This window comes from Ignavibacteriota bacterium (assembly GCA_016713565.1).
Lineage (GTDB): Bacteria > Bacteroidota > Ignavibacteria > Ignavibacteriales > Melioribacteraceae.
Window position 1 is genome coordinate 288,358 of sequence record JADJOX010000001.1, and the last position, 115,343, is coordinate 403,700.

The window sequence follows — 115,343 nt, forward strand, 5'->3', positions numbered from 1 at the left end:
AAGAATTTTACCAAAGTGAGATCAACATTTGACCTTAAAATAAATTTATTGAATATTTTTGAAATTAATTTTGCTAACCAGAGTCCAATTACTAAAATTAAAATCGCGCTTAATACATTAAAACCATAATCAACAACATAGTTTTCGAGAATAGTTAAAATATGTTTCATAATTATTTAATTTGATTATTGAATAATTCAAAGATAGTAAACGATATTAATAATTGTAAGGTAAGAATTAAGAGAATATTCCGGAAATTTTTTCACCGCAATTCTTACATTTTCCATTTTGCATATTTATTCCCAAAACTTCGTGCCAATCGCGTTTAATAATAGGTTCTTTGCATTTTGGGCAGTATGTGGTTTGTCCTTCTGTATTATGTACGTTGCCAACGTAACAATAATTTATTCCTTCAGCGCTTGCAATTTTTCTTGCTTTATCCAAAGTTGAAAAAGGAGTTTTTGATTTATTCCTCATTTTAAAATCGGGATGAAATGCGGTAAAATGTAGAGGAACATCAACACCCAAATTTTTAACTATCCAACTGCATAAATTTTTAATTTCTTCATCGGAATCATTTTCATTTGGAATTAATAGAGTTGTAATTTCAAGCCAGATATTTGTGTCATGCTTTATCCAAAGAAGAGTTTCCAAAATATCATTTAAATGAGAAAAAGTTAATTTATGATAAAATGTTTCAGAAAATGACTTTAGATCGACGTTTGCCGCGTCAATAAATTGATATACTTCCTTTCTGGCTTCTTTATCTATGTAACCCGCTGTAACCATTACGGATTTTATATTTTCTTCGCGAGCAATTTTTGAAATATCGATAACGTATTCTCCGAAAATAGTCGGATCATTATATGTAAAAGCAATTGACGGAGTTTTATATTTTTTTGCAATCTCTATAATCTGTTCGGGTGTTGCAACAAGCGAATTTATATCATCTAATTTTGATTTGCTGATTGTCCAGTTTTGACAAAACTTGCAGCCCAAATTACATCCAGCGGTTCCAAAACTTAATATTTGTGTTCCCGGTAAAAAATGTGAAAGCGGTTTTTTCTCAATAGGATCAACGCCAAAACCTGAAGGTCTTCCATAACCAATAGAATAAAGCTTATTATCTATATTTTCCCTAATATAGCAAAATCCTTTTTGTCCATTAGCAATTGTACAATAGCGCGGACACAATGTACAAAGAATTTTCCCGTTTCTTTGAAGTTCCCACCATTTTGCTAATTTGTATTCCATTTTACTTTCTTAAAATTATGCATAAGAAATTTGTATCCAGTTTGTTCTAGTATTATCGGTAATTGGAGCACCGGCAGTAAAAAGAATCAAATCGCCTTCTTTGCAATAATTGTTTTTCTTTAAGTGATTTTTTGCCGCTTCTAAATATTTTTCCTTATCATAAAGATCTTCCAAGTAAAACGGTGTAATCCCTCTGTATAAGTTTAAAATATTTAAAGTTTCAAATGAATCGGAAAAAGCAAAAATTGGCGCCATTGGTCTGAACTTTGCCATTGTTCTTGCTTTTCTTCCAAAATGAGTAAAGACAACTATAGCCGCAACATTTACTTGATTCGCAATTTCGGCAAAACTTTTACCTGTTGCGTCAAAAATATTATCCACTTGATTTGAAGGAATTTCATATTTCACTTTTGTTTGAAATTGAATTTGAGGTTCTGTACAAGAAAGTATGCTTTTCATTGTTTTGATGGTGGTTAAAGGATATTTTCCCGCGGCAGTTTCACCGCTTAACATTACAACTTCGGTTCCGTCTAAAACAGCATTCGCAACGTCGGAAGCTTCCGCGCGCGTCGGAATTGGATTATTCATCATTGATTCCAACATTTGTGTAGCCGTTATTACAAGTTTGCCAACCGAGTTGCATCTTTGTATAATATTTTTTTGAATTATTGGAACTAATTGTGGAGCTAATTCAACACCAAGATCGCCGCGTGCAATCATTATTCCATCGGCGACTTTTAATATTTCTTCAAAATTATCAACTGCCTCCGGCTTTTCAATTTTTGCAATTATTGGTTTGTCATATCCTTTATCTTTCATCCATTTTTTTAATTCAATAATATCATTCTGGTGACGAACAAAAGATAAAGCCACATAATCTACTCTTTCTTTAAAAGCAAATTCCATATTTTCTTTATCACGTTCAGTTACAGAAGGTTCGCTAAGTGTCATTCCTGGAAAATTCATTCCCTTTTTTGGTTTTAAAATTCCGCCTACAATAATTTTGCAAATTAGAGATTTTTCTTTTAATTCAATTACTTCAAGCCGAATTAATCCGTCGTCAATTAAAATTGATTCTCCTATTTTTGCATCAATTACTAAAGACTTGTAAGATGTTGAAATTATTTTTTCGTTACCCATAATTTCTTCAGTAGTAATTTCAATTATTCCACCGCCGATTAAAGTAATAAAATCTTTTTCTAATTTTCCGACTCTAATTTTTGGACCTTGAAGATCTTGCACAATTGTGATTGGCAATTTTTTCTTCTCACAGACATTATAAATTCGTTTAAAAAGTTTGGTAAAATATTCTTTGTCGCCATGAGAAAAATTTAATCTAAAAGCGTTAACACCTTCATCAACTAGCGATAATAAATTTTCTTCGGAATCGGAAGAAGGTCCAATCGTTGCAAGTATTTTAGTTTTTACAATATTTTGATTCACTTGTTACCTTTAATTTTAGATGTCTTTTGATCATGCAATTGATTATTCTGCTTGTTATTATTTGTTTGCGGTTTTGCTCTGTGTTTCATTTCAATTAAACATTTTTCAACTTTTCCGTAAACTGTATTTGGCTGAAATTTACCATTCTTCAATTGCTTTCCGGCTTTTACTCCGGTAAGTAATTCTATTGCCTCTTCAACTGTTTGAATGGAATAAATCGAAAAATTTTTATTTTTAACTTCATCAATAATTTCATCCTTCAGCATTAGATCATTTACGTTTTGATGAGGAATAATTACTCCGTGAGATTTATCAAACCCTCGTGATTTGCATACGTCAAAAAATCCTTCAATTTTTTCATTAACTCCTCCAATAGGCTGGATATCTCCTTTTTGGTTAATTGAACCTGTTATTGCAAAATTTTGCTTAATGGGGATTTCCGCAATGCTGGAAAGAAGGGCGCAGACTTCTGTAACTGATGCACTATCTCCGTCAATCATTCCATAACCTTGTTCAAAAACTAAACTTGCCGTAAATGATAACGGAATTCTTTTACCGAATTTTTCCCTAAAATATCCCGTAATGATCAAAACGCCTTTGTTATGCGAACTTCCGCTTAATCCGGCTTCTCTTTCTACGTTAATTATATTTCCGTTTCCTAACCCTACCGAAGCGGTGATTCTGGTTGGTTTTCCAAATGAATAATAACTGCCGCCGTAAACGGCAAGTCCATTTATTTGTCCCACTCTCGCTCCTTCCGTATCAATTAACATTGTTTTTCTATCAATCATTTCTTTCATTTTGGAATCATACATTGCATGCCTTTCTATCGCCGAATCATACGCCTTTTGAACATGAATTGATGTAACGATTTTCTCGCCAACATCTTTAGCCCAAAAATTTGATTCTCTTGCCAAATCCGCAATGTAAGCAAATCTTGTAGTTAATTTTGTTTGATCTCCGGCATATCTGGCACCGTATTCAATAATTTTACCGATTGCTGATTTATCGAATTCTAATAATTTTTCTTGTGTGACAAGTTTTTTTATCACTTTTGCGTATTCAATCAGAGCGCTTTCGGTACGATTCATTTCATAATCGAATTCGGCTTTAATTTTAAATATCTTATTAAAGTCATCTTCATAATTTGAAAGCAGTGAGTAAGAATAATTATTCCCAATCATTATAACTTTGCAATTTATCTCAATAGGTTCTGGATTAAGAGTGCTTGATGTAATTTGATAAACATTAGACAAATCTTGAATTTCTAATTTACTGTAAAGTAAAACACGTTTTAACGATTTCCAGACTCCCGGTTCTTGAATTGCATCTATTGCATTTATAACCAGGTATCCGCCGTTTGCTTTTAATATTGAGCCTGCTTTAATATTTGTAAAATCAGACTGCCAAACGCCTGAACCGTCGTTTATTCTTTCAATTGCGCCAAATAAGTTGGCATAGGTTGGAGAAGTTTCAATAATTACAGGAACATCTTTCACATTGGAATTATCTAAAATTAAATTTACTTGATAAGCGAGAAGATCTTCCGCATTTACAGTATCATCTTTACTTTTTTGATTTGCCGGGATTTTAAAAAATTCCAAATTTTCCAAAACATTTTCAGTGACTTTTGCAAAATATTTTATTGCTTTTTTTGTTTTATATATTTCTCGTAATTCGTCGAAAGTTGCAGTTATTAAATTTTTAACGGCATTTGATTCCAATTCATTAAGCTGAAATTGAAAATTCTGGGTTAACTTTAAACTTTCCTTGAAAACAATATATAATTCATCTTGGTGTTCGGTATATTTTTTAACAATTTTTTCGGCGTCTTTCTCGGTTATTTTATTTGCTTGAACTAACTCGTGTAACTGTTGAACATAAACCGGCTGATTTTCAATAACCGCGAATATTTCAGGTCGAGTTACTTCTTCAACTTTAATTTGACCAAGTGTTAAATTGTCTTTTCTTAATTTTTTTTCGAATTCACTAACTAATGATTGTTGAGATTTACCATAATCGGTAGCTAATTTCTTACGTTCGGATAAAAAAGGTTCCCGTTCCAAAATTTGAGGTATATTATCATGAAGAAGTTTAATTGATTTTTTCATATCATTCTTAAAGCTTCTTCCTTGTCCGGCAGGAAAAATTAATAACGTCGGATGATCGGAATCTCTAAAGTTATTTACATAAACATAGTCATTTAGTTTAATATTATTTTTCGGCAGAAATCCTTTTAAGAGATTTTTAATTGTTGTCTGTTTACCCGTTCCTGAAAGTCCTGTAATAAAAATATTATAACCCGGTCCGACAATATCGATGCCGATTTTTATTGCTTTTATGGCTCTTGTTTGTCCAACAATTCCTTCAATTGGAGCAATGCTGTCGGTAGTATCAAATTTAAAGCAATTTGGGTCACAAGCTAATTTTAACTGTTCCGGTTTAAGCGGTTGATATTTTGGCGCTTTATGAAGTGTCATTTTATAACCATTAATATTTGAGGAATTTATTAATAAAATATAACCAAAAACTTTGTTTCAATTTATAGTAAATTTACTTAACTAATTTTTTTATAAATCAATTCCCGCGTTTCTTTGTGAGGAAGGGTAATTTCTATTTAAACAATATGAATGAAAATTTTTTGTCCGAAATATCCGAAATAAATTTTTTTAAGAATTTCAATTCTGAAATTAACAGGAAAAAAGAAAATCAAAATTTTATTTACACCACACAATTATCCGGTTCAGCAAAATCAATAGCGATTTCTTTGCTAAGCAAAAAGGAAAATCAAATTCTTGTCCTTTTGCCTTCAAGACAAATTGTAAACGAAGTAAATGTTGAGTTAACAATATTAGGTCTTTCTGAAAAAGTTATTTCAATAGATGAAATAGAAAAAGAAACAATTCAAGAAAAACTGACCGCGATAAAGAATAAAAACACTTTCATTATTATCTCCACTTACGATATTCTAAAAATTAAACTTCCGTCTAAAGAAACAATAGAAAAAAGTACGACAAAAATCGAAATAGGTTCTGATATTACTTATGAAGAATTGATCGAGTACTTGAATTCAATAAATTATAATAATGAAAAAGCGGTGGTTGATCCCGGAAGTTTTTCTGTGAGAGGTTCAATTATCGACTTTTGGTCATTCAGCGAAGAGCATCCATGCCGACTTGAATACGACGGAGATTTTTTAGAATCAATTAGATTATTTGATCCGGAAAGTCAGCGCTCCTCCAATAAAATTGATAGTATAACTTTAGCGTCCTTTTTGGATGAACACTTAACAAACTATACAGATAATATTTTCAATTACCTTAATTCTCCTATTGTGTTCGCAAATAATTACTATTTGGAAAACATTGATAATAAGAATAAGGAAAATAAACTTAATAATAATTTGTACGAAGAAGAACTTGATGATGAGTTAAAATCCGAGCTTCTGGAAAATAATACAACTCAAATTGTAAAAAATGAAATTATTTATAATGAGCAAACGTCATTAGAAAAATTATTAAACGAAAATGCTTTTTGGATAATTGAAGATATTTTTGGCAAACGTGATGGAAATTTTTCACTAAATATAAAGTCCGCACCGGTCATTAATTCCAATTTTACATTATTATTTAAAACTCTGCAAGATTTTGCCGATCAGAATTTTAAAATATTTATAACGGCGGAAAATGAAATTCAAGGCAGAAGATTATTTGAGCTTTTATCAAGTTTTAATGAAGAGCTGAAACATTTGCTGGAATTAGGAACCGTAAAAATAAAAGTCCTTGCAATTAAAGAAGGATTTTTAATTTCAGATGAAAAAATATTAATTCTTACGGATTATGAAACTTTCAATAAGCCTTACCGAACAAAGATATCAAAGAAACAAATAATTAAACGATCTCGCGTTAAAGAATTTGCTTCATTAAAAATAGGTGATTTTATTGTTCACGAAAATTTTGGCATTGGAAAATACGTAGGATTAGAAACCATAAAAATAGGAATGGTTGAACAGGAAACGATAAAAATTTTATATGCCGAAGGTGGTGTAGTTTATTTAAATATGAATTATTTGTCACTCATAAAAAAATATTCTTCCGGTGATAAAATTCCACCCAAACTTACAACGCTTGGAAGCGGCGAATGGCGCACAACAAAAAAGAAAGTTAAAACAAAAATTAAAGAAGCCGCTAGAGATTTAATTAAACTTTACGCTCAAAGAAAAGCCGCTCAAGGATTTGCATTTTCTGGAGATACCGTTTGGCAAAAAGAATTAGAAGCTTCTTTTTTATATGAACCTACTCCGGATCAAATAAAAGTAACCGACGAAGTAAAATCTGATATGGAGCAGGAAAGCCCAATGGATAGACTTGTCTGTGGTGATGTTGGTTTTGGAAAGACCGAAGTTGCTATTCGTGCTGCATTTAAAGCAGTTAGTGATGGCAAGCAGGTTGGAATGTTGGTTCCTACAACAATTTTAGCCGAGCAGCATTACAATACTTTTAAAGATCGCTTATCTCAATTTCCTGTAAAGGTTTCCGTTCTTTCAAGGTTTTCAAGCAAATCTAAACAGACAGAAATTATTAAAGAACTTACTGAAGGAAAAGTAGATATTGTTATTGGTACACATCGACTGCTTTCAAAGGATATTAAATTTAATAACTTAGGATTGTTGATAATTGACGAAGAACATAGATTTGGTGTGATGGCTAAAGAAAAATTAAGACAAATCAGAGTGAATGTTGATACACTTACTTTAACAGCTACACCAATTCCAAGAACTTTAAACTTATCATTGCTTGGCGCGCGAGATTTATCAATAATCGCGACGCCTCCGCCAAACCGTCAGCCGATTTATACTAAAGTTGAAACATTTGATATAGTAAAAATAAGAGAATGGATTTTAGATGAATTAAAAAGAAAAGGGCAAGTTTATTTTGTGCACGATAGAGTTCAATCAATTGAAAAAATAGCTCTTTATTTGCATAAACATATTCCGCACATAAAAATTTTGGTTGCTCATGGTCAATTAAAACCTGCACAGCTTGAAAATGTAATTTATAGTTTTATGAACAAAGAAGCCGATGTTCTGATATCTACAAAAATTATTGAAAGCGGTTTGGATATTCCAAACGTAAATACAATCATTATTAATCGAGCTGATAGATTCGGTTTGGCTGAGCTTCATCAATTAAGAGGAAGAGTCGGAAGATCGGATAGACAGGCTTACAGCTTTTTCCTTGTTCCATCATTAAATACGTTAAATCAAAAAGCAGTAAGAAGACTTCAGGCAATTGAAGAATCTACTGAACTTGGCGGCGGTTTTAATTTAGCTATGCGTGATTTGGAAATTAGAGGAGCGGGAAATTTATTAGGTACGGAACAATCCGGTACTATTGATACGGTTGGATTTGATATGTATGTTAAATTGCTTGATGAAGCGGTCGCGGAACTTAAAGAAAATGAATTTAAAGATGTATTTAAAAATCTGCCGAAACATCAGCAAAGATCTGAACCTACAATCGATACATATTTTGAAATTGGAATTCCCAAATCTTTTATGCCGGATCAATCAGATAGATTAAGTTTTTATCAAGCGTTATTTTCAATGATAAAAATTGATGAGCTGGATGAAATAAAAGACGAGCTTCAAGATAAATTTGGAAAATTTCCAGTTATTGTAGAAAGATTAATTTTGACCGCAATTTTAAGATTTTATGTCTCTTTCTCTCAATTTGAAAGAATTGTAATTACTAGAAAAAAAATAACTTTAATTTTACCGAAAGGAGATAAAGAAGAATTTTACAGAGACAGATTCTCAATATTAATGCAGCTTATTGTTGCAGAATATTCAAAAACAATTAAATTTGTTCAAGATAAAGATGTTATGAAATTAGAATCTGAAAATAATTTTAATACACCCGAAGAAGTATTAAACTCAGTAATTAGCTTTTTTAAAAAGCTGATACTTGTATTCAAAATTGATATATTTTAGATTATGGAACTTCAAAAAGTCAACTTCGTCTTAATGTAAAATACCAAAACTATTATGAATGAGAACAAAAACAATAACGAAAGAAAACTTTATGAAACTTTAAGAAATGATATTTCTGAAGGCGGTTTTAGTACAAACATTTCTAAAGATTTTGGCGAATTAAAAGAGTTTTTTCTTACCGATGGACGAAAAACCCAACTTGCGGGAATGGGAAAAATAAAACGGTTTTTTTATATGTTCTGGTGGATTCTTAAAGAACTTTTATTGAAGTTAAATCCAACAAGAAGGCTGCTTTTAGTAATTGGTTTCTTTTTTCTGGTTTCTGCAGGAAGATTTGGACTTAATGGAAATAATTTAAATTTTTCATATGACACTAGTGTTTTGGGAGGACTTGTAATTTTATTTATTCTTATGCTAGAACTGAAAGATAAACTTTTGGCCAAAGATGAACTTAACGCCGGTAAATCCGTTCAAGTTGCATTAATGTCAGATAAAAATCCAAAAGCAAACGGGTGGCAAATTTGGCTGTTTACTGAACCGGCAAATGAAGTTGGTGGAGACCTTGTTGATTTTGTAAAGACAGGGGAAAATAAATTTGGAATTACACTTGCGGATGTTTCGGGTAAAGGACTTGCGGCTGCGCTTTTAATGTCTAAACTCCAAACAATAATTAGAGCTTTTGCTCCCGATGCGGCAGACCTTGCAGAATTCGGAGAAAAGATAAATAAAGTATTTCATAAAGATATTCTGCCGAATAGTTTTGCGTCAATGGTTTATTGTTCAATAGAAGAAAATATAAATAAATTGGAAATATTTAATGCGGGTCATTTGCCGCCGGTAATTTTAAAGAAAGATGAAATTGAAATATTGCCAAAGGGCAATGTAGCATTGGGTTTATCAAGTTCGGCAAAATTTACCACACAAAATATTATTTTAGAAACAGGAAATTGTTTGGTTATATTTTCTGATGGAGTTACAGAAGCAAAAGATTCAAACGGAACTTTCTATGGAACCGAGAGAATTTATCAATTATTAAAAATATCCAGTCATATGTCACCTCAGCAAATTGGCGAAAGATTATTGAACAGCGTAAGAGCATTTATAGGAAAAGAAAAAAAACACGATGATCTTTCTATTGTAATATTAAAGAAGGAATAAATTTATTTTCCAATTGAATTGTAAAATTATTTTAGATAAATATTAGAAATCATAAAATTCTATATTTTTGTTATAATCTTTTAATTCTCGAGTAAAATTAAATAGGGTAAATTATGCAGACAATAATAGGCGCAAATGGTTCTGTAGGTAAAGTACTTGCAAAGGAGTTAAAAAACTATACAAATGAAATTAAACTCGTAAGCAGAAATCCGAAAAAAATAAACGATTCTGATATTCTAATGAAGGCTGATTTACTTAATCCGGTATTGCTTGATGAAGCTGTAAAAGGTTCTGAAGTTGTTTATGTGACGATTGCTTTTGAATATAAAATTTCTGTCTGGAAAGAAAATTGGCCTAAATTTATGCTTAATTTAATTGAGTCGTGTAAAAAACATAATTCAAAAATTGTATTCATAGACAATATTTATATGTATGATCCGAAACATTTATCAAATATGACCGAAGAAACACCGATAAACCCAATCTCTGAAAAAGGAAAAGTACGTGCCCGAATTTCAAAAATGCTTTTGGATGCTATCGATAAAAATGAGGTTACTGGGATAATTGCAAGATCGGCAGATTTTTATGGACCGAATGTTGAGAACAGTGCGTTAACATTGACGGTTTATAATAATCTATTGAAAAATAAAAATCCACAATGGATTGGGAAATTGGATGTAATTCATAGTTTTACCAATATAATTGATATAGGTAAATCAGCCGCTATTCTTGGAAATACTAAAGACGCATTCAATCAGATTTGGCATTTGCCAACTACTGAAGAAAAACTTACATCTCGAAAATGGATTGAAATTTATATGCAAGAAATGCAAATGAAAAAAAATATTAATGCAATTCCTGCATGGGCAATTGGACCGCTTGGTATATTTATACCAATTCTAAAAGAATTAAAAGAAATGGCATACCAATACGAAATGGATTATTTTTTCAACAGTACCAAATTTAATAAACAATTTAACTACAAACCTAAAACTCCACTTGCAGGAATAAAAGAAATTATTGGAACAAAGTAAATTTGAAAGAAAAACCTTATATGCTGAAAAAATAATTTATTTAATAGGACAATTAATCTTGTTTTAATAAATATAAATTGTTAGGTTTTTAACAGCACTTCTAAAACACCGCTGAATAAAATATATTATAATAAAAAAAGGGGTTTATATGAAAATTCAAAAACTATTTGGGTTTTTGTTTTGCGGGATAATATTATTTTCGCCGGTTCAAATTATTTCACAAGATATGTCTAAAGATCAGCTTTTCATCATTCACGAAGAAATAGCAAAAGTTGATAAGTACGATCAATACGAAGAAACATCAAAAGAATGGGTCACATTGATGACAGAAGCCGGACTTGATATTCCGCGTATTCATGCATCTCAAAGGGATGATTTTCATTTTTACTATTTAATTCCTATCGCAAATTACGGTGAGTTAGATAAAATTCACGAAAAATTTACGAATGCTTATGAAAAGTTGGATAAGCAGAAATCTTCGGTATTTGAAAAGAAAAATAACGAAAGCATTGAAAGCTTTAAACAGTTTGTCGTAAAATGGTCCGCAGAACTATCATATATTCCAAAAGAACCCCACCTTAAACCAGGTGAGGGGAAGTTTATGCATTGGATGTTTTTTAATTATAAAATAGGCAATAAAGATGATGTAAAATCAATTTTGAAAGAATGGAAAGAATTATATGAAAAAAACAATATTCCATATGAATATGATGTATGGACTATTGAACTAGGAGAAAATTCTAACACATTAGTAGTTAATGAATTATACAAAGATGGGGCAGATTTTTACAATAGTATGAATGATATAAGCAGTAAAATAAAAGAAGATGAAAAGAAACTTTGGGAAAAATTTTCACAATTTATAATTAGTGTGGAAAACAAGTATGGGAGAATTCGTTCTGATTTGAGTTATATTAAGAAATAGTTATACATTAAAATTATAATAAAAAAAGCCGCAGTAATTTGCGGCTTTAATATTTTTGGGGGAATTAAAACTTTTTTATTTACTTCCGAAAAGTCCGCCCAATAAATTCATTCCTTGACTTAAAATATCACCTTCGGGAACTTTACCTTCAGGAGTTAATTTATCAACAGCTTGCGGCAGTAAATTTGTTAATTGAGATAAAACTGAATTTTGATCAATGCCTAACTTTGAAGCAATAGTTTTAATTTGATCTGATCCAAGAGCATTCTGTAATTGTTCCGGAGAAATTGCTTTGTTTGCTCCAGTGCCAATCCATGATTCAACTATATCGCCAAGTCCATTAGAAGCAAATTGACTTACCAAACCATTCAATCCGCCTTTCTGCCCTCCGATTAAATTCATTACAATTGATAAAAGATCGTTTTGTTTTCCCCCACCAAGAGCTGATTTTAACAGGTCCATTTTTATCCTTTCTTTAGTAAATATTATTGTGTAAATAAATATAAAAACTATTTAAAGATTTACATAGAAATTATTTTAAATTTCAAATGCAATAATGTTTATTTAAATTTTCATTTTAGCTCAAGATTTAATACGTTGTATCCGATAATATGCAAACAATTAATATTGTATATGCAACTATTCTGTTTTTTATTAAACTCAAATGTTTGGATTTGCAAAAAAACTATGTTAATTTAGCGTAATAGTTAATTTTTTTTATTAAATCGAATTTTGTACAACTGAAATTAAATAAGATAAAATAACCAAATAAAAGTTTGAAAAATTAAGGAAATAGATAATGGATGAAATTAAGAGAGAAAGTGCAGAAGAGTTAAATGAGATTGAAACTCGTGAATGGTTAGAATCGCTTGAATTTGTTTTACAAAATGGAGGACCGGAACGAGTAAAACAACTCTTAAATGAACTGGGTACATATGCACATCAGGCCGGTGTTGAACTTCCTTTTACAGCAAATACACCTTATATTAACACAATTCCCAAAGAAAACGAACCAGTATTTCCAGGTGGTCGCGAAATAGAAAGAAGAATCAAAAGTTTAATTCGTTGGAATGCGATGGCAATGGTTGTAAGAGCCAATAAAATTGATCCTGGTATTGGCGGACATATTTCAACTTATGCGTCTGCAGCAACTTTATATGAAATTGGTTTTAATCATTTCTTCAAAGGAAAAGATAATAATAATCAAGGTGATCAAATTTATTTTCAGGGACATGCAGCTCCGGGAATTTATGCACGAGCGTATTTAGAAGGCAGATTAGATGCGGAAAAACTGCATAACTTTAGACATGAATTAAAACCCGGCGGAGGTCTTTCATCATACCCGCATCCAAAATTATTACCTGAATTTTGGGAATTCCCAACGGTTTCAATGGGGTTAGGACCTATAATGGCAATTTACCAAGCGAGATTCAATAAATATTTAGAAAATAGAGGTTTAAAATCACCGGCAGACACTAAAGTTTGGGCATTTTTAGGTGATGGTGAAACAGATGAACCAGAAGCTTTAGGTGCAATTTCATTAGCTTCCAGAGAAAAATTAGACAACTTAATTTTTGTAATAAATTGTAATCTCCAGAGATTGGACGGACCTGTTAGAGGCAATTCAAATATTATTCAAGAACTTGAAGCAGTCTTCAGAGGTGCCGGTTGGAATGTTATTAAAGTTATTTGGGGAAGCGATTGGGATCATTTACTGGAATCAGATAAGTCAGGTCTTTTAACCAAACGGATGAATGAAATGATTGATGGTGAATCGCAAAAATATATTGTTGAAGGTGGTTCTTATATTCGAAAGCATTTCTTCGGAAAGTATCCGGAACTTTTGGAACTTGTTAAACATTATACGGATGAAGACCTTGCGAATATGAAAAGAGGCGGTCATGATCCTGAAAAAGTTTATGCCGCGTATAAAGCAGCAGTAAATACTAAAGATAGACCAACAGTAATTTTAGCTAAGACTGTTAAAGGTTATGGTTTAGGTGAAGCAGGTGAAGGCAAAAATATTACGCACTCTCAAAAAAAATTAAATGAAGACGAATTAAAAGAATTTAGAAGTAGATTCGGAATTCCATTATCTGATGATGATGTAGTAAATGCTCCATTTTACCGTCCTGAAGAAGATAGCCCGGAAATTAATTATTTAAAAAAACGTCGTCATGAATTGAATGGATACGTTCCTATAAGAATTATAAAAAATCAAAAAATTAAAACACCTTCACAAGAATTGTTTAAGGAATTTTACCAAGGAACAGATGGAAGAGAAGTTTCAACCACTATGGTTTATGTAAGAATTTTGACTAAACTATTAAAAGACAAAGAAGTTGGGAAATTAGTTGTTCCAATAGTTCCTGATGAAGCTAGAACTTTTGGTATGGAATCATTATTCAGACAAATCGGAATTTACTCAACCAGAGGACAATTATATGAACCCGTTGATAAGGATAGTTTATTGTATTATAAGGAAGCCGTTAACGGTCAAATTTTAGAAGAAGGAATTACTGAAGCAGGATCTATGTCATCGTTTATAGCTGCAGGCACTGCTTACGCAACTCATGGAATAAATATTATTCCTTTCTTTACATTTTATTCAATGTTCGGTTTCCAAAGAATTGGTGATTTTGCATGGGCCGCTGCTGATATGCAATGTAAGGGCTTTTTAATTGGCGGTACTTCCGGAAGAACAACTTTAGCAGGTGAAGGTTTACAGCATCAAGATGGACATAGCCATGTTTTTGCTCATTCAATACCAACCATAAAAGCTTATGACCCTACATTCGCTTATGAGCTTGCGGTTATTATCCGTGATGGAATCTATAGAATGTATCAGCTTCAAGAAGAATGTTATTATTACATTACCGTAATGAATGAAAATTATGCAATGCCGGCAATGCCTGAAGGTGTTGAAGATGGAATAATTAAAGGAATGTACAAATTTAAAACTTCTGAAAAAAAATCCAAATTAAAGGCTAACTTACTTGGAAGCGGTTCTATATTGAATGAGGCAATTAAAGCGCAAGAAATTCTAGAAAAAGATTACAATGTTTCAGCAGATGTTTGGAGTGTTACAAGTGCTAAAAGTTTGCATTACGATGCATTGGAAATTGAAAGATGGAATAGAATGAATCCGCTTGAAAATAAAAAGAAAAATTATATTCAACAAGTAACAGAAGGAGAAGACGGAATTTTTATTTCGGCTTCGGATTATTCGCAAATACTTACCGATTCAATTTCAAAATGGTTTCCTAATAAATTTACATCTTTGGGTACCCTTGGTTTTGGAAGAAGTGAAAGCAGAGAAGCTTTAAGAAATTTCTTTGAAGTAGATGCGAAGCATATTGTTTACACTACATTATATTCATTATTTGAAGATGGAAAAATTTCTAAAGAATTAATTACTAAAGCTGCAACTGATTTAAAGATTGATTTAAAAAAATCAAATCCAATTAAATCATAATTTTAAATAAAAAGAGTTGAAAATGGCATTAGAATTTAAATTACCAGCGCTTGGCGAAAATATTGAAAAAGCTGATATAGTAAAAGTTTTAGTTTCTAAAGGTGATAAAGTCAGCGTAGATCAAGTTTTATTGGAAATCGAAACTGATAAAGCTACAGTTGAAATCCCTTCAGAATTTGCAGGCATTGTTAAAAGTGTTAACGTAAAAGACGGCGATACAGTGAAAATAGGTGAAGTGATTTTTACTTATGAAGAAAGTGGTGAAGCAGCAGTTGAAGAAAAAATGGTGGAATTGCCCAAGCAAGAAACTAACACTGAAATTGTCCCAGATATTAAAACCAAAGAAAATAATGAAGAAAATAGATCAGGACTTATAGAATATAAAATGCCTGAACTTGGTGAAAATATTTCTTCAGCAGATATTACAAAGGTTTTAATTAATGTTGGTGATCAAATAGAAAAGGATCAAATACTTTTTGAAATTGAAACTGATAAAGCAACAGTTGAAATTCCTTCGGAATTTTCCGGCATAATTAAGGAATTAAAAGTAAAATCGGGTGATAAAGCAAAGGTTGGTGATGTTGTTTTAATTATTGAGTCTACTGAAATTAAAAAAAATGACCAAATTGCAAAACCAATAAAATCTACTGAAAATAAAATTGCTACCAGCAAATCAGTTGCTCCGGTTAAACAAAAAACAGAAATACAAGAACCGCAAAACACTTCCACAGTAGATTCAAATATTAAAAAGGAATTTCCAAATATAATTGCAGCAGCTGCACCTTCAGTTAGAAGATTTGCGCGTGAAATTGGAATTGATATTAACGAAGTAAACGGATCCGGTCCAGCAGGAAGAATTTCTGATGATGACGTTAAAAAATACGCAAAATCATTTAATGAAAAAATTAGGTCAGGTGCCGGTGGTTTATCAATTGGCTTAAAACGTGAATTACTCCCCGATTTTTCCAAATGGGGAAATATTAAAAAAGAACCGATGAGCAATGTTCGTAAAAAAACTGCCGAACATCTTTCGTATGCATGGAGTACAATTCCGCACGTAACTCAATTTGATAAAGCGGATATTACGGATTTGGAAAATTTAAGAAAATTATTTTCCAAAAAAGTCGATTCTGTTGGAGGAAAACTTACAGTTACCGCAATTTTACTTAAAGTTATAGCTTCTGGCTTAAAAGTATTTCCACAATTTAATGCAAGTGTTGATATGGACAATAAAGAAATAATTTTAAAAGATTATTTTAATATTGGAGTCGCCGTTGATACTGAAAAAGGTCTTATCGTTCCGGTTATTAAGGATGTTGATAAGAAAAATATTATTCAGCTTGCGGTTGAACTTAGTGAAATTTCTGTAAAAGCTCGTGAGAAGAAAATAACGATTGAAGATATGCAGGGAGGATGTTTTACAATAAGCAATTTGGGTGGAATAGGCGGAACAGCATTTACACCAATTGTAAATTCACCGGAAGTCGCTATTCTTGGGGTTTCAAGAGGAAATTATGAACCTGTTTATAAGGATGGAACTTTTACTCCAAGATTGATGCTTCCACTTTCATTATCTTATGATCATAGAATAATTGATGGCGCAGACGGCGCAAGATTTATTCGCTGGATCGTTAATGCGCTTGAGCAGCCTTTTATACTTAGTTTAGAAGGATAGAAATTCATAATTAAAAAGCTGAATAAAATAAAGCAGCATTAAAAGCAAAATATTGGTAAAAAATTTTGGAGAATTTTCGATGAGCAGTAAAACCCAGCTTGCCGTAATCGGCGCAGGTCCAGGAGGATACACCGCAGCTTTTCTTGCAGCTGATTTGGGAATGCAGGTTACATTAATTGATCCACGACAAAATCCCGGTGGAACATGTTTATACGTTGGATGTATCCCGTCAAAAGCTTATCTGCACGTTGCAAAATTACTAAATGAAACCAAAGAAGCCCATAAGTGGGGAATAAATTTTAACGAACCCAAAATTGAAATTGATAAAATTCGAAAATTTAAAGAAGACGTTGTTTTCCAAAATACTTCAGGGACTGGACAATTAGTCAAGCAGAGAAAAATAAATTACATTCAAGGTACTGCAAGTTTTATAAATTCCAATAACTTGTCAATTGATAAAGGTGACGGAAGCAAAGAGGAACTGCAATTTGAAAACGCGATTCTTGCAACCGGTTCTATTCCCGCAAAAATTCCTGGTCTTTCAATTGATTCATCAAAAGTAATGGACTCAACAGATGCGCTGGAACTAAAAGATATTCCCAAAAGATTATTGGTAGTAGGCGGTGGAGTTATTGGAATGGAACTTGGCTCAGTATATGCGAGTTTGGGAAGCAAAGTAACTGTTGTCGAATTGCTTCCTTCATTATTGCCCGGCGCGGATAAAGACTTGGTAAATGTTTTCCAAAAAAGTATTGAACCGAAATTTGAAAAAATACTTACTAATACAAAAGTTGCAAAGTTAGAGGATATCGGTAATGTATTAAAAGTTAAGCTTGAAGGTGAAGGATTAACCGAAACTGAATTGGAGTTTGACAAAGCTTTAATCTCAATTGGCAGATCACCGGTTACTAAAAATTTAGGAATAGAGAATACTAAGATAATTGTAAACGAAAGAGGAATTGTACAAGTAAATGAAAGAATGCAGACAAACGATCAAAATATTTATGCAATCGGGGATATTGTAAAAGGTCCAATGCTGGCACACAAAGCCTCGGCCGAAGGAAAAGTAGCTGTGGAAGCAATTGCGGGTCATAAAGTTGCATTTGAACCGGCTGCTATTCCAGGCGTAGTTTACACAGATCCTGAAGTCGCATGGGCAGGTTTAACAGAAACGGAAGCAAAAGCTAAAGGCATTAAAGTGGAAGTTGCAAGATTTCCATGGGCTGCAAGCGGACGCGCTCGTACAATGGATAGAAGCGATGGTTTAACAAAATTAATTATCGATCCGGAAACAACAAGAATATTGGGTGTTGGAATTGTTGGACCAGGAGCCGGTGAATTAATTGCTGAAGGAACGCTTGCGATTGAAATGGCGGCATTGGCAAAAGATCTTTCACTTACGATACATGCTCATCCAACATTATCGGAAACAATGATGGAAAGCGCTGAAGTTTTTTTTGGCGAAGCAACTCATTTATACAGACCGAAAAGAAAATAGCACGGCTGAAATTTATCTGGTAATTATTATCCTTATCAGGAAAAATAATTATTGGATTTGCATTGTTTTAAATTTTATTTTATTCAAATTTGGTCACTTTATTTTTGACCTAAAATCAACAGAAATTTATTTATAGATTTTGGTAATCATTTAAGAAGTTTCGTAAAAGAATTTTTACCTTAATAAAAAATTTAATTCTGTTTAATGACAAAGTCATCATTTCTAATTCTCATCATATTGGTTGTTTCAAGCCAAATATATCCGCAAAATAAAATGTTTAAGTTAAATGGCAAAGTATTAGATTCATCCGAACTTAAACCCCTGGAAAATTGTAACGTATCAATTCCGGAATTAAAAATAGGAACCAACACAAACGACAAAGGCGAGTTTTCAATTGAACTAAGGAAAGGATCCTATAAAATAATTTTCAGTTATGTCGGATTTTCTACATTTGATACAATAGCTGCAATTTTTGATAAAGATATTTATTTAACAGTTTTATTAAATTCGGAAATTATTAATAGTAAGGAAATTAACATAACTGCCAAAAGGGAACAGGCTTCCATAGTTGTGCAAAAATTAGATCAACAGAATGTGAAAAAAAATCCTACAATCAATTCCGACGTTTTACGTTCGGTTCAAATATTATCGGGTGTAACTACCAACAATGAACTAACGAGTGGTTATAATGTCCGCGGCGGAAGTTTTGACGAAAATTTAATTTACTTAAACGGTTATGAAATTTATCGTCCTTTTTTACTACGTATTGGAATTGAAGAAAGTCAAACAATAATAAATCCAAATATGGTTTATGATCTGAAATTTTACAATGGAGCATTTCCCGCTGGATTTGGTGATAAGATGTCATCTGCACTTGAAGTTAATTATAAAATTGAACAAAGTGAAAAACTTAATGGCACAGCTTACACTAGTCTTCTTAATTCAGGTTTAAATTTGAACAATAAAATAAGTGATTTTAGTTGGAGCTTAAGTACTAGGTACGCATATCCTTCAAATTTTTTAAAGAACTTACAAAATAGAGGTGATTATAAATCTTCTTATTCTGATATTCAGTTTCTGGGTAATTATAAATTATCGAATTCTGCTGATATACAATTTTTAGGTATTTATGCCGACAATAAATTTGACGTTTTACCGACAAATTGGAAAGGCGGATTTGGATATAAAACAAGAAATGACTACAGAGGAATAAGTATAAAGTCAGATGGCGAAAGAACATATTCATATTTAAATAGATTGCTTGGATTAAAGCTTCTTAAAACTTTTTCGGATAACAGCAGTATGAATTTATCTTTTTCTAACTATTGGATCTTGGAAAAAGAAAATTTTGATATATCAAGTGATATTTTTTACTTTCCAGTTTATTCCGAACCAAACAGCAATTTAGTTTATTTAAAATCAAGATTTGAAAAAGGAAATAATTTTGTTGAATTATCATCATACAGAATTAAAACCGAATACAAAAAAAGTTTTAACAATCATAATATTTATACGGGAAGCGAATATCAACTATCTCAAGTGAAAAATAAAAACTTTGAAAACTCTTATGAAGCCGGGGATTCGTTAGTAAATGAAAAACCAGTATATACGGATTATAACGGAAACTTTAATTTAAATTCATTTAATTTATTTATCGAAGATTATATTTTATTAAGTTCAAAATTAGAAGCAAATATCGGTGTTAGATATTTGAATTATAATTACAGCAATGAAAATTTAATTTCTCCGCGAGCTTACTTAACTTATAGATTATCGGAAGCAAATTCATTTAAACTCAGTTGGGGATATTATTATCAGCCTCCGTTTATAAATGAATTACGAAATACTAAATCAAATAATCTAAAATCACAAAGAGCAATTCATTATATTTTTGGCTGGGAAAGAAAAATCAGCGAAAAGAAAAAATACAATATTGAAATTTACTATAAGGATCTTTACAACTTAATTCCTTTTTATTTTGATGAATTCAGAATGTTATATGTAGAGAATAATAACCGAGAAGGTTTTGCGTACGGCTTGGATTTTATGTACGAAGGAGAAATAGTTGAAGGAATGAATAGCTGGATTGGTTACAGTTATTTAAATACTAAAGAAAGAAAAATTGGTACAAACAATTCATACCAAAGAAGATTATTCGACCAGACACATACAATCCAAATATTTTTGCAGGATAGATTTAGGAAACATAGAAATTGGCAGTCGCATTTAAGATTTTTATTCGGCTCCGGCTACTTATATTATCAAAGAAAGCTTACAACCGATGAAACTTCAGGAAGTTCTTATATTGACGTGGATTTTAATAATCCTCAAGAATATTTTTTATATTTCCGCGTCGATATGGGATTATCGGCAAAATTGGATTTAGGTAATGAGTATTATATAACACCGATTGTGGAAGTGCTTAATGTATTTAACCAATCAAACCACGGCGCGTATGAATGGATACAAATATTTAAAGATATTAAAGCGCCAATTGGAATTCCACATCTTCTTAGTCCAAGATTTTTTAATTTAAGAGTTGAACTGAGTTTTTGAACAATTAAAATTAAAAAGTGATTTTCACGTCAAACTTCAAAGCTTCCATTGTTAAGGGAGGATTTGTGTCAAACGGCCAATACATCTTTTCTTGTTTAAGAGTATAGAAAAAGTATGACAATCCGTTTTTCATTAAAAAATAAAGTATCGGAGTTAACTTTGGAACTGCTTTTATTATTACACCTTCCGTTAAAAAATCAATTCCGGTTTGTGAAAGCAATTCAATGCCAAATCCGCTAAAATGTTTCCAAGTCAAATATTGAGGGAATAAAATTTGCGCTTCGTAATTTGCACCAATATTTATTATCGAGCTGATTCGCAGATCAATTCCTGCTGTATTTGTTGTGCCGAATTTAATTTCATTATCGTAGTGGTTAATAATTTTATTTTCATCCTTCCAAAACGGATTGGGAATTTCCGTCATAATTCTTTCTGAGGGATGACTGAACTTTGATTGGTTCCAGACAAACCCTAAACTGTAGGATGGAAAAATATCAAAGTTATTTCCAAAACTGTAGCCGTAACCTTTTCTAAATCCCAAACCGAATCGCCAAATATTTGAATTGATTTTCAAATTTTGTTTGGAATTTGAGTTATAGTTCAAATATGATGAAAATAAAAAATCATCTTCAAATTCCAAAATTCTATAATTTCCCGCGGGTTTTAAATATCGTCGACCTAGTTTTATTTCGGAAATTGAAATTGGGTTAAATTCGGTTGTAAATTCCTTATGTTTCAGTTCGCCCAAACCGTATGAAACTTCAATAAAATTTTTTGAACCCGCAAACCAGCTTCCAAAGCTAAAATTCTCTTGAGGAGAGGAAGAGTATAAATTTTCCTGGGCGAAAATCAATTGAGAAGAAATAAAAAGTACAAATAGAAATTTTGAAATTACATTTCCAGACATAAAAAATCCCCAAAGATTTATAGAAAACCATTGGGGAAAGTTACAAATTTGGAAATTAAAAAATAGTGCAAAACTAATTTTTTGATTTTTTCTCTAATGTTCTGATAAGTGTATCCATCAGAACATCATTTTGAACCGGCTTTGTAAGAAAAATATCAACACCCGCATTGTACGCATTGTCTTTGTCGCGCTGAAATGCGTGAGCTGATAAGCCTACAACTGGCAGATTTTTATAATCATCCATTTGTCTAATTTCTTGTGTTAACTGCAAACCGTCTTTTTTTCCACGAAGTGAAATATCCATTAAAATAATATCGAATTTCGAATTATTTAATTTTTCGTAAAATGTATCCGACGAATCGCAAATTTCCAAATCAAATTTTCTTTTTAAAAATATTTGTAGAAATTTTTGATTTTCATAATCATCTTCAACAATAAGTAATCTTGGTTTGTTTTGTAGTTCTTCACTCATTTTGATACCAATTTTTTTTAAAATTATCGATAAATTTATTCGATTTATTACATTTTTAATAAATATTTGTCATGAAAAATTTCATCACATTTTACTATCGAATAAAAGAAATAACATTTTAGAGAAAATTACTGTCTAAAATATAATAGTATTTGGGTGATGGCAGAATACCAGACAAAAATATCAAATTTCATTCAATAATAAAAATAATTAAGAATAATTAAGAATAATTTACCACTTTATCTAATAATTAAAATTGATTTTATTTTTAAATTCTAAAATTCAGTTTTATTTGGCAATTCAATATCTTATAGTAACAAAAAAAATGAACTAATGAAAAAAGTAATATTAAAACCCGGAAGAGAAAAATCATTATTACGCAAACATCCATGGGTATTTTCCGGCGCAATAGATAAAGTAACCGAAAATCCGCAAAATGGAGAAAATATTGAGGTTTTTTCTTCTAAAAATATTTGGCTTGCAAGAGGTTCTTTTTCGGAAAAATCTCAAATTAGAGTAAGAATTTGGACTTTTAACGAATCAGATAATATAGATCAAAATTTTTTCCATAGTAAAATCAAATCAGCATTAAATTTGAGAAAATCCCAAATTAATGAAAATACTAACTCATATAGAATTATTAATTCGGAATCTGATGGAATACCCGGATTTATCTTAGATAAATATTCTGATTTTTTGGTTTGTCAATTCCTTTCCGCGGGTAGTGAGTTTTGGAAAGGCGAAATTATTGAATCCATTAAAAAAGGAATTAATCCTTTAGGAATTTATGAAAGATCAGATTCTGATGTTAGATTAAAAGAGGGACTTGAAATTAGAAACGGAAATTTATTTGGTGAAGAACCGCCGGATTTAATAGAAATATTGGAAAATGGATTAAAGATATTTGTTGACGTAAAAAAAGGGCATAAAACCGGTTTTTATCTTGATCAAAGAGAAAATAGAAACTTACTTTTAGATTATGCTGGAGACAAAAATATTTTAAATTGTTTTTCATTTTCCGGCGGATTCAGTTTATATGCTTTGAAATCGGGAGCAAAATCAGTTGTCAATATTGATTCTTCTTCTGAAGCTTTAAGTTTAATTTCAAGGAATATTGAAGCAAATTGTTTCACCGCTGAAAAAAATAAAAATATTAATGGAGATGTTTTTAAGGTTTTGCGAAAATTCCGAGATGAAAATAATTTATTTAATTTGATAATTCTCGATCCGCCAAAGTTTATTGAATCTAAAGCTAATATAGAAAAGGCTAGCAGAGGTTACAAAGATATTAACATGCTTGCTTTTAAAATTTTGGATAAAGGAGGAATACTTTTCACTTTTTCATGTTCGGGATTGATGGATCGCGAACTGTTTCAAAAAATAGTTTCAGATGCCGCGTTAGATGCCGGAAGAAATATAAAAATTATTAAATGGCTTACACAATCTGCAGATCATCCGGTTGCCGCAAATTTTCCTGAAGGTTTATATCTAAAGGGTTTAATTTGTTACGCTGAATAAAATAATTTGATTAAGGTTTGAATAATCCCGCTTCATTTACGCCAATTAGTCCGGCGGAATAAGTTCTTACATCAACTTGTAAAAGTCTTTTTTCCATATCATGAGTTAACAAATTGAATTTTCTTATCTTATCCAATTTTTGAGCAATTAATTCCATAGTATTATCTTCTGTCTGCCAATTTTGTTTGTCGAATATTTTTAAATTCAACGGCACAGTATAACCTCGTAAAGTTTTTTCCTTTGCGGTATTATAATATTGCTCAAAATAGGAAAGAACCAATTCACGTAAAGTTTTGAAAATAGGTTCACGGAACCGTAATCCAACAAAATTAGATTTCGCGATTGCGCCCCAATGGTCATTAATTTTGTACAATGCCAAAATATGATCATCGTCTCTTTGGTTCGGCAGCATATCGATTATAATTGGAGGGAAACCTATTTGACTTAAAGCAAATGCCGCAAAAACCGCTCCGTCGAAACAATGACCTACTTTTTCTTTAAAGACCCGTAACGGACATCTGTAAATTGGATCAGAGCTGTAAACAATAGAATCTAAGAACGATTGAATTTTTTCTATTGAATTTAAATTTAAGAAAATCTTCCTTTGATCTGAGTTTATTGATTTAAGAAAATTGGAATTATTTTTCATTTATTGTAAATAATAGTTTATGATTATTTCAAAACTATCATTTTCTTTGTTTTAATGAAAGAACCGGATTTTAATTGGTACAAATAAACTCCATTGGAAAGATTACTTGCGTCAAATTCAATTTTATAATTTCCCGATGTTTGTTTTTGATTTACTAATATCGCAATTTCTTTGCCTAAAATATCATAGACTTTTAATGAAACATTAGAATTTTCATCCCGAAACGGAATAATGTATTCAATTGTTGTAACAGGGTTAAACGGATTTGGGTAATTTTGTTCAAGGCTGAAATTTTGCGGTAAATTAATTTCATTATTGACATCTGTCAAAGTTAATTGTGAAAATGAAATTGATTCAGATTGATAAACTTTTTTACTCGATGAACTTTGAATATAAGCAATAATATTTAGGCTGTCCGAATTCCATCCGTTATTCAAGGTAAATTGAACAGATTTTGAAATATTTTGATTGGTATTTAATGTGAATGAATCTCCATTAATATTCGCAATTTTTCTCATTACATTTTTATGACTACTTATACCATTGTTGCCTTGATATTGCACATTTTCAACGATAACAAAATTTATTGTTAAATCAGTATCGGTGACTTCGGATAATTTTTGGATATCCGCATTAATTGTAATATCAGAAGCAGTGTGACTTCCGCTTAAATTTATTGTGAAACTGCTTTCCTCCTCCGCTAAAGCATTTAAACTTGCCTCCCAACTGTTATAACTATTTCCTACATGAGAGCCGTTAAAAAATGCCTGAGGAGTTGAAGAATAAGGTCCGTATAAAATGTTTTTGGCGTCGGCATCTGAAGTGCTTGCCTGATAAATCTGATCAGTGGAATATGGATAAACCATATGGTAATATATAAATTCTATTTTATCCCCGTTCCCATCCTTTATGTATTTATCTATTGCCGAATGTGCGGGCGGACAAAGCGGGCAATGTGAATTTGTAAATATTTCAACAAGAACTTTTCTATTGCTTGCCGAACTTGTAATACTAAAAAATAAACATGCTAATAAAAATAATTTTTCTAGTTTCATTTTCACCTCATCATATATTTGTTTGAAGCATTACTCTTAAACCTTCGAATGGAAGCAGATATCTGCAAATTCCATTAGTACAAACCTGACCGCCTCTTTCTTTGCCGTAAGAAATAGTAATTAAATTTGCACCGGAAATTCTATATCCAAGCTCTGTAACCAGCCAATCTTTTCTTCTTGAGATATCATATTTGTTGTTAGTAAACTCATATCTTAATGCAAATGTTAAATTTCTGTAAAACGAGTTTAGCATTGAGAAATAATTATTGTTGAAGTTATTCTGACCCGAATTATAATTATCATTAACATTTTCAAATTCATATTGAATTATATAAGAATAATTGTTTGAAACCGTATGCTGAAACTGAAACGGAAAAACTAATGATTTAATAATATGATTCGCGCTTCCGCCGCTGAAATAATTAAAGGTTGTTTTTTCTCTCCGGGCAATTCCAAATCGAAGTTCAGTTTCTAGATTAAAATAATATTCACCTTCAAGAAACAACTCATAGTAAGGCGAGTATTCGCCTTTCAAAGTAGGTAAATAATTTTTATTTCTAATTATTTTTTCAAAATTAAATTGATCATTAAAAGAATAAGTGTTGTGTTTGCTGGCTAAACTGTAGTTAAAACTTAAATTCAATTCATCATTAACAGCATAATTCAAATCAATTTGAAATCCGACTTCATCATTAAAGTCAACCATGTGAAGAGATCTTGAAAGAAAAACATAACTATGTTCTTTCATAACTATTGGCGGATTTTGGAATGGTAAAAATTTTGAAGTTCGTGTTTCGTCATTTTGCAAATATGGGTTTTGAAGGTCGAATTTATAATTTTTATATTCAATTGTAATTCCAAAAGAATTTTCAGCGAATGAAAATGAAGAATAAATTCCGTTTCCGACTGATGTTTTATTTAATTCTGCGGTTCTTGTCCATTTGTTTGCCATATTGAAAAAAAAACTAAATTGATCTAAGTTTAAGTCTATATAAAATTCCGGTAGTTCAGTTTTTGAATTTACATTGGATTCATCAATCTGCGGAATTTTGGATTTTGCATTTATGAATGAAACACCTAAACTGAGCGGATTAATAATTCTGTATTCTAAATTTCCTCCGCGTAAATCATAATTTTCATATCTGGTAACAGTTATTGAATCTCTAAAATCAATTGAACCGACTATTAAGGAAGCTTTTAAATTTTCTATTTTATAAGACATTTTTATCCCGTCCATCCATGTATCGTAAGCAAGTCCTCTGTTCTCGAACAGATTTAACGCTAAACCGCGTCCGTATAATTCGGATGAATTTCCCGCCCTAACATAAAACTGATTATCATCATATTCTACAAATCTGCGTTTTATTCCTTTAAATCTATCGCCGATTTCGGGCGGATCATCATATAGCAAACGAAAACCCATATTAATATTTTTAGGCAAACCTAATCTTACATCCGTCAAATTTTCTAAATAATCAAAATTATATTTAGTGCTGCCCAATAATTGCTTGCCGTTTCCATATCTTAATAAATTTGAAACTGACGGCTGTATTTGTCCGACTAAGAAATTTGGGAAAAATATTATAAGAAAAATTATAATAATTGGGTTTTTCACTGTTTAATTTCCAATACTGTTTTTATTTCCTTTTCCAATGCTACTTCATCTCCGGGTAAATATCCAATATGTGTAAAAACAACATTGCCGTTTTTATCAAAAAGAACATTTAGCGGAATTGACTGTCCATTGAATTTTTGAAATATTTCTTGATTGGGATCAGTTATAACAGGGTAATTTATTTTGTGTGAGGAAACAAATGCTTTTACTTTGGCAAGACTTCTTGGCGAATCCTGATTTACTCCAAGAATTGTTAAACCATTTTCTTTGTATTTTAAGAAAATTGCGTCTAAGTGTTTCATTTCAGATCTGCATGGCTTGCACCAAAGTGCCCAAAAATTTACTAATACGGGTCCGTTTTGTAAAATTTCGGAAAAAGTTATTTCTTTATTATCAATAGTTTCACTTTTAAAATCATAATTTGATTGCGCCGAAATTTTAATGTTAAAAATTATGAGTAACAATAAAAACTTTATAAAATTCATTTCACTCCAAAATAAATATTAAGATAAATTATCTTTTTACGATATAAAATGCAAAAAAAAGTGGATGGCAAAAAATGATCTCACAATTTTAATTCATGTTCATTTTAATAAAATCATTTTTTTTGTTTGAAGGAATGAACCGGATTTTAATTGGTACAAATAAACTCCGCTTGAAAGTTTACTCGCGTCAAATTCAACTTTATAAATACCGGACTTTTGTTTTTGATTTACCAATGTTATAACTTCTCTGCCTAAAAGATCAAAAACTTTAAGCTGTAGAAGCGGGATATTTCCAGTCTTTAAATTTGGTATTGCATATTCAATTACTGTTGTTGGATTAAATGGATTCGGATAATTTTGTGATAAAGAAAATGATGTTGGCAGTATATTTTCTTCATTTATGTTTGTTATAATTTTATTGCTGTCATTTGGAGTCGGAACATTTATGAATTTCCAATTATCAGTGCCGTCAGGATATCTTCCGTATGAAATGTTGGTGCTTTGTGTTCTATATGTCAATGAATCGACAAATACTGTATCATTATCAATTACCTGAACAAGACCAATTTGCTCTCCGCTTTTATCAAGTTTAAAATTCAAGTGTAAAATTCCTTGACCAGCTTGTTCATCTGCCCAAAGTAAAATATGTTTTTTAGCGGGGATAGTCGTTGTTTCAGATGAGTTAAACGATATTTGTAATTTACATGGATTGTTAAAATTATCGGTAATATACATTCCGGCAATATTCATCGGAAAATCATTATTATTAAAAATTTCTATCCAATCATCAAATTCATTATTTTCATCTTTCGTTAAACTATCATTGCTCGTCAAAAATTCATTTATAAAAATATTTTCAAAAATAACAGAGTTATTGGATTTCCCAGGTGTTCCTCCGTTTTTCCCGCTGCCTTTCCAGTTTTGAGCGGACATATTTTCAAAGGAAGTATTCTGCAGTTCCAGCGAAGGACCTTTTCCGTTTGCTTCTTCGGGCCACCAAAATTTTCCATCATAATTAACAAAATCAATAACATAATCCTTGTTATCCCAAAGCAAAACATTACCTAATGAATTCTTTAAATCACCGCTCTGCCATTGAAAAACTTTGTAATTATTTCCTTCGTAAAGATTTTTATTTTTTGCGATAATAAAATATTCGCCGGAAGCAATTGGTGTATTTTCAAACGTATAATTTATATCGCCGGAAATTTTGAAATTATTAAGATTTAACGAAAATTTACTTCTGTTATAGACCTCTAAAAATTTGTGATCATCTCCGTTAATAGGATTATATTGAATTTCATTTATAATTAAATCTATTTGCCTGTTCTGATCAAACGGATGAGCTCCAATATCAGAAATACTTCCGTCAGGATCATATGCTGAGTTCGGATCTCCAGAATTAATTGCCGGGGAATTGATCGATAAAAACAAATCATTAATAAATTTCGGATCGGCATTTAAATTATTTGTGCCGGTTAAAATTTCCGTGTTTGAGAGAGAAAATGAAATATTTATTTCGGATATTTCATCAACTAAAATTGAAGAAGTTTTGCTGTCGGCAATTATGCAATTAATAACATCGGCAGTTCCTCCGCCTTCACCAATATTTTTTTCAAAGCAAGCAATTCCATATTGATTTCCATAAAATGTATTATTTTGAATATAGCCGTATGAATTATGATCTTTTATCCCAACGCCCATTCCGCAATTTGCAATAACATTATTTTTAATTATTCCGGAAGATCCGTTGCCTATTGATACTCCTTTATCATTTATGTTATAAATTATATTATTCTCAATCAAAATATTTTTCGCGCCTTCACCCAAATCAATCGCGTCGCTGTTGAAACCGTAGACATTATAAATTTTATTGTTTCGTATTAATCCCGAACTAATTTCATCAAAGTCTATTCCATCCGAATCAAATTGATCATTTCCAATTAATTCACAATTCTCCACTGACGCGTAAGTTGCTTTTTTAATGTTTATCAGATCACCGGAATATTCTGTATAGAGCTTGGAATTTTTTATAGTAATATTTCCATATTGAGAAAATATCGGCGCTTGAACATTATCAACGGTTATGCCTTCAAAATGAACATTAGAATTAAAAGTAGAAATTGCCGCTCTGTCTCTGGAATAGTCAAATCCCTTTGTCGCTCCAATTATTTTAAGATTTTTAATTATTGATGAATCGGTTGAATTGACAATACACAAAGCGCCCCATAATTTTGAACTTTCGTTTGGTTTAATAATAACCGGATTTTCTTCAGTTCCGTTTATTATTAAATTTCCGTTCACTAAAATTTTGGAATTATCAAGCAGTAATATTTCTACGCCGCTTTCAATTGAAAGAGTTACGTTTGAATCAACAACGATATTTCCCAAAGCATAATAAGGAGAATTGGAAAAAGTCAACGTGGTATTGACTGAAATTAAATTCTCAATAGTATTTACAGTAAAGGACTCAAACTCGGCGGAGACATTTAATGTGTCACTTGTTAATAAAATTGATATTGGATTTTGTTCGGCAATTTCCGTAGGTACACCTATCCATTTTACAAATTTGTAACCAACATTAGGAACTGCTTTTAATTCAATTGGAATATCTTTGAAGAAAGTATTTGAAGAATTATGCCCAATACTTTCAACATCATTTATTTGAACACTTCCCGAAAATTCATTATTAAATTTTAAGTTTACGATTGCTGTGCCGGATAAATTAAAATAATCAATAATATGCTGACGTTGAAAACCTTGACGCTTTTGCGCAAACTCTTTCATTACATTTACATTATTCAACCATTCGCTAAAGTTTTGAATAGGATTTCCATAATAAAACTCGCCGTTTCTCCAACGGTTTATGTGGCGAGACATTTCCGGCGCGATAACATTTTGTAATTCATTTATCTTTGAAAGAACAGTATCCTGATGAAAAATTGAATTTAGGTAACTTGAAAATCTTTGGATAAATTTTATTTTAAACTCATTATTCGATAATAATTTTCGGAAGATCAAAGTTGACCAAAGCGGTGGAGTAAATTCATTATTAATTTTATTTGAAGTTGCCAATTTGAGAGAATTATTCGCATAGCCAATTGATCTTTGGTTTTGCATGCCGAAACCAAAATCAAGATCATGCAGAATCCATCTCCATTTTGCTCCATCCTTTTTCTCTCTCCACATTCTCATGTTTTGTTCTGGCCAGAAAACATTATCATAAAATATTTCACTAATTTGGTAATTGATATATTCATCAATATCCATCCAATTTTTAATAGTGTTGTAATTTTGTTCAACAGTTAAATCGGAATTTTCAATAAATGAGTAAAATGAATTATAATTCTCCGCGTCACCTTCCATTATTTCCGGAACTGATGTACCGTTGTATTCGAGCAAATCAATATTATCCGGATTTACATTATGAAGCGCGAATAAATAATTATTGTCAATTTTTTCTCTAATGTTATAAATTCCCCAATAATTGCCGTTTATAAAAACAATTGATGGTTTATAGGCTTGGCAATCAATATCTATTTTGTTTATAAGTAAACTGTGCTGAAGTGCATCTCTAAAAAATGTATTTCTATTATCCGGCACTCCGGAATTTCTTAAATAAATGGAATTAAAAATTATGTTATTTCTTTCCTTAAAGATTTTATAATCAATTTCTTCCGATCCGTATTTGCTATCGGCAGAAATTGTGAATGATTTTTGAGGATAGAATAATGAAGCTTGTCCGGTTAATCTTAAACCGGCATTTAAATTAAATCCCATATTCCCGTTTGGCTCAATTAATTCGATGCTTATAGGAATTTCTCTTTCCTTAAAGTTATTATTATATATTCCAAATGAATTATTGAATAAATTATTAGGCGCTGTTGATAATGAAATTATAGGTATACTAAAAGTATCATTTATAAAATATGATTTTGAGATTATGTTACTCGGAAGGTTATTTGGATTATAAGCTCTAACTTTTAAAACTGTATTTTTATCAATAATAATTGGATTAGTATAATCAGTAGAACTGCTAATTGGATCTGAGCCATCAAGCGTATATTTTATTACAGCATTTATATTTGGAGAAGTTACAGTGATATTTTGAGCTGAATTATAAACTCCGCTTTCCAAAGATATTGTTGGTTCCGCGGAATAATTTGTATTTAATATTCCTTCAGTTGTATTGGAAGAATTTGGAGTAGGTTCGCCAAAATAAAACCAATTAGAAGAACCATCGGGTTTTCTGCCCATAGAGACATTTTGTAATTGCAGATTAAAAGTGATAGAATCTACAACTAAAGTATCTGGATTAAATATCCCAATTTCTTCATTGGATCTGCCGAGTTTAAAATTAAGATGATAATATTTCGTCGTAAAATAATCAAAAGGATAATAGTTTCTTTTGTACGTTTGTCCGGGAAAGTTATCAAATCCATCAGCCCAAAATCGCAAAAATCCTTTTGCATTTATAACTGTTTCAGCAGGAATTTTCCAACGAGTAGGATTTTTAAGATCATCAGTTAAATAATATCCTGTAAGATCAACATCGTAATTTTCATCATTATAAATTTCTATCCAATCCGAATAATCATCAAAGTCAACAATATCCGCGTCAATAGAAACATTTGAAGCTAAAAATTCGTTGATAAATATTTTCGGAATTTGCTGAGCATAAATTATGTGATTTAAAATAAAAGCAAATAAAAAGTATAATAGATATTTAATCGATAAGTTCATTTACAATTTTATTTTAGTAATAACATTTTTTTTGATTGAATAAAAGAATCGTATTTGATTTGGTAATAATACACTCCGCTTGCCAGTCTGCTTCCATTAAAGTTAATTTTATGGAAGCCAGGATTTTGTACCTCGTTAACAAGAGTTTTTATTTTTCGTCCCAGAACATCATAAATTATTAATTCGACGTTTGGTGTTTCACTCTTTACATTTGCCGGGATATTATATTCAATTACTGTTGTAGGATTAAACGGGTTCGGATAATTTTGGTATAATTTAAAATCATTTGATAATGAAGGTTTATTGTCAATCGCTGTTAAAATTGAATCCTTAGATTTTAACAGCAGTCCGTAATCTCCCGAAATCCAAACGTAAGAGTCTTTAATTTCAATATCGAACAATGGACCGATTAAATTATTTTCTACCAATTCCCAATTTTGACCGCCGTTTATTGTTTTAAAAATTACACCGTTACTGTTTGCGTCATTTCCCACAAACCAGCCGATCGAATTATCAATAAACACCATATCATTAATTTTATAATTAAAGTTGTTTACGTTTTCCCACGAATTTCCGCCGTTTGTAGTTTTTAGTAAAATATTTTCATATTCTGTTCCGTTAAAAAAGCTGCCGGTTATCCAAATGTTTAAATTATCCTTAAACGCAATTTTATTAAGCGGACCTTTAACATCGGTTTTTATTTCCTTCCATCCTGTACTCGGTGTATATTTTACCACTTCACCGTTTTCACCAACCGCAAATCCCAATGTATCATAAAATGAAATTGAATTTAAGGTGTAATAAGTATTTTCAGTACTTTTAGAAATAAATTTTGTTTCCCAAGTGTTCCATCCGTCATTAGTTTCAACAATAATTGAACCGTTGGAAATTGAATCTGAGTAATATCCGACAAGCCAGCCGTTATTATTGTCTATCATTTTTATATCATTTGCAATAAAATTGAAAGAATTGAATTTTTCTTCCATTGTTAAAACTTCTGACCAATTTTTACCTCTATCATTTGACTTAAATATTCGAGAAATAACTCCAAAGTTTCCCGTTTTTGTCAAAATATAAATATTGTCTTCATCAATAAAATTTGTTCTTATAATTCTGTTTGGTGTTTCGTAAATAATTTCCCAGTTTTTGCCGCCGTCATTTGTCGAAAATATTTCACCGAACGAATTAAGAACATGAAGCCCGCCAACTTCATATCCGCCGAAAGCAATTCCGTTAAGTGAATCAGAAAAATTTATATTAATAAAAGGGCATGAATATTTCTGCATATCCCAGTTTCTTCCTCCATCGCCGCTTCTGTATAAAGCAAGATAATTACCTAAATTTCCTAAAATAATTCCTTCATTATTTTTGTTAAAAAATAAATCGGTAATTGTAAACTGTGAAAAATTATAACTTTTGTTATAGAAATTAAAATTCGTATTTATTTTCGACCAGGAATTTCCGCCATCATTCGATTTTAAAAATTGCTTTACTTTACTTGTAAAATTCCATGTACTTAAATAAGCGGTTTGTTCATCAACAAATTGAAGTGTTCTAACATTATTAGAATCAAACTTGCAAATTGATTCCCAATTTTTTCCGGCGTCCGATGTTTTATAAATCAAATTATCAGAAGAATCGTCCAAAGCAGTAAAATATCCAACAGAATCATTAAGGAAAAATAATCTATCAATATTTGCAATACCTTTAATTGGATGTTCATACCAAGTAATTCCACCATTGGTTGTTCTTAAAATGGAAGGTTTATAATTTATGTAGTTTGAATAACACATAATTCCAATATTGGTGTCAACAAACCAAATATATGTGTAAGAACCTACATAACCTTGAGGTGTAATATCATCCCAAGTTTCACCGCCGTTATTTGTGGCGATAACTTTATTATAACTGGTTGCGTATAAATGATCTTCGTCTAATGATTGAATTGAACTAAATCCATACCATTGATCATAAGGCTCATTGAACTTTGTTTGCCAGGTTTTTCCGCCATCTATTGTTTTTAAAATTAATAACGAAGTTGATAAATTATCACTGCATACAACCCATCCGGCATTTTCGCTAATGAATTTAAATTGCATAATGTATTTATTTTTGTCAAAGGGAATTTCCTCCCACGTTTCTCCCGCATCTGTTGTTTTAATAAAGGTTGATGGATAAATAAGAGCCCAGCCAACATCATCATTAATAAAATTGAACGTACTGGAATAATTTCCATTAATTCCTTCGTTAAGTTTCTGCCACTGAGAAAATACATTATTTAGAGATACAGCTAAGAAAAATGTTATAAGTGTTGTAATCTTCATAATATTAAATAGTTATTTGAGAATTAACATTTTTTTTGTTTGAGAAAAAATACCATATTTTAGTTGATAAAAATATACTCCGCTTGGCAGATCAGCTCCGCTAAATTGGATATTATAATTTCCGGGTTTTTGAATTTCATTAACCAAAGTTTTTATTTCTTTACCTAGAACATCATAAACTTTTAATGATACTTTAATATTGTCATCCAGAATTTGTTTAGGATATTTAGAAGTATTAAGATTCTGAAATGAATTCGGCACGAAAGATTGCGGAATACTGTATTCAATATTTGTTGTAGGATTAAAAGGGTTAGGGTAATTCTGAGAAAGAGAAATGTCTGTTGGAATATTAGTCAAATTATCATTTATTCCTACAACAGTTGTATCTCCGTAAAGATTTCCATTTATTACGCAACCTAAAAGAGTAGTAGTTGAATTACCAAAATCAAATGAATTTAATCGCTCTGTGATTCCCAATCCTTGGACAAATGACATTCTAAATGTCGATAAGGTATTAAGATAATAGTATTTTAAATAATTTTTATTATTCCATAAATATTGAGATGATTCCAAAACGTTTAATAAAATACCTTCTGATATTTCAATATTTTCCCCAATTTGAGATATTAGATTCGTAAAGAGATATTCGTTATCAAAACTTAAGGAATCTTTTTGAAAAATATTTCCTGTCAAAGTATCAATCCTTAACCATTTTGTATAATTAGTGGAATTATCCTTTAAACAAAAGTAATGCAAACCAGATTCTGTAGTTGTATCTTTAATAATTTCCTCCGAATAGGAAATATTAAAATAAATTGGGACTAATTCGTAGTAAACACCCGAAGTATTGTATGTCCATTTATTTCCAACTGAAAGGGGATACAAGTCTAAACTTTTTTTAATTGACTTTTTGACTATATATGTTAAAGAATCATTTTCAATTTTTATAATTCCATTCGGAACGCTTACAAATAAAATATCTTGTAAAGGTTTTTTATACATACCGCTTGGATGATGTGGAACTTTCCAAGAGTTAATAAATGTTTTACCTGAATCGTTTAATTTATAAATTTCGTTTCCGGTTGCTATGAAAACATTGTTTGATGAGGAATCGTCTACACAAACAATTTTGTCTGGATAAGGAAGGTCGATAAAATTCCATGAACTATTGTTTCCTTCGTTGTTCGAATAATAAAATTCACCGTAGGTTCTTGAGAATTCCTTTTCAATACTTTCAAATTGATTTGTCACTAAATAAATATGTTTTTGATCTTTATTAAAATAAACCGTATTACTATTTTCTTTATTTACAAAAACATTTAAATCAATAAAAGTTTTTCCGCTGTCATCTGATTTAGCTAAATGATTTTGTGAATTTATACCTAGCACTTTTGATTGGTCATATGGGAAAAATGATAAATATTTTACACTATTATCAATGTTTGAAGAAGCTAATTCCCAAGACCAGTTTAAACCGCCATCAGAACTTTTAATAAACTGGTGATTATATATTGCGTAAATTAAATTTGGATCAGATTTAGATATAAATATATCTTCAATAAAACCCAATAATCCAAAAATCTCACCAACATCCGAACGAATTATTCTTGAATCTGGATCAATCCCAAGTGAGTTAACTGAATAAATGCATTTTTGAGGATCGTTATTCACAAATCCAATATTTTCTATGTGTCTGAATTGAAGATGGTTTTCCGGATAATAGATTTTTTCCCACCCTTTATCAATTATTCTTCTTGTTTTTGTATTAATATTATATAAGAAAAAATTAAAAATTGAAGAATCAACATCATCGTTAAAAAATGATTGCTTAGTTTGATAGACTAAATATGAATTACCGTCGTTGCCCTCAAACCCATGCATAGAAATAATTGTAGTATCGGTTTGAGGATATATAATGCCATAATAAAAAATACTAATTAATAATAAGTTTATCTTTTTCATCTATTTACCTTTGGTCTTGAATTAACACAACTTATGTGCCTTTTTTATTGTCTGAAAATAAAAATTTAGATTTGTTTTTGATTCAAAATTCAATATAAAATAATTATTATTTTATAATTTTTCAGTTTGTTGAATTTATTTTCAGAAATTTGAAAAATGATTTAAAAAAACAGCACACAAGTTATTTAGACATGCCTCCTATGCAGATTTAATTTTTGAACTTTACTCAAAAATTTTAGTCTGTTCTGTCTAAAAACTTATGTGCCGAAGAATTTATTTTACTAAAACTAATTTTAAAGTCTGAACTTTACCCGCATGCTGCATAACAAAGAAATAATTTCCGCTTGCGACTAAAGAATTATTGTCATTTTCACCATTCCAATAAAATTCAAATTCATTTGTTTCGTTTAATCCAACTGAAGGTATGAAAGTTTTTACAACTTGACCAAGTACATTATAAATTTTAAATGAAGCCGTTTCAGGGTTTATGTTTTTACTTAATCTTATTTTTATTGTTGTTTGATTATTAAACGGGTTAGGATAAGACGTAAATAAAGTATCTGAATTTACTTCATCTTTTTCTTCAATGTCTACAACCCAGTCACCATTTCCGTCATCAAGAATAAAATTTGGATCAGTTATGTCGACTTCCATTCCCGGTTCCAAACATAAAAACGCCGTATAATTTGTTAATATTTTTTTGCTTACGCTCAAATCAATAATTTCATAAATTTCTTGATTTGTCAAAATTGAGTAATAGTCATAATAATTCGCGCTTCCTTGAATATTATCGATAAACTTGCCTGCCCAAATTACATCGGAAATTGAATCGGATTCAACAATATTTTCCGCACTGATTTCTTCTGAATTTGAAAAAGGTTTCCCATCATAGATTCCATTAAGTTCGATCTTAAATGGAAGTTCACCGATGTATTTTCCTATTTGAATAATTGGTGAGTTTAATGAAATTAAATCATTATTAGAGTTAATATCAAATCTGCCGTAAGTGAATCCATTCTGAAGACTAGTATGCAGATCATAAATTGTTAATAATTCACTAAGCGAGCCGAACAAATTATTCATCATACTGCTTAAAGAAATATTGTAATCAACATAAAAAACGTTTCCGCCGGTTAGTTTGGCTAAATTCTCATAAAAATAAGCATTCCCTTTATATTCCTTGTTTCCGTAATAATACCAATTGTAATTTTGACTTTGATAATCGCCGATATTTATCGGAATTACAGTGTTCATCATTTTCATTAAATCTTTTATTAATGAATTTGCCGCATCTGCATTGCCGAATTGATCTGAATTTGAAAGCAGAACAATTTGTCCATCCGAATTATTTTCATTAATAAATTCGATTCCGTTTGATAACAAAGACGGCAAATTACTGTAATTGGAAATCATATTTTGCGAAATATTTTCAAAAGTATTTTCAATGGAAATACTATCCGCAGAAATCCAATTAGTACTTATTCTATTAATTGTTTTGTTAGATAAAATAATATTGAAGGAATCCTTTGCTGTAAAATTCTGATGCAGCATAAGTTTTAGATTATTAAAAATTTCTTTTGATGTTGTGTTACTTTCTGAGATTTGATAATCTATCAAAACGGCGACCTTTTTATTTTTTATCACATTTTCCGGAATTGATGGCAGAAAAACTAATTGATAAATATTTTCATCTCCTTCAAATTTACTTACGTATGTTCCGTTTTTAAATGGTGAATCTAAAGAAAAAGTCAAATTTGAATTTGAATAAATTTCATTTTTAACGAGATTCATTTGAAGAAAATTGCCATTCGCGGAATCAATCACCTCAGAAAACGATTTATCCGAAAATTCTAAAACTTTCGGATTCTTCCATTCCGGAGTAAGCATAGTTTGTAAATTAAAATTCTGCATTTGAATGTATGAACATTGTAATAATTCAATTGGAATTACAGTTTTTACATTTACAGAATTCCAATCCGCTGGAACTAAAAACGTAAGTTTGACTTTTCTTGTTTCATCACCGGCTAAAGGAAAAACCCTTAGTTCATATTGGTCATTATTATTTTTTACAAGAATTGATGGATCTTGCCTTCTTCCAACTATTTGCTCATAAATTTGAGATGCTGTCCAGCGGTCAAGAATTTTTCCTTTAATTATTTCTCCGTTAAACCAAAGCCAAGAATCATGTACAATTGAATTTTTCGGAAGATTAAAGTTATAAATTACCTCAACGGTATCTTGATGAGTTAAGCCCAAATTAATTGCTGAAAATGTTAAATATAAATTATACTCAAAATAAATTCCCTTAGGCTGAATTGAAAGCGATGCTTCTTTAATAGTACCTTGACCAACATACCAGCGCTGTGGATCATTTATCCAAAGGCTTGAGTATGCATTAGTAGTTATTGTTAATAATAAAACTAAAATTACTGCTTGTAAAAAATATTTCATACAGACCTCACAAATATTTTATAGAATGCAATCATCAAAAAAAAAGACTGGAAAAAAAAACGAGCTTTTCCAGTCATATTTTAGGGGGTTATCAATAATAATTTACAAACTTTGAAGATTTTATATTTTCAAAGAAATTTACAATTTTTGGTGAAATTTCCATTGAATCTAGTTCAATACTATAATCAAGATTCAATAGTTCCATAAAAGTAATTCGTGCATCCAAAAATTTATTTAATGAAAACTCTGAAACTCCTTTGACTATTAATATATCTTGAATGTCTTTTTTTGATTGATTTTGTTCTTTTAAAATTATGTTTGCCTGCTCAATTGCTTTTTCATATTCGCAATTGTGATAATATTTTTTCATTACTTTGTGCGGATTGTCGGATTCAAAAAGTGAAAAAAGCGATATGGTTAACATGAAAGTAAATAATAAAAATGTTTTTATTTGATATGAGTTCATGATATTATTTTGACTTTAAATTATTTAGTCAATTTAAGTGCCAGATTAAAGTGCGGATTGTTAATCAAATTTTAGGTTTTTATCAGATTTATTGCTAATGAATACGAATTTTATTCGTTTAAACGAAAAATTTTCGCCTCAATTAGAAAGTAATATTTATTGAAAACTGAAGGCCGTTTCGATGGTTTTGGAAATTAAAATTTTCAAAATTTGATAAAACTTTATTGCTTTCCAATTGATCCGAAAAAAATAAAATATCGATTTGAGAATAAAGCCAAATCGCAATGTAAGTACCAATTAGAAAATTTCTGATTTTATACGAGCCATTATAACTGTCGTATTTCATTTTGATCAAATCGGGTTTTGTCTGTGCCAAATATTCTTTTTCTTTATTTTGGGCATCAAATATAAAATAGATCATTGAGCCTAATGTAATTGTACTTGCAGAAGTTAATATCCAGCCTTTGGGGTTATCATTTAAGTGCAAATGTCCTAATCCAGGAAGTATAATTGATTTTGCGATTGCAATATTTTTTTCATTATAATTATTTGAATCAAGCACCGGATTTTTGTCAAGATTACTTTTATGCAGATCGGAATCTTCTTTCACGTCCAGAATTTCAAGGAATTCTTTCTTTACATCATTAAAAAAATCTACAAGTTTTGGAGAGAATTGGGAACTGTCGAGATCAAAATTTTCATCAATTTTCAGAATTTCAATAAATGATTTTCTTGAATTTTCAAAGTCAGATATAGAATATTGCGATGAGGCTTTTAAGGTATAAATAATAATTAAATTTTCTTTGGTAAATCTTTCTTTATCTAATAATAGTTCTTCAGATTGTGAAATGACCTTTTGGTAATTGAAAGATTCATACAGATTCTGCAAATTATTTATATCAACAATTGCTTGAGAAAATATCGGCAAAGTTGAAGAACATATCAAAATTAAAATTAGAATATATCTCATACTATTTTAGCAGCAGCATTTTTTTTGTTTGAATATATGAATCGCATTGTAATTGGTAATAATAAACTCCGCTCGATAAATCACTGCCTTCAAATTGAATTTTATAAATACCTGGCTTTTGATTTTCGTTTACAAGAGTTTTAACTTCTCTGCCAAGAATATCAAATACAATAACGCGAACGAAATTAATTTTTGAAGAAACACCCGGAATAGAATATTCAATAGAAGTGGTTGGGTTAAACGGATTAGGATAGTTTTGAAATAATTCAAATTTATTTGCCACTAAGTTATCTTCAACATTAACCACGTTGCCTAAATATGTTCTTTCAATTGAATTTACCACATTTCCATTTTCGTCAAATCCTCCCAAAATATAAACGTAGCCGTCACTTTTAGCCGTCATAAAATTGTATCTTGCTTGTTGAATTGGCGCACCTTGTTCTATAAAATATTCATTATCAGTTGCATAAAATATTTCTACGCTTTTTAATGCAAGTGAAGTTTCATTAAATCCGCCTATAATTATAATTTGATTTGGAGAATCTCCAATTACGGCACGCCCTCCGGCTCTCGGTTCCAAAAGTTTAATATCCAGCTTTGTATAACTGTGATCAACAATATTATATTTATAAATATCTTGAGAAATTCCGTTTACTTCACCTCCAAAAATAAAAATATCGTTGCCTATTACTTCCGACATCTGCTGTTCGGGAAAATCATTGTCTTTGAATAATGTATCTATGGAATAAGTTATTTTCGCTTCATTTAAATTATATTCAAAAATATATGCCATTGAATCAGTTCTTGTTCCCGGAAGCGGATTTCCACCAATAACGTAAAGGTTATCTCCTACAATATGTCCGGTTGAAAAAATTCTATTAAAATTTTTATTGAAGCTGAATGAATTTTCACCTAAAAAATCTGATCCCCAATTTGAAATACCGTTTATTGAAGAGTCATTAGAATTTATACCGCCGAAGAAATATACTTTATTATTAAAATTTTCTACAACAAGTCCGAATCTTGCAACTTTCATTGTGTCAAGTTTCCAATTATTTGAAAGTAAATTATATCCTTGAACCCAATTTGTATAATTTTGCGTAGAATCGGAATATCCGCCAAAGATAAAAACATTTCCTTCGTTTTGCCAAATATCTCCACCGGCAACCGGATTGGGCATTGTATTATAGATTTCCCAGAAATTATATTGGGAATAATTTATAACCGCTGTAAAAATAAATACTATTAAAAATTTCTTCATATTTCTTTATCCAATTTATATAACAAATAAAATGTTCAATTATTATACCAGAATATTTTATTGAACACTTTTCATATTAAATTTCATAAATAACGTGTCGTTTTTTACAATTTTAATGTTTGTTTCTATATCTGTAAATTGCGGATTTTTCAAAGTAAGCTTATAATTTCCTTCAAATAGTTTTATAGGTTTTTGAAGAGGTGTTACGCCTTTTTTCTCGCCATTTAAAAAGATTTCGCCCCAAGGATATATTTGGCAGTTAAAGTATCCGAATAAAGTATCCAAATTCACTTCAATAAAAGTAAGGTTTTCAGAAGAAACAATAATGCTGTCCATAAATTTCGGATAATCAGGATGAACGAGCGAAAGTAAATATTTACCTGTTTTAATATTTATGTTCTTTTCAAAAGGAGTTGTTTCAACAAATTTATTATTTAAATATACTTTTGCCCATGGATAACATTTTACATATAATTCGCCGAAATTATTTGTCTCATGGTTTACCGCTTGCTGGGAATTTTTAACGGCTGATTTTTCCGTAATTATTTCTTTCGTCATTTCGGTTTTTAATTTCAAATTAGTTTTGCCGGTTAAATCGGTTATTCCGCCATTTGCATTTTTATCAGAGTCCGCCGAATCGTCAATTTTAGAAATTATGGTTTGAGGAACTTCCTCAACTTTTACATTATTTCCAGAAATGCTAAATAAATATTTTATCAAGAAAATTGTAAATATCATTCCCGATAAAATTAACAATACAGGTATCAGTTTAGATTTCTTTTTATCTGAAGCAGTTTTCGGGATTTCATTTTGAACATTGAGGATTTCCAAAACTTCCTTGCATGAATTGAATCGATTATCAGGTTTGGATTCCAATAATCCGGCGATTACTTTTTTTATATCTTCCGGTAAACTTTTAAATTCATATTGATAATTTTCAGCGTCGAACGAAATTATATTGTTAATAGTTTCACTCGCCGTTTCACCCATCAATAAATTTTTACCAAGAAATAATTCTGCGGCTGTAATTCCCAAAGAAAACAAATCACTTTTTATAGTTAACGGTTCGCCTTGAATTTGTTCGGGCGACATGTAAGCCGGCGTTCCTACCAAGGAATATTTCTGCGTAATTAAATTGCTTATTGAATTTTGTGCCAGACCGAAATCCGTTAATTTAAGTTCTTTGTTATCGTTAATTAAAATATTTTCCGGCTTTATATCTCTGTGAATTACGTTTTTGGAATGAGCAAAGTCTAATGCTTTAATGAGCTGAATAAAAATGTCTTTTTTTATTTCATAATTGAAGTTCGGATCATTGATGATCTCGCGTAAATTTTTGCTTTCAAAATATTCAAAAGAAATGTAAAAGAATCTATCATACATTCCGAAATCAAAAACTTTTATTATGTTCGGATGCTCAAGCTGCGCAAGTATTTTTGCTTCTCGCTTAAATCTTTCAATTATAGATGAATCAGGAATGGTTTCGGTATTTAAAATTTTAAGAAAAACTTTTTTTTCCAAAAAAATATGGTTTGCCAAATAAACTGCCGAATGCTCGTCTTTTTTAAAGCAGTTTAAGATTTCAAATTTTTTAAATAGTAATTCGTTTGTAATTTCTTTCATTCGGATTCACTGTTAAATTCTTTCATTTTCAGTTGTATCCATCTAACTGAAACATCGAGTGATTTCGCGGCAAGTGTTTTGTTGCCGTCAAATTCATTCAATCTATCTAGAAGAATTTTTTTCTCTAATTCCTTTAAAGTTCTACTATTGGAATTTTCACTGCTTTCATTTTCCAAAGCAATATGTTCCTCTTGTATAATCCCATCGGAAGATAAAATTATTGCACGGCTTAAAACATTTTGCAGCTGTCTTACATTTCCCGGCCACGTATAATTCTCTAATTTATTGATTGCACCAATATTTAGTTTAATATTCGAATTTGTGTAAGAATTTATAAAATTTTGCGCGAGTAATAGAATGTCAGTTCTTCTTTCTCTTAATGCCGGAACACTTATAGGAAAAACATTTAATCGGTAATATAAATCTTCCCTAAATTTTCCTTCTTCAACCAATTTTTTTAAGTTTTTGTTTGTTGCTGTTAAAATTCTTACATTAACTTTTTTGACTTTTGTATCTCCCAATCTAATAATTTCTTTATTCTCAATTACTCGAAGTAATTTTGCCTGGAGCGCGCTTGATATATCGGCAATTTCATCCAAGAAAAATGTTCCGTTATCCGCAATTTCAAAAAGACCTTTTTTATCTTTTGTCGCGCCGGTAAAAGCACCTTTAACATAACCGAATAATTCGCTTTCCAAAAGACTGTCGGGAATTGAACCGCAGAATTGCGCAAGATATGGAAAATCTTTCCTTGGACTTAATTTATGAATTGCACGTGCAACAAGGTCTTTTCCCGAACCGCTTTCTCCAAGAATTAAAACCGTGGCATCAGTATTAGCAACTTTACGAATTGTTTTTGTTAATTCCTTAATTGGAGAGCTTTCGCCTATCATATCCGGAATTTTATCAAATGATTCCAATACATTTTTTAAACGAATATTTTCATCAGAAAGATTTTCAATTTCAAAAATTTTATCAAAAGTTATTGACGCAATATTTGAGAAAAATTGAAGGAACAATAAATTTTTTTCTGTGAATTCTTTTCTATCTGTTTGACTATCGACTAAAAGAACTCCCCAGATTTTTTCACTTTTAGTTATTGGCACACCCAATATGGAAGTAATTTTATGCAGCTGAACGCTTTCAAACTGTGTTAATTTTGGATTTGACTGAACGTCGTGATAAATGATCGGTTTATTTTTATCAACCACTTGCTGCATTACGCTTACCGAGAAATTTGATAAATCGGGAATGTTTTCCTTATGCAGATTTCTTGCCGACACAATTGAGAATTTATAAGTCTGTGTATCATATTTTGCAAATAAACCCCGTTCCGCATTTGTCACTTCAATTAAAATGTCAATGATGTTTTCAATCAATGATTCTTCGTGCGATGCGGAATTTAAGTTTTGACTTAAATTGTACAATGCTTCATATTGTTCTTTAGAAAGGTTTTTCAGTTCTTTAATATTTAGGAAATCTTTTTTCATAATTTTATTTGATAATAAAGCTGGCTGGTTTTGATCGTGTTCTGTTATCAAATTCATCAATTGCCCAAATTACCCAAAAGTAATCTCCGGAAGATAAATTTGTATTTGTTAAATATTGAATATTTGTAGAGCTTATTTCGTTTTCCCAAACCAATGTAGGATCAATTTCATCGGTATAAATTTCAAGAAAATATTTAAATTCAAATCCCGGTGTAAATCTGTTCCAAACAAGTAAAGGATTATTTGTAAAAACCGTATCTCTTCCGCTCGGCGAAGTTGTAATAATTTCTTCTTTAATAATTCTTTTTATGTTAGTTGTTCCGATTTCAAATTTTTTTGAATCGGCGTCATATACATTAATTTTAAATTCTTTTCCAATAACAATATCAATAGAAGTAATCTTTAAGTCTTCCAAACTGATTGAATTTTCATAATATCTTTCAGATGCATTATAAAGCAATTGCTTATTTACATTCAGTTCTTCGTTTTGTATAAATACCGAGTCAATATCATTTTCTTCATCATTTATTTTAACTTTAACTCCTAAACTGTAAACTTGTTTGGATGGATATTTATTTTGTGTAATGCTGTAAAATTTAAGTTCTTCAATTATGGGAACTGCATTAAGGAAAATATTTTGCGAAATTTTTTTCTGGTTATTAAAATCAATATAAATTGAATCAATTGAATATCCTTGCTTTTCTATAATCAGCCAGCCGTCTTTTCTTTCAATATTGTTAATAGCAAAGTAACCGTTGTTATTTGTGGTTGTTATAAATCCGTCATTCAGCCAATAAATTTTTGCATCTATTATAGGTGACTGCGGAATTTTAACGGTTTTAATGAAACCATCAATTAAACTTAATTGATTTTCCGAATTTTCCGGATCTAAAGGATTATTATGAGGCGCACTGCAAAAATAAAATAATAATAACAAAACAATAAAATTTAATATTTTAAAATATTTTTGCATAGTAATGGTATTAAATTATTTGTTTTTAAATTAAGAAAAAAATAACATTGATGTAATCAAATTATAATAAGTATATTTACCAAAAATAGCATCAAAATATTTGCAAAAACGAAATTTCATTTTAGTATAATCATTTTTTTAACAATTTCTGAATTTCCCAAGGTCAGTTTGTAGAAATAAATCCCGCTCGAAAAATCACTTGCGTCAAATTCAATTTTATAATTCCCGGGATTTTGTTTTTGATTTACCAGTATTGAAATTTCTCTTCCTAATATATCATAAACTTTTAATGATAAATTATTATTGTCATCCCGAACTTGCTGCGGGTTCTTAGTTTTATTAAAATTCTGCATTATAGATTGCGGAATACTATATTCAATTGTCGTAACCGGATTAAATGGATTTGGATAATTTTGATATAGCTCAATTTGATTTACCAGTATTTGATTTTGCTGTTCAATTCCAGTTACATTGTTCAAATCCAATTTATAAATACCTCTTCCATGAGTGCCAATTGCCAAATAGTTTTCAGTCGGATGAATTTTCATATCATTAACCACAACAATCGGCAAATTATTTCCAAGAATTTCCCAATTATTTCCTTCGTCGTAACTTATAAAAGCGCCAACATCATTTCCCAAGTAAAGTATTTTAGGATTTATTCTGTCAATTTCAAAAGCATTGACCGGAGCATCGGGTAAGCCATTATTTATTTCATTCCAACTGTTTCCAAAATCTTCACTTCTAAAAACATGCGGCTGAGATTCTGCCCAGCGTAAACCTGAATATGTTACATAAACAATTTTTTCATCAATTGGATTTACTGCAACTCTTGTGACCCATCTTCTAGGAAGATTATTCGAAATTTTAATCCAAGAATTTCCATAATTTTTCGTAAGCCAAACATTTCCGTCATCAGTACCGACATAAATTACGTTAGAATCAGATGCAGAAACAGCAATTGTTGTAATTGTTCCAATCTTTTTATCAAATCCGTAATCGGTTAATTTTGGACTAATTGAATCCCAAGTCGCCGTAAAATTAATCTTTCTGTATAATCTATATGTTCCGTAATATATTACGTTTGAATTGTTAGGATCCATTGCAATCGGAGTTGACCAGTTAGTCGGCTCACTTTGGTCAATTCCCTTCAGATCTCCCATAAAATTTTTACCGGCGTCGTTGCTCTTAAATAAATTTCCAAATTGAGATTCAGCATAAATTATATTCGAATTATTTGGGTCGACAATGGTATAGAATCCGTCACCGCCTAAAATTCTTTCCCAATTATTTTGGTCTGAGTTAGTTTTTACAGTTCCGTTATCTTGTGTTCCGCCCAAAAAACTTTTCGAATTGTTTTTATCCAAACCAATTTCATAAAATTGTGTAACCGGAAGTTTTACAGGATCAGACCAAGTTAATCCACCGTCTTTAGAAATGTTTATTCCGCCGTCATTTCCCGAAATAATATAATTTGAATCATTAGGTTTAAATGCCAAAGCGTGATGATCAACATGAAGATTGAAGTTTATGCCGTAACCGTAACTAAAATCCCATGATGAACCACTTGAGCTTGATTTTAATAGCGGAACGTCAAGTACAAAAATTGTTTCCGGAATACTTGGATGAACCCTAATTTGACCAAAATACCAACTGAAATTTCCGCTTCCTAAAAATTCAGAATTCATTTTAATCCAGTTATTTCCGCCGTCATTACTTTTAAATAATCCCGTCAGAAAATTGCCATCGCTAAATGTTGCATAAATTATATTTGGATTTGACTTTGAAATACTTAAACCGATTCTCCCAATATTTTCAGTCTGCTCATTAGGCAATCCGTTTGCCGGACCCAATTTAATCCAATTCTTTCCGCTGTCATAAGTTTTGTATATTCCGCTTGTCGGTCCGTAAAGATGTGTATTTGAAATATTTACAGGTCTTCTTACTCTTTCCCACATTGCCGCAAACAAAATATCAGAATTGTTAGGGTTTATTACTAAATCTATTGCTCCAGTTGAATCTGAAACAAACAATGATTTTTCCCAGTTATTTCCTCCATCTTTACTTAAGAAAATTCCTCTTTGTGAATTAGGAATAAAATAACTTCCAACAGATGCAGCCCAAATTTTTTGTGAATTATTTGCGTCTACAATAATTCTTGAAATTGAAGCAGATGAATCTAACCCTATAAAATTCCATGTTTCTCCGGCGTCAATTGATTTGTAGAGTCCAACTCCGGGAAAGTTGTTATGTCCGCCATTTGCTTCTCCTGTTCCAACATAAATTATATTTGGATTTTGAGGATCGATGGCGATATCGCCGATTGTTAAACACGGTTGTTCATCAAAAATCGGAAACCAAGTTTTACCGGTATCAATCGATTTAAAAACACCGCCTGTAGCGGAAGCGGCATAGACAATATTGGGAACTTTAGGATTAAATTCAATATCAACAACTCTTCCGCCAATATTTGTTGGTCCAACAAATTCCCATTCTAATTTTTGCTGATTATTGTTCTTCGTTAATTTGTATCTATTTTTTAATTCCTTATACTCTCTGAAAATATCCATATATACATTTTCTTTAAATTTGTAATACGGAAAGCTTCTTTTGATCATTTCGTAATCAGATGGGTAAAACTTTGATGCTTTTTTACTTGTAAATTTTGGGTAAGATTTATCGTATTTTAGTAAAATTACGGCAGTTAGAAAAAAAAATACTAACACAATAACATAAGTTAAAAAATTTTTATTCATTTTAAGTCTTAATTATTTGCAATAGATACAAAGTTATATTTAATATATTTTTATAAACTTATTAATTTCTGAATCCAATAATTAATTTCGGCATCAAATTACAATAAATTGAAAAGAAAATAAATGAATATAGTTTTAAAGAGAATATTACCGGTTATTGCCGGAGCTTTACTTGGATATGCATATTATTATTTTATCGGCTGCAGTTCAGGAAGTTGTCCAATAACCAGCAGTCCTTATATTTCAACAGCTTACGGGGCGGCAGTCGGGTTTTTAATTTCTATACCCTCAAAAAAGAAAGCAAATGATAAATAAAGAAATTGAAATCGAAGATTTAGTGAAACTTATTCCGGAAGCCGTTGTTTATCTCATGGAAAAGGGAATAAGGTGTTTAAGATGCGGTGAGCCGATTTGGGGTACTTTAGAAAATGCCGCAAAAGAAAAAGGGTTTTCCGACCAAGAAATTAGTAAATTTGTTTCTGATTTAAATAATCTTTCTATTAAAGAAAAAAATGATTTAGGAGTTATTAATGAGCACAAAAGAAAAATTGCAAAATACACCAAATAAAAAATTTGATTTTAAAAATCCTAAACACAGAAGTTACCTTTATACCGGATTGTTCTTTGCCGCAGTAATATTTTTCTTTATTGTAAATAATACAAACGGAGATTCTGTCGAGGGACCTTATCCGCCTAATTATAATGTTGATAATTCAAATTTAGTTAATCTTTCGGATTTCAAAGGTAAGGTTGTTATTGTGGATTTTTGGGCAACCTGGTGTCCGCCTTGCAGAAAGGGAATTCCAGATTTAATTGAAATTAAAAAAGAATTTAAAGATAAAAATGTTGAAATTATTGGAATTTCACTTGATAGTTTTACTCGAGGCGGCGCGACTAAAAATGATGTTGTTCCATTTATAAATGAATATGGAATCAATTATCCTATTTTAATTGGTGATATAAATGTCGCTCAACAATACGGCGGCGTAAATTCAATACCAACTTCATTTGTAATTGACAAAGAAGGATATATTTTGACATATTATCAAGGTTTAATGCCTAAACAGCAATATGTAGATGATTTAAATAAAGCACTGGCAAAAAATTATGTTTCTGATAAAAAATATATAGCGCCTGAATTTTCTCTGCCAAAAGCAAAATAATTATGAATAAAATAAACTTTTTTGCGGCATTTTTGATTTTAACGATTTTTCTTTTTGTCGCTTGCACAAATGAAAAAAAGCTTGACGAAAAGAAATATTCCGAAGAATTTAGAGGATATGCAAAAGAGTATTTAATGGGATTGAAATCTGTCCTTATGAAAAATATGCACGAAGGCGGACCGGTGAAAGCAATAACTGTTTGTTCTGATACTGCTTCAGATTTAACCAAAATGTATTCAGAAGTTATGAAGATGGAAGTGAAAAGAGTTAGTTTGAAGAACAGAAATGCCGATAATTTTCCCGATTCATTTGAAAAGGAAAGTATTTCCGAATTTGAAAAATTACTATCGGAAAATAAGTTGAACGATAAATCTGAAATAATTAAAATAGTAAGTGAAAATGAACAAGAGTTTATTAGATATGTTAAACCAATTATTATTGAAGCGCCATGTTTAAATTGCCATGGCAGTGATTCCGAAATTACACCGGAAGTTAAATCAATAATTAAAAAGAATTACCCGAACGATAAAGCTGTTGATTATAAAATTGGTGATCTTAGAGGCGTTATTTCAATTACAAAGACACTATAATTTCTAATTGTAGATTATTACATTGTTAATCTTTTCATTTGATAATTTAGTTAGAATTAAAGGTATTTTTTCAAATTCGGTTGATTTATTCAAAAAATAATCCGCACCATATTTTAACGCAATGTTTTTATACTGATCATTTGGATAATTTGTTACGATTAAAACTTTTATATGTTTATTAGATTTTTTTATATTTTCTAAAATATCCAAACCATTTTCTCCCGGCATTCTTATATCCAAAACTAAAATATCCGGTTTATGTATTTTAATTAATTGCAATCCTTCTACAGAATTTGAAGCCTCTGCAACTAACTTCACATTATTTACAGAGGCTATTAAAGTTTTAATTCGTGATCTTAGAAGTTCCGAATCATCAACTATTATAAGTTTTTGCATTCACTAACCTCTAATAAATTCGGAAAGTAATTCTAGGGGTAAAGTAACAACAAGTTTAATTAAAAGGAATTAGGAATATTCTTATTATGATAAAGCAAAACCTAATAATTTATGTAGGATAAACACTTACAAAAAAATTATATTAACTCATTCATTATACAATATTTCGTTATTTCGGCATTGTTCTTAAAATTCATTTTTGATAGTATTCTTGAACGATATGTGCTGATCGTTTTTATGCTAAGGCAAATTTCATCGGCAATTTCAGATACCGTTTTCCCTGAAGCAATTAATCTCATTACTTCAAATTCACGATTTGACAAACTTTCAGTAGGATTTTTACTTTTGTTTTTCATCAATCCCATTGCAAGTTCTTGCGCAAGCTCGCGGGAAATATATTTTTCACCTTTAATACTTGTAATTATAGCTTGTTTTAACTCTTCCGGACTCGCAAATTTGGAAATGGAACCTGCAGCTCCGGCTTTTAAAACTCTTTTTGCATACTGATTTTCAGGATGAACACTAATTATTAAAATTGGCAGTTCCGGTTTAATTTGTTTTAAATAATTTAAAATTTCGAATCCACTTTTTCCGGGCATTGAAATATCAAGAAGAATCAAATCGAATTTCTGATTCAACGCTAAATCAATTACATTAATTCCGTTTTCCGCTTCAGTAATGGAGGCAATTTCATCAATCTGAGATAAAATTTGTTTTAATCCTTCCCTTACAACTGCATGATCATCAGCAATTAAAATTTTCATTTTTCATGAATTTTTGTTTTAAAAAAAATAATTCTTCAAAAATTTATATTCGTTAATTTGTAAGTGTACTTTTAATTTTAAGAAATTCGCCAAATCTTAATAATAAATCCCAAGAATAAATTCCAGAATCATAACCGTCTTTCCATACAATACTAATTGCGTAATTCCCAACTTTTTTAATATCAGCTATTTCATATTTACCCGGTTTATCCGGTCCTGCAGGAGGTGGCGGATAGTGCTTCCACAAAATAGTTTCACCTTTGTTGCCGGCATCGGGAGTTTCATCTCTTAAAAATTTCAGAGGATATTCAATTATGGAACTATCTTCCCATTCTATAATCAAATATTTTTGTTCAGATAATTTTATTTTTTTTGGTTTCATCAAATGACTAAATAAAAAGTAATATAAAATGTAATTTTTACATATGCTGTTTTAAAAACAATGTAATAATTTTTTAATTATTTCCCAGTATCAAAGGCAATCCATCTGTTCCTGATCCTATTACAACAACTTTAGTATTAGGAGAATTTGCTAATTTTTCAGTAGCTTCTATGCCTTTCCATTTCAATAAATTCGCATTAATTCCATTTGAAACAATCGTTTGAAAATCAGCAATACCTTTTGCTTCAATTCTTTTTCTCTCTGCTTCCTGTTCTTCTTTTTGAAGTATGAACGACATTCTTTGACTTTCTTGCTCAGCTTGTAATTTTTCTTCAATTGATTGGGTTAATCTTTGCGGTAATGAAACTTGCCGTAGAGGCGCTTTTTCAATTATAATTCCTCTGTCGCCGACTAAATGCTGCAGCTCACTTACAATTTCGTCCTCTAATTGTTTTCGAGATGCCGTATACAAAGCCTTTGCTTCATATTTTGCAGTTACTCCGCGTGTCACAGATCTGAATTGCGGGACAAGAATAACATTTAAATAATCTCCGCTTTCAATTGATTTGTAAATTTCATTTGCCTTTCCGGGATCAAGACGATATTGCAAACTTAATTCCAAATTGACACTCAATCCTTCTTTTGAAGGCACAGTCATTGTTTCCTTAATTTCTTGAGTTTTAAAGCTGTATTTAATTATTCTTGCAATTGGATTTACGATATTCACTCCGGGTTTCAAAGTATTATCACTAACATTTCCAAGAAAATCAATAACTCCAACTGTTCCGGCAGGAATAACCGTAAAAATTTGCACCAAGGCAAATACCGCAGCTGCGATTGCTATAATAAGTGTAATTGTCGCTTCTTGAAATCTTTTATTTCTTTTTACACTTAGATGAATTGCAAATAATATAACTGCTGTTAAAAGTCCTAAAATGAAATACATTTAACCTCCGAATTAGCAAATAATTTTTTTTATTAACTTCATTTTCTTTACTTTTGTCGTTGAAAACGTCAAAGAGTTTTGGATTATTGATTTAACATCATCAATTTTATTCCTTTTATTGGTGAAAATTTCCGCAATTTTATCTCCTTTGTTAATTTTACTGCCAATTTTAGGATAAAAGATTATTCCTGCGGTAGGGTCAATAATATCGGATTTAGTCAATCTGCCTCCGCCCAACTCTAAAGAAGCCATACCAATTTGATAATTATCTATCGACTTTAAATATTGGCTTTTATCAGCATATAAAATTTCTGAATATTTTGGTTTCGGATATAATTCGGGTTTTTTCAAAACATTGCAATTACCTTTTTGAAGCTTAACGATTTCTAAAAATTTGTCAAATGCTTTTCCATTTTTAATTAAAGATTCGGAAATATCAAATCCTTCTTTTATAGATTTTGCCTTACCGCCGAGAAAAATCATTGCGCCCGCTAAATTAAGCGAAAGTTCGTACAAGTCTTCAATTTTTTCACCATGAAGAATTTTTATTGATTCATAGACTTCCAACCAATTTCCAATATAATTCCCAAGCGGCTGATTCATATCGGTAATAAATGAAATTACTTCTTTCTTAAAAGATTTAGCAGTATCAATTAGTGAATTGGCAAGCTTTTCCGCATCTTTTTGAGTTTTCATAAATGCGCCGCTTCCGGTCTTTACATCCAAAACCAAACCGTCAATTCCCTCGGCTAATTTTTTACTCATAATACTTCCAGTAATCAATGGAATTGATTCAACTGTTGCGGTTACGTCTCTAAGCGAATAAATCAATTTATCTGCGGGTGCAACGTCTTTAGTTTGACCAATTAAAACTGCTCCGCATTTTTGAAGTACATTTTGATACTGAGCCAAAGACAAATTTGTGTTAAATCCAGGAATGGATTCCAACTTATCTAAAGTTCCTCCGCTATGCCCCAAACCGCGTCCGGAAATCATTGGAACATTTACACCGGCTGCCGCGACAATTGGCGCAATAATCAATGAGGTTTTATCTCCAACTCCGCCGGTAGAATGTTTATCAACTTTTTTGCCGTGAATGTTGGACAAGTCAATTATTTTACCGCTGTATAGCATTGACTTTGTCAGACTCGACGTTTCATTTTCCGTAAATCCATTTAAAAATCCAGCCATTAAAAACGCAGAAAATTGATAATCGGGAATTAAATTTTTGCTGTAGGAAGAAATCAAAAAATTAATTTCCGAATAATTTAATTCTTCCTTGTCGCGTTTTTTCTTTATCAAAGTTACTGTATTCATTTTACCAATTTGTTTAAAAAATTATAATTGTAATATAAAATTTATCATACTAAGATTGAAATTAAGAATCATTTTAGATATAATGAAATTATAAATCTATTTAATTTAATAAAAATTTTGAGGAAATTATGTTTGATCCAAATTATAAGTTTACATGTGTCGATAGATTTTTAAATTACGTTAAATTCGATACAAAATCCGATGAAGATTCCACAACATTCCCAAGTGACCCTAAACAGCTTGAACTTTCAAAATATCTAGTTGGTGAGCTAAAAGAGTTAGGCTTAATAGACGCGCACATGGATGAATATGGATATGTTATTGCAACTTTACCTAGTAACTCAGAAAAAAATGTTCAAGTTATTGGATTTATTTCGCACGTTGATACTTCTCCGGCTGTAAGTGGAAAAGACGTTAAACCACAAATTTTAAAAAACTATCAAGGCGGAGACATAACTTTACTAAACGGAAAGGTAATTGAAGCTGACAGTAATCCCGAATTAAAAGATATGTTTGGATTTGATATAATAACTACAGACGGTACAACATTATTAGGCGCTGATGATAAAGCCGGAATTTCAGAAATAATGGATGCGATGAATTATCTAATTCAACATCCTGATGTTAAACACGGTACTATTAAAATTTGTTTTACTCCCGATGAAGAAGTCGGTAGAGGGACTGAAAAATTTGACGTGAAAAAATTCGGCGCAAAATACGCTTATACAATTGACGGCGGAACAAGAGGCGAGATTGAAACCGAAACATTCAGCGCAGACGCTGTCATAATTGAGTTTATCGGAAAGAATGTTCATCCCGGATACGCAAAAGGTAAAATGATCAATTCTCTTAGAATGGCTTCATACTTTATGGAATTATTGCCCAAAGACAGACTTTCTCCTGAAACCACAGAAAAAAGAGAAGGGTATGTTCACTGTACTTCAATAAATGGAAATGAAGAAAAAACGACTTTAAAATTTATTATAAGAGATTTTATTGATTTAAAATTAACCGAATATGAAAATTTCTTAAAAGAGTTAGTTGATAAAACAGTCAAAAATTTTCCAGGATCAAACTGCAAATTTGAAGTTATTGAACAATACAGAAATATGAAAAATATTATAGTCCAGCATCCTGAAATTGAAGAGAACGCAATTATAGCCTTGGAAAGATTGGGAATTAAACCGATTCAATCACCTATTCGCGGCGGAACGGATGGTTCACGCTTAAGTTTTATGGGATTGCCTACGCCTAATATTTTTGCCGGCGGACATAATTTCCATGCTGTAACAGAGTATGTAGCAATTCAAGATATGGAAATGTCCACAAAAACAATTATCGAGATTTGTAAAATTTGGGAAGAAAAAGCATAACTGAAATAAAAATTTGTTAAAAGGGTATTTCAAATTATTTCTGAAATATCCTTTTTTTTTGTTTGATTATAATTTAAAAGTATATTTTCTACTGTAATTATTTTCTTTGGGAGAGTGAAATGGTCATTCTTGAAAAGCATACTATTGCCGAAGTTTTAAAAGAATCAGTGAAAAAATTTACTAACAATATTGCGCTTTCCAGTATTGACGGAAATGCTATTTCCTACAACGAATTAAGCAATAAAGTTCAGAAAATTTCCGATTTTTTAAGAGAGCAAGGAATTGTAAGCGGCGATAGAGTTTCTATTTTAAGTGAAAATACACCAAATTGGGCAATTGCGTATTTGGCAATAACAACAATTGGAGCCGTTGCGGTTCCAATTATGACAGAATTTCAATATGCGGATGTTCATCATATTCTTAAACATTCCGGCAGTAAAGCGGTATTTATTTCAGCCAAACTTTATGAAAAAGTAGAAGAAATAGATTTCGAAAATTTATCAATATTTATTTTGATTGATGATTTCAGTATTATTCCTCATAAAAAAACCACCGATATAATCAGCGAAAAATTAAAAGAAGGTAAAAGAGAATTCTCTAAAATTTTGGATGCGGCGTTAAAGTTTGTTGGTGTAAAAGATGAAAAGATAAATGAAGACGATTTGGCGGCAATTGTTTATACTTCAGGTACAACAGGTCACTCAAAAGGCGTAATGCTTACGCACAAAAACATAGTTTTTGATGCGGTTGCTACAACAGAATTTGTTGATATAAATGAAAAAGATAGAATGCTTTCGCAACTTCCGCTTGCTCACACAATGGAATGTACTCTCGGTTTAATTACGCCTATAATGGTCGGTGCCTCAGTTTATTATTTAGAAAAACCGCCCACAGCGGCAATCCTTTTGCCTGCGTTAAAAAAAGTAAAACCCACAATTATGGTTTCTGTTCCATTGATAATTGAAAAAATTTATAAAATGAAAATTTTACCCGAAATAAATAAAAAATCTATTACCAGAAATATGTATCGGTTTTCTATGCTTAGAAAAAAAATTAATAAAGTTGCCGGTAAAAAATTGCTCGATACATTCGGGGGAGAATTAAGAATGTTTTGCATCGGTGGCGCGGCATTGGCTTCTGATGTTGAAAAATTTTTAATTGAAGCAAAATTTCCTTACGCGGTTGGTTACGGTTTAACCGAAACTTCTCCATTGGTGACCGGTACTGATAATTTTAATGTAAGGATGGGCGCTTCTGGTACAGTACTTTATGGAATGGAAGTGAAAATTGTTGATCCCGATCCAATTACAAATGAAGGTGAAGTTTATATTAAAGGTCCAAATGTTATGAAAGGATATTATAAAGATCCTGATAAAACTGCTGATGTTTTAAGTAAAGATGGATGGTTTAAATCCGGCGACCTTGGTTTAATTGATAAAGATGGTTATTTATTTTTAAAAGGAAGATCAAAAAATGTGATTATTGGGAGCAATGGTAAAAATATATATCCTGAAGAAATTGAATCAGTAATTAATGAAAATCCATATGTTTTAGAATCGCTTGTTTTTGAATCGGAAAAAAAATTGATTGCAAGAGTACATTTGAATTATGAAGAATTGGATAGAGAATTTAATCTTCAAAATGTAAAGGAATTGGAAGCAAGGAAAAAAATTGATGATCTATTAAATGAAATTTTAATAACGGTTAATAAAAGAGTTTCAACATTTTCAAAATTAAATAAAATAATTGAGCAGCCCGAGCAGTTTGAAAAAACGCCGACAAAAAAAATTAAAAGGTATTTGTACAGTTAATTTTTTTTAGAGTTGTTATTAAGCGATTCAAAATATCTGCGAATCAAATCTTGATAATCTTTTGAATAGCCTTCTTTAACTGATTTCAACAGTTCTTCGCGTAAAATGTCTTTTGCCTGCTGATTCGAAAGTATTATTTTTTCTGGCGAGGTTAAATTAAAAACTTTACCTTCTTTCGATTCGCGTTTCTCCTCGTAATCTCTTTCATTAATTGATTTTTGAGCATCTAAAAGTTTTGAAAGGATTTTATCTTGTTTCTTTATAAGTTCATCATCAATTTTTTGAGTGTTCATTCCGGAAATAACTTCCTTCATATCATTTAAGACTGATTCCAAATTTGACGCAAGTTTTTTTGATTCACTTGATTCCTTTGCCTCTTTGTTTAAATCTTGCAGTGATTTTTGAACTGCGCCTTGCTGCTGTGCCAATCTTTGCAGTTGTGCTCTTTGCTGCATTGATAATTGACCGCCCTGCATCATTTTGGTTTGTCCGTTAAGTCCAAGCTGCTGCTGAGCAAGTTGTTGAAGCTGCTGCATTAAAGACATCATTCCGCCGCCTTGACCGCGGCCCTGCATCATACTTTGAAGAGAATTTTGCATTATTGACGCGGCTTCATTTAAACTTTTCATGGCTTCATTCTGATATTGCGTTGAACCCATTCCATTTTTATTTTGAAGACCGGATAAAGATTCCATCATATTTTTTTTCGCGTCTCCTAAAGCCTTTCCCATTTCCGGACTAACGGCAAAAGTTTTTTGTGAAAGCGCATCCATCTGCTTTAATACATTATCAAGATTTTGCTGAAGTTCCATTTGATTATGCAAAAAGTCTGAATATTGATTCTGCTGTGAATATGAATTTTCAACTTTATTTTTTAATTCTTCTTGATCTTTTGATAAATCAATCAAATTATCAATTGCTTTTAACATATTTTGCAAAACCATCGATTGATTTTTTTGCTGTATTTGCTGCTGCATATTCTGAAAATTATTTTTCATTGAAGACATATTCTGCGAAAGCTGCTGCTGGAATTGCATAGCATTTTCAAAATTTTGTTTTTGCAATTCATCTAATGATTTTTGAGATAACTCTTCATTCTTCTGTTCATTAAATTCTTTATTTGTTTCTTCCATCTGTTTACGCGGTGTATCTTCAACTTCATTCATTTTTTGAGTAAGAGATTGCATTTCGTCTTTTAAATCTGAAATATCTTTATCAATATTTTTCTGATCCTTCTCAAGTGTTTCAGACTTATTATTTTCATTCTTAGAATTTTGATTTCCGGTTTCTTTTTTAAGTTCTTCCAAATTTTCAGTAATGTTTTCTGTTCTTTTTATAAGTTCATCAATTTTTTGTTCAATTTGAATTTGCTTTAATAAGTTCATTGTTCTTTCAATGCTTTTCTGAAACATCTTTTCATTGGCTGAAAGATTTTCCATTGCGTTCTGAACTTTTTCTCTCATTAAATCTTTTAAAGATTCATTCAAATTTTGGAATGCTTTTTTTAATTCATCACTGTTCAATTCATCAAATAAATTCTGCAGTTCCTCATATTTTTTCATTGTTTCATCTGAAAGCATATTATTCTGTAAAAGTTTATTCTGCATATCTGCCAAATTCTCTTGAACATCTTCAATTTTTTTAGAAACTTCTTCAAACTTTTTTACCGCTTGTTCTATTCTTTCTTTTTCATTCCAATTTATTTTTGTTTCATTTTGCTTTAATTCATTTCCTATTTCATTAAGTTCTTTTTTTAGCTCCTCGGCTTCTTTTAATGTTTTTGTTAAATCTTCCATCGCGTTATTCTGCGTATTTTCTGCTTCGGCAAAAAGCTCGCTTAAAGAAGGGATTCTAATTTTAAAAAAATTACTTCTGGATTGTTTAGGTCCGCTTATGTTATCATTGTCAAAAATATCAATATAAAAGGTTATTATATTATTTTCACGCAACTGAACTTTTGATAAGTCCCAATTGTAAAAAAGTGTCTGTTCAAGTTCCGATTTGCTGAATGTCAAATTGATTTGATTAAAAGATTTATCAATTAATTCTTGTTCCGATTCTGAAATATTGTAATTCAATGTGCATTTTGGAAAATCCGAAATCATCTTTGATGTTATAATTTATGCTGACCAAATTACTTTGCGGAAGTATTGAACTTTGATCCGGATCGGTAATTTCAATTTGCGGAAATTCATCTTGAATAATATTTACAGAATATCGAATTGGATTTTCATTTTTATTATTGCTTGAATCTTCCACTTCAAAGTGGTAATTCATTTCATTTAATATTGTAAAGGAGCCGGCAACATTTTTTTCGAAATTGTTAATTTCTTTTTAAGACTATCATTCATAACTAGATTTGCATCTAAAATGTCTTTTGAGACTTTTAAGTTAAAATTAATTTTTGAACCTTTTAAAACGGATAAATTTCCATTATCAATTTGAACAGTTTTTGGGAGTTTGGAATATGATGGAGGAAAAATTTCCAAATCCAAATTTGTTATCAGCGGAATTGAAGTGACATCAATATTAAAAATATCTGACTTGTAATTTTTATTACCCGCAAAATACGAAAATGAATTTTTTATGTTTCTAATGTTTACAGAATAATTTTTGTTTGAATCTAAATAAAGAGATTGAGATACAAATTCACTTTGAAGTTGATTTTTAGTAAACAGCTCAACTATTTTAGGCGCGTTTCCATTTGCAGTAATTTTTATTAATACATTATCATTTTTATTAACTGAGATATTCCCGGGAAAAATATTAAGGGAAAATTCATTTGGTTTTAAATAAGATTTATTGAAGTGAAAAATTCTTTCTGTAGCTTCTCTGAAATCATTATTTAGAATTAAAAAAATTAATGTTGTAAAAACTGAGATTAGAAAAAATTTTGAATAAAATTTTAATTTAGAATAATCTACAACTTTTGCAAACGGCAGATTTTTTACGGAATTAAATACATCAAGAAATGCGGCATTTCTCAATTGATCTGAAGAATGTGAATCATCAGATTTTAAAAGTTGAATTGAGTTAAGCAGCTTATCTTTTACCTGCGGGAAATGCTGACCTATCTCTTTTGACGCGGATTCAATTAATTCTTGATTAGGCTTTTTGAAATATTGAATCAGTAATTTCAGAAAAGGAAATAAAGTTATTATCATGAAAAGCATTAAAATAATTATAAAAATTATTTTAATGCTTGGATTGAAATAAAAATGTGATTCCAAAAGCGCAAATACAAATAAAAGCAGAAGTGAAATGCCAAAATATTTTAAAGTGCCAATTGAAATTTCCCGTATAAAAATTAATTTAACATAATGAGAAATTTTCGAAGTAAGCAAATTTATATTGGATTCTTTTAAATTCATTCTTAATGTGTTAATGCGTAAATAATAATGTTTGTCCCAAATTTTAAAGCTTCTTCTCTTTTTTCATTAGGATCGTTATGCACATCCGGATTTGCCCAGCCATCACTCGGATTACTTTCTACTGTATAATAAATAACTATTCTCTTTCCCAAAAACAAACCAAAACCTTTTGGCGCTTTGTTATCATGTTCGTGAGTTTTGGGAGGTCCATGTTCAAATTTATAAAATGAACTATATATTTCATGATCAAAGGGAAGCTCAATCAATTCATTATTCGGAAAAACTTTTTTTATTTCCCTCCTGAAACTTTTATCCAATCCATAATCATCATCTACATAAAGAAATCCGCCCGCGGTTAAATAATCATTCAAATTTTTTGCTGCTTTATCTGAAAAAATAATATTACCGTGACCGGTTAAAAATAAAAACGGGTACGAAAATATATCCGAACTTTCAATATCTACAAATTTATAAACTTGATTTGTTTTAATATTTGTTTTGTCTTCAACATACTTTAAAAGATTAACTTCGGCAGAAGGATCATTATACCAATCGCCTCCGCCGGGATATTTTACACGTGCAATTTCAAAATATGGTGATGATTGAGCAATGAATTCTGAAAAAAAGATAATATATAAAAAAAGCAGTTTTCTAGGCATTTTCTATGTTTAAATTCTTAAAAGGTTTTTAACAAAATTAACAATAATACTACTTGCGGACATAATTTGTTTCCTATTTATTTGTGTGAGTTATATCACATTTAGAATTTTTTCGATATTAAATGTTATAATTTGAATCAACTTTGTGAATATTTTGAGAAAAAATGTCAACAAAATCATCTTTTTTTGGACGAATTTCAGCAAAACATAAGTACAAATTAGGTGATTGATTAAAAATCAGCTTAACTATTGAACACATAGATCGATTATAAAATATACTATTTAAAAACAATTAAATAAAAGATAGAATTATGAAAAAGAACTATATTTTGTTTTTACTTACCCTAATTCTCATTGCATTTGTTTCTGGTTGTGAAACTAAGACAACCGAAAACAACGATAATAACGATACAACCGATGCTGTTGTATTAAATGGGCAGGTTGTTGCAGCAGAAACAGGAAATCCTTTAAATGGTGCAATAATAAAAATTACCGACGGAACAACGGTTAAAGGGGCCACAACCGGAACAGACGGAAAATTTTCGGCAAGTTTTGAACTTGCATCGGATGCAGAATTAACTGTTATTGCATTCAAAGCCGGATATTTTCAAGATACAACCTCAATTTTGGGAATTGTAAATACTGAAATGGAAGTTCCAATTTTTCAACTTCAGCGGGATGAAAGCTCAAATGTTGCCGGATATTCAGGCAAAGCCGCATCAATATATTTATATTCTCAATCTGCAGAATTTGTTGGCGTTACCGCAAGCGGTGCTCCGGAAAACATTGATATTGTTTTTGAAGTTTCAGATTCAAGTGGAATTATTATTGGTGAAACCAATTCAATTGAAGTAAGTTTTAGATTTGGCTCTGCTCCAAATGGAGGAGAATATTTATATCCTTCTTCAGTTGTAACAAATGCATTGGGAAAAGCCGCCGTATCATTGAAAACCGGAACAAAAGCTGGCGTTGCTCAAATTATTGCGGAAGCAGTTGTTGATGGAAAACCAATTGCATCCAAACCTATCAGCGTTACAATTCACGGGGGTTTTCCGGATATGAATCATTTTAGCATCGGTCCCGAGAAATTAAATTATCCTTATTATTATAGAATTAACGATGAAGCAAAAGTTACAGTTTTAATTGGTGATAAATATTCTAATCCGGTTAGACCGGGAACTTCAGTTTATTTCAGTTCAGATGCAGGAGTAATTCAAGGATCAGCACAAACAAACGATATGGGGGTTGCAACCGCATCATTACTTTCCGGTTATCCGAAGCCGAATGATCCGACTTATGGACCTGGATTCTTCTTTGTATATGCATCGACTGTTAATGAAAATGAAGAGGAAATTACTTCAAGAACTAGAATATTATTTAGCGGTATTCCGATTGTTCATCTTTACCCAATAGATATTGATACACTAGGAAACGTATCTGAAGTTCAAACAATTAATATTGAAAACGGCGGAATTCAATCATTTAGATATACAGTTACTGATGATTTGGGTCATCCTTTGGCATCAGGTAATAATTATGCTGTAGGTGTGGCAACCGAAGGTGATGCTGGTGCAGCAGGCGATATTAATATTACTATGCCCGATACTCAAGAAGGAGCAACAGAATTTTACTTCGTTGTTCAGGATACTAAACCCGATGAACTTAAACCAGCTTCGATTACAGTAACGGTAAGTGTAAGCGGTCCAAACGGCAGAGCAAGCACTTCTGCTTATGGAATGACCAGATAACTAATTTTATTCATAAATGAGTATAAAAAGTCCGGCTTTGACCGGACTTTTGTATTTTTAAAACATATCAACATTGAATAAGCATCTCCATTTACTTATTTTAGCAATCTTAATTTTGATTAAAACTGGGAATATAAATGGATTTTAAAATTCGAACGCACACTTGCAATGATTTAAGAGAAAGTAATATTGGAGATTCTGTTGTTTTAAATGGATGGGTTGATAATCGTCGCGATTTAGGCGGTGTTATATTTATAGATTTAAGAGATAGATACGGAATAACTCAAATAGTCTTCGAACCTTCATTCAACAAAGATACACATGAACTTGGCAAAGTACTGAGAAGCGAATATGTAATTTCTGTAGAAGGAACTGTTAGAAAAAGACCTGACGGAACCGAAAACTCAAATCTTGCAACGGGAAATGTTGACGTAATGATTAACAAATTAATAATTCTTAATGAAGCAAAAACTCCTCCTTTCCCAATTAAAGACAATATTGATGTTTCTGAAGAGATAAGACTAAAATATAGATACCTTGATCTTAGAAGATCTAGAATGCAGAATAATATGTTGATTAGGCACAAGTTCTATCAAATAGCGAGAAAGTATTTTGATGAGAATAATTTTATCGAAGTCGAAACTCCGGTATTAATGAAAAGTACTCCGGAAGGCGCGAGAGATTTTTTGGTGCCGAGCAGACTTCATAAAGGTAGCTTTTATGCATTGCCGCAATCACCTCAAACATATAAGCAATTGCTTATGGTTTCGGGTTATGACAGATATTTTCAAATTGTAAAGTGTTTCAGAGATGAAGATTTGCGTGCGGATCGACAGCCCGAATTTACTCAAATAGACGTTGAAATGTCCTTTATCAATGAAGAAATAATTTATCAAATGGTTGAAGGTTTGATGAAAAAATTATACAAGGAAATTAAAGATGAAGATTTGACTCTTCCATTAAAAAGATTAACATATCAAGAAGCAATGGAAAAGTTTGGTAGCGATAAACCTGATACTAGATACGGCATGGAAATGGTGACTTTAAATAATGTTTTTTCAAAAACAGAGTTTAAAGTATTTAAAGACACTCTTGATAATGGCGGAATCATTACATCTTTATTAGCAAAGGAATGCGGAAATTATACACGAAATCAATTAGATGTTTTAACCGAATATGTGAAAAAATTGGGCGCCGGCGGATTGATTTGGATGAGAGTAAAAGAAGACGGTTTAGAAGCTCCCATTTCCAAATTTTTAACCGACGAGGAAAAAAATAATATTATTAGTAGTTTAAACGCCAAAGTAGGCGACCTGGTTCTTATTCTTTCCGGAACTAAACATAAAGCGCTTCCGATTATGGGAAATTTAAGATTGGAAATGGCAAAGAGATTGAACCTTTCACAAAATTTAAAAGGGGATGAACTGATTTGGGTTACTAAATTTCCCCTTTTTGAGTGGGATGAAGAAACACAGCGACTTTATGCTATGCATCATCCATTTACATCTCCTCAAAATAGTGATATTGAATATATTGAAAGCGAACCTCTTAAAGTTCACGCGAGAGCGTATGATTTAGTAATGAACGGAAATGAAATTGCAGGCGGCAGTATAAGAATATTTAATTCCGAACTACAGGCAAAAATGTTCAAAGCTTTAGGTATTTCGGACGAAGAAGCAAAGGAAAAATTCGGATTTTTAATGAACGCTTTTCAATACGGAGCACCGCCTCACGGAGGAATAGCATTTGGCTTGGATAGAATGGTTATGCTGTTTACCAATGAAAATTCTATTAGAGATTTAATTGCATTTCCTAAAACAACGAGCGGATTATCTTTAATGGACGAAGCACCTTCAATGGTGAATGATGAACAATTAAGAGAATTACATATTAGGTTAAGGAAATAACTTAACCAAACTCAAAATTAAACAGATAATTTTGATTTTTTTGATCTCAATCAAAAAATAATTATTGCTTGTAATAAAGTTAATTTCAAATGAAATTAAGCTGTCAATTTTTCGATAATATTTGGCAAGAATATTGATGAGAATAATATGAAAGTTATTTCTATTTAATTTTTGGGGGAAATGTGGGTCAGCAGCAATTACTTTTAATCATGTTGGGTGTTATTGTAGTAGGCGTAGCAATTTTTGTAGGCATTGGAATGTTTTCGGCAAATTCCATTGAACAAAAAAGAAACGAAATTATCAATGAATGCACAATTTTAGCAAGCGAAGCACAATTATATTATAGAAAACCTAAAGCTTATGGCGGCGGCGGCAAATCCTTTTTTGGCTGGAAATTACCAAAAGAGTTTAATGAAACGGAAGCCGGATTTTTTGTAAACACTGACATACAAGCAAATCAAGTAAAAATTACCGGTACGGGAAATGAACTGGTAACTGAAAATGATTCTGTAAAAGTTGAAATGACTGTCACTCCGGATTCGATAATGACAGAAATTATTAATTAGTTATCTGTAAAAACTACAGGTAAAAATTACCCCCATATTACCTTCTTACTGTACCATTTTGAAATATTTGAGAATATTAGCCAATTGTGGATCATTTTTATACATACCCATGTGATATAAATCACCTTTTCTAACAATTTTACAAGTTTTTAAACTTGGCACAGTTATTTCTTTTGTTAATCCAACATTAAATCTTTAACAAATACCATTAACAAACAAAAGGAGCTAAAATAATGGGTCAACAACAGTTATTATTAATCGTTTTAGGTGTTATCATTGTTGGTATCGCAGTAGTAGTTGGTATCAACGTATTTACAGCAAGCAGTAAAAATGCTAACAGAGATGCGGTCATCGCAGATCTTACAACTTTAGCTGCTATGGCTCAACAATATTATAGAAAACCAACAGCAATGGGCGGAGGCGGAAACTCATTCATTGGATGGGACGTTCCTAGTTCTTTATTAAGAACAGCTAACATGTCTGCAGATGTGACAATCGATGCTCAAACTGCAACTGGTTTAACACTTACTGCAACTTCAACTGAAACTGGCGCCGATGGTAGTGCTCCATTTACAGTAACAATGGAAGTACTAAAGAACGAAATTGACACAACATATTTTGATAATTTCTAAAAAAAAAATGATTTAATCCGATTATCAAGTAAACGTTCTTAATTTTTGAAAGGCTAATAGAGCGAAGTAAGGTAGTTTTATTAGCCTTCTTTATTAAAAAAAAGAGAAGAAGAAATTATGATAGAATTACGTTTTAACGCACTTAAAGCAAATGGACAAGCAATTTCCGGAACAATTAGTGCTCCTACTTTTGCCGCAGGTAAAAAGAAAATTCAAGAATTGGTTGAAAAGCACGGTCTGAAAACCAAATCAATTGAAAGAAAATCCACATTTATATTTAAAGTAAGAAAGGGAAGTGAAAAACCTTTTACCGGCGAACAAAAAGCATTCAATAAACAGGAAGTTGTTCAGGCTTTATCAAAATTGGGTTATAATGTAATTTCAGTAAATAAAAAATTATTGGAATTTAATTTAAAACCGCCTGCACAAGAAATTGTTTCATTCGTAAAAATAAGCGCAGAATTGTTAGATCAAAAATTACCTTATAGTGAAATTATGACTTTGCTTCAAAACGATCTTGAAAACAAAACTTTAAGAGAAACGTTAAAGCAAATTAATAATGAACTTAAAAAAGGTGCAGATAGTGAAGCAGTCTATTTGAAATATGAAGGCGTGTTCGGAAAGTTTACTGCTTACATGCTTGGACTGGCATCAAAAAGCGGTAACATGACGGAAATTTACCGAGCAACAGCGAAATTTTTGGAAAGACAACAGGAATTTAAAAAGAATTTAAGAAGCGCATTGATCACTCCTGTAATTACATTATTTGTTCTTTTTATAGCTGTACTTTTTTATGTAGGATATATTTTCCCGGAAACCGCAAAACTATTTTTAAAGTTTGATATCCCACTTCCTCCAATGACAGCTGCTACATTAGATTTTAGTGATTTTATACTTTCAAACCCTATTTTATTAACATTGGTAATATTTGCTCCGCCAATAATATTATGGCGATTTTCTAAAACCGAGAAAGGTAAATTTTTTCTCGATAGATATATGCTGAAGATTCCGATTATGGGATCCCTGATTCACAAAACAAATATAGAAGTTTTTTGCCGAGTATTTTACACTCTTTATACCGGTTCGGCAGACAGTATTGAACCTATTAGGATTGCCGCAGAAGCAACCGGCAACAGATACTTTGAAAGTCAAATTAAAAATGTCTCGATTCCACTGATGGTAAGCAAAGGTATTGGTCTTACGGACGCATTTGAAGCGAGCGGCATTTTTACACCTACAGCAATTTCAAGATTTCATTCCGGAGAAGAAACCGGAACAATAAAAAATACAGCAAAACAATTGGCAAATTATTATGAGAGTGAAACTGTATTTAGACTTAAAAATGTTATTGAAATGATTCAAGTTTTTATTGCAATGATAATTATGGTTGTTATGATAGGATTAACTTTAGTTTCTGCTGAAACAGCAACAATAAGTCCAAAACCACCAACAATGTAAAAAAAGTTGAAGAGCTGAAATGGTTGAAGAAAAATTAGAAATGACAGATAAGATTGGTTACCTCCTACTAAAAAAAGGGATAATCGATTTGGATATTCTCGAGAAAGCTCTTCAAATTAAAGATAAAGAATTTGGAAATGCCAAACGTAACTTGGGTCAAATATTAGTTCAGGAATTTGGCTTCGACCATGACGTTGTCTTTAGAGAAATAGCAATTCTTTATGCTTTCAAAGAGATTATATTCAATCCTTTAGAATATACTGAAGCAATAATTATCGAAATGCAGAAAATTTTGGAAGAAGCCGGCGAGGATGTTAAACAGCAGCTTTTATCGCATAAAGTACTTCCTTTTAAATTTGACGATAGAATAAGAGATAAACTTATTCTTGCGGCAATTGATCCTACAGATAGGTCACTTACTAAAATTGCGTATAACCTTAAAGCTAAAAAATATGAACTTAATTTTATAAAAAAGAAAGACTACGAAAAATTGGTCGATCTATTAGTTCCGAAAGAAAATGAGTTCATGCAGATGGTTGAATCTTCTGATGAAATAATGCAGGTTGAAATTGATGAAAACAACGTATCTGAGGAACAGTTAGATTCAGAAATAAATAAAAGCGCGTTAGTAAATTTAGTTGAAGCCGCTTTAGTAGAAGGAGTTAGAAGAGGTGTAAGTGATATTCATATAGTACCTAAAAGTGCAAGGAAAACAGAGATCCATTTTCGTCAAGACGGAAAACTGCAGTTATGGTATACACAAGATAACACATTGCCGGAAGCTGTTATGGCGGTTGTAAAAGATAGATCAAAAGGTCTTGACAGATTTGAACGTGAAAAAGCACAAGACGGATTCATTCAAAGACAAATTGATAATGTTGTTATTCGTTACAGAGTTTCAGTTTTACCTATGGTAGGTACAGAACTTAAAAGTAAATTTGAAAGTATAGTAATAAGAATACTAGATGATAGAAATGTTATAAAAGATTTAAGCAAACTTGGCTTAGTTGGTTATGCCAAAAAAGCATTCGAAAAAGCAATTAATCAACCGCAGGGTATGGTTATTTTGACCGGACCAACGGGAAGCGGTAAGAGTACAACACTAATTGCAGCATTATACCAAGTTATTGATCCCTCCGTAAATGTTCTTACTGTTGAAGATCCTGTGGAATATGTAATTGATGGTGCACGCCAATTGAAGATTGGTCATAAAATGAATTTTGAACAGGCTATAAGATCAATTTTAAGACATGACCCAGATATAGTTCTTGTTGGTGAAATGAGAGACAAGGAAACGGCCGAAACCGCTATTAAATTAGCAAATACGGGTCACTTAACTTTTTCAACATTACATACCAACGATGCGCCAAGTGCGGTTGCGAGATTATTTAAAATGGGAGTTGAACCATTTTTAATTGCTTATGCAATAAATATAATTGTTGCTCAAAGATTGATTAGAAGATTGTGTGAAAATTGTAAACGAAAAGTTACAGAATTTGATGCCGCTGAAATGGAAGCACATGGATTGAATGCTGAAGAATGGAAAAATTATGAAATTTATGAAGCTGTTGGATGTGAAAAATGCAATAAGACAGGTTATAAAGGGAGATTGGCAATACACGAAGCTCTTTATTTTTCTAAAGAAATTAGGGAGATAATTGTTAGATCCGGAAACGATGTTGATGAAGAAGCTATAAGGGTGCAAGCAAAAAAGGATGGTACATTAAACTTAAGAGATAACGGTTTTGAAAAAGCCAAAATAGGATTAACATCTATTCCTGAAGTAATTGCCGCAACAATGGAAGAATAAAAAAAAATGATAAATCATGCACTTGAAATATTATCAAAATTTGCGAAGTCTATTCCTGAAGCATATATCGGTATGGATAGGACAAATTATATAATAGAAAAATCTCAAGAATTAAGCATTAAAGAAAAAGATCTTCTTATAAAATTGATCAATCACATTTTAACAGTAATGGTTGATAGAGGAGCCTCGGATATTGAAATAGGCGGACCCGGATCTGGAAATTATATCTGGTTCAGAATTCAAGGGATTAAGCAGAGAATTAAAGATTTGCCAAATCTTAAAATTGAAGAAGCAACTTTATTGATTGCAGCTTTTTTAAATAAAAATCAACACCGTCATTTAATGGTAAACAGAAATTTGGATTTCAGTTATTCCTTTAGATACATAAAAGAAAATGTAAATGTTAGATTCAGAGCCGATGCTTATTATGATTTGGATTGTTTGACTTTGAACATGCGTGCCATTTCAAGTAAATTAAGAACAATTCAAAGTTATGATTTTCATCCATATGCATTGCAGGCAATGAGTCATAATTACATTAAATTCGGACTTTCTTTAATAACCGGTATAACAGGTTCGGGAAAATCAACTACTCTTGATGCAATAATTGATCTTCACAATCAAACGGTTCCTTGTCAAATAATAACAATAGCTTCACCAATCGAATTTGTTCATGCATCAAACCAATGCATAATAAAACATAGGGAAATTGGGAGAGATGTTCTATCATTTAAAGATGGTGTTTCTCAAGCATTAAGACAAGATCCCGATATTATAATAATTGGTGAAATGAGAGATCCCGATACAATTTTAGCTGCGCTAGAAGTTGCGGATACAGGTCATAAAGTATTTTCTACATTGCACACTTCTTCGGCAATTGAATCAATAGATAGAATTATTGCAGAAGTTAATCCGGTTGAACAAGAAAGGGTTAGAATGCGTTTGGCCGATGTTTTGGTTTCGGTAGTTTCACAAAAATTAATTCCAGGTTTGGATGGAAAATTAGTATTGGCAAAAGAAATATTGGTAGTTACTCCAAGTGTAAAAGCGGCTATCAAAAATAATAATACAAGTGAAATTTATATGATGATGAATCAAGGCGGGAACCTTGGAATGATTACAATGGAACAGGATTTAATGCGATTATATCAGCAAAGAAAAATTTCAAAAGAAAATATGATAGCATTTGCTAATAACAAAACAAGAATGCAACAATTATTTAAAGCGGTATAAATTATGAAACCAATTGTATTAGTCTCATCGGAAGGCAATGATACCAAAATCGTTGTTCTTTCAAAAGAGAAAGAAAAGATAAAAGTTCAGAAAACTTTTTCAATGATTATGTCCGGCGGACATGATTTTAAAGATCCGATGGGCGGGAATTCTGATATTCAATTAATTAAAAATATTGATTCAGATATATCTATTGATAATATTGGCGATAGCGGAAGCAAACTTGCGTCTGTTGATAGAAATGACGTAAGCTATGTTGCCAACTATTTTAATTCGGATGAACTAAAGAATTCAGAATTTATTTCTGTTGTTACTGATCCGGTTATAAATCATCACACTTTTACTGGACATATTTCTAACAACAAACAAAAGACAATTAGCGCGATTATTGGTGATATAGCTAAGCAGAAGAATATTAATGTTGCTGCCGACTCAATAGATTATATTAAAATTGATGATAAAACACTGCACAGCGTATTTTTGCGTGAAGATAATCCAAGCGTTAACTTTATAAATGCTTGGGCTGCGCATAATGGTAAAAGATTTTATAAAATTATCGGAATTAAAAGCTCTGAAACAGCGCTCGCAAATTATGTAATTAAAACAAATAAATTTTTTGAAGAAGATTTTACATTAATTATAAATACAGGACATGAATCAAGTAAGTTAATTTTCTTAAAAGGTTCTAAGCTGCACCACATTGGTTCTTCATTAGATATTGGGACACAAAACATACATACCTACGATGTTTATTTCTCTAAAATTCTGCTAGAAATGGAAAATGGAGGAATACCGAGACTAGATAATGTAATACTATGCGGTGAAGATAAATCAGAGAATTTAGTACTTTCTTTCTACGGAACATTTCCAGAAGCTAATGTAACTGAACTTAATTTTGATAGTCTCGATACAACTTCATTGAATGAAGAGCAGATGGAAAATATAGCGGCATTTGCATTTCCATTAGCCGCCGGTATAGAATTTTTTGAATCTAAAGGAAGTAAACATGAAAGCATAAGCTTTCTTCCTAAATATATCATTGAAAATCAAAAAGCAATTCAATTCGGCTGGCATGCATTGTTAGTATTTCCATTATTGTTTGCTGCGGCTTTCTTTTTCACATTTCAAATTCTTGAAAACAATAAGAAGTTAGCAGAGCAAAAAATGGAAATAGAAAGATTGAAACTTCTTAAATCTCAGAATGAAATAATTATTAAAGAAATGGATGGATATTCTTCAAAGATAAGTAAGTTTGACGAAACGCAAGCAATACTTGATTCAGCCACAGCTGGTACGGAAATTTGGGGAAATATGCTCACAAATATTTCTGACTTTATGGAAAGAAGAAGGAACTTCTGGATTTCAAATTTAGAAACAGGTGTTGATAAAAATGTCAGCTTAAAAGGTTTTACACTTAACAGAAGTGTTCTAACTGAATTTGCAGATCAGAATAATTCGTCATTATTAAATACAGTAACTTTTGAGCCGTTGAGAGAAGCCAAATCATATTCGTATAACTTAAAATTTCATGTAAAAGAAAACGGAGCAGAAAAAAATGAACCGTAAAACATTTAGTACACTTTTACTTGTTGCTATTTTTGCAATTATAGCAATTACAGGAAGTGCTTATACATATTACTTTCAGGCTAATGATATTGAGGATAATGAAAAGCAGTTGAAAGATTTGAAAGTTAACGCACAGAATACCGAAGAATTGGAAATACAGCTTGCAGACTTGAAATTAAAAATTCAGGAAATGGATTCAATTTTATCTTTGCGTAAATATGTTATACCGACAAAGATAACGCAATCCAGTTTTTTTCAATTTGTTAATGATGTAAGCGCTAATTTTTCTGAAAATTCTCATGTTAATGTTGAGTATGTTACTTCGGGCCCTCAAGGTAGTTTCTCGACTCATAATTATTCCATAAAAGGAACAGCCGAGTTTAATGATTTATTCAAATTGATCTATTCTATTGAACAGAGTAAAGAGCTTAAAAAAATTACAAAAGGAAATTTAACAAATTTTGTTGAAGTTGATGAAGAAGGAATTCCACATTATTTGGTTACTTATTCTTTGGACATATTAGTTTACTATTCTGATAATGATATGTTTGCTTCTGCTAATTATGCCGAAAATAAATTGGAACCTAATCCGCTTTACAACATATTTTATCCTTTAATAAGAGAAGAAATTCCACCTAACTCAGAAGGTTTGCTTGATGTTCAAACTGCACAACTATTAGCTTTAATTCCGGATGGCGCATATTTAGCAGATGCTTCAGGTACATCCCATTTACTTTGGGAAGGAGATAAAGTGTATTTGGGATACTTAACAAAGATAGATTATAAAACCAATGAAGTTAAATTTATTCTTAACAAAGGCGGAGTTATTGAAAATATAACATTAACTCTACAGCAAGCAGAACCTGAAAAAGATAAAAAAAATAAGAGAAAATAAAATGAAAAAGATAATATTATTTGTTATTACATTTTTAATTTCCATTCCAATTCTTGGTCAAAGAGAATTAGAAAAATCATTAAATGAATTTGTTAATCCGGATGAACTTGTTTCTATTTCTGAATATACTCCTTTTGATAAAGCTTTGGAAATATTAAGTCAAATAAGCGAAAAGAAAACAGGAAAAAGAATAATAAGTACTGCCGAAGTTGTAACGCCTATTGGAGTTGAAATAAATAAACTTCCTTATATGAAAGCTTTGGTAATTATTATTCAATACAACAATCTTGTTTTTGAAGAAAAGGAAAATGTAATTATAGTACATAAAAAAACCGTTGACGCAAAAAATTTAACCGATGAAACATTTGCATCGGTAGATTCTAGAGAAGTTAAAATTTCAGCAATATTTTTTGAAGCTGACGTTAACGAAATTCAGGAAAGAGGAATAAATTGGGAATGGCTGTTTTCAAGCAATGGAATTAGCATTGGAACCAAACTAAGAACATTTTCTGAGACTAAAGAACAAACAAACAGCTCTGGATCTAGTTCTACTGAAACTCCACCAGAATATCTGTTGAATACAGCTCATGAATTTACTTCCGGCGATTGGACTGGTTCTGTAGAAGGTGTACTACAGTTTTTTGAATCGGAAAATTTAGGCGAAGTAATTGCAAGACCAAAAGTTACTGTTCGTGATAAAATGAAAGGCAGAATTCAAATAGGTTCCGATATTTCGATTAAACAAAGAGATTTTGCCGGAAATGTTATCGACGCTTTTTTCTCTACCGGAACGATAATTGAAGTTACACCTTATATTTACAGTGAAGATCAGCAAGATTATATACTGCTTAAAGTTAATGCAGAGAGAAGTTCTGCTATTCCAGGTGAAATTACAACCGAAATAAAGAAGACAGTAGTTACTACAGATTTACTTATGCTAAGTGGTGAAGAAAAAGCAATTGGCGGTCTTTTTGTAAATGAAGAAGTTAATGTAAGACAAGGAATTCCATTTCTAAAAGATTTGCCTTGGTGGGTTTTTGGAATAAGATATTTGGCAGGATATGATAAGATTACTGTCAATAAAAAAGAAGTAATTATTGTACTTCAGGTTGAACTGGTTCCAACACTTAAAGAAAGAGTAGCACAGAAAAAGATGAACATAATGGAAAGGGAAATATTGGAAGATCACGAAAATTTGAAAAAATTTAAGGTTAAGCCATTTAGAGACGTTGATGATAAAGCAAAACTTAATGACTAATAAATAAAATTTATATAAAAATTAATTACCCAATATTGAAATTCAATGTTGGGTAATTTTGTTAATATTCATTGTATTAACGAAACCCTTCATAAAAATGAAAATAAATGCAAAACTGCTGTTACTTACATTTACAATTATAGCATCAGTATCCGTTACTTCGGCATTTATATATCATACACTAACTAAAGAATTTTTACTTAAACAACAGTCGAAAAATTTAATAAATTCAGCCAACGATTTTATTTTTACATTCCAGCAAGTTGTAGATGACATAGACGGTGATTTTCAAGAAAATTATAATAGGGAAAATTCGACCCTTACAAATTCTGACATTGATTTTTTCTTTTACCTTAATCAAAAAAAAGAATTATCCTCCGCTGATATTTACGTAAGACCAAATGTAAGAATTTATACAGATGTTCATTCATTAGAACAATTTAATGAACTAAATAGAAATTTAATTATCCGCCAAAAAAAAATAAATAACAAATATATTTATTACGGAAAAATTATTAATCATGCTTTATTGTCCAAACTTTCGGAAAAAATTAGGTCGGAAGTTGCATTTGTCGACAATGGCGTAATTTCATTGTTATCTGAAAATCAAAAACATGAAGTCTATCTTCCTTATTTAAGCAAAGCCGCAAGAGAACTAAGCAATAAAGGTAACTTTGAATTATTTGAAGTCGATGTAAATGATGGGGATATTTTTATAACGCACTACTCACCGGCGGCTTTCAATCATTTTGGAAATAAGCTCGACTTTATAGTTTTTTCAATTTCAAATGAAGTTACCGCATTTAGTAAAACAATGAACATGGTTACATTTATTATTGTTTTATCTGGAATTTTCTTAACAATTGTGTTTCTATTTTTATTCACTACAAAATTTAGAAAACAATTGGATTACATTTCTAACAGTTTAAAATTAATTGCAAAAGGAAAGCTTGATGAAAGAGTTAAAATAATATCCCAAGATGAAATTGGAACTTTGGGAAACGCTTTCAACGACATGCTTGAGGAAATAAAGAAAAGAGATGATTCTGAGAAAGAATATACGGAATTCATTTCTTTGATAAATAAAAAACCGACTTTAAATGAAATTGGCGACGTTACAATTGAGAAGATTATTTTTTCAACCGGTGTTGATATTGGCGGAATATATCTTCTTGAAAATAATTTGCTTTGTCCTTTGTCTATTTACGGAATTCCGCATTTAGGAGATAAAGTAATATATGATTCAAGTTTTTATAAAAGATCAATTGAAAACAAAGAAATTATAGATATTGAGTTTACAAATAATCATCCGATTGTAAGAACTGGATTAACAGAGTTAAAAATAAATTATCTCTATATTCTTCCAATTACATATAATTATGAAGTTATTGCAATACTGGAACTAGCTTCGGTAAATAAGCCTCTACAAAATATAAAAGAATATTTTGAAAAGATAAAAGATCAATTATCAATTGGAATAGCCAACGGCAAAGCGTTCAGCAAACTTCAAAAATTGGTAGATGAACTTCAGCAGTTGAATAATGCTTATCAAAAACAGAATTTGGAAATTACCGAAAAAAATAAAGAATTATTAGAACTTCATGATAAACTTAAAAAGGGAAAAGAAGAATTAGAAATTCAAAAAGAAAGAGCTGTAGAATCTGCCAAACTGAAATCGCAGTTCCTTGCAAATATGTCGCATGAGCTTAGAACGCCTCAAAATTCTATACTCGGCTTAACGGAACTTATTCTTAAGGATACAAATACCGACGGGAAAACTAAAGAAAGACTAAATGTAGTTTTACGAAACGGTAAAAAACTCTTAAATCTAATTGAAAACATTCTTGAATTTTCAAAATTGGAATCAGGTAATACCAATATAACCGAAAACGAAATTTTATTAAGTGAATTCATTAATGAGGTAACCGTTTTTATTTCACCAATATTTTTGGAAAGAGAAATAAATTTCAATGTCTCCATACCCAATAAATATGATTACCTCATAAGAACCGACATTAAAAAAATTGAACAAATAATTTATAATCTCGTTGGGAATGCCGCAAAATTTACTAAGGAAGGATTTGTAAACCTTAAAGTTGATGTTATTGAAAATAATTTTAAAATTGAAGTTGAAGACAGCGGTCCTGGAATTTCCGACAATGATAAGAAAATTATTTTTGAAGAATTTAGACAAGCCGACGCGAGTTTAAATAGAATGTTCAGCGGCACAGGCTTGGGCTTGGCAATTTGTAAAAAATATACCAATCTTTTAAAAGGAAAAATATCGGTTAATTCAGAACTTGCAAAAGGTTCCACCTTTATTGTTGAAATTCCCAATATTGTTAAAGATAAAATCAAAAAAGAAATTCAGTTAAGCGAAAGCAAAAACGAAAAGAAATTCAACGCTGTAATTCTATCCGATGGCGAGGATTCGATAAAACTTATTGGAGATTATCTTAGATCAAACAATATCAACGTTGAAATACCTGATATAAATGAAGAAGAAATTCAAACAATAGCCGCTCTAAAAGCAGACGTAATCATTCTCGATATTCTTCAGAAAAACATAAACGGCTGGGAACTGCTTACTAAAATTAAAGAGAACGAGAGCACTTACGGCATTCCAATAATTTTGGTTAATATGGACGAAGAAGCTAATTGCGGACTCGGGTTTAATATTTATGATTTTATCACAAATGAAATCTCTAAATCAAGTATAATTAAAACCGTTGATAATATTGAAAAAAAACAAAGCATAAAGTTCAGAAAAATACTTTTTATAAACGATGATGTTTCATTCGAAAAAATCGAAAATGAACTTTTACCATATGAATTAAAAATATATCAGGCAAAAGCGAATAACTCAATTTCTTCACAAATAAAAAGATTTGAACCGGACTTAATAATAATTGATCAATTCTGCCGTACTTTTAATTCGTTTCAAATACTGGATGAAATTCAGGAAGATGTTTATTCAAAAAACATTCCGCTGGTTTCGTACATTAAAAAAATTGAAGATGAAAATGAAGTTCAGGAAATTAATAATAAATTATTTGAAACAACTTTAATTGCTCAGCACCATCCACTTGATGTTTTAAAAATCATTAAAGATCGAATTGAGCTAATAGATTCGACACTATTTAAAACGACTCAAAACGATAAAATTGAAATATCGACGGCTGATGAAAAAAACATAGCTAAAGAAAGAAAATATTTTGATTCATTCAATATATTAATTGTGGATGACGATAAAGACGCGCGCTTTACAATAGGCGAAATTGTAAAATCTCTCGGGTATAATCCGATTTATGCTAAAGATGGTTTTGAATGTCTTGAAATATTAGAAAATGAAAAACCCGATATTGTTTTGTTAGATATTATGATGCCGAAAATGGACGGATTTCAAACCGTTAAAAAAATTAGAAATAATCCGGCGACAAAATCACTTAGAGTTTTTGCATTAACAGCATACGCAATGCTTACGGATAGAGAAATTATTGAAAAGAACGGATTTAACGGATTGTTTACTAAACCTATTAATACAAGTCAAATTGAAAAAAGATTAAAGAATATTTTCAAACTAACTGCATGATAAAAATATTTAAAATATTAGTTGTAGATGATCAACCTGATAATGTTTTCCTTCTTGAAGACAGACTTAATAAAGAAGGTTTTAACGTTATTAAAGCTTATGATGGAAAATCAGCAATTAGAAAAGCCGAAACTGAAAATCCCGATTTAATTTTGCTCGACGTTATGATGCCAGATATTGATGGATTTGAAGTCTGCAAATTATTAAAGGAAAATAAAGAAATAAATTCAATTCCTATAATTTTGGTAACCGCGCTTAATTCATATTCTGATATTGAAAAAGGATTTGAAGCAGGGGCTTTTGATTATATACAAAAACCGTTTAACAGAATTGAATTGCTGGCGAGAGTAAAAGCCGCCTTAAGGTTTAATGAAACAAACAAATTATACATTGAACTTGAAAAAATAAATACTTTTTCGGCGACCGTTAAAAAGACAAATCATGAAATCAAGCAGCCGCTTACACTTATTAATTTATCGGTAACTGCTTTAAAAAGAGAACTGGAAGCGGATTCATTCAATAAGAATTCTGCATTAAAACGAGTTGAATTTATTGAAAACGCGGTAAAAGATATTCTTCATTTTATGAAATCAATGTTAAATATTAAAGAACCCGAAGTAAAAAAATATTTAGAAAATTTAAAGGCAAACAAATTTAAGATTGGCGAAGAGGCAAATGTAGAATCAGAGCAAACGCTCTAAAATATTTTGTACACTTTCAAAACTGTACGGTTTTAATAAAATTTCTTCAACATTAATTTCATCTTTAATTTTTTCCAAGTCGCTGCCCGATGTTAAAATTATTGGAAAATGCATTTCGTTCCTTTTTATATTTTTTATGCATTCTATTCCATCCATAACAGGCATAAATTTATCAATTATAATCAAGTCAGGTTTTACACTTTTAAGCAAGGTTAGTATTTCAATTCCATTGGAAGCGGAAAAAATTTTTATACCTAATGATGACAAAAGATCTTTCAGAACTTCCATTTGGAACGGATCATCTTCACCGATAATAATCGTTTTATCATAAAAAATCTTTGAATGCTTTATCGTTTTCTTTAACGGGAAAATGATTTTAAATGAAGTGCCTTTATCCAATTGTGAATTTACGGATATGCTGCCGGAAAGTTCGTGTACAAGCTCTTTTACAATTGATAATCCATAACCGTGATCCATATTTTCATTTTTTTTCGATGAAAAACCAAGATCAAAAATATTATCTAAATTATCAGGATGTATTCCCGGACCGCTGTCGTTGATAGAAATTTCAATTAAGTCCTGATCATAATTATTCAGCTCAATCGTAATTTGTGCATTGCCGTCCGCTTCAATTGAATTTTTTACTAAGTTCAAAATAATTCTATTAATATCGAGAATATTTCCCATTATGCAATCATTCTTTGCATTGTTTATAAAGATTATATTTCTCTGATGTGTTTCGATCTGAAAAAGTTCAATTGCTTCTTGAACGACTTTTGCGAGACTTAAAATTTCCTTATAGCTGTTTTGTGTATTCGAAAATGACGAAATCAAACTTGATGCAAGAATTGTATTTTTCTTAATACTTTTAATTAACAATGCGGATTTGCCGTTTTTATTCGTCTCATCGCTTAAAAGATCCACCGCGGATAAAATATTATTTAAAATATTGCTAAGATCGTGCTTAACCTTTTGCAGATCGGCTTTGGTGTTATTTGATGATAAAGATGGCTTTAAAGTATGGCTGTTTTCGCCATTCATTTTAAACTATATTTTTTAATTTTTGTATAAAGTGTTTTTTGACTAATGCCTAACATTCTTGCTGTATTTTCTCTGTTCCAACTATTCATTTTTAAAGCTTTTTGAATATGAAATTTTTCGACATCTTCCAAATTCATAATTGTATTATCGCTGTCAGTCATCTCGGAAGTCTTTGCCGTAAATGTGGGAAGATTTAAATCTTTTATTTCAATAACACTTCCATCAGCAAAAATAATTGCTCGTTCAATCATATGCTCTAACTCTCTTACATTGCCGGGGAATTCATAATTCTGAAGCACAAATCTTGCTTCATTTGAAAGAACTTTTGGTGAGTTGATAGAACATTTTCTTTTTAGAAAGTATTCTGAAAGAACAAGAACGTCGTTTTCCCTTTCCACCAATGGCGGAATTGTCAGAGTTATTACGTTAAGTCTGAATAACAAATCTCTTCTGAATTTTTTTTCCTCGGCAAACTCCATTAAATTTCTATTTGTTGCGGCAATAATTCTAATATTTGAAGAATGATTTGTGATTCCACCTATTCTTCTAAATTCACCGTTTTCTAAAAATCTTAAAATTTTCGGCTGTAACGTTAAACTCAATTCACCAATTTCATCAAGAAAGAGAGTACCGCCGTCGGCAATTTCAACTAAACCAGGTTTGGAAGTTTTAGCATCCGTAAAAGCTCCCTTTTCATATCCGAAAAGTTCACTTTCCATTAATTGATCCGGTAAAGATGCGCAATTTATGGCGACAAGGGGCTTTTGGTTTCGTAAGGAATTTTGATGAATAAATTCGGCAAACAGTTCCTTTCCGGTTCCGGTTTCACCTTCAAGCAAAATATTGGAATCGGAAAGAGCAGCACGTTCCGCAAGATAAATCACTTCCTTTATGCTTTTACTATTTCCTACAATGTTTATACTGCTGTATTTTTCTACTTTATTGGTAAGAATTGTATTTTTTTCGAGCAGTTCTCGGTGCTTTAAGGCTCTTTCAATTGTTATTAATAATTGCTGAAAATCGTATGGCTTATTTAGAAAATCGAACGCTCCAAGTTTCATACATTCAATTGCAGTACGGACATCCGATTGAGCGGTAAGAACAATAATTTGCAATCTTGGTTTATTTTCATTTGCAAATTTTAACACTTTTTCGCCAGAAATAAACTGCATTTCTAAATCAAGCAAAAGTATGTCGTAATCTTTTTCCTTCAGTTTTTCAATTGCAAATTTTCCATCGTAAACAATATCAACAGAATAACCTTGACTGATTAACTCTTCTTTGAGCAAATAACAAAGAGTTTCATCGTCATCTGCAATTAAAATTTTATTATTTTTATTCATAATTAAAATTAAAAGATGAAAAACCATCTATTAATTAAATGGAAAATTCCATTCTGTAAAGATTTTTTTGGAATAATTATTATAACTATATTGTCGAAATCAAAATGATATTTTTTACCGATTATTTTTATAAAAATTTTGAAAAAAAAATGGAAATAATTAAGAATTATAGGTAAATTTGGAGTCTTAAAATTTGGGCGCGTAGCTCAGTGGTAGAGCATCTGCCTTTTAAGCAGAGGGTCGGTGGTTCGAGACCACCCGCGCTCACTCCCATAAATCCTTATAAGATAATAACTTATAAGGATTTTTTATTTTAAAGAAAAGCCCAACGTAGTTGAAATCGTAGTAGTCCTAGAATATTCTTGATAAAAAATTTCTGATAAAGTGATTTTTTGAATATAGATTTTAAGAATATATTTTGTCTTTCTAACGGATTGTTATTTTTAACCGAAAAAAAAATATTTGATTTCAGTAAATACAATTAAATATAATCTCTAAAATATTATTTATTCTGTTCATTGTCCTTTTAATAATTACAACTCATACCAATTTATTCCATAATACCAAATTGATAAACATTATATTAGTACAAAAATTATTTATCATTATAACAATACTACGTTATTAATAAAATAATTTAAAAACTTTTGAAGTATTTTATAAAAACTTAATTTTATGTTTAATAATGAAAAATATTTTTGAAATAATCATTCAAAAAATGGATTTTTATAAAATATCTGTTTTGCCGTTATTTATCTGCTTTTTTTTACTTATTAATTTTACTTACGGAAGTGATTTTAATACTTATAAACCTCAAAATGAAAATCCCTTTAATGAAAAATGGCGATGGCAAACTTTTCCGGAATTGGTTGGAAAAGGTTGCAGATCTATGGTTGAAGAGAAAAATGGCAACTTATGGTTTGGCGTTTCAGGTGGAGTTTACAGATATGACGGACTTTCTTGGAGATTATTTAAAATTGGTACGGATTCAATAGATTTTTCAATTGTTACCTTATTCGCATCTAGTTCCGGAACTATTTATGCAGGTTCTACACAAGGTATTTACATTTACAGTGAAAACAAATGGAGTAAAATTAATATTGACTTAGATTTTGGTGATCCAATTGTTTATCCATATAATAGAATTCCTATAATTGAAGGATCAGATCACAGCATTTGGATTGGAACCAAGCAAGGCGCGATTAGAATTAAGGATAATAAAATAGCATTATATAGTAATGAAAAAATTATTTCGGATTTAAAAAAAGTTGATAAATCAAATTTATTTGATATTTACAGTATTGCTGAAGACCTTAACGGTAACATTTTGTTTGGTTTAAGGGATGGGAAAGTCTATAAATTCTGCCCTGAATGTGATCTCCAAAATTCCTCTGCAACTTGGCTAAGAATAGATAACCAACCAAATTATATAAAGTTTAGACTTCCATTGATAAAAATAAAAAGAAATGGAAATATTTATGTGGCGAGCAGTGAAAATGACGGTGGAATTAATATTTATAAAGATAAAAAGTGGATTCATGTAAGATTTAAAGATAAGTATCAATTTGACGATTTATTTTCAGATATTATTGAACTAAATGATGGAAAAATCTGCATTGGCGGTATTGGAAGAATTTTTATTGGTGAAATGTTAGATTGGAAAATGTATGAGAGCCCGAATCTTCCTTTTGCATCAAATAGATTAATACTTTATCAATCACGTGACAAAGGTTTATGGATAATAGGGTTAAATAATGAAGTATGGAAAATAGATCTATCAAAATATAATTGGGAAACTTTTATTGGTCTTAATTTTCAAACGGAAGACAATGATAATAATTATTGGTTTATCTCATTTGAAGGAAAAATTGTAAGATATAATACTATAACAAAAAAGTGGCAAAAATTTGAATCAATAGATGGTGTTATTGATTTTCCTTTAATTTTAATAACTACAAAAGATGGTCACGTTTGGGCCGCCGGAAGCCATAATAGAATTTGTGCTACGTCTTTTTTTAATGGAACAAAATGGGAAAAACAGCTTTTACCTAGTCTAGGTTGGAGCATTGATCGTAGAGCTGCTTTTGAAGCACATGATGGTTCATTATGGTTTGGTTCTTCGTCTGATATTAATACCGATAAAGGTCAGAAAGGTGGATTAGTTAGGTATATAAAACCTGAATTAAATAATTACAGCCATATTGAATATGAATACCATTTCCCAAATAAAAAATTGGAATTGACTGGCGTTTATGGAATTGGACAAACTAATGACAGTACTATTTGGACTGGTCAGTTGGGGTTATATACCTATAGCAAAAAAAGATCGTGGGATAGGATTAGTAAACCAAAAAGATTACAAGAAAGTTTTATTGATTGTCTTGATATAACACCAAATGGAGACCTTTGGGTTGGGACAAGAACAGAAGGAGTTTACAGGTTTAATAATAATGAAAATACTTGGCAAAGATTTACCGTAGAAAATGGACTTTCGAGCAATACAATTGTATATATTTTTGCAGAAAATGATAATAGCGTTTGGATAGTTACAGACAAAGATATATTGCATTATGATGGAAATAACTGGACAAAGGGTGTGTTTTCCAATTACTTTAAAATTGCAAGAGATGGTATTTCAATTCACAGGACAAAAGATGGAAGTCTGTGGATAAATCAAAATCCTCCAATTTGGTATAGACAAGCATTATACAAAGAAAAAATTTCTTCTAACTTGCGTGAGAAATTTAAAACAATAAAACATTTTCCGGATAATATAGCACCAGATACAAAAGTGACATTTTATCTTGAAAAAATCTCTCAACCCGGAAATGTAATTATTTCGTGGTCCGGAACAGATCCATGGAAATCAACATCCAGTTCCTTGTTAGATTATTCATATAGAATTGATAATAACAAATGGTCGCAATTCGGGAAGAAAACCAATAATATATTTTTAGCTTTAGATAATGGCAATCATATTTTTCAAGTAAAAGCTAGAGATTCAGATTTTAATGTTGATTTAACTCCTGCCGCAATTACTTTTTATGTTATTCCACCGGTTTGGAAGCAGACTTGGTTTATTTTTTTAATTTTTCTTTTTTATCCATAATCTCATTTTTCATTATTTACTTGTACCATAGAAATAAAATAATTAAAGAAATATCTGAAACAAAAGTTAAACTCTTTGCAAATATATCTCATGAATTAAGAACACCATTAACACTTATTACCGGTCCCTTATTAAAAGTTTTAGATTCTCCACAATTATCAGATGAACTAAGAGGCCCGCTTAACAGAATAAATAGAAATACGAACAGATTGCTTAGGTTAGTTAATCAAATACTTGATTTTAGAAAAATGGAAGCAAAGCAGCTAAAATTTAATCCTGAATTTGGAGACATAATTGATTTTTTAAAAGAGGAAGTATTTGTATTTCTTGAAGCTGTTAAATCAAAAAACATTAATTTAACTTTTGAACCATACACAGATAGCTTGAACCTATTATTTGACCACGATAAGATTGAAAAAATAATTTTTAATTTAATCTCTAACGCGGTAAAGTTTACGCCGGCCAACGGAAGTATTAAAGTTATAATAAATAAAATTTCTTCTAAGAAAATTAAAAAAGTTAGTTTTGCAGATAAGAAAATAAAATTTGATAACTGGCTGCAAATCATTATTTCCGATACAGGAATTGGGATATCAAAAAGTAATATTGAAAAGATTTTTAAAAGGTTTTATCAAGTTCAAGATAAAAAACATACATCAGTCGGTGGAACCGGAATAGGTCTTTCAGTTACTAAAGAATTAGTTAATGTACATTTTGGAGAAATAAGCGTTGAAAGTATTGAAGATAAAGGAACATCTTTTACTATTTTAATTCCGTTTCTTATTGAAGAAATGTTAGGCGAAAAATTTATTTCTGATGAAACACCTACATCTGAATCAAACACTACTTTCTTAAATGAACATAAAAGTGATGGTAAATTGCAAGAATTATCAGAAAATTATTCTGAGCATGCAGACAAGTGCAAAATTCTTATTGTTGAAGATAATGATGATATGAGATCTTATATTAATGAAGAGCTGCAGAATGATTACAATATTCTTGAAGCGTCTAATGGAAATCAAGGTTTTGATATTGCATTAAATGAAACTCCTGAATTGATATTAAGTGATATTATGATGCCGCATACTGACGGAATTCAATTTTGTAAGAAAATAAAAACAGATGAAAGAACAAGTCACATCGCTGTTATTTTACTAACCGCAAAATCTTCAATGGAATCAAAAATTGAAGGATTGGAAACCGGCGCCGATGATTATATAACTAAACCATTTTACATTGATGAACTTAGACTAAGAATAAATAATATTATAGATTCTAGAAGGAAATTTAAGGAGCAATTTGCTAGAACATTAGACTTAAAACCATCGGATATTCAAATTACTTCATTCGATGAAAAATTTATTAAAAATGCTATTAACATAATTGAAGAAAATATTGATGATTCTGAATTCAGTGTAGAAAAGTTTAGTCAACTAATTGGAATGAGCAGAGTATCGCTTTACAGCAAATTAAAAACGTTAACAAATCATTCGGTTCAAGAATTTATATTTCTAATTAAATTAAAACGAGCCGCGCAATTATTAAGAGAATCAGGTAAAACTGTAACAGAAATTACATACGATGTTGGTTTTAAAGATCCTTCTCATTTTAGCAAATTATTTAAAAAGCAATTTGGACAATCACCCAAATCTTATATGAATGAGCACAATAAGAAATAAATTGCAAAAATGAATAAAAATTAAGATAAAATTTTTGATTGCTGTTAAAGCTTAATTTTACTGAAATTTATTTAATAACATTTTTATCCCTTTTACTTAGATACCTAAGAAATTAACAATTAGACAAGTAATCTCACCGCATTTGAACTAAATTTAAATTATAAAACTATTTATTGACAGACAAACAATAAATCTTTTTGCTATAATAATTAATTATAAAAAGTTTTCACCAATTAGTATGGAATCCTGTAAGGGAGAATTAAATGATCCTACAAAAAAAAATTAAATGTTTATTCCAAATAATGTTTATTATGTTTTTAATTTTTAACAATAATTTTGCTCAAAATTACTTTGATTTTGATAAGCTTAATAACAGTCATGATTTAAGCCTTCCTGATTGGGGTCCATATACCAAAAGATACATAGGCATATCGCATATACCAAAAAAAGAAAGTGGAATTCGTTTTGATCTTAGCGTATTCCCGGGATTTTACAGAAGAAAAGTTGAAGTACCAAATGTATTATTTGAAAATAATTACCATCCATGGGAAACTTCTTCTAATTTTGAGTATTTCTGTTTTAGACATGAACTAGAATGGAAGGATAAAGTATATACTGATATTTCATATTCAAAATATTTAGAAAACGCAAGGTTAATAAGAATTGAATGCGTAAATAATACCGAATTAAATCAAAATCTTGCAGTTCATTTCATGGCTTCAATAAATTTCCCACCGCTTAAGGAATATAGTCCTTATACATCTTTGTGTCCCGCCGTTATTTCGCTGCCAAGCGGAAGTAAATGGATTGATGCAATAGATTATAAAGTTTTAGATTACGCAAATCCCAGACCACAAGATAATCTTGTATATGACGGTAAGATGCGCGGTGAAATTAGAGCAAGTGGTTTTGTGAATGGTTCAGGAATAGGAAACGGATTTGGCAAAGATAAAGGAGATTTTGTTTCGTATAAATTTCTATTGGAACATCCATATAAAAATGCAGTTCTTTATATTCGTTATAGATTATCATTAGAAAAAGAATTAACTCTGCAAACTACAGGCATTTTAGAAAAGAATATTACTCTTAAGGGAAATTATTCGTTAAAATCTAATATAAATTTTGAAAAAATGAATATTTCCGGAGCTCATAATACAACAAAAGATTTATCTAATTCAAATTCTATTGATAATTTTTCAAATGTATTTATAAATATTGGAAATAAAAATGCCGGAGAATATGAATTAAATATAACTTCTAATGGAGGTAATGAAATTGAAATAGATGGGTTCTCAATTATAGAATCGGAAACAATAGATGAAATTAAAATTGATCAAAAAATATGGAATCCGGTGCCAAAAATTATTTCGGGTCCAGTTAAAAATTCAATAATTTTAAAATATGATGATGTGGATTTATACTATGGAATAATTTGGCAGTCGGATATTTATGATATAAGACAATGGTTCGGACGAGATATTGGGGATTATTTTAAACAAATGGCAAATGAACATGTCGCAATGTCATTTGAAGGAGAAGGAGAAGGTCATTTTACAAATATTTTTATAAAGCCTATTGAACTTGAACCACATTCCAGTAAAAATATATATGGAGCCGTTTGTTCCGGAAACCAAGAAGAAGTATTTAACACTTTAAATTTATTTTATAATGCCAGACCAAAATATGAGGAAATATATTTAAATGCTAAATCAAGCTTAACAAATTTTTCTTCAAAACCGGAAGGTGAGAAATATAAATTTAGTATTGAAAAATTAAATGCTACTTTGAACTCAAATGTTGTTTATCCGGTTTATACTCAAAAGGAATATATTAAACATAGTGCCCCGGGAAGATGGTGGGATTGCTTATATACATGGGATTCAGGATTTATCGGATTAGGACTTTTACAATCCAACGTTCAAAAAGCAGTTGAAAATTTAAATGCTTATTTGCTGCCTTACGGATCACAATCTGCATTTATTCATCACGGTTCACCGGTTCCAGTACAATTTTATCTCTTTCTTGAGCTTTGGAATAAAACACAATCAAAAGAAATGCTGGAATATTTTTATCCTAGATTAAAACAATATCATGAATTTTTAGCTGGTCGGTTAGGAAGTTCTACAACAAATTCGCTAAATTCAAATCTACTCAAAACATGGGACTATTTTTATAACTCCGGCGGTTGGGATGATTATCCGCCTCAAAAATTTACACATGATAATTTATTAGAAAAAACAGTTACTCCCGTCATAAATACAGCACACGCAATAAGAACTGCAAAAATATTAAAAATGGCAGCAGATTATTTAGGCAAAACTGATGATATTGAATCATACAATTCAGATATTGATAAATTTAGTAAAGCTCTTCAGGAAAATTCTTGGGATAATGAATCCGGTTATTTTAGTTATGTCATTCATGACTCAAATGGTAATCCATCAAAATTTTTAAAATATGAAGATGGAACTAATTTTAATATGGGATTGGACGGAGCCTATCCTCTTGTATCCGGAATTTGTGATAATATGCAAATCGAAAAACTTACAGAATCGTTAAAATCAGAAAAACAACTTTGGTCAAAAATTGGATTGTCAGCAGTTGATCAATCCGCTCCATATTATAGAATTGACGGGTATTGGAATGGAACTGTTTGGATACCGCATCAATGGTTTTTTTGGAAAACAATGTTAGATCTCGCGGAATCAGATTTTGCGTATAAAATTGCTATAACAGCTCTTAACTTATGGAAAGTAGAAACGGAAGCAACTTATAATTCAATGGAACATTTTATAATTAATACTGGGAGAGGAGCCGGCTGGCATGAGTTTGGCGGATTATCATCGCCGTTATTGCTTTGGTATTCCGCATATTTTATTCCCGGTAATTTCACTGCCGGTTTTGATATTTGGATTGATAACAAAAAATGGTCCGATGATTTTTCGGAATTATCGGTAACGCTTAAAAATTACGGTTCTAAAAATGATGTGTCTTCTGTAATTGCTTGTATGAATCCTAATTTTAATTATATTGTTAAATGGAAAAATAAAGAAATTAAATGCAATGTAATAACAAACGGAACATTATCAATTGATATAAATTTTGAAAATGAAGACACTGGTATTCTAAAGGTATTAATACAATAAAGAATATAACGTGTTTAATTTATTAGGAACTATAAAATTATGTATCAATTAAAAATTATTATTGCATTATTGTTTCCCCTTTTTTTTAGTAACAATTTCTTTTCACAGACAAAGCAATTTGAAATTACATTTGATGAATCAATTGCTACTACAAAACTTACCGGTCGAGTATTTTTGATCATTTCAGAAACAAATGAAGTCGAACCTAGACTTCAGAAAAATGAGACACAAATTTTTGGAATTGACGTAGAACAAATATCTCCTGATTCTCAAGTCATCTTTAATGAAAAAATTTTGGGTTTTCCATTAGAGAGCATTAAGGACATAGAAAGTGGAGATTATTACGTTCAAGCAATGTTTAATTTATACACTAAATTCAGCAGGTCCGATGGGCATACAATATGGGCTCATATGGATCAATGGGAAGGGCAAGACTTTAAAATATCCCCTGGAAATTTCTACAGCAGTGTATTAAAGATTCACTTTAACAAATCAATAGATATAATCGAAAATCTCGTTTTAAATAAAGTAATTCCTCAAATTGAAATTCCCGAAGATACAGAGTGGATAAAAAGAATAAAAATTAAAAGTGAAATTTTAACAAAATTTTGGGGGCATCCATTTTATTTAGGTGCTACAATACTTTTACCAAAAGGTTATTACGAACACCCTGAAGTTGAATATCCGGTACATTATATTCAAAGTCATTTTAGTCTTGATCCTTTATATAATTTTACAACAAATAATGATGAAAAAGAAAATGAAGGTTACGAATTTTATAAGACTTGGATTTCGGAAAATTTTCCAAGACTTATATGCGTTTTATTTCAGCACCCAACACCCTATTATGATGATTCATACGCTGTGAATTCCGCAAACAATGGTCCGTTTGGAGATGCGATATTATCAGAATTAATTCCTGAAATTGAAAGCGAATTTAGAATCATTCGAAAACCCTATGCACGAATTTTATCAGGAGGTTCTACAGGTGGTTGGGAAGCTTTGGCACTTCAAGTTTATCATCCAGATTTTTTTGGCGGGACTTGGGTATTTTATCCGGATCCAATTGATTTTTCCCAGTATGGTTTAATAAATTTATATGAAGATGAAAACGCTTTTTTGGTTAAATTATCAGATTGGAGAAGTGCAGATCGCCCGATGAAGCGAACTAATATTGGTCAGCCTAAAATAACATATAGAGAAGTTAGCAGATATGAAAGTGTTTTAGGTAGCAAAAGAAGATCGGGTGAACAGCTCGCTATTTGGGAAGCGGTTTTCGGTCCGGTTGGTAATGACGGCTATCCAAAACCTTTATGGGATGCAAGTAATGGAATAATTGATAAAAGTGTTGTCGAATATATGAAAAATAATAACTACGATCTAAAATATTATATGGTAAAAAATTGGAATTGGCTGGGTCCAAAACTCGTTGGTAAATTACACTTCAGTTGCGGTGACATGGATGGCTGGTATCTTAATTTAGGCACATACAAAATGGAAGAATTTTTAGAAAATGAAAAATTCCCTTATTACAATGGATCATTTGAATATGGACGTCCGCTTAAAGGTCATGGCTGGCGAGAAATTAATGACATTGAACTGATAAAGAAATTAAGTAATTATATTTTAGAAATAACACCTAAAGATGAACTTCCTGCAAAATGGTTATATTAAAATATTTTGAATAGTATTTTTTGATTTTACAATATAAAAAAATGTCTATTAATAATATTAGTATATATAAGTTAATTTGCTAAAATAAGAATACGAATAATTTTTAAGTTTGATATATGGTATGATTATTTTTATGGTTGTGTTAATGTAATTCTTCATTTCGAATAAGTGAATTATTAACCATACACAGGTATAAGCAGCTTTAATATGAAAATAATTTTAATTGCAAAAACGCAATGCAGAGTATTAAGCTGCATAACTAATTCAATATTCAGCGAAAGAAATCTTATACATTCCAGTATATTATCCAATACATTTTTGATTTGTAAAATGCAAAATATTAACTAAAGGAATTAGCAGTGTTTAAAATAAAAACCTCAGTTATTTTACTAATTTTATTTTTAATTTCTGATATGTTAGGACAGGAAATAAATAAACTTCCTGCTGATTATGTTGATCCTTTTATTTGCACAATGGGAGATCACGGACAATGGCTGCCCGCAGCAAATGTACCATTTGGGCTAATTAATCTTTGTCCTGATACTTATCCTGGTAGTTTAACTGCCGACGGCAATTTGGCGCATGGAGGATATGATTATTCAGATACCCAAATTAGAGGTTTTAGTCACTTACACAAAGGCAGCTCGGGTGGAACTCGTTCTGTTAATCGTGCGGGACTTATTTCTTTATTACCTTTTGTTACAATTCCGTCAGACACTTTCTTTAAGAATCCTATATTAGATTTTGATAAGAGTACCGAGACAGCTAAAGCCGGTTATTATTCTGCATTACTTGTGAAGGATAATATTTTAGCCGAGTTAACCGCAACAGCACATTCCGGTTTTCATAGATACACTTTCACAAAAGGAAAAAAAGCAAAATTATTTTTATTTGAAGGTAATACTGATCGTTCTAATGGTATAACATGCAGTATGAAAGATGCAAAAACAATTGAAGGTATTCAAGCAAGTTATAAAGGTATTTATTTTGTTATTAAATTTAATACCGCAGTTAGATCATCAGAAATATGGAATGGAAAAGAAGTTACTCATGGTAACTCATTGAATAAATTATCTAGTGGTGGATTGATTCTTGAATTTGGTGATCTTAAAGGTGAACCACTTGAAGTTAGAGTTGGAGTTTCCCTTACCAGCATAGAAGAAGCAAAAAATAATCTTGAAATTGAAAATCCCGATTTCAATTTTAATTATATTAAAAATAAATCATTTAATAGCTGGAATGAAATTATAAGTAAGATAATTGTTGAAGGAAATGAGGAATACAAGACAATTTTTTATACATCACTTTACAGAACTTGTCATTTACCACAGGTAATTAGTGATCTCAATAAAACCTATTTGGGATTTGATGAAAAAATACATACTGCTGAAGGTTATAATTACTACGGTAATTTTGCATTCTGGGATTCATTTAGAACAAAATATCCATTATATAGTTTGTATCTGCCTTCAGTTTATCAAGATATAGTTAAATCATTGATAAATATATATGAACAAGGTGATTGGGATAAACCTGATGGCCAACATCTTCCGCATGGTCCGGGATCGGGATTTGATATAAAAGGTAAAAATGGATTTATGCCCTTTGAAAATTGCCGTAATGAACATATGCTGATGGTTGTTACGGATTCATATTTCAAGAGTATCAGCGGTCTCGATGCAAAAACAATTTATCCTTATATCAAGAGAGAAGCTCTTGTACAAATGGGAGAAAAGTATGATAAAATAGGATATATACCCGCACGTCCGGATCAAACCGGCGAATATTCTTGGGATAATTGGTGTGTGGCGCAAATCGCAAAGGAAATAGGTAATGAAAAAGATTATGAATATTTTATGAAACGAGCAAATTACTGGCGTAACACATGGGACCCGACCATAAGATTTTTTAGAGCGCGTGCTGCCGACAGTTCATGGCTGGATTTTCCTGAAGATCCGACAGTCAATCGTGAGAAATATACTTATGAAGGAACTAAGTGGCATTGGCGCTGGAACGTTATCCACGATATGCCGTCTTTGATAGAAAACTTCGGTGGAAATGATGAATTTGTAAAAGAATTAAGTTATTTATTTGATAACGATCTTTACACTGCGGGAAATCAAATTGATCTTCATGTACCTTTTCTATTTAATTATGCAGGCGCTCCTTGGCTAACGCAAAAATGGACTTACAAAATTCTAACCGAACCAATTTTGCAGCGTTATAAAACGCATGGATTTTTTGATAAACCAATTTTCGGAAGAATTTATAAAAACACACCTGACGGCTATCTTGAAGAAATGGACGATGATTACGGATGTATGGCTGCATGGTATGCAATGAGCGCAATGGGACTTTACCAAGTTTGTCCGGGCGATCCTATTTATCAAATTTCTTCTCCGATATTTAATAAAGTAACTCTTAAACTTAACGGGAAATTTTACTCCGGAAAAGAATTTGTTATAATTACCAAGAACTTGAGTAAAGAAAATTATTATATACAATCAGCTACTTTAAACGGTATTCCGTTGAACCGTTCGTTTATATCTCACAAAGAAATAATAAATGGCGGTGAGCTTGTATTTGTTATGGGTAAAGAACCAAATAAAGAATGGGGAAGTAAATAGTTTTAATATGGAAATGTTTCCAATAGAAAAGCATGACTTTATATTGAGTAAAACCTCATAACAACTTATGTTTGTTTTATAATATATTAATTCAATGGAGAAGAGAATTTGTTGAAAAGTTATGCGCTTAGTTGTATTTGGAAATTAACTTGTGATAAAATGATATGTTTTGTGATTTATTTTCTCGGTGAGTAAACTATTCAGTCAATTGGAATTTATAATTAAAAAATTGTCGATCTTTTACTATCAGCAAACACCGATACAGCAAATACTCTACGGTTCATCAACAAATAAAACGGAAATATATATCAATTCATTTTTAGGAAATTAAGTTAGGTTTATTAAAGTAATTGATGTATGAATTTCTTTTAATTAAAAATAGCTGACTTAATAATAGGTATGAGTATAAATTGCTAAACAGCATATATAGAAATATAAACCTAAATTATATTGGTATGGTAATGGAAATGATAATAAGAAATAAAGTGAATAACCTAATTCTATTCTTGACGCTTTCTGTTTCAATAATGGCTCAAACAAATGAAATTCACTTTTATGTATCTCCAAATGGATCTGATAATAATATTGGATCAATTGATTTGCCCTTTGTTTCAATTGATAAAGCGATAGATGCAATAAGGGCTGAGCGTATAAAAGCACCAAAAGCATCTTATACTGTTTTTCTTCGTAAAGGGATTTACCATATTTCTAAAACTATTGAATTTGATGATCGGGATGTTTTTGGAGACGAAGCGCCTTTGAACATACGTCCGTATGAAGACGAATCAGTAAGAATTTCCGGCGGAATTAAAATTCCACAAGACATTATTGGTTTTGTTACAGACACAACAATTTCCAATCGGTTTATAACAAGAGTTAAAGATAATATATTGCAAATCGATTATTCGGGTTTGAATATAGATGAGGGAAAAATTCAACCGCATGGTTTTGGGAGACCTTATACAAATACCCAAATGGAATTATTCGGCAGAGAAAGGGCTTATTTTTTGGCGCGCTGGCCAAATAGCGGTTTTATATCATATAATAGGGTTATTGAAAAAGGTTCAACTCCAAGTGAAGGAGATTTTTCGAATAAAGGAGCAGTAATAGAATATACAGCAAACAGAATAAGCCGCTGGCAATCATCGGAAGAACCTTGGATTGCAGGCTTTTTTCATTATGGATTTGCCGATGATGCGCTCCCAATAAAAAATATTGATATTGAAAAAAAACAAATTACAACCGGACTTCCAACATTCTATGGATTTTCTTCGGGCGAATCATTCAATTCATTCTATGGGTTTAATATCAAAGAGGATATCGATATTCCAGGTGAATATTTTGTTGATAAAAAAAATAAAAAAATATTTTTTTATCCTTATGATAATGAAGATTTATCTGACTTAAGCCTATCATTATTGGAAAAACCTTTAATTACGTTTGAGAATTCAGCTAATATTTGTTTTGAAAATATTATTATTGAGTGCACAAGAGGAATGGGCATATATATTGAAGGAGGCAATAATATAAGATTTAATTCCTGCACAATTAGAAATATAGGAACTGTAGCAATATGCTTAGGAAAAGGTGTCGATGAAAATGGAATACCTGCTTCTAAATTACTAGGAAACTTTAAGGAATACTTGTATTCTAATCAAACTTGGGATAGAAATTGCGGCTCGGATCACCTTATTGAAAATTGTGAAATTTTTAATACAGGCTCAGGAGGTATTTTACTTGGCGGCGGAAACCGTCTAACTCTTGAACGAGGCAACAATCGCGTATCTAATTGTTCAATTCATGATTTCAATCGCTACGAAAAAACATACCGTGGCGCAATTAATATTGATGGGGTTGGTAATGTAATTGATCATAATGAAATTTATAATTGTCCTGCTGTGGCAATACATTTAAATGGAAATGATCACCTTATTGAATATAATATCATACATGATGCTGTAACAGATGGTCATGATATGGGTGCCATTTATTACGGTAGAAATCCGAGTGAGCGAGGAAATATTGTCCGCTATAATTATTTTCATCACAATGGAAATAAGGAAGGTACGATAATGTCGGTTTATCATGATGACGGCGCATGCGGAATGGAAGTTTACGGAAATGTTTTTTATAAACCCGGAAATATTGCCGTTATGATTGGAGGAGGAAATGACATTGTTTATCGTAATAATATATTTGTTGACGTTCCAATTGCATTCCATGTTGACAACCGAATGCAAAATTGGGGCAAAGAACAATTTTTGGATAATAATGGAATATTTCATAAACGATTGAATGAAGTGGGAATTGATAAGCTTCCATATTCTGATGCATATCCAAATCTATCAGACTATTGGACCAATAATCTTGGATTGCCAAAACGCAACATAATTAAAAATAATTTGTTTGTTGGTGTTGGGCAAATTCATAATGGATCTTCGGAATGGGTAAATCTTGGAGAAAACATTACGGTATTTACCGATCCAGGATTTGAAAGTTATTCAAAAATGAATTTTAAACTTCGTAATGATTCTAAAGTATTTACCATTTTACCCGATTTCGAAAATATTCCATTTGATAAAATTGGTCGAAAAAAAAGAATCTTTGTTGATAATTTACCAACAAATGCAAATAAAGACACTCAATTACTTTTTGTTCACAATAATGAAACACTAATGGATAACTTTCTTGGAGTGAACGGAGTATACCATGGGTTTGCGTTTATGCCGGAACAGTTAAGAAAGGGAATGAGTGCATCTGATCGTGAACGGGAATTTTCGAGAATAAAAAACATGGGATTAAATATTGCCAGAACATGGTATAGACCAGATTGGGCTTGTGGGAGCAATCTTTATAATGACTTTAATTGGAATTCCCAAAAAATGCTTGCCTTTTATAAGTGGCTCGATGAAATGAAAAAACTCAATGTTGATATTGCACTGCAAGCTGGTTGGTGGTTCACGAATGATACATATTTTCATTCCGGAAATTTAAAAGATAATGATTCTATTGTTCCAAATCCTGAAAAAGATCCGGCTCGTTTTGCTAAATGGATTACAGAATCATTACAACAATTGATAAATGTTAAAAACTATACAAATATTAAATATTTAGTTTTATTTACCGAACCATTAAATTATAAATCCGGAATTGTTCCGGTTGGTTATACTCAAAATGATTATTATGAAAAAGTATGCAAAATTATAAATGAAGAATTGAAAAAAGCAGGATTACGCGATAAAATTAAAATTGTTGGTCCAAATAGCGGAAGCACAAGAAACGCACAGTGGATTGGGTGGGCGAAACATAATCTAAATGATGTGATTGATATTTATAGTTGGCACGCGTATAACGCAACGCGCTGGGATAGAGAATATGGCGGCTGGAAGGAAATAGTTGAATCGGGAAAAAATAAAATCTCCGAAACCGGTAAACCGTTTTGGATTGATGAATATGGTTGTGGAATCCCAAATGAATTAATAAGAACTGAACCTGATTATGGAAATTATATTGCTCAATGTATAGCAGCTTTTATTAAAGCCGGAGCGCAAACTTCTATGATTTGGCTATTAATGGATCAGCAATATGTAGATCCTTTAGAAAATTCTGATGGAAATGATTCGTTTCACAATGGAGTTCATAGATGGGGACTTTCAAAATGGCCGCATGATAATTTGCCGAATGCTAAGAGCCCTTACCCGGCATTTTATGCTTTTAGTATGATAAGCAAATATTTAGGCGGTAGAAACGAAACAAAAGTTTTTAAGACCACCAATTCAGATAGTTTGTATATTGTTGCTACACAGCCGAATGGAAAAGAATTATCAATAATGGTAGTTAATGCTTCTCATTCAGCTAAAAAGTTTGAAATAAAATTTACCGAATCAATAAACTTTAATTTAAGAAAACATCTTTATGATCCAGAACAAATAATTTTAGATGAGGATAAATTTAATATAGATTACGATAAAGAATTTAAAAACGTTCAATCAAATATCCTTGATGAATTACCATCTAGAGGAGTTGCGGTTTACTCAACAATGAAATAAAAAATTGGTGCTGAAAATGAGAAAATCCATTTTAATTAGATTACTTTTTGTTTTATGTCCATTTATTCTTTCCAGCCAGTCTATAGATAATATAAATGCAAACAAATGGCTTAAAGAAAAATTTGCTAAAGGGAGTATTCCGCCATTCTCGTTTGTATATAACGGCATATCATCAGATTCTATTATTACAAGCTGGGATTACAAAATAGAAATACTTAAATCAAATGAACCCTATGTTGAGAATTATTTATATACTTATACAGATAATAAAAGCGGCTTAGTTGTAAAATGTTATACTACTTATTATTCAGATTTTAATGTTGCGGAATATGTATTAAGATTTATAAATACATCAACTCTAAAAACCCCAATAATTGAAAATGCTTCTGTAATTAATAATACGTTTACTTATAAAGAAAGCGGAGTGTTTATACTTCATCACTCGTTAGGAAGCAATGCTGCTGTAAATGATTTTCAACCTTTCGATGAAAAAATGCAAGTTGGTAAAAACATTTTAATGACTCCCATTGGAGGTCGTTCTTCAGATAATACGGCATTTCCATTTTTCAATATTGAAAGTCCGGCAAAACAAGGAATTGTTGCTGCAATTGGTTGGACGGGTAAATGGTTTGCTGACGTAGTTCAAAGAGATGAAAAATCAGTTTCTTTGAGATCCGGAATGGAAAATATGCATTTAACATTATATCCAAAAGAAGAAATCAGAACACCTAAAATTTGTCTTTTGTTCTGGAATGGCGAAGATAGAATTATAGGTCATAATCAATTTAGGAGGTTTATATTAGCTCATCATACAAGAAAAATTAATGGCATTAAACCTGAGTTACCTTTGTCCGTTTCATTCGAATTGGATGGGGCTCCTTTTCCATGTACAGTTCACACTTGCATAACGGAAACTTCAGCATTGGCACATATAAAACGATATCAGCAATTTAAACTTACACCGGAATTATTTTGGATTGATGCCGGATGGTACTCTGGATGCGGATGGGATAAAGCAAATGGTGAATGGCCGCAGAATGTGGGTAATTGGACAATTGATAAAGAACGTTTCCCCAATGGATTTAGATCGGTATCCGAGGCAGCTCATTCCTCAAATGCAAAATTAATGGTGTGGTTCGAACCTGAACGAGTTCAAAAAGGTACACAAATTTACAACGAGCACCCTGAATGGCTGAAAGGTTTATCCAATTCTGATTCATATTTGTACGACCTTGGAAATTCTGATGCAAGACTTTGGATTACAAATTATATTACAGATTTTTTAAAAAATGAAGGCATAGATTATTATAGACAAGATTTCAATTTTGATCCTATGCCCTATTGGAAAAAATATGATACGCCTGACAGAGTTGGTATTTCGGAAGCAAAATATATTGAAGGCTTATATGCTTTTTGGGATAGTTTACTCGTACGGTTTCCCAATTTGATTATTGATAACTGTGCAAGCGGCGGAAGAAGAATTGATTTAGAAACAACTTCCCGAAGTACACCATTTTGGAGAACTGATTTGGAACAGAACGCGACCGGAAATCAAAATCATACTTATGGTTTAAATTTATATTTGCCTCTTCACGGAACAGCTTTATATAAAACAGGTAATTATTATTTTAGATCAAGTTTAGGAAGTTTAGCTGTTATAAACTGGAGCGTTAATGGCAGCAACAATGAAACTATTCAAACATATCAGCAATATATTTCTGATTTTAAACGATTGAGAGAATACTATTACGGTGATTACTATCCGTTAACAACCGCACATAGTCGTTATATGAATAACAACTCGTGGTTGGCTTACCAGTTAAATCGTCCTGATCAGAAAGATGGAATAATATTGGCATTTAGGCGTGATAGATATACGGACGATTCGATGATAATAAAATTAAATGGATTAGAAGCTGATTCAAAATATGAATTGTATTATGAAGACAATGGAGCTAGAATTATAAAATTAGGTAAAGAACTAACAGAAGGAATTGAAATTAAAATTTTGGATAAACCGGGTTCTTTACTTATTAGCTATAAAGAAATGGCAAAATAATTTTTAATGAAAATATAATGTCGCATGGAACATAAAATGAATTTAAGAAAATTAAAATTTTTACATTTTGGATTTAGTGACCAATGGAAAGTTAGAATAAAACTCAAATATTGGTCTAAAAAAGTATTTAAAAATTCCTTTCATATTTTTGCGCCTTCAATGTTTTATTTTGTAATATCTTCATGTGGATCAACTTCAGACAAATTAATAGAACGGAGCATGAATGAATATTTTGAAAATCCTCCCGATTCTGTGCGGCCTGGAGTATACTGGTATTTCATGGATGGTAATATTTCCAAAAAAGAAATAACGGAAGATCTTGAATCAATGAAAGAAGTCGGGATTGGCAGTGTAATATTTCTAGAGGTTAATGTTGGAGTTCCAAGGGGAACAGTTAATTTTTTAAGTGAAGAATGGCAAGAATCTTTTGTTCATGCGGTTCGTGAATGTGAAAGACTTGGAATAACATTTACTCTCGGTATTGGACCGGGTTGGAGTGGAAGCGGTGGTCCCTGGGTTAAGCCCGAAGAATCTATGCGGCATTTGGTTTATAATTCTACTAAAGTAACCGGAGGTTTAAATCAGAAAATTACTATTGAAAAACCGGAACGCAGAACCCCTTTTTTTGGCGAAAATGTTTTAACTGATGAATTAAGAAAATTAAGCGATGATTACTATGAGGATATAGCGCTGCTTGCTTTTCCTACGGACTCAAATAATAACATAATAAAAGATATTGATGAAAAAGCGTTATACTATCGCGCTCCATATTCTTCTGTGCAACATGTAAAGCCATATTTAAACGAACCATTTAAAAATATTTCATCGGAAATATCGGCAATTAAAAAGAATGAAATTATTGATCTGACAAATTCATTGCAGAAAGACGGACAGCTTAATTGGCAAGTACCGGTTGGAAATTGGACCATTATGCGTTTCGGGATGAGAAATAACGGGGCTGTAACACGACCAGCTCCACTGCCCGGATTAGGTTTTGAATGTGATAAATTTGATACCTCAGCGCTTAATAATCATTTCACGGAATATGTAGGAAAACTTATTAAAAAGGTTAATCCACTGAAAGTTGGTACAGGCGGTTGGACTATGTTACATATGGATAGCTGGGAAATGGGCGCGCAAAACTGGAGTTCTGAATTCAGGAAAGAGTTTCAAGCTCGTCGCGGATACGACCCTCTACTTTACCTTCCTGCGTATAGTGGAAAGGTTATAGAAAATAAAGAAATAACAGAAAGATTTTTATGGGATATTAGAACTACTTCTCAAGAACTCATTTTTGATTATCATGTCCGTCATCTTAAAAAACTTGGCAATAAGTTCGGAATGAGATTATCAATTGAACCGTATGATATGAATCCAACTTCTGATCTTGAACTTGGCGCATTTGCTGATATTCCAATGTGCGAATTCTGGAGTAAAGGTTTTGGTTTTAATACTTCATTCAGTTGTTTTGAAGCCTCATCTTTAGCCAATCTTCTAGGTGTTAATGTGGTTCAGGCAGAGGCATTTACTGCCGAATCAACGGAAGCTTGGAAATTATATCCCGGCGCAATGAAAAATCAAGGCGATTGGGCTTTTTCAACCGGCATAAATAAATTTTTTTATCATACCTTCGCTCATAAAGCAATTGGAAATCAGTATCGTCCCGGCATGACTATGGGTCCATATGGCGTGCATTGGGATAGAGGTCAAACCTGGTGGCCAATGGTTTCTGAATATCATAAATATATTTCAAGATGTTCGTATATGCTTCAACAAGGAAGAAAAGTTGCCGATATTTTATACTTAACTCCGGAAGGCGCACCAAATGTATTTAGACCGCCAACATCAGCATTATCAGGGAACGATACTATTCCGGATCACAAAGGATTTAATTTTGATGGCTGTCCTCCAAGTTTATTGATTTCAAAAGCAAGCGTAAATGAAAACAAAATTATATTTCCCGGTGGAGCTTCATATAAAATACTGATCTTGCCTGATCAAAAAACAATGACGCCTGAATTACTTGAAAAGATAGAAACGTTAGTTAAAGCCGGAGCTGTTGTAATTGGTAATCCGCCGGTCCAATCTCCAAGTCTGGTAAATTATCCCAATTGTGATGTATTTGTTGAAACTACAGCCATAAAATTATGGGGACAAATGGAAATCCCTTTAAAATTATCACAGAGGAATTATGGCGAAGGGAAAATATTTTGGGGCGGTGAATTAAATTCGAATATTAAAGATGAGCAATACCCAAGCTATGAAGCAACAGCAGCATTGTTAAATAAATTGGGCATTCAAGAAGACTTTATTTGTTTATCTCCGATTCGGTATATTCATTATACCAACAATGAATGTGATATATTTTTTGTTTCAAATAAATCTGATTCATCTATTAGTGCGGAATGTCTTTTTAGAATAAAAAATGGAAATCCGCAATTATGGGATCCTTTAAATGCTAAAATTATAAAATTATCCAATTATTCAGAACATAATAATCAAACTACTGTACAAATTGATTTTAAACCATATCAAAGTTATTTTGTTGTGTTCTATAAAAATGAAAGTTCTGTGCAGATCAATACTGAAATTAAGAAGAATATTTTGGAAACGACTACAATTAAAAATTTAACAGATGGATGGACAGTTTCTTTCGATCCCAAGTGGGGCGGGCCGGAACGAATAAATTTTAATGAACTTTCGGATTGGACAAAGCGTTTTGAATATGGAATAAAATATTATTCCGGACTAGCTATGTATAAAAAGAACTTTGAATTGTCGTTAGATGATTTCAAATTTGATAATTCAGAAATGTATCTTGAATTAGGCGAAGTAAAAAATATAGCTCATATTAGGCTGAACGGTAAGAATCTGGGTATTGTTTGGACAGCTCCATGGCATGTTAATATTACAGACGCCGCAAAAGTCGGCAGCAACAATTTGGAAATTGAAATAGCCAATCTTTGGGTAAATAGGTTAATAGGCGATGAACAATTTCCATATGATGGCGTGATAGATAATAAATGGCCGGATTGGCTTCTTGAAGGTAAGCCGCGTACAAGTGGCAGATTTACATTTACACCAAAAAGATTCTATACTAAAAATGATTCTTTGTTGAAGTCGGGTTTAATTGGACCAGTAAAAATTACTATTCAAAAATCTACAGGTAAATAATGAATAAAATAAAATATCTAATAATTGTTGCGCTTCTTTTTAATGCCTGTGAAATGCAAGGACAAATTAACCTCAATTCGAATCCAAAATTTATAGGAAGGGCTAACAGTTTTTTCGGACTGCATTTTGATTTTCACGCAACACAAAAAGATGATCAAATTGGAAAATCTTTTTCAGCTGAAACAATAGATAGCATGTTGACATTAATTAAACCCGATTATATTCAAGTTGATTGTAAAGGTCACCCGGGAATTTCAAGTTATCCTACGAAAATAGGAAATTCCGCACCGGGATTTGTAAAAGATGTATATAAAATTTGGCGAGAAGTAACTGCCAAGCATGGAGTTGGATTATTTGTTCACTATTCCGGAGTAATAGACAACGAGGCAGCAAGGAAACATCCGGAATGGGCTGCTGTTAATAGGGATGGTAAAATTAGTGAAACAAATATCTCGGTTTTAAGCCCCTATGTAAACGAACTACTTATTCCGCAAATGAAAGAACTAATTGATAATTACAAAATTGATGGAGCATGGATCGATGGTGAAAGTTGGGCGTTAGGTTTGGATTATAGTAAAAAAATGTTGGACGCATTTCATAATGAAACGGGAATAACAAGCGTACCGTATTATTCTAATGATAAATATATGCTTGAATTCAAAACATTTAATAGAAATGTTTTCAGAAATTATATTGCTCACTATGTAGATGAAATTCATAAATATAATCCTGAATTCCAAATTACAAGTAATTGGGCGTTTTCCTCCTTTATGCCTCGACCAATTGATGTGAATATTGATTTTATTTCAGGCGACTTTGATCCAAACAATAGTTTATACAGTGGATTGTTTGAATCTCGCTGTATTGCTTCGCAAGGTAAACCCTGGGATTTAATGGTATGGAGTTTTACACATGATAATGAAGGTGCCCATATTTACAAATCACCGGTACAACTTAAACAAGCGGCAGCTGTTGTAATTTCTATGGGAGGCGGTTTTCAAATGTATTCAACCCAAAATAGAGATGCATCTATTAAACCATGGATTTTTGAAACACTTCATAGTGTAAGTGAATTTTGCCGAGAAAGGCAGCCTTTTACTCAAAATGCAAAACCGATTCCTCAAATTGCGCTTCTTTATTCTACCGCAAATTTTGAGAAGAATTCGGAGCCGCTGTATTCAAGTTCAGGATTTATACAAGATCCATTAAAAGGAATGTTGAATCTGCTGCTTGACTCACAAAACGCTGTTGAAATATTAATGGAACATCATCTTGAAAAAAGAATTAATGAATATCCACTCGTTGTAATTCCTGAAACACAATACTTATCGGAAGATTTTAAGAAAGTATTATTAAGTTATGTTAATAACGGCGGAAACTTATTAGTAGTTGGAGCCGAAGCGACAAGAATGTTTGCAGATCAATTAAATGTTGAAATGAAAGATACAGCTTCGGTAGTTGTTAAAAACTTGGCGTGGAATGGAAATATGGCCGGATTAAGCGGACTTTACCAGCCTTTTTCTCCAAAGATTTCAGCGGAAACTTTCGGTCAAATTTACAACGAACCGGATTTTCGTTTTACTTCTTCCCCGGCAGCCACAATTGCTCAATTTGGTAAAGGTAAAATTGCGGGCGTTTATTTTAGTATTGGAAAAAATTACTTGAGAATGAATAATCCTGTATATCGAAATTTTATAAATGCATTGGTTAAAAAATTATTTCCTAATCCCAAAGTTGAAATTAGTTGTAATGAAAATGTTGTTTTAACAGTAAATCAACTTGAAAATAAACTTGCAATAAATTTAATTAACTTATCGGGTCCGCATGCAAATACGCGTGTTGCTCGTTACGATAACATTCCATCAATTGGTCCGTTTGATGTAAAAGTTAAAGTGAGTTCCAAACCAACACAAGTTATGCTGGAACCAGAAAATATATCGCTTAAATATTCTTATGAAAATGGGGAAATAAAAGTAAAGATTAACAAACTTGATATTCATTCAATCATCATAGTTAAATAGGAGTATTTGAAATGATAAATAAAATAAAATTTCTTTCAATATTAATATTTTTACCAATTATATTGTTTTCACAAAGCTACGCACCCATGAAATCAATTCAAAAGTTTGGAGTTTTACCTGAAAATAACGGAACTGTAAATAAAATAAATCTTCAAAAAGCAATAGATTGGGCTGCTTCACAAGGTGCGGCATTATTTGTAGAACCGACAGAACAGCCGTATCTTATAGACGGCGGTATAATTCTAAAGCAGAACGTATCATTGATTGGCGTGCACGGACCGGTAGGCAGAGGAACATGTGACAAGGAAAGAAAACATCCTGTTGGCAGTGTTTTTCAAATTGAAGATGAAAAAAATGTTTTTATTACTGTTGAAGGGTCGACACAAATAAAAGGAATCCAATTCTGGTATCCAAATCAAACGGTCACAGATCTAAATAAAATTATTGAATATTTACCTACAATTCAGGTAAGTCATAAAAGTAATGTAAACGGTGTTACGTTATCATGCCTTACTTTTTACGGTGAATACATTGCAATGGATTTTAGTGCCTTGCAAGAACATCCTTGCGAACAGATATTATTTGAGCATTGCTACGGTTATCCGCTGAGCGGTCAATTTATTAAAATTGATAGGTGCTATGATATTCCAAGAATTCTGCATTGTCATATAAATCCGGCAAATATGTCATATTTAAACAGAAGCTTCTCTAAAAATGTAATTGATGCAGTTGTTGCAAAAAAGACATTTGCTTATTTTATTGATAATACAGATAATGCGCAAATAATTGATGTCTTTACTTTCGGAACTTACGGCGGAATTTATCTTGGTGAAGCAACATATGGTCAAATGACAAATTTTAACTTTGATTGTGTTACTGTTGGAATTTATAAACTTGGAAATAATAACAAAAACCGAAATTGGCAAATAGCTCAGGGTTCGATAATTGCAAATACAGGCGATGATATTAATAATGTGCACCCAATTGTAATTGAAGGACTAGGACACACTTCTTTTACAAATGTTGAAGCGTTTTCCGGTTTAAACGGTGCTCTGAGTACATTCGAAGCATCAAAAGATTTTATGTTAGTAAAAGGAAATGAAAAACTTACAATTTCTCTGTATGGATGCAGAATGTGGGGTTACACTGCTGATAAACCACTAACCATCGAAAATCCGAACGCAATTATACAGGCAACGGATTGTTTGGACAAAAATGAGAACCCGTTTAATATGCATTAACATATTTGTGAAGTGATAAAATGAAAAAAACAATATTGTTGATAATTGTAATTAACTCAATTAACTTTTCTCAGTTTTTGGATAAAAGTTCAAGAATAATTCCTGCGGATAAAATAATAAATTATTCTGATAATCGACCATCGGCAAAATTCAGAATGAATGCTGAAGATGCCGGAATTGTTTTTAAACACGGTATGGGTCCGGATAGTTGTGATTATTTAGGTGCTCGAGATATATGGGTCTGGAAATTTGAAAGTAATTATTATATGCATTATGATGGAGCTGGACCAAAAGGTTGGCTTACATGTCTTGCAGTTAGTAAAGATTTACAAAACTGGGTTTCCAAAGGAAAAATTATTGACTTTGGTAAACCCGGCAGTGCAGATTGCGCATCTTCCTCTTATGGTACTGTGTACAAAGATGGTGATAAATGGCATATGTTTTATCTTGGAACTCCGAATACATCAGGTCCTCCGGAATATGTTCCTTCTTTTCCATACTTGACCATGAAAGCTGAGAGCAATTCATTGTTTGGACCATGGCAAAAAAAATACAATATAACTCCTTTTGTAAATGAACCAAAAACTTATTATTCAGCAACTTCAAGCCCTGGATGCATAATAAAACATGGCACAGAGTATTTAATGTTCTTTTCTGCCGGAACAGACAAGCCAATTAAGAGAACAATTGGAATTGCAAGAACCAAAAATCTTGATAGGAGTTGGGATATTGATAAAAATCCAATTGTTCCTTTAGAAGAACAAATTGAAAATTCATCTATTTATTATGAAGAGCATAACAAGACATATTTTTTATTTACAAATCATGTTGGATTAAATAACAATAGAGAATATACAGATGCAGTATGGGTTTACTGGACAAATGACATTAATCATTGGAATGTGATGAATAAAGCGGTTGTACTTGATTCATTAAATTGTAAATGGTCAAAAATAATTGGACTACCATCTGTAATTCAAGTTGGTAAACGATTAGCAATACTATACGACGGCAAATCTGATTTTGGTAAATCGGTTGATATTAAAACTCATATAAATCGTGATATTGGTTTAGCCTGGCTAAATTTACCGCTAATTCCTCCAATTAAAAAAAAATAATTATTACCTAAAAGTATTAAAGATTATTTAAGTTTAATCCATTATATAATTTATAAGTTAATAAATATAGTCGCTTTATCGCCGGATATTGCTATTATTTATGCAAATTAAAATGTTATGAGAATTTATATTGGAAACAAATCTCACTGCTAAAAAAAACTATTTACGGATGGATTAGATTGTTAATTTCAATATTAAAGCACAACAACTCAAAAAAATGCCTTCACAAATTCATTTATTTATGATAAATATCACTGATTTGAGAATGAAGAAAAAAGTTCTTTACAAATAGGCAGCATAATTATACAAATAAGAATTAGAAATATTACTCTTAAACCCAAATTGTAAACCTACGAACAAGTTAATATTTCCTTATAATATTATCTTTAATAGATAATTAAGAAATTCACATTAACAATAAAATCCAATATAGAAATTATAATCTTATTTTATAGTTACAGACTTTATTATTAGGAAATAATTTATAATTAAAATAGTCTTAGTTGAGTTACTTGCAATTTTTTTAACAAACATACTTTTTGTACTTAGTAATGATTTGATTATGATTGTGAATAAATGTGAATTTTGGTGTGTAATTCTTTCACATTTCATTGATTTGGAATTTGTTTCTTCCAATAATTCAAAAGAAAAGAATAAAAATTTGCTGTAAGTAAGTTTATAAGATCCAAACGAAATTTAAAAAGAGGAGTTTTCAAAAAATGCCGCTAGTGAATTTAAAAACAATTTTAGCCGAAGCGGAATTAAAGTCCAATGCAGTCGCAATGTTTGATGTTGTTGGAACTGATAGTCTAAAAGCTATTATTAAGGGCGCAGAAGAATGCAATTCTCCAGTTATTATTGCTTTGGCAGAAGTTCATATGCCATATGCTCCGCTTGAATTAATCGCTCCTTTAATGATCGACGCGGCAAAAAGGTCATCAGTTCCTGTGGCTGTGCATTTAGATCATGGAATTAATTATGAGACTATTATAAAGGCTATGAACTTAGGGTTTACTTCAGTAATGTTTGATGGTTCAATTCTTGATTTTGAAGAAAATCTCTCGAAAACAAAAGAGATTGTAAAAGTGGCAAAAGCTCTAAATATTTCTGTAGAAGCAGAACTGGGTCATGTTGGAGGCAGTGAAGGCGGTGGCGAGGATAACTATAAAGAATATTACACTGATCCTGATTTGGCTGAAAAATTTGTTGCTAAAACAGGTATAGACGCGCTTGCTGTAGCTATTGGAACAATTCATGGGGAATATTTTAAAGAACCATGCTTAGATTTAAACAGATTATCTAAAATTCATAGTAAAGTAAATATTCCGCTTGTACTTCATGGAGGTTCTGGACTTTCTAATAATGACTTTAATGAATGTATTTCACGAGGTATTAGAAAGATAAATATATTTACAGAAATGTCATTTGCGGCAGCAGAAGGAGTAAGAAAATATCTAAATGAAAATAAAAAAGTTCATTGTTTTGAATATTCCGAATTTGCTGAAAAGTGTATGAAGGATGTTGTTAAAGAAAAAATAACTTTGTTTGGACTTACAAAAAACTATAGTGAGGCTTAAATTGCACGAAATTACATGTCTTGGCATTATCGTTGCCGATGTGATAGCTAAGGCTGTTGATAAATTGCCTAAAGAGGGTGAGCTAGATATTGTAGAACAAATTGAAATGCATTTGGGCGGGTGCGCAGCTAATTGTTCGGTTGATCTTGAATTAATTGGAGTAAAAACCGCCGTTATTGGAAAAGTTGGTGAAGATGGACTTGGTTCATTTGTAATTGGTAATATGAAATATAATGGCGTTAATGTGAATGGTATTTCAATTAGCAAAACAAGTAAAACTTCGGCTTCTATTGTATTAGTTAATTCTAAAAGTGAACGGTCGTTTATACATCAACTTGGCGCAAATGCAGATTTTACAATGGAGGATATTGACTTATCAATAATTCTCAATTCTAAAATATTGTTTGTTGCAGGTGCTTTATTAATGCCGAAATTTGATGGAGATTCTACCGCTAATTTATTAAAAATGGTTAGCGAGTCCGGGATAATTACAGTAATGGATACCGCGTGGGATTCGACTGGTAAATGGATGAAATTAATTGAACCTTGTTTGCCTTTTTTAGATTATTTTATTCCGAGTTTTGAAGAAGCAGAAATGCTTACGGATAAACATGAACCTGAAGAAATTGCAAACGTATTTTTAAAAGGAGGAGTTAAAACAGTTGTTATTAAACTTGGTTCAATGGGCTGTTTTATTAAGAATCGAAACGGTGAAAAATTCTTTATTGATGCATTTAAAGGAATTGATGTTGTTGATACAACAGGCGCGGGAGATGCGTTTGCCGCTGGATTTATTACCGGTTTATTAAAGGGCTGGGATCTTAGATTTTGCGGGCAATTTGCTAACGCAGTTGGCGCTCATTGCGTAATGAAGGTTGGAGCAACCTCCGGAATAAAAAAAATGGATGAAATCATAAATTTTATTAATTATCACAATAAATGAGGAATTTATGTTAAGTAAATCGGAATTTATATCCGCTAGAGAAAGAGCGTTAATCTATTTTACGAAAGCTGGAATTGTTCTTTCAGATTCTGAAAAAGAAAACATAGAAGTTGCCGATTTTGGCTTGGGTAAACTAAATGAAATTGGTCTTGAAATTCTAGTTTATGTAAATACTGAAAGATGTTGTGCAAAAGAGCTTGTACTTTTTCCTTATCAAATTTGCCCGGAGCATAAGCACCCGGATATAAACGGCAAAGAAGGAAAAGAAGAAACATTTAGATGCAGGTTTGGTAAAGTGTATCTTTATATCGATGGCGAACCTTCGAAAAATATTTCTTGTAAATTGCCTAAAGGACAAGAAAATAATTTTACCGTAAAAAAGGAAATTATCTTAAATCCCGGTGATCAGTATACTCTTAATCCTGGAATTCTTCATTGGTTTCAAGCAGGAGAAGAAGGTGCTATAATTTCAGAATTTTCAACTAAAAGCAGTGACGAGTTTGATTATTTCACTGATCCAAAAATTCGTAGAATTCCAGAAATAGAAGATGTAAATAATTTTTAATTATCATTGAAAATTTCAAGCGGAATCCTATATCATCTTGTAAAGAATCCGTTATCAGATTTAATTTACTTGTTTTTGAAAAAAATCATGATAAAGTTTTTATCATACAAAAGATATTTTATAATATTAGTTAAAACATTGGGTTTAGTCGAAAATTATTAAACTAATTCTAATATTAATGAGTACTATTAAAGATTACTCGGATGTAAAAATTTTTTAATTATAGATGTACAAGTATTTTAGCGCTTATTTATGAAGATAGTAAGTTAAATGTTGGGATTTTAGGAAAAGTTGTTTTTGTGGTCATTCTGTTGACATAATGAAAGATTTTTTTATAAAACTTCAAAATGAAACGCGAAATAGTAACCCTTGTGGCTTTAAATGTCTAACTGAAAGTACAAGTCCAAAACTCACATTTGATGTAAAAATATAAATTTGATTTGTTTAGAAATTATCTTCAGGAATTCGTCTTAAATTATCCTAAATAATGTTGAAGAAATTGATTTATATAAATTAAAACTTCTCTTTGATGAAAATGAGCGGATATTAATTAAATAATAAATCAATGCAAATTGTTTTGTCAAATAATTGTTTACGTATAAATATGATAACATTGTCGAATTTAACACTTTCAAAAAAAGTAATTTTTGGCATTATTGAGTTTTAAAATAAGGCTAAATATTATTTTCTTTAAAATACTTCACTCAATTTTTTGTATAAATTATTTCAAACTTTCCAGCCTAGTTTATAACAACATATCAAAAATACAAATCGCAGTTATTAAAATAATATTTCAGTATTGAGTTACAATTGATGGTTCTTAGCGCATAATATTTTGATTTCGTGATTTTTAAAATAATAAAACATATAACCAAATAATTTGAACTCCAATACCAGAACCAATTTTAATTATTAATTATTTTATCCTCTAATTTGCTAATAAATAAATTAAGTATCCAATAGAGAAATAACTCTTAAAATATTTTGTATAGGAAATAAAAATTCTAAGGCTTATTCATTACATAAGGATTAAACCATGAAATTGAATTACCATCGTTGCAAATTAAATTTCACCACAGGACTTTTAACAGTGATTATCCTGCTTAATAGTTCAAATTTTCATTTCCTATATTCGCAGTCAAATTCAGGGCGCCTGCAAGGAAAGATTGTTGATGCCTCCGCAAATCAACCATTGCCTGGCGCCAATGTTTTTTTAGAAGGGACTGCAATTGGAAGTTCTTCAAATTTGGACGGAGAATATAGAATTCCCAGTATATCTCCGGGGAAATATTTGGTTGTAGTCTCATATATTGGTTATGTAAAACAATCAATTCCAATAGAAATTCTGGCAAATAAAACCATTAGTTTAGATATCAAACTGCAATCAGCCCTTTTTGAATTGGGAGAAGTTGTAACCATTACCGGTCAGCTTGAAGGACAAGCTCAAGCAATTAATCAACAAGTTACATCAGATCAAATTGTAAACGTGGTTTCCGAACAAAAAATTAAGGAATTACCAGATGCCAATGCCGCTGAGTCTGTTGGAAGGTTGCCCGGGGTCGCAGTTCAACGTGATGGAGGAGAAGCATCAAAGCTAATGATTCGCGGTTTGGATCCAAAGTTTGCAAATATTACCGTAAACGGAATTCAAATTCCTGCCACAGGAGCGGAAAGAAGAGATGTTGATCTAAGTTTAATATCTCAAAGTACTTTGTCTGGAATTGAATTATACAAAGCATTGACGCCAGATCAAGATGCAGATGCAATTGCGGGAGTTGTAAACCTTGTAACCGGTAAAGCCAAACCTCAGCAAAAAATTACAATTGATCTTTTTGGAATTTATAGCGGTTTAACTGAATCCGCAAAACAATATAAAGCTTCTGCACAATATAGCAACAGATTCTTTGAAAATTTACTTGGTTTGCAAGCTGGGTTAAATACTGAAAAAAGAGATAGAAGCAGGGAATTACATACAGATGGTTGGACGGTTCCTGCAAATGAGGATTATAAGATTAACAGTCTTACCGTACAATTTGATGATGAAACCAGAAAAAGATACGGCGGAAATTTAAATTTGGATATTAACACAGGCGATGATGGCAATATTAAGTTTATTAATTTCTATAGTTATACTTCGCGAGATAGATTTACAAGTAATAGAAATTATACAGTTGACGGAACGGTAACATATATTGGACAAGCTGCGGATTATAATATATCGACTTTGAATAATTCTCTTGTTGGGGAAAATCATTTAAGTTCACTTAAAATAAACTGGGCTTTTGCACATGCCTATTCTGAAGCCAAAACACCATTTGACCATACAATGAGATTTTATGAAAGTAAGTCAACAACTTCTGGAATGCAGAATATTGACGACACACATGTTCTTAAACTTCCGGGAAAAAATTTAATTGGTTATGCATTTAATGCATTTGATAAAGCAACATTGGATCGTGGTTTTTTTCATACAGAATCTAATAATGAAAGAAATTATGACGCTAAAATTGATTTAGAATATCCATTTGAAATTAGCAATAGTTTTGCGGGAATTATTAAAGCCGGTTACAAATTTAGAGAAAAAACAAGGAATCGAAATTACAACGAAAAAGAAAGTATATACTATTTAAGAGGTATTTATGATTATTACAGAGATGATAATGGAAATATTGTAGAAAAAGATTGGACTAATTCATACTGGCCAAACCATCCCAAAGCTTTATTAACCGATTATTTAGCTGGTCCTCCTTATGATACGCGTTCAATAGACGGAGGCTATTTGTTAAATCCATTAATTGATGAAGAAAGAATTAGAAGCTGGTACGAATTTAATAAATATGGCATAAATGAAACCGGAAAAAGTAATGAATATTATAATCAATTAGTAAGTGTGAGAAATATCTATTCGGTTACCGAAAATGTTCAGGGCAGTTATTCAATGATTAAATTGAATGCAGGTCAAATATTAACTTTAATCGGCGGAATTAGATATGAAATTGAAAACAATGACTATACAGGAAAATTTGCCCCTAGAATATTAGGCGAATTTGAAGGACAAGCGGGAAATGTAAAAGATACGACATCTAATTTTAAAAAAGAATATTGGTTGCCAAATGCTCATTTAAAGATCTCCCCTTTAGATTGGTTAGATTTAAGATTTGCTGTCAGTAAATCAATTTCAAGACCGGATTATTTAATGAGAATGCCTTCACTTTATATAAACAATCAAACACAAGAAATTACGAGTGGAAATCCGTATTTAAAACCTGCCATATCATGGAACTATGATGCCAATATTTCTTTTTATGTAACTCAATATGGACTACTAACATTATCAGGGTTCAGCAAAAATATAAATAATATTTTTTATTGGCTGAACGACATTAAATTGCTTACTGACAATGATGCAATTGAACAAGGGTTGCCGCTATCCGAATATGGACCATTCAGACAATATTCACTTGATAAACCTGTTAATACTGATAATACTAAAGTTTGGGGTTTTGAAGTAGATTTGCAGTCGCATTTAAGCTTTTTGCCCGGTCTTCTTCAAAATATTGTTGTCAGTGCCAATTATTCTATAATAATGTCGGAAACAATTTACCCTAGATTTAAATTAGTTCAACCGACGGGTTTCCCACCAAAACCACCAATAGCAACATACTTTTATACTAAAAGAGAATTAAATGGACAAACAGATTATACAGCTAATTTAACTGTTGGTTATGATTACAAAGATTTTTCTGCCAGAGTCTCCGGATACTTTCAAGGGCCGTACCTTGCATATATAAGTAATTTGGAAAATCAAGATCAGTATCAAAAAGCTTTTTCTCGTTGGGATCTTGCAATCAAACAAGTAATTACAGAAAATATTACGGTTTTTGGTAACGTTAATAATTTTACAAACACTATTGAAGGTGGATACTTAAGTTTTAAAAATCTTGATATTGGAGGTTATTTATATGGTATTAGTGCGGATTTGGGTATTCAACTAAATCTTTAATTTAAAAATTAAATAAAATTAAAAACTTACATTTTGATATTTATAAAGTAAAAACATCAATAACACAAAGGAGTAAATATGAAAAGAAACAGATTACGTTTTTATTCAATTATAATTTTCCTGTCTCTCATAGTAATATCAACAACATGGGGACAAGAGAGAATTATAGAAGAAAATGAAGGATTTGTAAATCAAATAATTTTGGGAGATACACTTGCAGACGGTTCTCAAGCACATAACGTATATATTTTTAAAAGAGGGGCAAAATACTTTGTAAATGGTCAAATTAGTAATGTGGGATTTATAATTACGTTAAAAGCAGAATCAGGAACAGGAACATTGCCAATAATAAGAAATTGGCCGGATGCAAATGGTGAATTAGGAAGAATATTGGATGCAAATGATGATGCATATGTCTATAATTTGTATTTAGATGGTATGGGTCCCGACTTAACAACAACAGAACCGGATCCTTTATACACAATGAACGGACAGTTGTTAAGAGCAGGCGCGGCAGGAAAAGTTTTAGTAGTAGATGGCTGTGTACTAAATAATGTAGGACAAACAATAATACGCTCAAATAGCGGAGCAAGAAAAGTACAAGTAACAAACTCAATAATAGCAAATGCGGGACAATTATCACGGGATAATTTAGGAAATGGAAGAATAATAGATTTTCGTAATGGCATAACAGATACAGTAATATTCAGAAATTGTACAATGGTAAATAGTTATGACAGGTTAATAAGACACTATGGAGCTGCCGCAAATTCAAATACAGCCTATGTAAATTATTTGGAATTAGATCATAACACGATAGTTCATAATACAGGAGCTTATGGATTTATCTATTTAGGCGATATAAGCGGAAGTGTAAAGATCACAAATAATTTATTTTATAACCCAATGACATTAGGAGTAGATCCAGCCGACCAGCAAAGGTTTGCAGAAATATCCTCAATAAGTGAAGTTGGTCCAGATGGAAATCCGGTAAATCCATTGATAATAGAACAGCCGAATGATTTATATAATCCAACATATTTGATGAGTAATAACATAATAGCATACGATCAAACAGTAAAAGAATATATGACGGCAAATAATGT

The 115,343-nt window shown here is 31.1% G+C and carries 75 protein-coding genes, 1 tRNA gene and 1 pseudogene (2 of these 77 only partly in view); 44 read left to right on the plus strand and 33 right to left on the minus strand.

From position 1 onward, the window contains the following. From IPK06_01290 to IPK06_01305, 4 genes are all read right to left on the minus strand, one after another. On the minus strand, positions 1 to 170 hold the 5' end (the start) of the coding sequence (locus IPK06_01290; GenBank protein ID MBK7978650.1) for a mechanosensitive ion channel. It extends 637 nt beyond the left edge of the window; only the first 170 of its 807 coding nucleotides appear in the window; the start codon lies at positions 168 to 170; its stop codon lies beyond the left edge, outside the window. A gap of 67 nt (positions 171 to 237) precedes the next feature. After that, the gene (gene amrS / locus IPK06_01295; protein MBK7978651.1) at positions 238 to 1,254 is read right to left on the minus strand and encodes an AmmeMemoRadiSam system radical SAM enzyme; all 1,017 of its coding nucleotides are present in this window, start codon (positions 1,252 to 1,254) and stop codon (positions 238 to 240) included. A 15-nt stretch (positions 1,255 to 1,269) separates the two neighbouring features. Beyond that, entirely contained in the window at positions 1,270 to 2,697 is a 1,428-nt protein-coding gene (pyk, locus tag IPK06_01300) for a pyruvate kinase (protein ID MBK7978652.1), read from the minus strand. After that, entirely contained in the window at positions 2,694 to 5,177 is a 2,484-nt protein-coding gene (locus tag IPK06_01305; GenBank protein ID MBK7978653.1) for an AAA family ATPase, read from the minus strand. Before IPK06_01305 ends, pyk begins: the two co-directional genes overlap by 4 nt. Before the next feature lie 146 nt (positions 5,178 to 5,323). On the opposite strand from IPK06_01305, the gene mfd reads away from it, so the two are divergent. The 4 genes from mfd (at position 5,324) to IPK06_01325 (ending at position 11,806) form a co-directional block, all read left to right on the plus strand. Then, positions 5,324 to 8,689, plus strand: a complete 3,366-nt coding sequence (gene mfd / locus IPK06_01310) for a transcription-repair coupling factor (protein MBK7978654.1) — start codon at positions 5,324 to 5,326, stop codon at positions 8,687 to 8,689. 54 nt (positions 8,690 to 8,743) lie between these two features. Then, positions 8,744 to 9,847, plus strand: coding sequence for a serine/threonine-protein phosphatase (locus IPK06_01315; protein MBK7978655.1), 1,104 nt, complete (start codon positions 8,744 to 8,746; stop codon positions 9,845 to 9,847). 113 nt (positions 9,848 to 9,960) lie between these two features. Continuing rightward, positions 9,961 to 10,881 carry an NAD-dependent epimerase/dehydratase family protein gene (locus IPK06_01320; GenBank protein MBK7978656.1) on the plus strand — a complete coding sequence of 307 codons (921 nt, stop codon included), beginning with the start codon at positions 9,961 to 9,963 and terminating at the stop codon, positions 10,879 to 10,881. Positions 10,882 to 11,029: 148 nt separating this feature from the next. After that, entirely contained in the window at positions 11,030 to 11,806 is a 777-nt protein-coding gene (locus IPK06_01325; protein MBK7978657.1) for a hypothetical protein, read from the plus strand. 75 nt (positions 11,807 to 11,881) lie between these two features. Here IPK06_01325 and IPK06_01330 read toward each other — a convergent pair whose 3' ends face one another. Then, positions 11,882 to 12,268: a DUF937 domain-containing protein gene (locus tag IPK06_01330; protein MBK7978658.1), complete on the minus strand. Its 387-nt coding sequence runs from the start codon at positions 12,266 to 12,268 to the stop codon at positions 11,882 to 11,884. Positions 12,269 to 12,605: 337 nt separating this feature from the next. Between IPK06_01330 and aceE the strand changes: the two genes are divergently transcribed. From aceE to IPK06_01350, 4 genes are all read left to right on the plus strand, one after another. Beyond that, entirely contained in the window at positions 12,606 to 15,281 is a 2,676-nt protein-coding gene (gene aceE, locus IPK06_01335; GenBank protein MBK7978659.1) for a pyruvate dehydrogenase (acetyl-transferring), homodimeric type, read from the plus strand. A gap of 22 nt (positions 15,282 to 15,303) precedes the next feature. Next, positions 15,304 to 16,956, plus strand: coding sequence for a dihydrolipoyllysine-residue acetyltransferase (locus IPK06_01340; GenBank protein MBK7978660.1), 1,653 nt, complete (start codon positions 15,304 to 15,306; stop codon positions 16,954 to 16,956). 79 nt (positions 16,957 to 17,035) lie between these two features. Further along, the gene (lpdA, locus tag IPK06_01345; GenBank protein MBK7978661.1) at positions 17,036 to 18,454 is read left to right on the plus strand and encodes a dihydrolipoyl dehydrogenase; all 1,419 of its coding nucleotides are present in this window, start codon (positions 17,036 to 17,038) and stop codon (positions 18,452 to 18,454) included. Between the two features lie 273 nt (positions 18,455 to 18,727). Continuing rightward, the gene (locus IPK06_01350; GenBank protein MBK7978662.1) at positions 18,728 to 21,010 is read left to right on the plus strand and encodes a TonB-dependent receptor; all 2,283 of its coding nucleotides are present in this window, start codon (positions 18,728 to 18,730) and stop codon (positions 21,008 to 21,010) included. 10 nt (positions 21,011 to 21,020) lie between these two features. Here the strand turns inward: IPK06_01350 and IPK06_01355 are convergent, their stop codons facing one another. After that, a complete protein-coding gene (locus IPK06_01355) occupies positions 21,021 to 21,917 on the minus strand; it encodes a hypothetical protein (GenBank protein MBK7978663.1) in 897 nt (298 codons plus the stop codon). A 73-nt stretch (positions 21,918 to 21,990) separates the two neighbouring features. Next, complete coding sequence (locus IPK06_01360; protein ID MBK7978664.1) at positions 21,991 to 22,389, minus strand: response regulator; 399 nt, start codon at positions 22,387 to 22,389, stop codon at positions 21,991 to 21,993. A 333-nt stretch (positions 22,390 to 22,722) separates the two neighbouring features. Here IPK06_01360 and IPK06_01365 point away from each other — a divergent pair, with 333 nt between their 5' ends. Then, the gene (locus IPK06_01365) at positions 22,723 to 23,907 is read left to right on the plus strand and encodes a class I SAM-dependent methyltransferase (protein ID MBK7978665.1); all 1,185 of its coding nucleotides are present in this window, start codon (positions 22,723 to 22,725) and stop codon (positions 23,905 to 23,907) included. A gap of 10 nt (positions 23,908 to 23,917) precedes the next feature. On the opposite strand, the gene IPK06_01370 is transcribed toward IPK06_01365, so the two are convergent. The 15 genes from IPK06_01370 to IPK06_01440 all read right to left on the minus strand — a co-directional run bounded on the left by IPK06_01370 (position 23,918) and on the right by IPK06_01440 (position 48,730). Next, positions 23,918 to 24,556, minus strand: a complete 639-nt coding sequence (locus IPK06_01370) for a hypothetical protein (GenBank protein MBK7978666.1) — start codon at positions 24,554 to 24,556, stop codon at positions 23,918 to 23,920. Positions 24,557 to 24,579: 23 nt separating this feature from the next. Next, complete coding sequence (locus tag IPK06_01375) at positions 24,580 to 25,611, minus strand: T9SS type A sorting domain-containing protein (protein MBK7978667.1); 1,032 nt, start codon at positions 25,609 to 25,611, stop codon at positions 24,580 to 24,582. A 10-nt stretch (positions 25,612 to 25,621) separates the two neighbouring features. Further along, the gene (locus tag IPK06_01380; protein ID MBK7978668.1) at positions 25,622 to 27,226 is read right to left on the minus strand and encodes a hypothetical protein; all 1,605 of its coding nucleotides are present in this window, start codon (positions 27,224 to 27,226) and stop codon (positions 25,622 to 25,624) included. Then, entirely contained in the window at positions 27,223 to 27,711 is a 489-nt protein-coding gene (locus IPK06_01385) for a TlpA family protein disulfide reductase (protein MBK7978669.1), read from the minus strand. The genes IPK06_01380 and IPK06_01385 overlap by 4 nt, the downstream gene beginning before the upstream one ends. A gap of 99 nt (positions 27,712 to 27,810) precedes the next feature. Next, positions 27,811 to 32,454 (minus strand): CotH kinase family protein, encoded by a 4,644-nt coding sequence (locus IPK06_01390; protein ID MBK7978670.1) that lies wholly within the window; start codon positions 32,452 to 32,454, stop codon positions 27,811 to 27,813. An 8-nt stretch (positions 32,455 to 32,462) separates the two neighbouring features. After that, positions 32,463 to 34,778: a T9SS type A sorting domain-containing protein gene (locus IPK06_01395; protein ID MBK7978671.1), complete on the minus strand. Its 2,316-nt coding sequence runs from the start codon at positions 34,776 to 34,778 to the stop codon at positions 32,463 to 32,465. 12 nt (positions 34,779 to 34,790) lie between these two features. Next, positions 34,791 to 36,740 carry a hypothetical protein gene (locus IPK06_01400; GenBank protein ID MBK7978672.1) on the minus strand — a complete coding sequence of 650 codons (1,950 nt, stop codon included), beginning with the start codon at positions 36,738 to 36,740 and terminating at the stop codon, positions 34,791 to 34,793. Positions 36,741 to 37,013: 273 nt separating this feature from the next. Then, positions 37,014 to 39,191: a T9SS type A sorting domain-containing protein gene (locus IPK06_01405; protein MBK7978673.1), complete on the minus strand. Its 2,178-nt coding sequence runs from the start codon at positions 39,189 to 39,191 to the stop codon at positions 37,014 to 37,016. Positions 39,192 to 39,282: 91 nt separating this feature from the next. Next, complete coding sequence (locus IPK06_01410; protein MBK7978674.1) at positions 39,283 to 39,657, minus strand: hypothetical protein; 375 nt, start codon at positions 39,655 to 39,657, stop codon at positions 39,283 to 39,285. Between the two features lie 142 nt (positions 39,658 to 39,799). Beyond that, on the minus strand, positions 39,800 to 40,627 hold the full coding sequence (locus IPK06_01415) for a hypothetical protein (GenBank protein MBK7978675.1): 828 nt from the start codon (positions 40,625 to 40,627) through the stop codon (positions 39,800 to 39,802). A 1-nt stretch (position 40,628) separates the two neighbouring features. After that, complete coding sequence (locus IPK06_01420; GenBank protein ID MBK7978676.1) at positions 40,629 to 41,888, minus strand: T9SS type A sorting domain-containing protein; 1,260 nt, start codon at positions 41,886 to 41,888, stop codon at positions 40,629 to 40,631. A gap of 57 nt (positions 41,889 to 41,945) precedes the next feature. Next, positions 41,946 to 43,511 (minus strand): serine/threonine protein kinase, encoded by a 1,566-nt coding sequence (locus IPK06_01425; GenBank protein MBK7978677.1) that lies wholly within the window; start codon positions 43,509 to 43,511, stop codon positions 41,946 to 41,948. Beyond that, complete coding sequence (locus IPK06_01430) at positions 43,508 to 45,058, minus strand: sigma 54-interacting transcriptional regulator (protein ID MBK7978678.1); 1,551 nt, start codon at positions 45,056 to 45,058, stop codon at positions 43,508 to 43,510. The genes IPK06_01425 and IPK06_01430 overlap by 4 nt, the downstream gene beginning before the upstream one ends. Further along, positions 45,006 to 45,974: a carboxypeptidase-like regulatory domain-containing protein gene (locus IPK06_01435; protein ID MBK7978679.1), complete on the minus strand. Its 969-nt coding sequence runs from the start codon at positions 45,972 to 45,974 to the stop codon at positions 45,006 to 45,008. Before IPK06_01435 ends, IPK06_01430 begins: the two co-directional genes overlap by 53 nt. A 116-nt stretch (positions 45,975 to 46,090) precedes the next feature. Further along, positions 46,091 to 48,730, minus strand: coding sequence for a T9SS type A sorting domain-containing protein (locus IPK06_01440; protein MBK7978680.1), 2,640 nt, complete (start codon positions 48,728 to 48,730; stop codon positions 46,091 to 46,093). Between the two features lie 123 nt (positions 48,731 to 48,853). Here IPK06_01440 and IPK06_01445 point away from each other — a divergent pair, with 123 nt between their 5' ends. The 4 genes and pseudogenes from IPK06_01445 (at position 48,854) to IPK06_01460 (ending at position 50,483) form a co-directional block, all read left to right on the plus strand. Then, positions 48,854 to 49,045, plus strand: coding sequence for a hypothetical protein (locus IPK06_01445; GenBank protein MBK7978681.1), 192 nt, complete (start codon positions 48,854 to 48,856; stop codon positions 49,043 to 49,045). Beyond that, positions 49,035 to 49,226, plus strand: a pseudogene (locus IPK06_01450) (DUF1858 domain-containing protein). Before IPK06_01445 ends, IPK06_01450 begins: the two are co-directional and overlap by 11 nt. A gap of 34 nt (positions 49,227 to 49,260) precedes the next feature. After that, a complete protein-coding gene (locus IPK06_01455; GenBank protein ID MBK7978682.1) occupies positions 49,261 to 49,893 on the plus strand; it encodes a TlpA family protein disulfide reductase in 633 nt (210 codons plus the stop codon). A 2-nt stretch (positions 49,894 to 49,895) separates the two neighbouring features. Beyond that, positions 49,896 to 50,483 (plus strand): DUF3365 domain-containing protein, encoded by a 588-nt coding sequence (locus IPK06_01460; GenBank protein ID MBK7978683.1) that lies wholly within the window; start codon positions 49,896 to 49,898, stop codon positions 50,481 to 50,483. A 3-nt stretch (positions 50,484 to 50,486) separates the two neighbouring features. Here IPK06_01460 and IPK06_01465 read toward each other — a convergent pair whose 3' ends face one another. The 5 genes from IPK06_01465 to IPK06_01485 form a co-directional block, all read right to left on the minus strand. Continuing rightward, positions 50,487 to 50,879 (minus strand): response regulator transcription factor, encoded by a 393-nt coding sequence (locus IPK06_01465; protein ID MBK7978684.1) that lies wholly within the window; start codon positions 50,877 to 50,879, stop codon positions 50,487 to 50,489. Between the two features lie 137 nt (positions 50,880 to 51,016). Beyond that, a complete protein-coding gene (locus IPK06_01470; GenBank protein MBK7978685.1) occupies positions 51,017 to 51,643 on the minus strand; it encodes a response regulator transcription factor in 627 nt (208 codons plus the stop codon). 52 nt (positions 51,644 to 51,695) lie between these two features. Then, positions 51,696 to 52,025: a DUF971 domain-containing protein gene (locus IPK06_01475; GenBank protein MBK7978686.1), complete on the minus strand. Its 330-nt coding sequence runs from the start codon at positions 52,023 to 52,025 to the stop codon at positions 51,696 to 51,698. A gap of 73 nt (positions 52,026 to 52,098) precedes the next feature. Then, positions 52,099 to 52,971 carry a prohibitin family protein gene (locus tag IPK06_01480; GenBank protein ID MBK7978687.1) on the minus strand — a complete coding sequence of 291 codons (873 nt, stop codon included), beginning with the start codon at positions 52,969 to 52,971 and terminating at the stop codon, positions 52,099 to 52,101. 12 nt (positions 52,972 to 52,983) lie between these two features. Continuing rightward, the gene (locus tag IPK06_01485) at positions 52,984 to 54,288 is read right to left on the minus strand and encodes a thymidine phosphorylase (protein ID MBK7978688.1); all 1,305 of its coding nucleotides are present in this window, start codon (positions 54,286 to 54,288) and stop codon (positions 52,984 to 52,986) included. 128 nt (positions 54,289 to 54,416) lie between these two features. Here IPK06_01485 and pepT point away from each other — a divergent pair, with 128 nt between their 5' ends. Together pepT and IPK06_01495 are read left to right on the plus strand one after the other, a co-directional pair. Then, the gene (pepT, locus tag IPK06_01490; GenBank protein ID MBK7978689.1) at positions 54,417 to 55,661 is read left to right on the plus strand and encodes a peptidase T; all 1,245 of its coding nucleotides are present in this window, start codon (positions 54,417 to 54,419) and stop codon (positions 55,659 to 55,661) included. Positions 55,662 to 55,780: 119 nt separating this feature from the next. After that, positions 55,781 to 57,472: an AMP-binding protein gene (locus IPK06_01495; protein ID MBK7978690.1), complete on the plus strand. Its 1,692-nt coding sequence runs from the start codon at positions 55,781 to 55,783 to the stop codon at positions 57,470 to 57,472. Here IPK06_01495 and IPK06_01500 read toward each other — a convergent pair. The 4 genes from IPK06_01500 to IPK06_01515 are packed head-to-tail and all read right to left on the minus strand — an operon-like array spanning position 57,469 to position 61,502. Continuing rightward, entirely contained in the window at positions 57,469 to 59,550 is a 2,082-nt protein-coding gene (locus IPK06_01500; protein ID MBK7978691.1) for a hypothetical protein, read from the minus strand. The genes IPK06_01495 and IPK06_01500 overlap by 4 nt on opposite strands. Further along, the gene (locus tag IPK06_01505; GenBank protein ID MBK7978692.1) at positions 59,510 to 59,749 is read right to left on the minus strand and encodes a hypothetical protein; all 240 of its coding nucleotides are present in this window, start codon (positions 59,747 to 59,749) and stop codon (positions 59,510 to 59,512) included. Before IPK06_01505 ends, IPK06_01500 begins: the two co-directional genes overlap by 41 nt. A 5-nt stretch (positions 59,750 to 59,754) precedes the next feature. Further along, positions 59,755 to 60,843, minus strand: coding sequence for a hypothetical protein (locus IPK06_01510; protein ID MBK7978693.1), 1,089 nt, complete (start codon positions 60,841 to 60,843; stop codon positions 59,755 to 59,757). 2 nt (positions 60,844 to 60,845) lie between these two features. Further along, a complete protein-coding gene (locus tag IPK06_01515) occupies positions 60,846 to 61,502 on the minus strand; it encodes a DUF4159 domain-containing protein (protein MBK7978694.1) in 657 nt (218 codons plus the stop codon). A 311-nt stretch (positions 61,503 to 61,813) separates the two neighbouring features. Here IPK06_01515 and IPK06_01520 point away from each other — a divergent pair, with 311 nt between their 5' ends. The 12 genes from IPK06_01520 to IPK06_01575 all read left to right on the plus strand — a co-directional run bounded on the left by IPK06_01520 (position 61,814) and on the right by IPK06_01575 (position 78,868). Beyond that, positions 61,814 to 63,250: an Ig-like domain-containing protein gene (locus IPK06_01520; protein ID MBK7978695.1), complete on the plus strand. Its 1,437-nt coding sequence runs from the start codon at positions 61,814 to 61,816 to the stop codon at positions 63,248 to 63,250. 137 nt (positions 63,251 to 63,387) lie between these two features. Next, on the plus strand, positions 63,388 to 65,157 hold the full coding sequence (aspS, locus tag IPK06_01525) for an aspartate--tRNA ligase (protein MBK7978696.1): 1,770 nt from the start codon (positions 63,388 to 63,390) through the stop codon (positions 65,155 to 65,157). A 182-nt stretch (positions 65,158 to 65,339) separates the two neighbouring features. Further along, positions 65,340 to 65,723, plus strand: a complete 384-nt coding sequence (locus IPK06_01530) for a hypothetical protein (protein ID MBK7978697.1) — start codon at positions 65,340 to 65,342, stop codon at positions 65,721 to 65,723. Between the two features lie 233 nt (positions 65,724 to 65,956). Further along, entirely contained in the window at positions 65,957 to 66,355 is a 399-nt protein-coding gene (locus IPK06_01535) for a hypothetical protein (protein ID MBK7978698.1), read from the plus strand. A gap of 117 nt (positions 66,356 to 66,472) precedes the next feature. Continuing rightward, entirely contained in the window at positions 66,473 to 67,813 is a 1,341-nt protein-coding gene (locus IPK06_01540) for a type II secretion system F family protein (protein ID MBK7978699.1), read from the plus strand. 19 nt (positions 67,814 to 67,832) lie between these two features. Further along, complete coding sequence (locus IPK06_01545) at positions 67,833 to 69,623, plus strand: type II/IV secretion system protein (GenBank protein ID MBK7978700.1); 1,791 nt, start codon at positions 67,833 to 67,835, stop codon at positions 69,621 to 69,623. Positions 69,624 to 69,629: 6 nt separating this feature from the next. Continuing rightward, complete coding sequence (locus IPK06_01550) at positions 69,630 to 70,856, plus strand: PilT/PilU family type 4a pilus ATPase (GenBank protein ID MBK7978701.1); 1,227 nt, start codon at positions 69,630 to 69,632, stop codon at positions 70,854 to 70,856. A gap of 3 nt (positions 70,857 to 70,859) precedes the next feature. After that, the gene (locus IPK06_01555) at positions 70,860 to 72,422 is read left to right on the plus strand and encodes a hypothetical protein (GenBank protein ID MBK7978702.1); all 1,563 of its coding nucleotides are present in this window, start codon (positions 70,860 to 70,862) and stop codon (positions 72,420 to 72,422) included. Next, the gene (locus IPK06_01560; protein ID MBK7978703.1) at positions 72,412 to 73,317 is read left to right on the plus strand and encodes a hypothetical protein; all 906 of its coding nucleotides are present in this window, start codon (positions 72,412 to 72,414) and stop codon (positions 73,315 to 73,317) included. Before IPK06_01555 ends, IPK06_01560 begins: the two co-directional genes overlap by 11 nt. A gap of 1 nt (position 73,318) precedes the next feature. Continuing rightward, on the plus strand, positions 73,319 to 74,575 hold the full coding sequence (locus IPK06_01565) for a hypothetical protein (GenBank protein ID MBK7978704.1): 1,257 nt from the start codon (positions 73,319 to 73,321) through the stop codon (positions 74,573 to 74,575). 97 nt (positions 74,576 to 74,672) lie between these two features. Next, positions 74,673 to 78,167, plus strand: coding sequence for a response regulator (locus IPK06_01570; protein ID MBK7978705.1), 3,495 nt, complete (start codon positions 74,673 to 74,675; stop codon positions 78,165 to 78,167). Positions 78,168 to 78,172: 5 nt separating this feature from the next. Beyond that, complete coding sequence (locus tag IPK06_01575; protein ID MBK7978706.1) at positions 78,173 to 78,868, plus strand: response regulator; 696 nt, start codon at positions 78,173 to 78,175, stop codon at positions 78,866 to 78,868. On the opposite strand, the gene IPK06_01580 is transcribed toward IPK06_01575, so the two are convergent. Next, positions 78,851 to 79,909, minus strand: coding sequence for a hybrid sensor histidine kinase/response regulator (locus IPK06_01580; protein MBK7978707.1), 1,059 nt, complete (start codon positions 79,907 to 79,909; stop codon positions 78,851 to 78,853). The genes IPK06_01575 and IPK06_01580 overlap by 18 nt on opposite strands. Next, positions 79,906 to 81,279, minus strand: coding sequence for a sigma-54-dependent Fis family transcriptional regulator (locus IPK06_01585; GenBank protein ID MBK7978708.1), 1,374 nt, complete (start codon positions 81,277 to 81,279; stop codon positions 79,906 to 79,908). The genes IPK06_01580 and IPK06_01585 overlap by 4 nt, the downstream gene beginning before the upstream one ends. A 168-nt stretch (positions 81,280 to 81,447) precedes the next feature. Here IPK06_01585 and IPK06_01590 point away from each other — a divergent pair. The 17 genes from IPK06_01590 to IPK06_01670 all read left to right on the plus strand — a co-directional run. Further along, positions 81,448 to 81,519, plus strand: a tRNA-Lys gene (locus IPK06_01590). A gap of 451 nt (positions 81,520 to 81,970) precedes the next feature. Further along, positions 81,971 to 84,361: a hypothetical protein gene (locus IPK06_01595; GenBank protein ID MBK7978709.1), complete on the plus strand. Its 2,391-nt coding sequence runs from the start codon at positions 81,971 to 81,973 to the stop codon at positions 84,359 to 84,361. A 20-nt stretch (positions 84,362 to 84,381) separates the two neighbouring features. Further along, positions 84,382 to 86,040: a response regulator gene (locus IPK06_01600; protein MBK7978710.1), complete on the plus strand. Its 1,659-nt coding sequence runs from the start codon at positions 84,382 to 84,384 to the stop codon at positions 86,038 to 86,040. A gap of 311 nt (positions 86,041 to 86,351) precedes the next feature. Continuing rightward, complete coding sequence (locus IPK06_01605) at positions 86,352 to 89,186, plus strand: hypothetical protein (GenBank protein ID MBK7978711.1); 2,835 nt, start codon at positions 86,352 to 86,354, stop codon at positions 89,184 to 89,186. A gap of 39 nt (positions 89,187 to 89,225) precedes the next feature. Next, positions 89,226 to 90,860, plus strand: coding sequence for a hypothetical protein (locus IPK06_01610; GenBank protein MBK7978712.1), 1,635 nt, complete (start codon positions 89,226 to 89,228; stop codon positions 90,858 to 90,860). A gap of 359 nt (positions 90,861 to 91,219) precedes the next feature. After that, positions 91,220 to 93,487, plus strand: coding sequence for a GH92 family glycosyl hydrolase (locus IPK06_01615; protein MBK7978713.1), 2,268 nt, complete (start codon positions 91,220 to 91,222; stop codon positions 93,485 to 93,487). Positions 93,488 to 93,897: 410 nt separating this feature from the next. Further along, positions 93,898 to 97,536, plus strand: a complete 3,639-nt coding sequence (locus IPK06_01620) for a right-handed parallel beta-helix repeat-containing protein (GenBank protein ID MBK7978714.1) — start codon at positions 93,898 to 93,900, stop codon at positions 97,534 to 97,536. Between the two features lie 16 nt (positions 97,537 to 97,552). After that, on the plus strand, positions 97,553 to 99,595 hold the full coding sequence (locus tag IPK06_01625) for an alpha-galactosidase (GenBank protein MBK7978715.1): 2,043 nt from the start codon (positions 97,553 to 97,555) through the stop codon (positions 99,593 to 99,595). 36 nt (positions 99,596 to 99,631) lie between these two features. Continuing rightward, positions 99,632 to 102,769 carry a glycosyl hydrolase gene (locus IPK06_01630; protein MBK7978716.1) on the plus strand — a complete coding sequence of 1,046 codons (3,138 nt, stop codon included), beginning with the start codon at positions 99,632 to 99,634 and terminating at the stop codon, positions 102,767 to 102,769. Then, positions 102,769 to 104,790 (plus strand): hypothetical protein, encoded by a 2,022-nt coding sequence (locus tag IPK06_01635; protein MBK7978717.1) that lies wholly within the window; start codon positions 102,769 to 102,771, stop codon positions 104,788 to 104,790. The genes IPK06_01630 and IPK06_01635 overlap by 1 nt, the downstream gene beginning before the upstream one ends. Before the next feature lie 11 nt (positions 104,791 to 104,801). Then, positions 104,802 to 106,031, plus strand: coding sequence for a hypothetical protein (locus tag IPK06_01640; protein MBK7978718.1), 1,230 nt, complete (start codon positions 104,802 to 104,804; stop codon positions 106,029 to 106,031). A gap of 20 nt (positions 106,032 to 106,051) precedes the next feature. Next, entirely contained in the window at positions 106,052 to 107,149 is a 1,098-nt protein-coding gene (locus IPK06_01645) for a hypothetical protein (protein MBK7978719.1), read from the plus strand. A 719-nt stretch (positions 107,150 to 107,868) separates the two neighbouring features. After that, positions 107,869 to 108,726 (plus strand): class II fructose-bisphosphate aldolase, encoded by an 858-nt coding sequence (locus IPK06_01650; GenBank protein ID MBK7978720.1) that lies wholly within the window; start codon positions 107,869 to 107,871, stop codon positions 108,724 to 108,726. 1 nt (position 108,727) lies between these two features. Then, positions 108,728 to 109,669, plus strand: coding sequence for a carbohydrate kinase family protein (locus IPK06_01655; protein ID MBK7978721.1), 942 nt, complete (start codon positions 108,728 to 108,730; stop codon positions 109,667 to 109,669). A 7-nt stretch (positions 109,670 to 109,676) separates the two neighbouring features. Beyond that, on the plus strand, positions 109,677 to 110,234 hold the full coding sequence (locus IPK06_01660) for a D-lyxose/D-mannose family sugar isomerase (GenBank protein MBK7978722.1): 558 nt from the start codon (positions 109,677 to 109,679) through the stop codon (positions 110,232 to 110,234). A gap of 1,036 nt (positions 110,235 to 111,270) precedes the next feature. Continuing rightward, complete coding sequence (locus IPK06_01665) at positions 111,271 to 114,237, plus strand: TonB-dependent receptor (GenBank protein MBK7978723.1); 2,967 nt, start codon at positions 111,271 to 111,273, stop codon at positions 114,235 to 114,237. 78 nt (positions 114,238 to 114,315) lie between these two features. Continuing rightward, a protein-coding gene (locus tag IPK06_01670) for a T9SS type A sorting domain-containing protein (GenBank protein ID MBK7978724.1) crosses the window boundary here: on the plus strand, positions 114,316 to 115,343 show its beginning. 1,888 nt of this gene lie beyond the right edge of the window; the window shows 1,028 of its 2,916 coding nt (coding positions 1-1,028); its start codon is at positions 114,316 to 114,318; its stop codon lies beyond the right edge, outside the window.

Excerpts from the sequence above, each read along its gene's own strand:
- IPK06_01315 (MBK7978655.1), top strand. The coding sequence starts at position 8,744 with ATGAATGAGAACAAAAACAATAACGAAAGAAAACTTTATGAAACTTTA.
- IPK06_01515 (MBK7978694.1), bottom strand. The coding sequence starts at position 61,502 with ATGCCTAGAAAACTGCTTTTTTTATATATTATCTTTTTTTCAGAATTC.
- IPK06_01415 (MBK7978675.1), bottom strand. The coding sequence starts at position 40,627 with ATGAGATATATTCTAATTTTAATTTTGATATGTTCTTCAACTTTGCCG.
- IPK06_01650 (MBK7978720.1), top strand. The coding sequence starts at position 107,869 with ATGCCGCTAGTGAATTTAAAAACAATTTTAGCCGAAGCGGAATTAAAG.
- IPK06_01665 (MBK7978723.1), top strand. The coding sequence starts at position 111,271 with ATGAAATTGAATTACCATCGTTGCAAATTAAATTTCACCACAGGACTT.
- IPK06_01405 (MBK7978673.1), bottom strand. The coding sequence starts at position 39,191 with ATGAAATATTTTTTACAAGCAGTAATTTTAGTTTTATTATTAACAATA.
- IPK06_01610 (MBK7978712.1), top strand. The coding sequence starts at position 89,226 with ATGTATCAATTAAAAATTATTATTGCATTATTGTTTCCCCTTTTTTTT.
- IPK06_01445 (MBK7978681.1), top strand. The coding sequence starts at position 48,854 with ATGAATATAGTTTTAAAGAGAATATTACCGGTTATTGCCGGAGCTTTA.
- IPK06_01375 (MBK7978667.1), bottom strand. The coding sequence starts at position 25,611 with ATGAAACTAGAAAAATTATTTTTATTAGCATGTTTATTTTTTAGTATT.
- IPK06_01350 (MBK7978662.1), top strand. The coding sequence starts at position 18,728 with ATGTTTAAGTTAAATGGCAAAGTATTAGATTCATCCGAACTTAAACCC.
- IPK06_01540 (MBK7978699.1), top strand. The coding sequence starts at position 66,473 with ATGATAGAATTACGTTTTAACGCACTTAAAGCAAATGGACAAGCAATT.
- IPK06_01385 (MBK7978669.1), bottom strand. The coding sequence starts at position 27,711 with ATGAATTTTATAAAGTTTTTATTGTTACTCATAATTTTTAACATTAAA.
- IPK06_01325 (MBK7978657.1), top strand. The coding sequence starts at position 11,030 with ATGAAAATTCAAAAACTATTTGGGTTTTTGTTTTGCGGGATAATATTA.
- IPK06_01475 (MBK7978686.1), bottom strand. The coding sequence starts at position 52,025 with ATGAAACCAAAAAAAATAAAATTATCTGAACAAAAATATTTGATTATA.
- IPK06_01430 (MBK7978678.1), bottom strand. The coding sequence starts at position 45,058 with ATGAATTTGATAACAGAACACGATCAAAACCAGCCAGCTTTATTATCA.
- IPK06_01465 (MBK7978684.1), bottom strand. The coding sequence starts at position 50,879 with ATGCAAAAACTTATAATAGTTGATGATTCGGAACTTCTAAGATCACGA.
- aspS (MBK7978696.1), top strand. The coding sequence starts at position 63,388 with ATGGATTTTAAAATTCGAACGCACACTTGCAATGATTTAAGAGAAAGT.
- lpdA (MBK7978661.1), top strand. The coding sequence starts at position 17,036 with ATGAGCAGTAAAACCCAGCTTGCCGTAATCGGCGCAGGTCCAGGAGGA.
- IPK06_01605 (MBK7978711.1), top strand. The coding sequence starts at position 86,352 with ATGTTTTTAATTTTTAACAATAATTTTGCTCAAAATTACTTTGATTTT.
- IPK06_01625 (MBK7978715.1), top strand. The coding sequence starts at position 97,553 with ATGAGAAAATCCATTTTAATTAGATTACTTTTTGTTTTATGTCCATTT.
- IPK06_01390 (MBK7978670.1), bottom strand. The coding sequence starts at position 32,454 with ATGAACTTATCGATTAAATATCTATTATACTTTTTATTTGCTTTTATT.
- IPK06_01635 (MBK7978717.1), top strand. The coding sequence starts at position 102,769 with ATGAATAAAATAAAATATCTAATAATTGTTGCGCTTCTTTTTAATGCC.
- IPK06_01510 (MBK7978693.1), bottom strand. The coding sequence starts at position 60,843 with ATGAATTTAAAAGAATCCAATATAAATTTGCTTACTTCGAAAATTTCT.
- aceE (MBK7978659.1), top strand. The coding sequence starts at position 12,606 with ATGGATGAAATTAAGAGAGAAAGTGCAGAAGAGTTAAATGAGATTGAA.
- IPK06_01570 (MBK7978705.1), top strand. The coding sequence starts at position 74,673 with ATGAAAATAAATGCAAAACTGCTGTTACTTACATTTACAATTATAGCA.
- IPK06_01555 (MBK7978702.1), top strand. The coding sequence starts at position 70,860 with ATGAAACCAATTGTATTAGTCTCATCGGAAGGCAATGATACCAAAATC.
- mfd (MBK7978654.1), top strand. The coding sequence starts at position 5,324 with ATGAATGAAAATTTTTTGTCCGAAATATCCGAAATAAATTTTTTTAAG.
- IPK06_01560 (MBK7978703.1), top strand. The coding sequence starts at position 72,412 with ATGAACCGTAAAACATTTAGTACACTTTTACTTGTTGCTATTTTTGCA.
- IPK06_01485 (MBK7978688.1), bottom strand. The coding sequence starts at position 54,288 with ATGAATACAGTAACTTTGATAAAGAAAAAACGCGACAAGGAAGAATTA.
- IPK06_01550 (MBK7978701.1), top strand. The coding sequence starts at position 69,630 with ATGATAAATCATGCACTTGAAATATTATCAAAATTTGCGAAGTCTATT.
- IPK06_01535 (MBK7978698.1), top strand. The coding sequence starts at position 65,957 with ATGGGTCAACAACAGTTATTATTAATCGTTTTAGGTGTTATCATTGTT.
- IPK06_01480 (MBK7978687.1), bottom strand. The coding sequence starts at position 52,971 with ATGTATTTCATTTTAGGACTTTTAACAGCAGTTATATTATTTGCAATT.
- IPK06_01400 (MBK7978672.1), bottom strand. The coding sequence starts at position 36,740 with ATGAAAAAGATAAACTTATTATTAATTAGTATTTTTTATTATGGCATT.
- IPK06_01425 (MBK7978677.1), bottom strand. The coding sequence starts at position 43,511 with ATGAAAGAAATTACAAACGAATTACTATTTAAAAAATTTGAAATCTTA.
- IPK06_01410 (MBK7978674.1), bottom strand. The coding sequence starts at position 39,657 with ATGAACTCATATCAAATAAAAACATTTTTATTATTTACTTTCATGTTA.
- pepT (MBK7978689.1), top strand. The coding sequence starts at position 54,417 with ATGTTTGATCCAAATTATAAGTTTACATGTGTCGATAGATTTTTAAAT.
- IPK06_01495 (MBK7978690.1), top strand. The coding sequence starts at position 55,781 with ATGGTCATTCTTGAAAAGCATACTATTGCCGAAGTTTTAAAAGAATCA.
- IPK06_01645 (MBK7978719.1), top strand. The coding sequence starts at position 106,052 with ATGAAAAAAACAATATTGTTGATAATTGTAATTAACTCAATTAACTTT.
- IPK06_01520 (MBK7978695.1), top strand. The coding sequence starts at position 61,814 with ATGAAAAAGAACTATATTTTGTTTTTACTTACCCTAATTCTCATTGCA.
- IPK06_01440 (MBK7978680.1), bottom strand. The coding sequence starts at position 48,730 with ATGAATAAAAATTTTTTAACTTATGTTATTGTGTTAGTATTTTTTTTT.
- IPK06_01395 (MBK7978671.1), bottom strand. The coding sequence starts at position 34,778 with ATGAAGATTACAACACTTATAACATTTTTCTTAGCTGTATCTCTAAAT.
- IPK06_01360 (MBK7978664.1), bottom strand. The coding sequence starts at position 22,389 with ATGAGTGAAGAACTACAAAACAAACCAAGATTACTTATTGTTGAAGAT.
- IPK06_01545 (MBK7978700.1), top strand. The coding sequence starts at position 67,833 with ATGGTTGAAGAAAAATTAGAAATGACAGATAAGATTGGTTACCTCCTA.
- IPK06_01585 (MBK7978708.1), bottom strand. The coding sequence starts at position 81,279 with ATGGTTTTTCATCTTTTAATTTTAATTATGAATAAAAATAATAAAATT.
- IPK06_01355 (MBK7978663.1), bottom strand. The coding sequence starts at position 21,917 with ATGTCTGGAAATGTAATTTCAAAATTTCTATTTGTACTTTTTATTTCT.
- IPK06_01630 (MBK7978716.1), top strand. The coding sequence starts at position 99,632 with ATGAATTTAAGAAAATTAAAATTTTTACATTTTGGATTTAGTGACCAA.
- IPK06_01340 (MBK7978660.1), top strand. The coding sequence starts at position 15,304 with ATGGCATTAGAATTTAAATTACCAGCGCTTGGCGAAAATATTGAAAAA.
- IPK06_01505 (MBK7978692.1), bottom strand. The coding sequence starts at position 59,749 with ATGAATTACCACTTTGAAGTGGAAGATTCAAGCAATAATAAAAATGAA.
- IPK06_01305 (MBK7978653.1), bottom strand. The coding sequence starts at position 5,177 with ATGACACTTCATAAAGCGCCAAAATATCAACCGCTTAAACCGGAACAG.
- IPK06_01370 (MBK7978666.1), bottom strand. The coding sequence starts at position 24,556 with ATGAAAAATAATTCCAATTTTCTTAAATCAATAAACTCAGATCAAAGG.
- IPK06_01320 (MBK7978656.1), top strand. The coding sequence starts at position 9,961 with ATGCAGACAATAATAGGCGCAAATGGTTCTGTAGGTAAAGTACTTGCA.
- IPK06_01330 (MBK7978658.1), bottom strand. The coding sequence starts at position 12,268 with ATGGACCTGTTAAAATCAGCTCTTGGTGGGGGAAAACAAAACGATCTT.
- IPK06_01365 (MBK7978665.1), top strand. The coding sequence starts at position 22,723 with ATGAAAAAAGTAATATTAAAACCCGGAAGAGAAAAATCATTATTACGC.
- IPK06_01455 (MBK7978682.1), top strand. The coding sequence starts at position 49,261 with ATGAGCACAAAAGAAAAATTGCAAAATACACCAAATAAAAAATTTGAT.
- IPK06_01565 (MBK7978704.1), top strand. The coding sequence starts at position 73,319 with ATGAAAAAGATAATATTATTTGTTATTACATTTTTAATTTCCATTCCA.
- IPK06_01660 (MBK7978722.1), top strand. The coding sequence starts at position 109,677 with ATGTTAAGTAAATCGGAATTTATATCCGCTAGAGAAAGAGCGTTAATC.
- IPK06_01470 (MBK7978685.1), bottom strand. The coding sequence starts at position 51,643 with ATGAAAATTTTAATTGCTGATGATCATGCAGTTGTAAGGGAAGGATTA.
- IPK06_01435 (MBK7978679.1), bottom strand. The coding sequence starts at position 45,974 with ATGCAAAAATATTTTAAAATATTAAATTTTATTGTTTTGTTATTATTA.
- amrS (MBK7978651.1), bottom strand. The coding sequence starts at position 1,254 with ATGGAATACAAATTAGCAAAATGGTGGGAACTTCAAAGAAACGGGAAA.
- IPK06_01640 (MBK7978718.1), top strand. The coding sequence starts at position 104,802 with ATGATAAATAAAATAAAATTTCTTTCAATATTAATATTTTTACCAATT.
- IPK06_01460 (MBK7978683.1), top strand. The coding sequence starts at position 49,896 with ATGAATAAAATAAACTTTTTTGCGGCATTTTTGATTTTAACGATTTTT.
- IPK06_01595 (MBK7978709.1), top strand. The coding sequence starts at position 81,971 with ATGGATTTTTATAAAATATCTGTTTTGCCGTTATTTATCTGCTTTTTT.
- IPK06_01580 (MBK7978707.1), bottom strand. The coding sequence starts at position 79,909 with ATGAATGGCGAAAACAGCCATACTTTAAAGCCATCTTTATCATCAAAT.
- IPK06_01420 (MBK7978676.1), bottom strand. The coding sequence starts at position 41,888 with ATGAAGAAATTTTTAATAGTATTTATTTTTACAGCGGTTATAAATTAT.